The organism is Microbacterium aureliae, assembly GCF_054780155.1.
The window spans coordinates 55,043-170,385 of sequence record NZ_BAAGWW010000002.1 but is presented as its reverse complement, the minus strand read 5'-3'; the positions used below and the strand labels follow the sequence as shown (position 1 = coordinate 170,385).

Annotated in this window: 99 protein-coding genes, 3 tRNA genes and 1 pseudogene (2 of these 103 running past the window's edge); 68 read left to right on the top strand and 35 right to left on the bottom strand. The window is 71.4% G+C overall.

The window, feature by feature from the left end; translation table 11 throughout:
• Together ACYVF4_RS06765 and ACYVF4_RS06760 are read right to left on the bottom strand one after the other, a co-directional pair.
• A protein-coding gene (locus tag ACYVF4_RS06765) for a PadR family transcriptional regulator (RefSeq protein WP_460721056.1) crosses the window boundary here: on the bottom strand, nucleotides 1-47 show its 5' end (the start). 565 nt of this gene lie to the left of the window's left edge; 47 of the gene's 612 nt are visible here — the first part of the coding sequence; it begins with the start codon at nucleotides 45-47; its stop codon lies off the left edge, out of view.
• Nucleotides 47-871, bottom strand: coding sequence for a DUF4097 family beta strand repeat-containing protein (locus ACYVF4_RS06760; RefSeq protein ID WP_460721054.1), 825 nt, complete (start codon nucleotides 869-871; stop codon nucleotides 47-49). The genes ACYVF4_RS06765 and ACYVF4_RS06760 overlap by 1 nt, the downstream gene beginning before the upstream one ends.
• 172 nt (nucleotides 872-1,043) lie before the next feature.
• Here ACYVF4_RS06760 and ACYVF4_RS06755 point away from each other — a divergent pair, with 172 nt between their 5' ends.
• Nucleotides 1,044-1,817 carry a MerR family transcriptional regulator gene (locus ACYVF4_RS06755; RefSeq protein WP_460721052.1) on the top strand — a complete coding sequence of 258 codons (774 nt, stop codon included), beginning with the start codon at nucleotides 1,044-1,046 and terminating at the stop codon, nucleotides 1,815-1,817.
• A 61-nt stretch (nucleotides 1,818-1,878) separates the two neighbouring features.
• Here the strand turns inward: ACYVF4_RS06755 and ACYVF4_RS06750 are convergent, their stop codons facing one another.
• Nucleotides 1,879-3,132: an ROK family protein gene (locus ACYVF4_RS06750; protein WP_460721050.1), complete on the bottom strand. Its 1,254-nt coding sequence runs from the start codon at nucleotides 3,130-3,132 to the stop codon at nucleotides 1,879-1,881.
• Between the two features lie 120 nt (nucleotides 3,133-3,252).
• Here ACYVF4_RS06750 and ACYVF4_RS06745 point away from each other — a divergent pair, with 120 nt between their 5' ends.
• The 4 genes from ACYVF4_RS06745 (at nucleotide 3,253) to ACYVF4_RS06730 (ending at nucleotide 8,150) form a co-directional block, all read left to right on the top strand.
• A complete protein-coding gene (locus ACYVF4_RS06745) occupies nucleotides 3,253-4,569 on the top strand; it encodes an ABC transporter substrate-binding protein (RefSeq protein ID WP_460721048.1) in 1,317 nt (438 codons plus the stop codon).
• A complete protein-coding gene (locus ACYVF4_RS06740) occupies nucleotides 4,566-5,477 on the top strand; it encodes a carbohydrate ABC transporter permease (RefSeq protein WP_460721046.1) in 912 nt (303 codons plus the stop codon). Before ACYVF4_RS06745 ends, ACYVF4_RS06740 begins: the two co-directional genes overlap by 4 nt.
• Nucleotides 5,477-6,388: a carbohydrate ABC transporter permease gene (locus ACYVF4_RS06735; RefSeq protein ID WP_460721044.1), complete on the top strand. Its 912-nt coding sequence runs from the start codon at nucleotides 5,477-5,479 to the stop codon at nucleotides 6,386-6,388. The genes ACYVF4_RS06740 and ACYVF4_RS06735 overlap by 1 nt, the downstream gene beginning before the upstream one ends.
• A 118-nt stretch (nucleotides 6,389-6,506) precedes the next feature.
• On the top strand, nucleotides 6,507-8,150 hold the full coding sequence (locus ACYVF4_RS06730) for a glycoside hydrolase family 13 protein (RefSeq protein ID WP_460723068.1): 1,644 nt from the start codon (nucleotides 6,507-6,509) through the stop codon (nucleotides 8,148-8,150).
• A 76-nt stretch (nucleotides 8,151-8,226) separates the two neighbouring features.
• Here the strand turns inward: ACYVF4_RS06730 and ACYVF4_RS06725 are convergent, their stop codons facing one another.
• Complete coding sequence (locus ACYVF4_RS06725) at nucleotides 8,227-8,391, bottom strand: hypothetical protein (RefSeq protein ID WP_251455363.1); 165 nt, start codon at nucleotides 8,389-8,391, stop codon at nucleotides 8,227-8,229.
• A gap of 215 nt (nucleotides 8,392-8,606) precedes the next feature.
• On the opposite strand from ACYVF4_RS06725, the gene ACYVF4_RS06720 reads away from it, so the two are divergent.
• From ACYVF4_RS06720 to ACYVF4_RS06690, 7 genes are all read left to right on the top strand, one after another.
• Complete coding sequence (locus ACYVF4_RS06720; protein ID WP_460721042.1) at nucleotides 8,607-9,494, top strand: SDR family oxidoreductase; 888 nt, start codon at nucleotides 8,607-8,609, stop codon at nucleotides 9,492-9,494.
• 34 nt (nucleotides 9,495-9,528) lie between these two features.
• Entirely contained in the window at nucleotides 9,529-9,798 is a 270-nt protein-coding gene (locus ACYVF4_RS06715) for a DUF7218 family protein (protein ID WP_460721040.1), read from the top strand.
• 22 nt (nucleotides 9,799-9,820) lie between these two features.
• The gene (locus tag ACYVF4_RS06710) at nucleotides 9,821-10,789 is read left to right on the top strand and encodes a DNA topoisomerase IB (RefSeq protein WP_460721038.1); all 969 of its coding nucleotides are present in this window, start codon (nucleotides 9,821-9,823) and stop codon (nucleotides 10,787-10,789) included.
• Between the two features lie 22 nt (nucleotides 10,790-10,811).
• Entirely contained in the window at nucleotides 10,812-11,225 is a 414-nt protein-coding gene (locus ACYVF4_RS06705; RefSeq protein WP_460721036.1) for a fluoride efflux transporter FluC, read from the top strand.
• Entirely contained in the window at nucleotides 11,222-11,608 is a 387-nt protein-coding gene (locus ACYVF4_RS06700) for a fluoride efflux transporter FluC (protein ID WP_460721035.1), read from the top strand. The genes ACYVF4_RS06705 and ACYVF4_RS06700 overlap by 4 nt, the downstream gene beginning before the upstream one ends.
• 68 nt (nucleotides 11,609-11,676) lie before the next feature.
• Entirely contained in the window at nucleotides 11,677-15,288 is a 3,612-nt protein-coding gene (locus ACYVF4_RS06695) for an efflux RND transporter permease subunit (RefSeq protein ID WP_460721033.1), read from the top strand.
• 1,144 nt (nucleotides 15,289-16,432) lie between these two features.
• Nucleotides 16,433-18,148 carry a DEAD/DEAH box helicase gene (locus ACYVF4_RS06690; protein ID WP_460721031.1) on the top strand — a complete coding sequence of 572 codons (1,716 nt, stop codon included), beginning with the start codon at nucleotides 16,433-16,435 and terminating at the stop codon, nucleotides 18,146-18,148.
• Here the strand turns inward: ACYVF4_RS06690 and ACYVF4_RS06685 are convergent.
• The 5 genes from ACYVF4_RS06685 to ACYVF4_RS06665 form a co-directional block, all read right to left on the bottom strand.
• Complete coding sequence (locus tag ACYVF4_RS06685) at nucleotides 18,145-18,600, bottom strand: hypothetical protein (RefSeq protein WP_460721029.1); 456 nt, start codon at nucleotides 18,598-18,600, stop codon at nucleotides 18,145-18,147. The genes ACYVF4_RS06690 and ACYVF4_RS06685 overlap by 4 nt on opposite strands.
• Nucleotides 18,561-18,839: a hypothetical protein gene (locus tag ACYVF4_RS06680; protein ID WP_460721027.1), complete on the bottom strand. Its 279-nt coding sequence runs from the start codon at nucleotides 18,837-18,839 to the stop codon at nucleotides 18,561-18,563. Before ACYVF4_RS06680 ends, ACYVF4_RS06685 begins: the two co-directional genes overlap by 40 nt.
• A gap of 242 nt (nucleotides 18,840-19,081) precedes the next feature.
• Entirely contained in the window at nucleotides 19,082-19,309 is a 228-nt protein-coding gene (locus ACYVF4_RS06675; RefSeq protein ID WP_460721025.1) for a hypothetical protein, read from the bottom strand.
• 78 nt (nucleotides 19,310-19,387) lie between these two features.
• Complete coding sequence (locus ACYVF4_RS06670; RefSeq protein ID WP_460721023.1) at nucleotides 19,388-20,158, bottom strand: hypothetical protein; 771 nt, start codon at nucleotides 20,156-20,158, stop codon at nucleotides 19,388-19,390.
• Nucleotides 20,159-20,173: 15 nt separating this feature from the next.
• Nucleotides 20,174-22,264 carry an intein-containing Rv2578c family radical SAM protein gene (locus ACYVF4_RS06665; RefSeq protein WP_460721021.1) on the bottom strand — a complete coding sequence of 697 codons (2,091 nt, stop codon included), beginning with the start codon at nucleotides 22,262-22,264 and terminating at the stop codon, nucleotides 20,174-20,176.
• Nucleotides 22,265-22,434: 170 nt separating this feature from the next.
• On the opposite strand from ACYVF4_RS06665, the gene ACYVF4_RS06660 reads away from it, so the two are divergent.
• Nucleotides 22,435-23,598 (top strand): acyl-CoA dehydrogenase family protein, encoded by a 1,164-nt coding sequence (locus tag ACYVF4_RS06660; RefSeq protein WP_460721019.1) that lies wholly within the window; start codon nucleotides 22,435-22,437, stop codon nucleotides 23,596-23,598.
• 1 nt (nucleotide 23,599) lies between these two features.
• Here the strand turns inward: ACYVF4_RS06660 and ACYVF4_RS06655 are convergent, their stop codons facing one another.
• From ACYVF4_RS06655 to ACYVF4_RS06645, 3 genes are read right to left on the bottom strand one after another with little or no spacing between them, the layout of a single operon-like run.
• Nucleotides 23,600-24,433 (bottom strand): energy-coupling factor transporter transmembrane component T family protein, encoded by an 834-nt coding sequence (locus ACYVF4_RS06655; RefSeq protein ID WP_460721017.1) that lies wholly within the window; start codon nucleotides 24,431-24,433, stop codon nucleotides 23,600-23,602.
• A complete protein-coding gene (locus ACYVF4_RS06650; protein WP_460721015.1) occupies nucleotides 24,430-26,148 on the bottom strand; it encodes an ABC transporter ATP-binding protein in 1,719 nt (572 codons plus the stop codon). Before ACYVF4_RS06650 ends, ACYVF4_RS06655 begins: the two co-directional genes overlap by 4 nt.
• 20 nt (nucleotides 26,149-26,168) lie before the next feature.
• Nucleotides 26,169-26,699 (bottom strand): ECF transporter S component, encoded by a 531-nt coding sequence (locus ACYVF4_RS06645; RefSeq protein ID WP_460721014.1) that lies wholly within the window; start codon nucleotides 26,697-26,699, stop codon nucleotides 26,169-26,171.
• Nucleotides 26,700-26,815: 116 nt separating this feature from the next.
• On the opposite strand from ACYVF4_RS06645, the pseudogene ACYVF4_RS06640 reads away from it, so the two are divergent.
• Together ACYVF4_RS06640 and ACYVF4_RS06635 are read left to right on the top strand one after the other, a co-directional pair.
• Nucleotides 26,816-27,238, top strand: a pseudogene (locus ACYVF4_RS06640) (S8 family serine peptidase); the annotation flags it as partial.
• A gap of 63 nt (nucleotides 27,239-27,301) precedes the next feature.
• A complete protein-coding gene (locus tag ACYVF4_RS06635; RefSeq protein ID WP_460723066.1) occupies nucleotides 27,302-29,890 on the top strand; it encodes a S8 family serine peptidase in 2,589 nt (862 codons plus the stop codon).
• A gap of 188 nt (nucleotides 29,891-30,078) precedes the next feature.
• Here ACYVF4_RS06635 and ACYVF4_RS06630 read toward each other — a convergent pair whose 3' ends face one another.
• Both ACYVF4_RS06630 and ACYVF4_RS06625 read right to left on the bottom strand, forming a co-directional pair.
• Nucleotides 30,079-31,062, bottom strand: coding sequence for a pirin family protein (locus ACYVF4_RS06630; protein WP_460721012.1), 984 nt, complete (start codon nucleotides 31,060-31,062; stop codon nucleotides 30,079-30,081).
• Nucleotides 31,059-31,379 (bottom strand): GNAT family N-acetyltransferase, encoded by a 321-nt coding sequence (locus ACYVF4_RS06625; protein ID WP_460721010.1) that lies wholly within the window; start codon nucleotides 31,377-31,379, stop codon nucleotides 31,059-31,061. The genes ACYVF4_RS06630 and ACYVF4_RS06625 overlap by 4 nt, the downstream gene beginning before the upstream one ends.
• Before the next feature lie 150 nt (nucleotides 31,380-31,529).
• Here ACYVF4_RS06625 and ACYVF4_RS06620 point away from each other — a divergent pair, with 150 nt between their 5' ends.
• The 9 genes from ACYVF4_RS06620 (at nucleotide 31,530) to recQ (ending at nucleotide 43,786) form a co-directional block, all read left to right on the top strand.
• Nucleotides 31,530-32,378 (top strand): SGNH/GDSL hydrolase family protein, encoded by an 849-nt coding sequence (locus ACYVF4_RS06620; protein WP_460721008.1) that lies wholly within the window; start codon nucleotides 31,530-31,532, stop codon nucleotides 32,376-32,378.
• A 20-nt stretch (nucleotides 32,379-32,398) separates the two neighbouring features.
• On the top strand, nucleotides 32,399-34,912 hold the full coding sequence (locus ACYVF4_RS06615; RefSeq protein ID WP_460721006.1) for a DEAD/DEAH box helicase: 2,514 nt from the start codon (nucleotides 32,399-32,401) through the stop codon (nucleotides 34,910-34,912).
• A 155-nt stretch (nucleotides 34,913-35,067) separates the two neighbouring features.
• Nucleotides 35,068-37,359: a carbon starvation CstA family protein gene (locus tag ACYVF4_RS06610; RefSeq protein ID WP_460721004.1), complete on the top strand. Its 2,292-nt coding sequence runs from the start codon at nucleotides 35,068-35,070 to the stop codon at nucleotides 37,357-37,359.
• 16 nt (nucleotides 37,360-37,375) lie between these two features.
• Complete coding sequence (locus tag ACYVF4_RS06605; RefSeq protein ID WP_460721002.1) at nucleotides 37,376-37,609, top strand: YbdD/YjiX family protein; 234 nt, start codon at nucleotides 37,376-37,378, stop codon at nucleotides 37,607-37,609.
• Nucleotides 37,610-37,672: 63 nt separating this feature from the next.
• Nucleotides 37,673-38,902: a histidine kinase gene (locus ACYVF4_RS06600; RefSeq protein ID WP_460721000.1), complete on the top strand. Its 1,230-nt coding sequence runs from the start codon at nucleotides 37,673-37,675 to the stop codon at nucleotides 38,900-38,902.
• A gap of 8 nt (nucleotides 38,903-38,910) precedes the next feature.
• Nucleotides 38,911-39,657 (top strand): LytR/AlgR family response regulator transcription factor, encoded by a 747-nt coding sequence (locus tag ACYVF4_RS06595; RefSeq protein WP_460723064.1) that lies wholly within the window; start codon nucleotides 38,911-38,913, stop codon nucleotides 39,655-39,657.
• Nucleotides 39,654-40,037, top strand: coding sequence for a heavy metal transporter (locus ACYVF4_RS06590; RefSeq protein WP_460720998.1), 384 nt, complete (start codon nucleotides 39,654-39,656; stop codon nucleotides 40,035-40,037). The genes ACYVF4_RS06595 and ACYVF4_RS06590 overlap by 4 nt, the downstream gene beginning before the upstream one ends.
• Nucleotides 40,034-41,515 (top strand): sodium/solute symporter, encoded by a 1,482-nt coding sequence (locus ACYVF4_RS06585; protein ID WP_460720996.1) that lies wholly within the window; start codon nucleotides 40,034-40,036, stop codon nucleotides 41,513-41,515. The genes ACYVF4_RS06590 and ACYVF4_RS06585 overlap by 4 nt, the downstream gene beginning before the upstream one ends.
• 285 nt (nucleotides 41,516-41,800) lie before the next feature.
• Nucleotides 41,801-43,786 carry a DNA helicase RecQ gene (gene recQ, locus ACYVF4_RS06580; protein ID WP_460720994.1) on the top strand — a complete coding sequence of 662 codons (1,986 nt, stop codon included), beginning with the start codon at nucleotides 41,801-41,803 and terminating at the stop codon, nucleotides 43,784-43,786.
• 13 nt (nucleotides 43,787-43,799) lie between these two features.
• On the opposite strand, the gene ACYVF4_RS06575 is transcribed toward recQ, so the two are convergent.
• Nucleotides 43,800-44,612: a glycoside hydrolase family 16 protein gene (locus ACYVF4_RS06575; protein WP_460720992.1), complete on the bottom strand. Its 813-nt coding sequence runs from the start codon at nucleotides 44,610-44,612 to the stop codon at nucleotides 43,800-43,802.
• 176 nt (nucleotides 44,613-44,788) lie between these two features.
• Between ACYVF4_RS06575 and ACYVF4_RS06570 the strand changes: the two genes are divergently transcribed.
• The 17 genes from ACYVF4_RS06570 (at nucleotide 44,789) to ACYVF4_RS06490 (ending at nucleotide 69,495) form a co-directional block, all read left to right on the top strand.
• Nucleotides 44,789-46,894 (top strand): acyl-CoA dehydrogenase family protein, encoded by a 2,106-nt coding sequence (locus ACYVF4_RS06570; protein ID WP_460720990.1) that lies wholly within the window; start codon nucleotides 44,789-44,791, stop codon nucleotides 46,892-46,894.
• Between the two features lie 200 nt (nucleotides 46,895-47,094).
• Complete coding sequence (locus tag ACYVF4_RS06565; RefSeq protein ID WP_460720988.1) at nucleotides 47,095-47,742, top strand: TetR/AcrR family transcriptional regulator; 648 nt, start codon at nucleotides 47,095-47,097, stop codon at nucleotides 47,740-47,742.
• A 31-nt stretch (nucleotides 47,743-47,773) separates the two neighbouring features.
• Complete coding sequence (locus ACYVF4_RS06560; protein WP_460720986.1) at nucleotides 47,774-48,358, top strand: DNA-3-methyladenine glycosylase I; 585 nt, start codon at nucleotides 47,774-47,776, stop codon at nucleotides 48,356-48,358.
• Nucleotides 48,359-48,459: 101 nt separating this feature from the next.
• Nucleotides 48,460-48,765 (top strand): hypothetical protein, encoded by a 306-nt coding sequence (locus ACYVF4_RS06555; protein WP_460720984.1) that lies wholly within the window; start codon nucleotides 48,460-48,462, stop codon nucleotides 48,763-48,765.
• Nucleotides 48,762-50,381, top strand: a complete 1,620-nt coding sequence (locus ACYVF4_RS06550) for a hypothetical protein (protein ID WP_460720982.1) — start codon at nucleotides 48,762-48,764, stop codon at nucleotides 50,379-50,381. The genes ACYVF4_RS06555 and ACYVF4_RS06550 overlap by 4 nt, the downstream gene beginning before the upstream one ends.
• A 5-nt stretch (nucleotides 50,382-50,386) precedes the next feature.
• Nucleotides 50,387-50,851 (top strand): hypothetical protein, encoded by a 465-nt coding sequence (locus ACYVF4_RS06545; RefSeq protein ID WP_460723062.1) that lies wholly within the window; start codon nucleotides 50,387-50,389, stop codon nucleotides 50,849-50,851.
• Complete coding sequence (locus tag ACYVF4_RS06540; RefSeq protein ID WP_460720980.1) at nucleotides 50,848-51,471, top strand: hypothetical protein; 624 nt, start codon at nucleotides 50,848-50,850, stop codon at nucleotides 51,469-51,471. The genes ACYVF4_RS06545 and ACYVF4_RS06540 overlap by 4 nt, the downstream gene beginning before the upstream one ends.
• Before the next feature lie 28 nt (nucleotides 51,472-51,499).
• Nucleotides 51,500-53,857, top strand: coding sequence for an ATP-binding cassette domain-containing protein (locus ACYVF4_RS06535; RefSeq protein ID WP_460720978.1), 2,358 nt, complete (start codon nucleotides 51,500-51,502; stop codon nucleotides 53,855-53,857).
• 143 nt (nucleotides 53,858-54,000) lie between these two features.
• Entirely contained in the window at nucleotides 54,001-60,054 is a 6,054-nt protein-coding gene (locus ACYVF4_RS06530) for an Ig-like domain-containing protein (protein ID WP_460720976.1), read from the top strand.
• Nucleotides 60,055-60,088: 34 nt separating this feature from the next.
• Nucleotides 60,089-61,060: an AAA family ATPase gene (locus tag ACYVF4_RS06525; RefSeq protein WP_460720974.1), complete on the top strand. Its 972-nt coding sequence runs from the start codon at nucleotides 60,089-60,091 to the stop codon at nucleotides 61,058-61,060.
• Nucleotides 61,060-62,319, top strand: a complete 1,260-nt coding sequence (locus ACYVF4_RS06520; RefSeq protein ID WP_460720972.1) for a DUF58 domain-containing protein — start codon at nucleotides 61,060-61,062, stop codon at nucleotides 62,317-62,319. Before ACYVF4_RS06525 ends, ACYVF4_RS06520 begins: the two co-directional genes overlap by 1 nt.
• Nucleotides 62,316-64,613: a transglutaminase-like domain-containing protein gene (locus ACYVF4_RS06515; RefSeq protein WP_460720970.1), complete on the top strand. Its 2,298-nt coding sequence runs from the start codon at nucleotides 62,316-62,318 to the stop codon at nucleotides 64,611-64,613. Before ACYVF4_RS06520 ends, ACYVF4_RS06515 begins: the two co-directional genes overlap by 4 nt.
• Nucleotides 64,610-64,984: an FHA domain-containing protein gene (locus ACYVF4_RS06510; protein WP_460720968.1), complete on the top strand. Its 375-nt coding sequence runs from the start codon at nucleotides 64,610-64,612 to the stop codon at nucleotides 64,982-64,984. The genes ACYVF4_RS06515 and ACYVF4_RS06510 overlap by 4 nt, the downstream gene beginning before the upstream one ends.
• Nucleotides 64,975-65,835, top strand: coding sequence for a PP2C family protein-serine/threonine phosphatase (locus tag ACYVF4_RS06505; protein ID WP_460720966.1), 861 nt, complete (start codon nucleotides 64,975-64,977; stop codon nucleotides 65,833-65,835). The genes ACYVF4_RS06510 and ACYVF4_RS06505 overlap by 10 nt, the downstream gene beginning before the upstream one ends.
• The gene (locus ACYVF4_RS06500) at nucleotides 65,835-67,100 is read left to right on the top strand and encodes an FHA domain-containing protein (RefSeq protein ID WP_460720964.1); all 1,266 of its coding nucleotides are present in this window, start codon (nucleotides 65,835-65,837) and stop codon (nucleotides 67,098-67,100) included. The genes ACYVF4_RS06505 and ACYVF4_RS06500 overlap by 1 nt, the downstream gene beginning before the upstream one ends.
• Nucleotides 67,097-68,773 (top strand): serine/threonine-protein kinase, encoded by a 1,677-nt coding sequence (locus ACYVF4_RS06495; protein WP_460720962.1) that lies wholly within the window; start codon nucleotides 67,097-67,099, stop codon nucleotides 68,771-68,773. The genes ACYVF4_RS06500 and ACYVF4_RS06495 overlap by 4 nt, the downstream gene beginning before the upstream one ends.
• Nucleotides 68,770-69,495, top strand: a complete 726-nt coding sequence (locus ACYVF4_RS06490; RefSeq protein WP_460720960.1) for an FHA domain-containing protein — start codon at nucleotides 68,770-68,772, stop codon at nucleotides 69,493-69,495. The genes ACYVF4_RS06495 and ACYVF4_RS06490 overlap by 4 nt, the downstream gene beginning before the upstream one ends.
• A 17-nt stretch (nucleotides 69,496-69,512) precedes the next feature.
• Here ACYVF4_RS06490 and ACYVF4_RS06485 read toward each other — a convergent pair whose 3' ends face one another.
• Together ACYVF4_RS06485 and ACYVF4_RS06480 are read right to left on the bottom strand one after the other, a co-directional pair.
• Complete coding sequence (locus tag ACYVF4_RS06485) at nucleotides 69,513-70,037, bottom strand: recombinase family protein (RefSeq protein WP_460720958.1); 525 nt, start codon at nucleotides 70,035-70,037, stop codon at nucleotides 69,513-69,515.
• Between the two features lie 61 nt (nucleotides 70,038-70,098).
• Entirely contained in the window at nucleotides 70,099-71,106 is a 1,008-nt protein-coding gene (locus ACYVF4_RS06480) for a malate dehydrogenase (protein WP_460720956.1), read from the bottom strand.
• 66 nt (nucleotides 71,107-71,172) lie between these two features.
• On the opposite strand from ACYVF4_RS06480, the gene ypfJ reads away from it, so the two are divergent.
• Complete coding sequence (gene ypfJ / locus ACYVF4_RS06475; protein WP_460720954.1) at nucleotides 71,173-72,042, top strand: KPN_02809 family neutral zinc metallopeptidase; 870 nt, start codon at nucleotides 71,173-71,175, stop codon at nucleotides 72,040-72,042.
• A gap of 201 nt (nucleotides 72,043-72,243) precedes the next feature.
• On the top strand, nucleotides 72,244-73,725 hold the full coding sequence (locus tag ACYVF4_RS06470) for a DEAD/DEAH box helicase (protein WP_460720953.1): 1,482 nt from the start codon (nucleotides 72,244-72,246) through the stop codon (nucleotides 73,723-73,725).
• Here the strand turns inward: ACYVF4_RS06470 and ACYVF4_RS06465 are convergent.
• The 6 genes from ACYVF4_RS06465 to ACYVF4_RS06440 all read right to left on the bottom strand — a co-directional run bounded on the left by ACYVF4_RS06465 (nucleotide 73,722) and on the right by ACYVF4_RS06440 (nucleotide 79,679).
• Nucleotides 73,722-74,969, bottom strand: a complete 1,248-nt coding sequence (locus ACYVF4_RS06465) for a kynureninase (RefSeq protein ID WP_460720951.1) — start codon at nucleotides 74,967-74,969, stop codon at nucleotides 73,722-73,724. The two genes, ACYVF4_RS06470 and ACYVF4_RS06465, sit on opposite strands and share 4 nt — an antisense overlap.
• A complete protein-coding gene (locus ACYVF4_RS06460) occupies nucleotides 74,959-75,951 on the bottom strand; it encodes a hypothetical protein (RefSeq protein ID WP_460720949.1) in 993 nt (330 codons plus the stop codon). The genes ACYVF4_RS06465 and ACYVF4_RS06460 overlap by 11 nt, the downstream gene beginning before the upstream one ends.
• Nucleotides 75,948-76,808, bottom strand: coding sequence for a tryptophan 2,3-dioxygenase (gene kynA / locus ACYVF4_RS06455; protein ID WP_460720947.1), 861 nt, complete (start codon nucleotides 76,806-76,808; stop codon nucleotides 75,948-75,950). The genes ACYVF4_RS06460 and kynA overlap by 4 nt, the downstream gene beginning before the upstream one ends.
• 29 nt (nucleotides 76,809-76,837) lie before the next feature.
• Nucleotides 76,838-78,283 carry a hypothetical protein gene (locus ACYVF4_RS06450; RefSeq protein WP_460720945.1) on the bottom strand — a complete coding sequence of 482 codons (1,446 nt, stop codon included), beginning with the start codon at nucleotides 78,281-78,283 and terminating at the stop codon, nucleotides 76,838-76,840.
• Nucleotides 78,284-78,386: 103 nt separating this feature from the next.
• Complete coding sequence (locus ACYVF4_RS06445) at nucleotides 78,387-78,650, bottom strand: glutaredoxin family protein (protein WP_460720943.1); 264 nt, start codon at nucleotides 78,648-78,650, stop codon at nucleotides 78,387-78,389.
• A gap of 54 nt (nucleotides 78,651-78,704) precedes the next feature.
• A complete protein-coding gene (locus ACYVF4_RS06440; protein WP_460720941.1) occupies nucleotides 78,705-79,679 on the bottom strand; it encodes a hypothetical protein in 975 nt (324 codons plus the stop codon).
• 90 nt (nucleotides 79,680-79,769) lie between these two features.
• Between ACYVF4_RS06440 and ACYVF4_RS06435 the strand changes: the two genes are divergently transcribed.
• The gene (locus ACYVF4_RS06435) at nucleotides 79,770-80,927 is read left to right on the top strand and encodes a glycosyltransferase (protein WP_460720940.1); all 1,158 of its coding nucleotides are present in this window, start codon (nucleotides 79,770-79,772) and stop codon (nucleotides 80,925-80,927) included.
• A 35-nt stretch (nucleotides 80,928-80,962) separates the two neighbouring features.
• Nucleotides 80,963-81,475 carry a glycine cleavage system transcriptional repressor gene (locus ACYVF4_RS06430; RefSeq protein ID WP_460720938.1) on the top strand — a complete coding sequence of 171 codons (513 nt, stop codon included), beginning with the start codon at nucleotides 80,963-80,965 and terminating at the stop codon, nucleotides 81,473-81,475.
• Between the two features lie 139 nt (nucleotides 81,476-81,614).
• Here ACYVF4_RS06430 and pgi read toward each other — a convergent pair whose 3' ends face one another.
• The 5 genes from pgi to ACYVF4_RS06405 form a co-directional block, all read right to left on the bottom strand.
• Nucleotides 81,615-83,294, bottom strand: a complete 1,680-nt coding sequence (gene pgi / locus ACYVF4_RS06425; protein ID WP_460720936.1) for a glucose-6-phosphate isomerase — start codon at nucleotides 83,292-83,294, stop codon at nucleotides 81,615-81,617.
• Nucleotides 83,291-83,884, bottom strand: coding sequence for a 2'-5' RNA ligase family protein (locus ACYVF4_RS06420; protein WP_460720934.1), 594 nt, complete (start codon nucleotides 83,882-83,884; stop codon nucleotides 83,291-83,293). The genes pgi and ACYVF4_RS06420 overlap by 4 nt, the downstream gene beginning before the upstream one ends.
• Before the next feature lie 163 nt (nucleotides 83,885-84,047).
• Nucleotides 84,048-84,120 (bottom strand) — tRNA-Phe (locus ACYVF4_RS06415).
• Between the two features lie 65 nt (nucleotides 84,121-84,185).
• A tRNA-Asp gene (locus ACYVF4_RS06410) sits at nucleotides 84,186-84,259 on the bottom strand.
• Nucleotides 84,260-84,288: 29 nt separating this feature from the next.
• A tRNA-Glu gene (locus tag ACYVF4_RS06405) sits at nucleotides 84,289-84,361 on the bottom strand.
• Between the two features lie 220 nt (nucleotides 84,362-84,581).
• Here ACYVF4_RS06405 and ACYVF4_RS06400 point away from each other — a divergent pair.
• Complete coding sequence (locus tag ACYVF4_RS06400; RefSeq protein ID WP_460720932.1) at nucleotides 84,582-86,006, top strand: peptidoglycan DD-metalloendopeptidase family protein; 1,425 nt, start codon at nucleotides 84,582-84,584, stop codon at nucleotides 86,004-86,006.
• On the opposite strand, the gene ACYVF4_RS06395 is transcribed toward ACYVF4_RS06400, so the two are convergent.
• Nucleotides 86,003-87,349, bottom strand: coding sequence for a DUF2254 domain-containing protein (locus ACYVF4_RS06395; protein ID WP_460720931.1), 1,347 nt, complete (start codon nucleotides 87,347-87,349; stop codon nucleotides 86,003-86,005). The genes ACYVF4_RS06400 and ACYVF4_RS06395 overlap by 4 nt on opposite strands.
• 26 nt (nucleotides 87,350-87,375) lie before the next feature.
• Nucleotides 87,376-87,909, bottom strand: coding sequence for an inorganic diphosphatase (ppa, locus tag ACYVF4_RS06390; protein ID WP_460720930.1), 534 nt, complete (start codon nucleotides 87,907-87,909; stop codon nucleotides 87,376-87,378).
• Nucleotides 87,910-88,750: 841 nt separating this feature from the next.
• Here ppa and tilS point away from each other — a divergent pair.
• The 12 genes from tilS to lysS all read left to right on the top strand — a co-directional run bounded on the left by tilS (nucleotide 88,751) and on the right by lysS (nucleotide 99,763).
• Nucleotides 88,751-89,857, top strand: coding sequence for a tRNA lysidine(34) synthetase TilS (tilS, locus tag ACYVF4_RS06385; RefSeq protein ID WP_460720929.1), 1,107 nt, complete (start codon nucleotides 88,751-88,753; stop codon nucleotides 89,855-89,857).
• Nucleotides 89,858-89,867: 10 nt separating this feature from the next.
• Nucleotides 89,868-90,419 carry a hypoxanthine phosphoribosyltransferase gene (gene hpt / locus ACYVF4_RS06380; RefSeq protein WP_460720928.1) on the top strand — a complete coding sequence of 184 codons (552 nt, stop codon included), beginning with the start codon at nucleotides 89,868-89,870 and terminating at the stop codon, nucleotides 90,417-90,419.
• 105 nt (nucleotides 90,420-90,524) lie between these two features.
• On the top strand, nucleotides 90,525-92,537 hold the full coding sequence (gene ftsH, locus ACYVF4_RS06375) for an ATP-dependent zinc metalloprotease FtsH (protein WP_460720927.1): 2,013 nt from the start codon (nucleotides 90,525-90,527) through the stop codon (nucleotides 92,535-92,537).
• A gap of 9 nt (nucleotides 92,538-92,546) precedes the next feature.
• Nucleotides 92,547-93,137 carry a GTP cyclohydrolase I gene (gene folE / locus ACYVF4_RS06370; RefSeq protein WP_460720926.1) on the top strand — a complete coding sequence of 197 codons (591 nt, stop codon included), beginning with the start codon at nucleotides 92,547-92,549 and terminating at the stop codon, nucleotides 93,135-93,137.
• Nucleotides 93,134-93,967, top strand: coding sequence for a dihydropteroate synthase (gene folP / locus ACYVF4_RS06365; protein ID WP_460720925.1), 834 nt, complete (start codon nucleotides 93,134-93,136; stop codon nucleotides 93,965-93,967). Before folE ends, folP begins: the two co-directional genes overlap by 4 nt.
• A complete protein-coding gene (folB, locus tag ACYVF4_RS06360) occupies nucleotides 93,943-94,308 on the top strand; it encodes a dihydroneopterin aldolase (RefSeq protein WP_460720924.1) in 366 nt (121 codons plus the stop codon). Before folP ends, folB begins: the two co-directional genes overlap by 25 nt.
• Entirely contained in the window at nucleotides 94,305-94,838 is a 534-nt protein-coding gene (folK, locus tag ACYVF4_RS06355; protein WP_460720923.1) for a 2-amino-4-hydroxy-6-hydroxymethyldihydropteridine diphosphokinase, read from the top strand. The genes folB and folK overlap by 4 nt, the downstream gene beginning before the upstream one ends.
• Nucleotides 94,835-95,329, top strand: a complete 495-nt coding sequence (locus tag ACYVF4_RS06350; protein WP_460720922.1) for a DUF3180 family protein — start codon at nucleotides 94,835-94,837, stop codon at nucleotides 95,327-95,329. Before folK ends, ACYVF4_RS06350 begins: the two co-directional genes overlap by 4 nt.
• A complete protein-coding gene (locus ACYVF4_RS06345) occupies nucleotides 95,274-95,870 on the top strand; it encodes a PH domain-containing protein (protein ID WP_460720920.1) in 597 nt (198 codons plus the stop codon). The genes ACYVF4_RS06350 and ACYVF4_RS06345 overlap by 56 nt, the downstream gene beginning before the upstream one ends.
• Nucleotides 95,867-97,477, top strand: coding sequence for a PH domain-containing protein (locus tag ACYVF4_RS06340; RefSeq protein ID WP_460720918.1), 1,611 nt, complete (start codon nucleotides 95,867-95,869; stop codon nucleotides 97,475-97,477). The genes ACYVF4_RS06345 and ACYVF4_RS06340 overlap by 4 nt, the downstream gene beginning before the upstream one ends.
• Nucleotides 97,474-98,178, top strand: a complete 705-nt coding sequence (locus ACYVF4_RS06335) for a DUF2520 domain-containing protein (protein ID WP_460720916.1) — start codon at nucleotides 97,474-97,476, stop codon at nucleotides 98,176-98,178. The genes ACYVF4_RS06340 and ACYVF4_RS06335 overlap by 4 nt, the downstream gene beginning before the upstream one ends.
• 64 nt (nucleotides 98,179-98,242) lie before the next feature.
• Nucleotides 98,243-99,763, top strand: a complete 1,521-nt coding sequence (gene lysS / locus ACYVF4_RS06330; RefSeq protein WP_460720914.1) for a lysine--tRNA ligase — start codon at nucleotides 98,243-98,245, stop codon at nucleotides 99,761-99,763.
• Here the strand turns inward: lysS and ACYVF4_RS06325 are convergent.
• Entirely contained in the window at nucleotides 99,756-100,928 is a 1,173-nt protein-coding gene (locus tag ACYVF4_RS06325) for a DUF4192 family protein (RefSeq protein WP_460720912.1), read from the bottom strand. The two genes, lysS and ACYVF4_RS06325, sit on opposite strands and share 8 nt — an antisense overlap.
• 156 nt (nucleotides 100,929-101,084) lie before the next feature.
• Between ACYVF4_RS06325 and ACYVF4_RS06320 the strand changes: the two genes are divergently transcribed.
• Genes ACYVF4_RS06320 through ACYVF4_RS06285 form a run of 8 tightly spaced genes read left to right on the top strand, consistent with a single transcriptional unit; the run spans nucleotide 101,085 to nucleotide 109,209 of the window.
• Nucleotides 101,085-101,300, top strand: a complete 216-nt coding sequence (locus ACYVF4_RS06320; RefSeq protein ID WP_460720910.1) for a hypothetical protein — start codon at nucleotides 101,085-101,087, stop codon at nucleotides 101,298-101,300.
• A 58-nt stretch (nucleotides 101,301-101,358) separates the two neighbouring features.
• The gene (gene cls, locus ACYVF4_RS06315; RefSeq protein ID WP_460723060.1) at nucleotides 101,359-102,813 is read left to right on the top strand and encodes a cardiolipin synthase; all 1,455 of its coding nucleotides are present in this window, start codon (nucleotides 101,359-101,361) and stop codon (nucleotides 102,811-102,813) included.
• Nucleotides 102,814-102,816: 3 nt separating this feature from the next.
• Entirely contained in the window at nucleotides 102,817-103,677 is an 861-nt protein-coding gene (locus ACYVF4_RS06310; protein WP_460720908.1) for a nucleotidyltransferase family protein, read from the top strand.
• Nucleotides 103,678-103,706: 29 nt separating this feature from the next.
• Nucleotides 103,707-103,964, top strand: coding sequence for a PqqD family protein (locus tag ACYVF4_RS06305; protein ID WP_460720907.1), 258 nt, complete (start codon nucleotides 103,707-103,709; stop codon nucleotides 103,962-103,964).
• Between the two features lie 43 nt (nucleotides 103,965-104,007).
• Nucleotides 104,008-105,387, top strand: coding sequence for an O-antigen ligase family protein (locus ACYVF4_RS06300; RefSeq protein WP_460720905.1), 1,380 nt, complete (start codon nucleotides 104,008-104,010; stop codon nucleotides 105,385-105,387).
• A gap of 54 nt (nucleotides 105,388-105,441) precedes the next feature.
• A complete protein-coding gene (locus ACYVF4_RS06295) occupies nucleotides 105,442-107,028 on the top strand; it encodes a tyrosine-protein kinase domain-containing protein (protein WP_460720903.1) in 1,587 nt (528 codons plus the stop codon).
• A 10-nt stretch (nucleotides 107,029-107,038) separates the two neighbouring features.
• Entirely contained in the window at nucleotides 107,039-108,133 is a 1,095-nt protein-coding gene (locus ACYVF4_RS06290; protein ID WP_460720901.1) for a glycosyltransferase WbsX family protein, read from the top strand.
• Entirely contained in the window at nucleotides 108,130-109,209 is a 1,080-nt protein-coding gene (locus ACYVF4_RS06285) for a glycosyltransferase family 4 protein (RefSeq protein ID WP_460720899.1), read from the top strand. The genes ACYVF4_RS06290 and ACYVF4_RS06285 overlap by 4 nt, the downstream gene beginning before the upstream one ends.
• Here ACYVF4_RS06285 and ACYVF4_RS06280 read toward each other — a convergent pair.
• Nucleotides 109,130-110,113: a hypothetical protein gene (locus ACYVF4_RS06280; protein ID WP_460720897.1), complete on the bottom strand. Its 984-nt coding sequence runs from the start codon at nucleotides 110,111-110,113 to the stop codon at nucleotides 109,130-109,132. The two genes, ACYVF4_RS06285 and ACYVF4_RS06280, sit on opposite strands and share 80 nt — an antisense overlap.
• A gap of 52 nt (nucleotides 110,114-110,165) precedes the next feature.
• Here ACYVF4_RS06280 and ACYVF4_RS06275 point away from each other — a divergent pair, with 52 nt between their 5' ends.
• A complete protein-coding gene (locus ACYVF4_RS06275) occupies nucleotides 110,166-111,131 on the top strand; it encodes a glycosyltransferase family 2 protein (RefSeq protein WP_460720895.1) in 966 nt (321 codons plus the stop codon).
• Nucleotides 111,132-111,159: 28 nt separating this feature from the next.
• Here ACYVF4_RS06275 and ACYVF4_RS06270 read toward each other — a convergent pair whose 3' ends face one another.
• Nucleotides 111,160-112,947 carry an ABC transporter ATP-binding protein gene (locus ACYVF4_RS06270; protein WP_460720893.1) on the bottom strand — a complete coding sequence of 596 codons (1,788 nt, stop codon included), beginning with the start codon at nucleotides 112,945-112,947 and terminating at the stop codon, nucleotides 111,160-111,162.
• Nucleotides 112,948-113,162: 215 nt separating this feature from the next.
• Here ACYVF4_RS06270 and ACYVF4_RS06265 point away from each other — a divergent pair, with 215 nt between their 5' ends.
• Nucleotides 113,163-113,825 (top strand): hypothetical protein, encoded by a 663-nt coding sequence (locus ACYVF4_RS06265; RefSeq protein ID WP_460720891.1) that lies wholly within the window; start codon nucleotides 113,163-113,165, stop codon nucleotides 113,823-113,825.
• 34 nt (nucleotides 113,826-113,859) lie between these two features.
• On the opposite strand, the gene ACYVF4_RS06260 is transcribed toward ACYVF4_RS06265, so the two are convergent.
• Together ACYVF4_RS06260 and ACYVF4_RS06255 are read right to left on the bottom strand one after the other, a co-directional pair.
• Nucleotides 113,860-114,978 carry a glycosyltransferase gene (locus ACYVF4_RS06260; RefSeq protein ID WP_460720889.1) on the bottom strand — a complete coding sequence of 373 codons (1,119 nt, stop codon included), beginning with the start codon at nucleotides 114,976-114,978 and terminating at the stop codon, nucleotides 113,860-113,862.
• Nucleotides 114,975-115,343 carry the 3' portion of a glycosyltransferase family 4 protein gene (locus ACYVF4_RS06255; RefSeq protein WP_460720887.1) on the bottom strand. Its footprint extends 1,905 nt past the window's final position, so the window shows 369 of its 2,274 coding nt (coding positions 1,906-2,274); its start codon lies off the right edge, out of view; the stop codon is at nucleotides 114,975-114,977. The genes ACYVF4_RS06260 and ACYVF4_RS06255 overlap by 4 nt, the downstream gene beginning before the upstream one ends.

The following is a 115,343-nucleotide window of genomic DNA, read 5'->3' as shown; positions in this document are numbered from 1 at the left end:
AGCAGGTACAGGCGCAGGTCGCCGTGTGAGAAGACGGGGGGAGTCATCAGGACACCCCGCCCTCGGCGCTGCGCCGCAGCACGGTCACGTCGCCGGACACCGAGTGCAGGCGCACGTCGGCGAAGGTGCCGCTGAGCTCACCGACCGAGCCGGTCCAGCTGGTCGGGCCCGAGCCCGACCTCACCACGCCGTCGATCTGGACCCGGCCGCTCACCGACCGCGTCACGTAGTTGGCGGCGAGGCCCTCGTCGAGCCTGACTGTCGTGGCGCCGCTGACGGTGTTCACGCCGACGGACTCGATCGGACCGGTGGAGTCGACCATCACCGATCCCGACACGGTGTCGACCGTCGCCTTGCGCAGTCGACCGGTGGCCGCGACGTCGCCCGACACGCTGTTCGCGCTCAGGCCGCCGTTCTGCTCGCGCACCTGCACGTCGCCCGACACCGCGTTGGCCACGAGGTCGCCGACGAGCCCGTCGACGATGATGTCGCCGGACACGGTGTTCACGCGGGCGTCGGTGCGCAGGCCCGAGACCAGCGCGCTCGCCGAGACGACGCCGAGATTCAGCGCGACCTCGCGGGGGACAGCGACGCTGATCTCGGCCTTGGGGCCGCCCGAGCCGAAGTTGCGGAACACCTCGAGGAAGTTGTCCCAGCGCAGCTGCGGGTGATCGATCTCGACCACGTCGCCGGACACCTCTATCCGCAGATCCTTCGTGGTCACGCCGTGGACCTCGATGCGGGCGCCCGGTTCGTCGTGGGCCACGACGTCGATCTGGCCGCCGACGAGCCCGACCTTGAGCTTGCGGACGGCTTCCAGGTCGATCACGCGGGTCTCACCCGGGTGGATGATCCATTTCTCGAGGGTCATTGCGTCTCCTGACGTCGAAGATGGGAATCGCGATATATCGTGACTGCGGCAGGGTAACACGATATATCGCGATTCACCAGGGTCCTACCGCCATTCCCTTGACCTTGACGTCGCGTCAACCTCTACCGTGAGAGCACCGCGTGACGCGGCATCCGATCGGAGAGGAACGCGCGTGGACTGGTCCATTCAGCAGGTCGCCCGGCTCGCCGGCACCACGAGCCGGACGCTGCGTCACTACGACGACATCGGACTGCTGCCACCCTCCCGTGTGGGACATCAGGGCTACCGGTACTACGACCGCGCCGCGCTGGTCCGCCTGCAGCGGATCCTGCTCCTTCGCGAGCTCGGTCTCGGGCTGCCGCAGATCGCCGGTGTGCTCGATCGTGAAAGCGATGAGCCGCGGGCGCTCGAGACGCACCTGTCGTGGCTGCGCGAGGAGCGGACCCGCCTGGAGCGGCAGATCAGCGCCGTCGAGGAGACCCTCGCGGCGCTTCGGAGAGGAGAGGAACCCATGCCCGAGACCATGTTCGACGGCTTCGACCACACGGCGTACAAGGAGGAGGTGGAGCAGCGCTGGGGCGAAGCCGCATACGCCGCCGGTGACCGCTGGTGGCGCGGGATGAGGGAGGACGAGCGCCGGGCGTGGAAGCAGCGTTCGGCAGATCTCGGTGCCGCCTGGATCGAGCTGGCCGAGCGCGGTGTCGACCCCGCCGGCGAAGCCGCGCTGGCCGTCGCGGCGCGGCACGTCGACTGGCTGCGCTCGATCCCCGGGACTCCGGCTGCCTCGGGCGATGCCGCCGCGCTCGCGGCCTACGTCCGCGGGTTGGCCGAGATGTACGTCGCCGATCCCCGGTTCGCCGTCCACTACGCCACGCGTGCCGGCGGTACGCGGGGGGCGGAGTTCGTGCGCGACGCGCTCACGGCCTACGCCGACACGCACCTCTAGCGTTCCGCAGCGCGACGTCGCAGACGGATGCCGTGACGAAGGCGCCGGCCCGCGGCATCCGTCATGCCGTCGTGGCTACGGGATCCTCTGCCGGTATCGCGCGTGACCCCGCCCAGCGAGGGCCGAGGTCGAGCACGCCCGTTCGCGCGGCTTCCAGCGCGGCGGAGACCGCACCGATGCAGACGACGTCGACACCGAGCGTCGAGGAGACGAGTTCGGGGGCGGGCAGGTCGAGCTCGCGCGGCAGCGATGCTCGCGCGGCACGGACGATGTCGGCGGCATCCTCCGACGTCATCCCCGACAGCACGACGCGGCGGGGATCGAAGAGGCTGCCGAACACGCCTGTGATGATGCCGAGCGCTCGTCCCGCCCGCGCGACCAAGAGGTGTGCGCGCGGGTCGCCTCGGCGGGCGTCGGCGAGCACGGCTCGGCCCTCGGACGCGCTCGTCGACGGTGAGGTCGCGTCACCGAGCGAAGCCTCGCCCCCGGGCACGGATTCCGCGCGCACCCACTGCCCGATGCGCACGAGGAGGCCGCCGGCGTCGTCGACGCCGCTGACGTGATCGAAGGCGACCATCTCGGCCACGCCCCCGTGCGCGCCGCGCAGCAGGTTTCCGTCGACCACGGCTCCCGCACCCAGGAACTCGCCGCTGAGGATCGTGACGTAATCGCTCACGCCCGCAGCCGCACCGACGGAGCCCTCGGCCACCGCGGCGAGCGACGCGTCGTTCGACACGCGGACGAGGGGAACCCACGCCCCGAAGAGCTCGGCGAGGTCGGGGTTCATACGCCGCCAGAAACCGTTGCGGTGGGGCGGTGAGGCGCCCGTCGCATCCACCGGCGCGGGCACGCCCGCACACAGTGCCAGGACGTCCGCCCGCGGGCGTCCCGCCGCGCGAAGGGCATCGTCGACCGCCGACGTGGCCGCCGCCCTCCGCTCCTCGGGCGAGTCGTGATCGAGATCGGTGACGGCGTGCTCGATGGCCAGCATCCGTCCGCGCAGATCGGCGACAGCCGTCGTGATATGGTCCGGCCCGACATCGGTGCCGACCACGACGGCCGCGTCGGCGCGAAGCTCGAAGCGGCGTGCCGGCCGCCCCTTCTGGTAGTCGCCGACGGCTCGGGCATTGGGCAGCTCGGTGAGCAGGCCCGTCCTGACGAGCTCTTCGACGACGTCGATCGTCGTCGAGCGCGTGAGGCCCACTGCCGACATCGCGTCGCTCGCGGTGAAGACACCCGCATCCCACGCGTACGTGAGCACGCCCTGAAGGCTCGCGCGCCGCACGGCAGCCGCCGGTGAGATCGGGATCGTCACGGGTATTGACCTTTCACTCGTCACCATGGATTATGGACCACATCAACTTGATTCGGGCAGTAAATCTACTCAACGAACCAAAGGCTCGTCGTCGTCGACGGCCCTGGAGAGGACAGCAACGTGGCTGATGAATTCCGACGGAGGAGAGGACGGGTCTCGAGCGCCCTGGCCCTCGGCGTGCTCGGGACTCTGGTCGGCACCCTGCTCGCGGGGTGCTCCGCGGATGGACGAGAGACGATCCGCTTCACGTTCAGCAAGCGTGAGGCGCTCGAGTTCATGAACGAACTCGTCGCAGACTACAACGCGTCCCAGGACGCCGTCCGTGTCGAGATGGACACGTCCGGAGTGGACGTCGTGTCGGCGAGCTTCGTGCGGGGCAACCCGCCCGACATCATGCTCGCCAACTACAACTTCGAGGTGGCCAGGTTCGTGCAGCGGTGCGCGCTGAGCGACCTCTCGGGCACGGCGGCCGCTGCCACCGTCCGCGAGGACCTGCAGCCACTGATGGACCAGTACGGCAGCTGCGAGGGGCGCACCAGCGCCCTCCCGTACTCGGTCATGGCGGCATCCGTCATCTACAACAAGCAGATCTTCGAAGAGAACGACCTCGCCGTCCCCCAGACCTGGAGCGAGCTGCTCGAGGTCTGCGACGCGCTGCAGGCCGCGGGGATCTCGCCCTTCTACGCCACCTTCAAGGACGACTGGACGGTCGGACAGGGGTGGTACGACTACTCGGTCGGCGGATCGCTCGACGTCCTGGAGTTCTTCGATCAGATGAACGCCGCAGGCACCGCTGTCGGTCCGGACTCGGCCGTATCCTTCGAGAAGGACTTCGCCGAACCGGTCGACAAGATGACCCAGCTCGCCGCGGAATACGTCAACGACGACGCGCCGAGTCGCGGATACGGCGACGGCAACCTCGCCTTCGGCAACGGCGAGGCGGCGATGTACCTGCAGGGGCCGTGGGCGTTCGGCGAGATCGCCAAGACCGCGCCGGATCTCGAGCTGGGGACCTTCCCGCTCCCGCTCACCGATGACCCCGAGGACCTGAAGGTCCGCGTGAACATGGACCTGGCGGCGATGATCCCGGACGGATCGCGGCACAAGGAGGCCGCTCGGGACTTCCTCGAGTACCTCTACCTGCCCGAGAACATCGAGGCCTACAACGAGGCCCAGCTCGGCTTCGCCCCCACCACCGATGCGCCCGCCCCGGACGACCCCCGCATCGAGGGGATGATCGAGTACTACCAGGACGGTCGCATCTACCAGGGCCCGTCCGTGCTCGTGCCGCGGACGATGCCGATCCACAACTACGCGCAGGCGATGGTGCTCGGGTCCGACCCGTCCCGCGTGCTGCGCACCATGGACGCGGACTGGGCGCGCATCGCCTTCCGCGCGCCGATCGTCGCGAGCCAGACAGAGGAGTCCACGCAATGAGCGCGACCACCACCATCGTCACCTCGGGCAACAGCAGGGCGCGGCGCAGCACGCGACGCGTCGAGCCGATCTACTACCTCTTCCTGCTGCCGAGCCTGGTGCTGTTCACCCTGGCCATCACGGTTCCGGGCGTGATCGGGATCTTCTTCAGCTTCACCGACTCCATCGGGATCGGGGAGTGGAGCTTCAACGGGCTCACGAACTACATTGCGCTGTTCAGCGACCCGGCCATCCTGCAGAGCTACCTCTTCACGTTCGGGTTCGCGGTGGCCACCGTCATCGTCGTCAACGTGCTGGCCTTCCTCCTCGCAGTCGGGCTGACCGCACGCATTCGCTTCAAGACCGGGCTGCGGGCGATCTTCGTGATCCCCATGGTGATCTCGGGCATCATCATCGCCTACGTCTTCAACTTCCTGTTCTCCAACTCCGTGCCCACGGCGGCGGGGGCGCTCGGCATTCCCTTCCTGCAGACGAGCCTCCTGGCCAATCCCGATCTCGCGTGGATCGCGATCGTGATCGTCACGGCCTGGCAGGCCATCCCCGGGACGCTGCTGATCTACATCGCGGGCCTGCTCTCGATCCCCGGCGACGTCTACGAAGCGGCGGACCTGGACGGCGCATCGAAGTCCCAGCAACTGCTTCGCATCACCCTGCCGCTGGTCGCGGGGTACGTCGTCATCAACGTCATCCTCGGGTTCAAGGGCTTCCTGAACGCCTACGACATCATCGTCGGTCTCACCAACGGCGGACCCGGCACCGCGACGCGCAGCATCGCGATGACGATCATCGCCGGCTTCAACGGCGGCGACTACGCCTACCAGATGGCCAACGCCACCATCTTCTTCATCGTGGCCGTGCTCATCTCGGTCCTGCAGCTCTCGCTCACGCGCGGAAGGAACCAGTTCTGATGACCACCACCCAGCCGGCCCTCGCCTTCGAGCAGGCCGATGTCTCCGTCGGTCTGCAGAAGACGCGACCCGCCCCGCGCACCAAGCTTACGGAGCGGGTGAACTGGTCGACGACGATCATCCTGATGCTGTGCGCCGTCACGGTGCTTCTCCCGCTGTACGTCACGCTCTCGATGGCGTTCAAGACGACGGGGCAGGCGGTCGACGGCAACGCCTTCTCGCTGCCGGCGCCGTTCAGCATCGACGGGTTCGTCCAGGCCTGGACGCTCACGAAGTTCCCGGTCGGTGCCGCGATCTCGCTGTTCGTGACCGCCGGCACCGTGATCGCCACGATCGTGCTGGCAGCGTTCGCGTCCTACGCGATCGTGCGCAACTGGGACCGCCGCCTGTTCCGGTACTCGTTCTTCTACCTGCTCGCGGCGATGTTCATCCCGTTCCCGGTCGTCGCGCTGCCGCAGATCCAGCTCACCGGACGCGTGGGGCTGGACAACCCGCTCGGCGTCGTGATCCTGGCGACGATGTTCCAGCTGAGCTTCAGCGTCCTGCTGTTCACCGCGTTCCTGCGCTCGATCCCGCTCGAACTCGAAGAGAGCGCGCGCATCGACGGGGCCTCGACGTGGCAGACGTTCTGGCGCATCATCTTCCCGCTGCTCGCGCCGATGAGCGCCACGGTCGGCATCTTCGCGTTCCTCTACGCCTGGAACGACTTCATGATGCCGTCGCTCATCATCTCGGACCCGGCACTGCAGACTCTCCCGGTGCGGCAGAACCTGTTCCAGTCGCAGTTCAGCAACAACTACAACGTGGCCTTCGCCTCGTATCTCATGGCCATGGCCCCCGCGATCATCGTCTACCTCTTCACCCAGCGATGGGTCATGGAGGGCGTGACGCAGGGCGCCGTCAAGGGCTGACCGGCCCCGCCTACCCGAACCCCACCTCGGAATCCACCACACCCGAATCGAACCGAAAGGACACCCCCACGTGACCACCGTCACCGGATCCCACCCCGTCCGCCACGACTCCGACGAGATGCTGCCCCCGTGGTGGCGGCAGGCGGCGGTCTACCAGATCTACCCGCGCAGCTTCGCCGACGGCGACGGCGACGGCATCGGCGATCTGCCCGGCGCCGTCGACCGGGTGCCCTACCTGGCCGAGCTCGGCATCGACGCGGTGTGGCTGAGTCCCTTCTATCCCTCGGAGCTCGCCGACGGCGGCTACGACGTCGCCGACTACCGCGACGTCGACCCGCGACTGGGCACGCTCGAGGACTTCGACCGGCTGGTCGCGGCCCTGCACGAGCGCGGCATCCGCGTGGTGGTCGACATCGTGCCGAACCACACGTCGGACCAGCACGCGTGGTTCCAGGAGGCCCTCGCCGCCGGGCGCGGCTCGGCGGCGCGCGAGCGCTACATCTTCCGCGACGGCACCGGCCCCGACGGCTCCGAGCCGCCGACGGACTGGGAGAGCATCTTCGGCGGGCCGGCGTGGGAGCGCGTGGCGGACGGGCAGTGGTACCTGCACAACTTCGCCGTCGAGCAGCCGGACCTCAACTGGGCCAACCCCGAGGTGCGCGCCGACTTCGTCACGACCCTGCGGTTCTGGTCGGACCGCGGCGTGGACGGCTTCCGCATCGATGTCGCGCACATGCTCACCAAGGACATGACCGAGCCGCTGCTGTCCAAGGCCGAGCTCGAGGCGCTGCCGCGCGACGGCAAGCACCCGATGGTCGACCGCGACGACGTCCACGAGGTGTACGCCGAGTGGCGCCAGGTGTTCGACGAGTACGACCCGCCGCGCACGGCGGTGGCCGAGGCGTGGGTCGACCGCGCGCGGGTTCCGCTGTACGCCAGCGCCGACAGCCTCGGCCAGGCGTTCAACTTCGACCTGCTGCAGGCCGACTTCGACGCCCGCCAGTTCCACACGATCGTCGACGACAACCTCGCTTTGGCTGCGACGTCGGGGTCGTCGACGACGTGGGTGCTGTCCAACCACGACGTCGTGCGTCACGCCACTCGGTACGGCCTGCCCGACGCGGAGCGGGATGCCGACGGCCACCCGACCCTCAAGCACGGCAACGAGTGGCTGCTCTCGGGCGGTGCGGAGCCGGTGCTCGACCGCGAGCGCGGGCTCCGCCGGGCCAGGGCCGCAGCGCTGTTCCTGCTGGGCCTGCCGGGTTCGGCCTACCTCTACCAGGGCGAGGAGCTCGGTCTTCACGAGGTCGCCGAGATCCCGGACGGCGCGCGTCAGGACCCGACGTTCTTCCGCAGCCCCGGCGAGGACATCGGGCGTGACGGATGCCGGGTGCCGCTGCCGTGGACGGCTTCGGGCTCGTCGTTCGGCTTCGGCGCCGACGGCGCGCACCTGCCGCAGCCGGCGTGGTTCGGCGACAGCGCGGTCGACGTGCAGGACGGCGACCCGTCCTCGACGCTGTCGATGTATCGCCGCGCCCTCGAGCTGCGCCACCGGCTGCAGACCGAGGAGCGCCTGGAGTGGATCGAGACCGGAGACCCGCACGTGCTGCGATTCCGCCGGCCGAACGGGTGGGAGATCGTGACGAACTTCGGCGCCGAGCCGTACGCGCTGGACCGCCCCGGTGACGTCGTCCTGTCGAGCGGACCCGGCGTCGGCGATGTGCTGCCGGGCGAGACGTCGGTGTGGCTGTCCCGCGACTGACGGCGCGAAAAGGCGGATGCCGCGATCCCCGTGGGGGTCGCGGCATCCGTCGTCGTGGGACCGATGCGGCGGGTCGTCAGGGGCGTCGGCCGCCGCTGATGACCCGGAACAGGAGCACGATCAGGGCGATGACTCCGACGATCAGGGCGACCCACAGCAGCCAGCTGAGGGCTTCGCCGAGTCCGCCGACGATCGCCAGGATGATCGCGACGACGATGATGATGATGAGGGCGAGGTTCATGCGAGTGTCTCCTTCGCTAGCCGGGCTCGTGGGTCTACGAATCCGGATGCCTCGTGGGCATGACACCACGCTGGCACCGCCTGGACGCGCGCCGTAGGGGGTTGACGAGCGCCGATTCACGATGCTATCCAGCGTTTTCCCAGGTGGCGTAGTCGCCCCGCCGGGGGGTGTCAACCCCCGCATCCAGGCGCGGGCCGCCGTCATAGCCTGCGGAGATGACCCAGCCCACGATCACGGACCCCACACGCAAGCACCCGTCCGACGGCTTCCCCGCGCAGGAGCAGGAGCAGCCGGGCCTCACCGATCAGACGCGACCAACGCCGGATCACGGTGAGCGCACCTATCAGGGCTCGCTGCGGCTCAGCGGTCGTCGTGCGCTGATCACGGGTGGGGACTCCGGCATCGGCCGGGCGGTGGCGATCGCCTTCGCCCGCGAGGGGGCGGACGTGGCGATCTCGCACCTGCCCGAGGAGCAGGACGATGCCGACGACACCCTGCGGTGGGTCACCGAGGCGGGTGTGAAGGGACTCGACCTGCCGGGCGACGTGCGCGACGAGCAGTACTGCGCCGACATCGTCGAGCGGACGGTGACAGAGTTCGGCGGGCTGGACGTGCTCGTCCTCAACGCCGCGTATCAGAAGGACCGGGACGGGGTCGAGACGCTCGTCACCGAGGAGTTCGACCGCGTGTTCCGCACCAATCTGTATGCGCCGATCTTCACGGCCCGCGCGGCCGTGCCCCACTTGTCGCCCGGGGCGTCGATCATCGTGACCACGTCGATCCAGGCGTTCGACCCGTCGCCCGGTCTGCTCGACTATGCCATGACCAAGGCCGCGCAGGTCGCGTTCGTCAAGGCGCTCGCCCAGGACCTGGGGCCGCGCGGCATCCGGGTCAACGGCGTCGCCCCGGGACCCATCTGGACACCGCTCATCCCCGCGACAGGGTGGGATGCCGACAAGCTGGCGTCGTTCGGACAGGACACCCCGCTCGGGCGCGCAGGTCAGCCGGCGGAGCTCGCCGGGGCCTACGTCTATCTCGCGGCCGAGAGCGGCTCCTATACCTCCGGCGCGATCCTGCCGGTCACCGGCGGACGCGGACTGTGACGCCCGCGAGGGCCTGGAAGAGAGGCGGTGCGCCATGCCCCGAGGACGCGGTGGATCGAGCCTGAAGGATCCCGAGCTGTACGAGGAGCTCCGCAAGGACGGAGCATCGAAAGAGAAGGCGGCGCGCATCTCGAACGCCGCGGCCGCCCAGGGGCGCAGCGCGGTGGGGCGCCGCGGGGGCGAGGCCGAGAACTACGAGGACCGCACCGTTGCGGAGCTGCGTGAGCGCGCGAAGGAGCTCGGGATCTCGGGCTACTCCGGCAAGCGCAAATCCGAGCTGATCGATATGCTCCGTAACCGGTGATCCGGGACTGGGGGAGGGGCGCATGCCCAGACTGAAACGCGTGCGCCCGGGGGTGGATGCCGGGTTCCGGCGTGTCCGAGCCGGGAGCGGCTTCCGCTACCTCGACGCCCGCGGGAAGCCGATCGCCGAGCGCCACGTCGAGCGCATCCGCGCGCTCGTGCTGCCCCCGGCATGGGAGGACGTCTGGATCTGCGCGGACGCCGACGGCCACATCCAGGCGGTGGGCACCGATGAGGCCGGGCGGCGCCAGTACCGGTATCACGACGCCTGGAGCGAGGGCCGCGACCGCGGCAAGTACGCCCGTGCCCTGTCGCTGGCCGAAGCCCTGCCCCGTGCCCGCGCGCGCGTGACCACGTCGCTGCGGCGCGGCGACCTCGACCGCGAGCGCGTCCTGGCGGTCGCCTTCCGGCTGCTCGATCAGGCCGCGCCGCGCATCGGATCCGAGCGCTACTTCGCCGCGCACGGCAGCCGCGGCCTGACGACCCTGCAGCGCCGCGACGCCTCGATCGAGGCGTCCACCGTCACCCTCTCGTTCCCGGGCAAGAGCGGCAAGCGCCAGCTGCTCTCGGTCGACGACGGCGAGCTCGCCGTCGTCGTCGAGCTGCTCGCGGCCGGCCGCCCGCGCTCGCCGCTGCTGGCCTGGCAGCGCGGTCGGCGCCGCGTGCCGCTCGCGCCCGCCGACGTCAACGCCTACGTCCGCTCGCTCACCGGCGGCGCCTTCACCGCGAAGGACTTCCGCACCCTGCGCGGCACGATCCTCGCCGCCGAGGCGCTGGCGCGGATCGGCACCGTCGACACGAAGTCCGACCTCAAGCGCGCCGAGGCCCTGGCCGTCCGCGCGACCGCCGAGGCGCTCGGCAACACTCCCGCGGTCGCCCGCGGCTCGTACATCGATCCTCGGGTCTTCGCCCGCTACCGCGACGGCCACCTGCTCGACCTGTCGATCTCGCCGGAGTCCGCCATCCGCGCGCTCCTGCGCCGGGGGCGCTGACCGCGCGGCGTACGGTAGGCCTATGCCGCAGCCCGTCGACCCGCGTACCCTCGCGCTGGTCGTCGCCGGCGGCGCGGCAGGAGTCGCCGCCCGTGCCGTGCTGCTCGCGCCGGTCACCGACGCGCACGCCGTGCCGTGGGCGACGCTCGGTGTCAACGTGGCGGGATCCCTGCTGCTCGGCGTCGTCGTCGGCTGGCTCGCCGACCGGCATCCCCGGCTTCGCGCGCTGCTGGGCACCGGCATGCTCGGCGGATTCACCACCTACAGCGCGTTCGCGGTCGAGACCGTCCTGTGGCTGCGGGAGCCGTGGCTGGCCGCGGCCCTGGTGGCGGCATCCGTGCTGGCAGGCGTGACCGCCGCCGCGGCGGGCCTGTGGATCGGCCGTCGCCTCGCCGACGTCCCCGGAGAGGTCGAGCCCCTCGAGGACGCCGCATGACGCCGGGACTGCTCGTCCTCATCGCCGTCGCCGGCGGGGCGGGGGCGGGGCTGCGCTACGTGGTGGACCGCCTCGCCGCACGGCCGGGCGGGGACTTCCCCCGCGGCATCCTGATCGTGAACATCAGCGGCTCGCTCGCCCTCGGCCTGCTCGCCGGCCTGGGCACCGGGGTCCTGCCGCCTGACCTGTCCGCCGTCCTCGGGGCGGGACTCCTCGGGGGCTACACCACCTTCAGCACCCTGGCGGTCGACACCGTGCTGCTCGCGCAGCGGCATCGGCGACGGGATGCCGTGCGGAACCTCGTCGCCACGCTCGCGCTCGCCGCGCTCGCGGCCGGCGTGGGCCTCGCTCTCGGGCGGCTGCTGGCCGGCGCCGCGGTCTGACCCGCGTGGAATACTGAATCCCGATACATCTTCGTATCCGAAATCGCCCTCCCCCTTCGAAGGCACCAGTGTCGAAACTCGCCGTCCTCAGCCTGAAGAACCGGGCCCTCATCGCGCTCATCACGATCGTCGCCGCGATCTTCGGCGGGCTGGCGCTGAACGGGCTCAAGCAGGAGCTCATCCCCTCGATCGAGTTCCCCCAGCTCATCGTCGTCTCGAGCTACCCGGGCGCCTCGCCCGAGGTGGTCAACAACGACGTCTCGACGCCGATCGAGGCGGCGATCCAGGCGGTTCCGGGGCTCGAGGGGACGACGGCCACCAGTACGACGAACGCGTCGGTCATCCAGGCGTCGTTCACCTACGGCACCGACCTCGCCACCGCTGAGCAGAAGATCACCCAGGCGATCAACCGCATCTCGGATCAGCTCCCCGACAGCGTCGACCCGAATGTGATCTCGGCGAGCATCGACGACTTCCCGGTGATCCAGCTCGCGGTCACCGGGTACGAGGACGCCGAGACGGTGCAGGCCCGCCTCGACTCGACCGTCGTTCCTGGCCTCGAGGACGTCGACGGCGTCAACGCCGCCGAGATCGTCGGCGGCGTCGGCCAGCGCATCACGATCACCCCCGACGACGACGCGCTCGCCGACGCCGGCTACACCCGGCAGGACATCCGCGACACCCTCGACGAGAACGGCGTGCTGTTCCCCGGTGGCGAGATCACCGAGGACGATCAGACCCTCACGGTGCAGACCGGCGCGAAGGTCACCTCGGTCGACGAGGTCGGCGCCCTGCCGCTGGTCCCCTCGGACGCGGAGCAGTTCGCCGCCGGCGCGACCGTCCTCTCGGACGTCGCGGCCGTGGAGCAGCAGCCCGATCCGACGACGACGATCTCGCGCGTGAACGGCGAACCCGCCCTCACCATCGCGGTCACCAAGCTCCCCGCCGCCAACACCGTCGACGTCTCGCACGGCGTGCGCGACGCGCTGCCCGACCTCGAGGACGCCCTCGACGGCGCGACCTTCACCGCCGTCTTCGACCAGGCCCCGTACATCGAGAAGTCCATCGAGACGCTCGCCGTCGAGGGCATGCTGGGCCTGGTCTTCGCGGTGCTCGTGATCCTGGTGTTCCTGCTGTCCGTGCGCTCCACCCTCGTCACGGCGATCTCGATCCCCACGAGCGTGCTCATCACCTTCATCGGCATCCAGGCCTTCGGGTACTCGCTGAACATCCTGACCCTCGGGGCGCTGACGATCTCGATCGGTCGCGTCGTGGACGACTCGATCGTCGTCATCGAGAACATCAAGCGCCACTACGTCCAGGGCGCCGACAAGCTGCGGGCGATCACCCACGCCGTCCGCGAGGTCGCCACGGCCATCACGTCGTCGACGATCACGACGGTCGCCGTGTTCCTTCCCATCGCGTTCGTCGGCGACATCACCGGCGAGCTGTTCCGCCCGTTCGCCCTGACGGTGACGATCGCGATGTCGGCGTCGCTGCTGGTGGCCCTCACGATCGTCCCGGTGCTGGCGTACTGGTTCCTGCGCCCGGGCAAGCCGGTCCGCGATGCGCAGGGCGAGCCGGTCGACCCCGAGTCCCCGGCCGCCCCTCCCTCGCGGCTGCAGCGCGGCTATCTGCCGATCCTGCGCTGGACGCTGCGTCACTCGTGGGTCACGCTGCTGCTGGCCGTCCTGGTGCTGGGCGGCACCGCGGCGGCGGCGCCGTTCATGAAGACCAACTTCCTGGGCGACTCGGGCCAGAACACCTTCACGATGACGCAGGAGATCGGCGCGGCTCCGAGCCTCGAGGCCGAGAGCGTCGCCGCGGAGCAGGTCGAGGAGGTCCTCCTCGGACTCGACGGGATCGACACCGTCCAGGTCTCGATCGGCTCCAGCGGCTCCGCGCTGCGGGACGCCTTCGCCGGCGGCAGTTCGGGCATCACCTACTCCATCACCACCGACGACGGCGTGGACCAGGTCGCCCTGCGCGAGCATGTTCAGGATGCCGTGGCCGACCTCGAGGGCGCGGGCGATTTCGTCGTCTCGGCGGCGGGCGGCGGGTTCGGCTCCGGCGACATCGAGGTGGACGTCACCGCTCCCGATTCCGCCACGCTGCGCGACGCGGCCGACACCGTCGTCGGCGTCCTCGCGGATGCCGAGGGCGTCGGCCAGGTCACCAGCAACCTGGCCGCCTCGCTGCCGTACATCGCCGTCGAGGTGGACCGGGAGCGCGCCGCGGAGCTCGGCCTGTCCGAGGTGGCGGTCGGCGGTCTGGTGTCGGCGGCGATGCGGCCGCAGCAGATCGGGACCGTCGAGATCGACGACACCGCCCTGACCGTCTATCTCGCGGCGGACGCCGCTCCGGGCTCGCTCGCGGATCTGCGCGACCTGAGCATCCCGACGGCCACCGGTCCGGTGCCGCTCGAGGACGTCGCGGCGGTGGAAGAGAGCGAGGGCCCGGTCTCGATCACGACCCAGCGCGGCCAGCGCACCGCCACCGTCACGGTCACCCCGTCGACCGACGACCTCAGCGCCGCCAGCGCCTCGGTCGCCCGGGCGCTGCAGGACGTCGAGCTCCCGGCATCCGCCGATGCCGAGCTCGGGGGAGTGGTGTCCCAGCAGCAGGATGCCTTCTCGCAGCTGGGCCTGGCACTGCTGGCCGCGATCCTCATCGTCTACGTCGTGATGGTCGCGACCTTCAAGTCGCTCCGCCAGCCACTGCTGCTGCTCATCTCGGTGCCGTTCGCGGCGACCGGCGCGATCCTGCTGCAGATCATCACCGGCGTGCCGCTCGGGGTGGCGTCGCTGATCGGCGTGCTCATGCTGATCGGCATCGTCGTGACGAACGCCATCGTGCTCGTCGACCTCGTGAACCAGTACCGCGAGAAGGGACTGTCGGCGCACGAGGCGACCCTCGCCGGCGGTGCGCGGCGACTGCGCCCCATCCTCATGACCGCGCTGGCCACCATCTTCGCCCTCACCCCGATGGCGCTGGGCATCACCGGCAGCGGCGGGTTCATCTCGCAGCCCCTCGCGATCGTCGTGATCGGCGGACTGGTCTCGTCGACGGTGCTCACCCTGCTGGTGCTGCCCACGCTGTACAACCTCGTCGAAGGCGCCGCCGAACGTCGCGGTGCGCGGCGCGCCGGGATCGCGGAGGAACGCCGTCCGGAACCCGAGCCCGCCGCGGCGCCGGTCGTCGAGACGCGCCGCGAGCGCCGCCTGCGCGAAGCCGCGGCCGCCGCCGCAGCGCAGGGGACGGTCCCGGAGTCCGAGCCTGCCCCTAGGGTGGGGGAAGACGGTGGGCAGGAGTTCCCGATGATCGAAGAAGAACCAGACGTGGAAGTTCCCTCGACCACGCCCGCGCCGCCGTCAGCGGCAGAGGCGGCTCACCCCGAGGATCTGCCCGACGAGGTCGGCCGTGTCGTCGCGGAGCCCATCGAAGGACCCGTCATCGAAGAGGCACCCGATGTCGAGGTTCCCGGCTCCGCCCCGGCGCCGGATGCCGTCCGAAGCGGCGGGGATGTCGAGGGAGCGCGCGAGAACGGTGACACGCACGCGGACGACTCGCCGGGCGAGCCGACCGCGGATGCGGAGCCCGCGGCGGACGAGTCCGAGGCGGCTGAGTCCGGGGCGGCTGGGTCGCACGAGGCCGAGGCGGAGCAGCAGTCCGACCGCTGATCCCCGCCGTCCGGCGGCGCGGGGCCGTGTGCCGCGCGACACCGAGGACGTCGTCGGTGCCGTCGGTGCGCTCCGTGCGCACGCCGGCCGCCGCCGCGGCCTTCGCGCTGAGCCGAAGGGCCTTGTTGAACGCCGTCACCCAGCACGCCACCGTGCCGAAGGCGATCGCCTCGTAGCAGGCGAGGTTGATGACGCCCGTGACGAGAGCGGCCATGCCGGTGGCCAGAAGCACCACACTGGTCGTCGTCAGCAGGCGGAAGCGGCCGGACATGCCGCGCAACCCGGATGCCGAGGCGACGAGGGCGAGGAAGGACAGCGCCAGGCCCGTGGCCGCGAGGTCGTGCATCACGGCGTCCACCGGGATCGGCACCAGACCCACCACGATCATGTGGGCGCCCGCCGAGGCGAGTGACCACCGGATGCCGCGGGAGGTGCGCCGCCCGATCGATGACGGCAGGTCGGCGGCCAGCAGCATCCCGTAGCAGGCGAGCAGGAAGCCCGCCAGCATCACGGTCGCGTTGAACGTGCGCGCCGAGAAATCCGAGAAGGTGCCGAGCTGCGAGAAGTGCAGCTGCCACCACAGGGGGTCGGACGTCGTGCTGACCGAGAGGAGCACGCCGACGGCGAGCACCGACATCGCCACTTCGAACGAGCGGTGCGACAGCGGCCGGTCACTCCAGCGGGCTGCGGGCGCGGACTGCCGCGCGGGCGCCGGGACGGCCGTCATCGCCGCCGGTGCCGCACCGGGTGCCGTCCTCAGAGTCGTCGAAGTCATCCTGCCCACCGTGGGGGCCTGACCTCACCCGCTCCGGGCTCGGCACAAGCCGTCGCCGAAGCGGGTGGCGCCGCTGGCCCGCTATTCCCCCTAGCATGACGGCACTCGCTTTTGACGAATGCTATCGTCGTCCGCCCCAGGTCTGCGTCTGTAGTCTCTCAGCAAACCGCCGGTACAATGCAATGTCGGCTCAGGACATCGCGCGTCGTCTGGTATGCGCGGTTGTGAATCTGTGAGTCCCGGGGCCGATGGTGGGGGCGAATCCGCCCCGACGACCATCACCGTGAACGGCCTCGGATCCGCTTCGCCCGCACTCGTGAGGGCCGCGTGCGCCCGGCGCTGTTCTCGTGCGAGAGAGCAGAGAGATTCATGAGCCCCAAGAACAAGAAGCCCGCCGGCGGCCGCGCCGCGAAGAACTTCGAGCCCCGCTACGGCGCGAAGACGTCGTTCCAGGACCGCAAGCGCCGTCCCGGCGAATCCTCGTCGGGCAAGCCGGGCAGCCGGAGCGCTGGTCACCGCGGTCACCGCCCCGAGGCCGCGGAATCTGCACAGCCGAAGCGCCGGTGGACCGCCCAGGAGCGCGCCGGGCGCGACGAGGCCCGCGGCATCCGCACCCACGCGCGCGACGGTGCTGCGCGCCGTCCGTCCGAGAACCGTCCCCGTCGCTCGTTCGATGACCGTCCTCGTCGGGAGGACGCGCCCCGTCGTTCCTTCGATGACCGTCCTCGTCGTTCGTTCGATGACCGCCCTCGTCGGTCGTTCGATGACCGCCCCCGTCGTTCCTTCGATGACCGTCCCCGTCGCGACGAGCGGGCTCCGGTCCGCGAGGGCGCCCACGAGGATCGTGTCGACGTCGTCCACGAGCGTCTGCAGGCGCAGGCGGTGCAGGCGCAGGACGTCGCGACCTCGTTCGGCGAACTCGGGCTCGGTCAGAACATCGTTCGCGTCCTCGCCGAACTCGGCGCCACGGCGCCGTTTCCGATCCAGGCCGCGACCGTCGGTCCGATCCTCCATGGCAAGGACGTCCTGGCCCGCGGTCGCACGGGCTCGGGCAAGACCATCGCGTTCGGCGCCCCGCTGGTCGAGGCGATCCTGCGGTCGCAGGCGGGGACGCGCCGAGCGTTCGGCCGCTCGCCTCGCGCACTCATCCTCGCTCCGACCCGCGAGCTCGCGCTCCAGATCGACCGCACGATCCAGCCGATCGCGCGCAGCGTCGGCCTCTTCACCACGCAGGTCTACGGCGGCGTTCCCCAGGGCCGCCAGGTCGGCGCGCTGAAGAAGGGCGTCGACATCGTCATCGGCACCCCCGGGCGCATCGAGGACCTCGCCGAACAGGGCAAGCTCGACCTGTCCGAGATCAGTGTCGCCGTCCTCGACGAGGCCGACCACATGTGCGAGCTCGGCTTCCTCGAGCCGGTGCAGCGCATCCTGCGGCTGACCGCGCCGGGCAGCCAGAAGCTGCTGTTCTCGGCGACGCTGGACCGCGAGGTGGCAGCGCTCGTCGACGAGTTCCTCGTGGACCCCGAGGTCTACGAGGTCGCCGGCGAGGACCAGCAGACGGGCACGATCGAGCACCGCGTGCTCGTCCTCGACCACCGCGACAAGGCCGAGATCCTGCGCTCCCTGGTGGACCGCGAGGGCAAGACGCTGGTGTTCTCGCGTACGCGCGCCTTCGCCGAGATGCTCGCCGAGCAGTTCGACGATGCCGGCATCCGGGCCCTCGCTCTGCACGGCGACCTGAACCAGGCCAAGCGGACCCGCAATCTCGAGAAGCTCACCTCGGGACGCGTCAACGTGCTCGTCGCGACGGACGTCGCCGCGCGCGGCATCCACGTGGACGACATCGATCTGGTGATCCAGGCGGACGCGCCCGACGAGTACAAGACGTACCTGCACCGCTCGGGGCGCACCGGTCGTGCCGGTCGTGCCGGCACCGTCGTGACCCTGATCACGCGTCAGCGTCGCCGCCGGATGAGCGAGCTGCTGGAGCGTGCCGAGATCGACGCGCCCTTCGACGAGGTTCGTCCCGGCGACGACCTGCTCGAAGAGCTCAGCGGCCGGCAGATCGACCCGACGATCGGCTAACCCGCCGGAGCCGGCGTCGGCTCGATCGCATACACCTGCACGGCGCCGCCGTCGAGAACGAACTGCAGCGCGGTGCCGTCTCTGAAGCGCGTGCGCAACGGCTCCGGCGAGTCCCCGCCCACCAGCACAACCGTGGTGGCGGGAAACTCGCCGACGCTGCACATCATCGTCGGATACAGCGGCGCGCCGCCCACCAGGTACAGGCACATCGCGTCGCTGCCGGGGCCTCGGATGCCGCGCTGCATCGACACGACCGTCATCCCCTCGAAGGTCTCGAACACCGCCGCGTCGCCCACGTCGGCGCCCCTGAACTGCGCCGGCCATTCCGCATCCGGGACTGCGGCGAGGGTCGCCACCCGCGGCGGGCCGTCATCCGTCAGCGAGAGCGTCGCCGCCGAGGCGACGACCGCGGTCAGCACGACGGCGGCGGCCACCAGCAGAGCGACACGCACGCGGGTGCGCCGGGGGCGGGCGGCGGATGCCGGTTCGACCGGCTCGGGGATGGGCGACGGGGGCGGGCCTGTTCGGGCGGGGGTGCGAGCTCGCGTTCGGTCTCGGCGAGGGGCGCGCGGGTGCGGGCTTCGAGTTCGGCGAGGCGCCGCAACGCGTCCGGATCCGACGAGATGTCGGCGCCGGGACCGTACGCGCGCGCCCGCAGCGCGCGAAGCTCGTCGGAAGCGTCCTCGCCCACGTTCACATCGTGACACCGCCGCCCCCGCCGCGGAAGGCGCGCGGTGCGAGGACCCGGTGGTCGGCGCGCTTCGTCTCGCTTCGCTCGCTCAGCGTCCGGAACCCCGCGCTCGCTGAGCGAGGAGCGCAGCGACGAGACGAAGCGCGGGTGGTGCGGGGCGCTTCGTCTCGCTTCGCTCGCTCAGCGTCCGGAACCCCGCGGTCGCTGAGCGAGGAGCGCAGCGACGAGACGAAGCGCCGCGTTCAGCGACCGCCGCGCACCAGCCGCTCCAGCTCGTGCGCGGCGCGTGCCGCGCCCCCGGCGCGCCGCAGGTCGTCGCGAACGACGACCGCGGCATCCCTCACCGATTCGTCGTCCCGGACGCGCCGGTAGGCGTCCTTCACGGCGCGCGCCGCCGGCCGTCCCGTGCGCAGGCGTCCGCACAGGACCCGGTCGCTGAGCGAGGAGCGCAGCGACGAGACGAAGCGCACGGTGGTGCGGCGTGGGAGGACCCGGTCGCTGAGCGAGGAGCGAAGCGACGAGACGAAGCGCGGGCGGTGCGCGTCGACTCAGGGAGTGTCGGAGAGGACGCGCACGCGGTCCCCTTCGAGGATGAACTGCAGCGAGACGCCGAGCTCGAACCGGTCACGCAGTTCCCGCGGCGAGGAGGTGGTGACCGTCAGGGCGCCGGTGGCGGGGAACGAGCCGGCCGCGCAGCCGCCCGTCGAGATGCTGCCCCTCGCGGGGTTCGAATCCACAACGTAAAGGCACATCGCTTCCGCCGCGCCGGGGCTCCACCCGGGCATCGCGACGACCATCAGCCCGGCGAGATCCTCGAACACGGCGGCGCCGTTGGCCTTGGTGCCGAAGATGTTCGTGGGCCACTCCGCATCCTCCGCCTCCTGGAGCACGGCGACTTCGCGGTGGCCGTCCGAGGTGAGCGCCAGTGTCACCGCCGACGCGACGAGCCCGGCGAAGACCAGCGAGACCACCCACAGCAGGGCGAGGCGGCGCGGTGTGAGGAGGCGGTACCACCGCCGGCGCGGGGTGGCGATGACGGGACCGGCGGGGTCGACGTCGACGTCGTCGGGCGCGAGGTCGGGAGCGGCATCCGCGAGCGACGTGGTGCCGTCGTCCGCGGCGCTCTCGACACGGGCAGGCGGGGGAGTCGCGGGAGTCGGCGCAGCCGCGGGCGCAGGCGCATCGAGGGCGGCGCGACGCGCCTCATCCTCGAGTTCGCGAAGTCGCTCCAGCGCGTCGGCGTCGTCGAGGATGTCGGCATCCGGACCATACGCGCGGGCGCGAAGCATCCGCAGCTCATCGACCGCGCCGTCACCCACGGGTTCATCCTGTCATCAGAACAGCGCGTTCACCGTCTGCCGCCCGAGCGTTGTCGTCACGACCGGCCCGGGCGTCGCGGCGCGTGCCGGACCGCGGACGGGTTCGTCCTCTTCCCGGCCATCGAGCCGGTGGACGCGCAGCAGCGGCCGTACCCGTTTGGCGAGCCACGACCGATAGCCCTTCGGGGCGGTCGCCGCAGCTCCCGGATACAGTCCCCGGTACGCCGACACCAGGTCCGGGCGGTGCTGCTCGAGCCACGTGAAGAACCACTGCTTCGCGCCGGGGCGAAGATGCAGCGCGCCGTAGATCACGCGCACCGCACCGGCATCCCTGATGCTCGAGAGGGCGTGATCGAGGGCGGCGATCGAGTCGGTCAGGTGGGGCAAGACGGGCATCAGGAACACCGTCACCCGGAAGCCGGCCTCGGTCGCCGCGCGCACCGTCTCGAGGCGCGCGGCGGCGGACGGCGTTCCGGGCTCGACGAGCCTCTGCAGCTCGTCGTCGAAGACGGCGATCGACATCGCCAGCGACAGGGGTACGGATGCCGACGCCTCGCGCAGCAGGGGAAGATCCCGCCGCAGCAGCGTTCCCTTGGTGAGCACCGAGAAGGGCGTGCCGGACTCGGTGAGCGCGCCGATGATCCCCGGCATCAGCCGGTAGCGGCCTTCGGCTCGCTGATAGGGGTCGGTGTTTGTGCCGAGGGCGACCGACTCCCGCTGCCAGCTGCCGCGCGCGAGCTCCTTGCGCAGCACGTCCTCGACGTTGATCTTCACGATGACCTGGGTGTCGAAGTCCCGCCCGGCGTCGAGTTCGAGGTACTCGTGCGTGCCCCGAGCGAAGCAGTTGTGGCTGATGACGCCGTTCGCGATGAAGTCACCCGTGCCCGTCGTGATGTCGACCATCTCGATCTCGTACCCGAGGTCCTCGACGCTGGTCACGCCGAGATCACCGTAGGTCTTCACGGCTGCGCCGGCGAGCTCGAGCTTCCGCGTGATCGCGGGTTCGATGAGACGGAACAGACGCTGGCGTGCTCCGAGCCCACCGGTGACGCGAATGCTCACCACCCCGTTCGGACTCGCGGGTTCGCGCACGTGTCCGACATCGAATCGCGACAGTCCTTCTTGGATGTGATCGAGGAGGTCAGCGTCCTTGTTCGATATCCGGAGGATGCCGCGAGAGTGCGATCCCTCTGCGTCGAAGATCCCCGACAGGAACCCTGCGAACCATTGGTCCGAGGGATTCTCCGGACTCGCGATCAGCTCCTCGATGCGGGCGACGTCGGCGTGCCGTGCTGTCTGGATGGCGGTCATCGCGCGGCGGGTCGCCATGGCGGTCATGAAGGACCGGACCTGGGTGGCCACTCCTTCGTCCCGGAGGAGGACGCGCGTGCGTTCGAGCGCCTCGACGTCTGCCAGCGCCAGCCGGAATCGGTGGATGCTTCGAACGCGGTCGGCGTCGACGTAGGTGCGGTGGAAGATCATCCCGTCGCCGCGGATCATGCCGGCCAGATACCCGCGGCGGAAGTCCACGCCGGTTGCGTCGACCGACTTCGCCGGTCCGCCCATGCCGAACCCCTGAAGTCGGTTGTTCGTCGTCAGATAGGGTCGCTGCTCCCGGCCCTGCATGGCCCCGGTCACGTGCTTCCATCCGCGTTCGGTGAGGAACCGATGGTCGCCACTGGCCACGATTTCGGTTCCGTCCGCGAGCGTCACACGGTATGCGCGCTTGCGCGTCGTCCAGCGCGCTCGGACCTGGGTCCTCACATATCGGCGGTAGGCGCCTCGGAGGTCCGTGCCGATGATCTCGTCGCCGACCGCGAGCTCGCCGATCGGCCGGGATCGACCGTCCGCCAGGAGCACGAGCGTCTCGGGTGCCAGGCAGTAGCTGCAGGCATGAGTGCATCCTCGATACGGATTGATCGTCCAGTTGAACGGCATCGCCGACGAGGACGGCACGTGATTCAGTGCGGACTTGCACAGCACCTCGTGGAACGTCACGTCGGCGAACTCGGGGGTCGTCACCGACCGCACCAGTGAGTTGAGGCTCTCGAGGCCGGGCAGGGCCGCGGCATCCGCCTGACCCAGCTGCTGTCCCCGCCACCGCATGCCGATCAGTCGAACATAAGCACGAACATCTGTCAAGGAGTAGCGCGCACACCTTCGCACGAGACCCCCTCCCTTCCCCGTCGCCGAGCGGAGGGTCGTTGGTCCTGCACCGACATCGTGGAACTGCGTACCATGGTCAGTGACATCTGATGCCACAACGGAGGGGCGCCATGGAACGCGACATCTACGACGAGGACCACGAGGCGTTCCGGGACGTCGTCCGGGAATTCTGCAAGCGCTACGTCACGAACGCCAAGCGAGAGCAGTGGGATGCCGACGGCGAGATCGACCGCGCGACCATGCGGGCAGCCGGTGATGCGGGCATCATCGGGCTCTCGGTCCCCGAGGAGTTCGGCGGCGCCGGCATGCTGCAGGACTACCGGTTCCGCACCGTGGTGATGGAAGAGGTCATCGCCGCCGGCGCCGGATCCCTGGCCGGGGCATTCGGCATCCAGGACGACCTCGCCATCCCCTACCTCGTCCACATGGGCACCCAGGAGCAGAAGCAGAAGTGGCTGCCGGGCATGGCCACCGGCGAGATCCTCGGCGCCCTGGCGATGACCGAGCCTGGCGCGGGCAGCGACCTGCGGGGCATCAAGACGACGGCCAAGAAGGTCGACGGCGGCTACCTCGTCAACGGCGCGAAGACGTTCATCTCGTCGGGCAAGACCGCCGACGTGGTCGTCACCTTCGTCAAGACGGGCGAGGGCACGCGTCCCGACGCCTTCAGCCTGCTGCTGATCGAGAGCGGCTCCGAGGGGTTCGACCACGGCAAGAAGCTGCACAAGATGGGCTTCCAGGGGCACGACACCGCCGAGCTGTCGTTCAGCGACGTGTTCGTCCCCGAAGAGAACCTCATCAGCGGCCGAGAGGGCATGGGCTTCGTGCAGCTCATGATGAACCTGCCCCTCGAGCGCCTGTCGATCGGCGTCGCCGGGGCGGCCGCCGCGCAGGCGGCGCTGGACTGGACCCTCGTCTACACGAAGGACCGCGAGGCGTTCGGCGAGCGCATCATCGACTTCCAGAACAGCCGCTTCAAGCTCGCCGACGTCGCGGTGACCGTCGACGCGCTGTGGGCGTACCTCGACCGCGCGCTGCTGGCCTACAAGGACGGCAAGCTCACGGCCGAAGAGGCCGCGAAGGTGAAGTTCTGGGCGACCGAGCGCGAGTGGGAGGTGCTCGACACCTGCGTGCAGCTCTTCGGCGGCTACGGCTACATCACCGAGTACCCGATCGCACGGGCGTTCCTCGACGCCCGCGTCCACCGCATCTACGGCGGCACGAACGAGATCATGCGCGAGATCGTCGGGCGGCAGCTGGCCGGCAAGAAGTAGCTCACACCGCGAACACCCAGAAGAGGGCGACGGATGCCGCGACGAAGGTCGCGGTGAACACCGTGTCGCGGGTCCGCCACGGGACCACGTGGCGCTCGGTCCGGTCGGGGTAGGCGCCGAACGCGCGCGCGTCCATCGCGAGGGCGACCCGCTCGGCGTGGCGGATGGCGCCCGCCAGCAGCGGGACGGCGTACCCCGACCACCGGGCGACGGCGGCGAAGGGGCCCCGCCCGCGGCGCGCGCCCCGCACCCGGTGGGCGTGGCGGATCACCTCGAGCTCGTGCCCGAACCGCGGCACGAAGCGGAAAGCCGCCAGTGCGGTGTATCCGATGCGGTACGGCACCCGCAGCTGCTGGACGCCCGCCCGCACGAGGTCGGGTCCGGTCGTCGACAGGCCCACGATCAGGGCGAGCGCGATGATCGCGGCGATGCGGAGCCCCGTGGCGAACCCGACCTCGAGGGCGCCTGCGTACAGCACCCAGGATCCGATGCGCCAGAGCTCCGCCGTATGGTCGACCGCCCCGGCATCCACCCACAGCGAGAACCCGACGCCGACCGCGGCGACCGTCAGCGGGATGCCGGCGAGCAGCACCGCGACGAGTCTCGGCGTGAAGCTGACGCCGACGAGCAGCAGCGCCGCGGCCAGTCCCAGGAAGGCCGCCGGTGTCGCGAGATCCCGCGTGACGGCCACGAGCGTCATGGCGGGGACCGGCGCGAGCAGCTTGGCCAGCGGATTCAGGCCGTAGAGGAAGCGCAGGGGCGAGGCGGCCACCCGCTCGGCGTACGGGTCCACGCGCGCGCGGGCGGCCTGAGTCGACAGCACCGGCCCGGTCATGCGCCCCCTCCGGCGACGGGCAGGTCGGTCAGTCGCACCGCGTCGGCGATCACGGGGTGGGCGGTGACTCCGCGCAGCGCCCGCCGGAGCGGCGGCGGCCGGAGCCCCGCGCGGTCGAGCAGCGCGTCGTCCGCGAGCACCTCACGCACCCCGCCGTCGCCGTCGATCCGACCGTCGGTCAGCACGATCACGCGGTCGGCATGATCGGCGACGAGCTGCATGTCGTGGGTGACGAGGACGATCGTCGTCCCCGAGTCGTTCAGCTCATGAAGCAGCGCCAGCAGCTCCTCGGCCCGCTCGCGATCCTGGCCGAAGGTCGGTTCGTCCAGCAGCAGGATCTCGGCCCCGGTGACGAGCGCCGTCGCGACCGACAGGCGCCGCTTCTGCCCGCCCGAGAGGGTGAACGGATGCCGGTGTGCGGCCCCGTCGAGCCCGAACCGCTCGAGCAGCTCGGTCGTGCGTCGCCGCACCTGCGCGTCGGGTACGTGGCGCAGGCGCAGCCCGTGGGCGAGCTCGTCGAAGACCGTGTGGGCGATGAACTGGTGCTCCGGGTTCTGGAAGACGAAGCCGACGGTGTCGGCGAGGGCGCGCTCCGGCAGGCGCGAGACGTCCCGCCCCGCGATCCGCACGCTGCCGCGCGGCGGGCGGCGGACCCCGCCGACGGCCTGCAGCAGCGTCGTCTTGCCCGCGCCGTTGGCCCCCACCACCGCCGCGATCTCGCCGCGGGTGACCGTGAAGCCGACGTCGTCGAGCACGTTCCGCCCGCCGCGGCGGACGGTGAGCCCCGCCACGTCGATGAGCCGCTCGCCCGGCACCCGGGGCGTCGGCGGATGCGGGCGGACGAGGCCCGCGGGGGGCGGCTCGTCCTGCAGCGCCGCGCGGAGCTCGTCGCCGCGCAGCGGCAGGGGGTCGAGGCGGAAGCCGGCGCGTCGCAGCCGCAGCGCGGCGAGCGTCGTCACCGGCAGCCACACGCCGAGCTCGAGCAGGCGCTCGGCCTCGCCGCGAACGATCTCGTCGACGGTCCCGTCGAGCACCGCGGCGCCGGTGGCGTCGAGCACGACGACCCGGTCGACGAGCTCGACCGCCTCGTCGAGATCGTGTTCGACCAGCAGGATGCCGCGATCCCCGGCTGCCACGACGGCCCGCAGCGCGCGGTAGACGTCCTCGACGCCGCGGGGGTCGAGGTTCGCGGTGGGCTCATCCAGCACCAGCAGCGGCGATCCCATCGCAAGGGCGCACGCGATCGCGAGCCGCTGGCGGCCGCCGCCGGACAGCCGGTCGGGGTTCTCGCGCCGCCGCGACCACAGGCCCACCTCGGTCAGCGCCGCCTCGGCGCGCCCGAGCACCTCGGCCACCGGCATCCGCAGATTCTCGGGGCCGAAGGCCACCTCGTCGAGCAGGGTGCCGGTCACCAGCTGCGCGTCGGGATCCTGGAAGACCATGCCGACGCGGGTGCTGAGCTCGGCGACCGTCGCCGTCGCGGCGTCCGCGCCGCCGACGGTGAGGGTCCCTGCGACGTCCGCAAGGACCGACCGGGGGATCAGGCCGTTCGTCGCGAGCGTGAAGGTCGACTTGCCCGAGCCGCTCGGCCCGAGAAGCAGCACCACCTCGCCGGGAGCCACCGACAGCGACACCGCACGGGGCGAGGCGGCGGGGGCGCCGTCGTGCGTGATCGACACGTCGCGCGCGACGAGCAGCGCGGGATCATCGGTCACGGTACCCCACGCTACGGGGGTCAGCGGCGACGGCGGGGGACCCCCGCCCGCCGCAGCGCCGCGCCGACGCCCAGACCGACGGCCGTCCACAGGACCGGGCCGGCGAGGAACAGCGCCACGTAGACCACCTGCCCCCACACGGCGAACTTGCCGACGTCCGCGGCGATCCAGATCGCCACGGCGATGACGACGCCGACGATCACCGCCGAGACGAAGAAACGCCACGGCTCCCACCGGCGATACCGGACGAGCGCCGCGACCCCCTCCTGCAGCGCCCCGATGAGGAGTGCGGTACCGACGTACCGGCCGATCCAGAGGGGGACGACCGCGCTCGCGACGAGCGCGGCGACGAGGTGGGTGATGAGCGCGACCCATGGCGTGCGGAGCAGTTCCTGCGCGATGACACCGGGCATGACATGGATGCCGAGGACCAGCCCGTAGACGACCGGGACGGTGGCCGACACGGGCAGGCTGATCGCGCCGGCGGCCGCCTGCAGAATCCCCGTCGCAACCCCGATCGCCGCGCAGGTGAGCAGAATGCTCGTGCTCAATCGCGATGCGTGCGCCACACGCCCAATGCTAGCGAGTGCTCTCATGCGATTCTCACAAATCGTCGGTTCACTGAACGGAACCTGTGAGTTACGTTTGCATTCGTTGCGCGCCGACGATGTCGCGCAATATCTCTCTGAACACCACCCTTGGGGGGCCACAAATGGGTCGATCCTCCGTGAGGGCAGCTGCGGTCGTCACACTCGCCGCACTGTTCACCGGAACAGCCACTGCAAGCTTCGGCGCCACTGCGGAGGAGGTGAACAGACCCATTCCGATCGACGCGCCCGACGGGCGATACATCGTTCTGCTGAAGGACGCGCCACTGGCGACCTACGAGGGCGGGATGCCGGGCATCGCACCGACGAAACCGGCGGAGGGCACGCAGTTGGACGCCGCCGCGCCCAACTCACAGAAGTACATCGCGCATCTCAAGAAAGAGCAGCGCAAAGTGGCAGAGAGCGTCGGCGTCGACGCGGCTGCCGGCTACCAGGTCACGCTGAATGGCTTCACCGCTGATCTGACCGGTGAGCAGGCGGCAGCCCTTCGCGGAAACAAGGACGTCCTCGGCGTCTGGGCAGACGAAGTCCGTCATCCTCACGCAGTGCCGTCCACGGAGTTCCTCGGACTGGGCGCGGGGGATAAGGGCAAGGGCGGCGTCTGGCAGACCGTCGGCGGTGTCCAGGGTGCCGGCAAGGGCGTCGTCGTCGGCGTCGTCGACACGGGCATCGCTGCCGACAACCCTTCGTTCGCAGGCGAGCCGCTGAAGTCCCAGAAGAAGCTGCGTGACCTCAACGCAAAGGCAACCGAGCCGTACCTGCTCGGCAACGAAGTCATCATGCACAAGGCCGACGGCAACCTCTTCCGCTCCGAGCGCGTGACGGGTGAAGGCTGGAGCGAGGACGACTACTCGACGAAGCTCATCGGTGCACACTATTTCTCCGAGGGAGCGAAGGCGGCCGGTTTCGACTTCGGCGCCGACTACCTCTCGCCGCTCGACGGCGACGGTCACGGATCGCACACCGCGGGTACGGCCGCGGGCAACTTCGGTGTCCAGGCTAACGTGGAGGGCATCGACTTCGGCATGATCTCCGGCGTCGCACCGGCCGCGAAGGTCGCGTCGTACAAGGCCTGCTGGGTCGGCCCGAACGTCTTGAGCTCGGCGGATGACATCTGCGCGCTCAGCGACCTGTTGGGGGCGATCGACCAGGCTGTCGAGGACGGCGTCGACGTCATCAACTACTCCATCGGCGGCGGCGCTGCCACCACGGTCCTCGGTCCCGACGACATCTCGTTCTTCAACGCCGCTGCGGCCGGCGTCTTCGTTTCAACGAGCGCGGGCAACTCCGGACCGGGCGCTTCGACGGCCGACCACGCCTCGCCGTGGTACATGACGGTCGCCGCCTCGACGATCCCCACCTACGAGGGAACCGTCGAGCTGCCCAACGGCTTCCAGGCCGCGGGAGCGTCGGTGTCGGTGCCGTTCGGCGAGTCGATCACCGATGACGTGGTGTACGCGGGTGACGTCGCGCTGGCCGGCGCCGATCAGACCGAGGCCGAGATGTGCTTCCTAGGCACGCTCGACGCGGAGAAGGTCGACGGCAAGATCGTCGTTTGCGATCGCGGCGTGATCGCGCGTGTCGAGAAGTCGCAGGAGGTCGCTGAAAAGGGTGGCGTGGGCATGATCCTCGTGAACGTCGACCCGGGCTCGCTCGACAACGACTTCCATTCGGTTCCCACCGTGCACATCGCACACACCTACCGTGCGGAGCTGCTGGAGTACGTCCGGAACACCGAGGGTGCCACGGCCACTCTGGTCGGCGAGAACACCACCGGCATCGAGACCCCGACCCCGCAGGTGGCGGGCTTCTCGAGCCGCGGCCCGATGCTCGCCGACGGCAGCGACGTCATCAAGCCCGATGTCACCGCGCCGGGTGTGGCGATCCTCGCCGCCGAGCACAACGCGCCCGGAACGGCGTCGACCTTCGGCTTCAAGTCGGGCACGTCGATGTCCTCCCCGCACGTGGCGGGCCTGGGTGCGCTGTACCTCGGTGAGAAGCCGAAGGCCACTCCCTCCGAGGTGAAGTCGGCACTCATGACGACCGCGTACAACTCGGTCAACGCCGACGGCTCGGACAACACTGATCCGTTCGCGCAGGGCGCCGGTCACGTCGACCCGACGAAGTACTTCGACCCGGGTCTGCTCTACCTCAACGGCCCGCGGGACTGGGCATCGTACCTGCAGGGCCTGGGTCTGTACGACTTCGGCCTCCCGGCGACGATCGACGCAAGCGACCTCAACCTCGCCTCCATGGGGGTCGGCGCGCTCTCGGGCCCGCAGACGATCACGCGCTCGGTCACGTCGACGCAGAAGGGCACCTTCACCGCCACGGTGGACCTGCCCGGAGTCGACGCGACGGTGGAGCCCAGCACGCTGAGCTTCGGCAAGGCGGGCGAGACCAAGTCGTTCACGGTCACCTTCTCCAAGGGTGACGCCGACGTCGAGAAGTGGGCGACGGGGTTCCTCACCTGGACCTCGGGCGCGACCGAGGTGCGCTCACCGATCGCGATCTTCCCGGTCACGGCCGACGCCCCCGCGTCGGTCTCGGGCAGCGGTGCGGACGGCTCGGTCGACATCGAGATCACGCCGGGGCTCACCGGCGAGATGCCGCTGAACCTCGCGGGCCTGGCCGGCAAGGACCTGCTGGTCGAGGGCGACGAGACCACCGGCGCTGGCGAGGACGGCTACAGCTATTACGTCGTCGACGTCGAGGAGGGCGCCGAGCTCGCGCAGTTCGCGATCGACTCGTCGGACGACACCGGGTCCGACATGGATCTGTTCGTCTACCGCGTAGTCGGCCCTGAGGACTGGCGGTACTACGAGACGTGGTCGTCGGCGTCCGGCTCAGCCGACGAGTCGGTGACGCTCACCGCGCCGACGGCGGGCACCTACCTGGTCGAGGCGCACGTGTACTCGTACAGCGCGCCGTTCACGTGGGACCTCACCTCGGCGGTCGTGACCCCGGGCGGTCTCGGCGACCTGACGGCCACGCCCAACCCGCTGCCGGTCGAGGAGGGCGTTCGCAACTCGTTCGAGCTGTCGTGGTCGGGCCTGGAGTCCGGCGACTACCTGGGCGTCGTCCGCTACGGCGACTCGCAGGTGCGCACCGTGGTCTCGGTCGACGTGCCGTAGGCGCCACAACGCGACGGGGGCGTCCGGGCTTCGGCCCGGGCGCCCCTTCCGTTCGCCCCCGGCGGTGATCCTCCGCTCACCGTCGGGCAGCGGAGGCAATGTCGGGCACGGGAGGGCCGAATTCCGGCATCCGGCACTGCTTTCGGCGACATCCCCTCCCGTCGCCGTCGGCGAGGGGAGGACCCGCGTCAGAGGCGGCGGCGCCGGCGGGTCAGCCGCACGTTCGGCAGCGGCGGGGCGGGGATGCGCTCGTCGCCGTGGTCGACGACTCGCCCGAAGCGATCGGATGCCGCCTCCCACGCCTCGCGCGCCGCGACGATCTCGTCGTGGCTGCGGGCGACGAAGTTCCACCACATGACGATCTCGTCCTCGAAGGGCTCGCCGCCGAGCAGGAACAGCGTGGCACCGGCATCCGAGGCGATCACGATCTCGTCTCTGCGGATGCCGAGGTAGAGCAGGTGCTTGACATCGAGCGGCTCCTCGGTCCCACCGTCGACGAGCCGCGCGTCGCCTTCGATGGGCAGCAGCGCGTGCTCCCATTCCGGGCGCAGCGGCAGCCGCACGCGCGAGCCCGGAGCCAGGTGAAGCTCGGCGCCCACGATGGGGGTGTGCATGGTGGCCGGCGACGACGTGCCGGCGAGCTCGCCGACGACGACCGTTGCCCGGCCGTCGTCGCCGGCATCGGCGGTCAAGGCGATGACCGGCAGGTCCTCGTGCCGCTCGAAGTCGGCGGCGCCGTGACGGCGACCCTCGGGCAGGGCGACCCACAGCTGCAGCGCGTCGAGCGCCGCGGCCTCTTCGCCCACCGAGTACTCGGAGTGGGCGATGCCCTCGCCGCTGGTCATGATGTTCAGCGCACCGCGGCGCACGAGCACGTCGCTGCCGATCGAGTCGCGGTGGCGCACCTCGCCGGCGAAGGGCCATGTGACCGTCTGCAGCCCGATATGCGGATGCGGCTCCACGCGCATCTTCGTCACCTGGGGGCCGAAGCGGTCGAGGAAGCACCAGGCGCCGACGAGGGGCAGGTCGCGCTGCGGCAGGGCGCGGCGCACCGACATCGCACGGACGCCGCCGAGCGGCACCTCGCGCGCCTCGAGCTGCACGGCGCGCGGCCCATCGCAGTCCGAGGCGGACTCGGCGGCGACGGCGTCGTCGGTGTCGAGCCTGGTCATTCGGGGTGCGGTTCGCCGGGCCAGTCGACGCTCAGACCGTCGACGGGGTTCTCGCGCAGGTACTTCGACACGAACGGGCAGTGCGGCACGATCGTGTCGCCCCGCCGTGCGGAGTCGGCCATCGCCTCGGCGACGAGGATGGTCGCGAGCCCGCGTCCCTTGAAGGCAGGATCCACCTCGGTGTGGGGGAAGAGCACGCGCCCGCGCGAGTCCGTCCGGAACGTGGTGAATCCGGCGAGCACGTCGTCGACGTGGATCTCGTAGCGGTGCTGCGCCTCGTCGCGCGAGACGGTCGTGGTGGCGTCGGTGTGTGTCATCGGCATCCCTTCGTCGTCGAGTTCAACGTACGGAAGCCCCGGGCATTCCGCCACCGCGCCCGCCCCCTCTGGTGCGGCCCTCGCGGCGGGTCTACCCTCAGCACCAGACCGCGGCTGTGGGGGCCGCGCGCGGTGGTTCAAGGGAGAATCATGAAGCGACGCTTTGTCACGCTCGCCACGGCCGCGGCCCTGGCACTGGCCGCTGTTCTCGCGGGCGCCCCGGCGGCGAACGCCAATGGGGTCACCGGTGCGCCGTATGTCGCGCTGGGGGACTCCGAGGCCGCCGGCACCGGCAACCAGCCCTACCTTGACCTGCAGTGCCTGCGGTCGGCGAAGGCGTATCCCGAGCTCGTCGGCTCGTGGCTCGGCGTGCCCGCGGCCTCGAGCGCGTGCTCCGGCGCGTCGACGACGGCTGTGCTCGGGCAGCTGGGCGACCTCGGACCGGCGACCCAGCTCGTCACGCTCACCGCCGGCATCAACAACGCGGACTGGCAGAGCGTGCTGGTCGCGTGCAGCAGCCTGGGCACGCAGGATGCCTGCACCGCCGCGTACGCCGGCGCCAGCGCGGCCCTGTCCAGCCTGCCGAACGACCTCGGCACGCTGCTGCTGGCCGTGCGGACAGCGGCGCCGAACGCCTACATCGTGGTGACCGGCTACCCCGAGCTCTTCGGCGACTTCACGGGCACGTGCACCGTCGGGGCCTTCAAGGGCAAGCGGGCAACGGTGACGGCGCAGCAGGCGGCGCTCGCGAACGGCGGCATCGCGCAGGTCAACGGCGCGATCGCGCAGGTGGTCACGCAGGCGAACTTCTTCGGCGACACCGGCATCGTCTACGCCGACGTCGCCACGGCGTTCGACGGCCACGGCCTGTGCGACTCCGGCACCCGGTGGATCAGCGGCCTGGTGAACGGGGACGTCATGTTCGCGCGCAGCTTCCACCCGAACGCCGCCGGCCAGCAGGCCTACGCGGCGGCCGTCGCGGCGGTGATCCCCCGGTAGATCGATGACAGAGTGGGGGGATGCCCTCGCCGCTGCTCTCCCACATCCCGCGCGGGGCGGACGCCGACGCCGCCTACCTCGGGTTCGTGGACTGGGCGGCTGAACAGGGCCTCACCCTCTACCCGGCGCAGGACGAGGCGATCATCGAGATCGTCTCGGGCGCGAACGTGATCCTCTCGACGCCGACGGGCACGGGCAAGTCGCTCGTGGCCGTCGCCGCGCACGCGGCGAGCCTCGCCCGTGGCGGCCGCACGTACTACACCGCGCCCATCAAGGCGCTGGTGAGCGAGAAGTTCTTCGCGCTCGCCGACATCTTCGGGCCCGAGAACGTGGGGATGGTGACGGGGGATTCGTCGGTGAACCCCGAGGCGCCGATCATCTGCTGCACGGCCGAGATCCTCGCCAACCTCGCGCTGCGGCACGGCGCGGACGCCGATGTCGACCAGGTCGTCATGGACGAGTTCCACTACTACGGCGACAGCGACCGGGGGTGGGCGTGGCAGGTGCCGCTGCTGCTGCTGCCGCGGGCGCAGTTCATCCTGATGTCGGCGACCCTCGGCGACGTCACCGCGATCGCCGACGACCTGTCGCGCCGCACGGGCCGGGCCACGGCGCGCATCACGGGGGTGGAGCGTCCCGTTCCGCTGCACTTCTCGTACGCCCGCACCCCCGTGCACGAGACGGTCGCCGAACTCCTCGACACGCGCCAGGCGCCGGTCTATGTCGTGCACTTCTCGCAGGCCGCGGCGATGGAGCGCGCGCAGGCGCTCTCCAGCATCCGGATCGTCTCTCGCGAGCAGCGCGACCAGATCGCCGAGGCGATCGGCGGCTTCCGCTTCACCACGGCGTTCGGCCGGACGCTGTCGCGATACGTCCGCGCCGGGATCGGCGTGCACCACGCCGGCATGCTGCCCCGCTACCGCCGCCTCGTCGAGACCCTCGCCCAGCGGGGCCTGCTCCGCGTCATCTGCGGCACCGACACCCTCGGCGTCGGCATCAACGTCCCCATCCGCACCGTGCTCATCACGGCGCTGTCGAAGTACGACGGACAGCGGATGCGACAGCTCAGCGCCCGCGAGTTCCACCAGATCGCCGGGCGCGCCGGCCGCGCCGGCTACGACACCGCCGGAACGGTCGTCGTGATGGCCCCCGACCACGAGATCGAGAACGCCGCCGCGATCGCCAAGGCCGGCGACGACCCGAAGAAGCTCAAGAAGGTCGTCCGCAAGAAGGCGCCGCAGGGGTTCGTGAACTGGAGCGAGTCGAGCTTCGAGCGCCTCGTCGCCGCCGAGCCCGAGCCCCTGGTCCCGCAGCTGCAGCTCACGGCGGCGATGCTCATCAACGTCATCGGACGCGGCGGCGACGTCGTCGCCAACGTCCGGTCGCTCGTGTTCGACAACCACGAGCCGCGCGCCCGCCGGTACGAGCTCGCCCGCCGCGCCATCGCGATCTACCGCACGCTCGTCACGGCGGGTGTCGTCACGAGCGGGGATGCCGGCATCCGCCTGACGGTGGATCTGCAGCCGAATTTCGCCCTCAACCAGCCGCTGTCGCCGTTCGCGCTCGCCGCCATCGAGCTGCTTTCGCCCGACGACACCCCCGACGCCCCGCAGGTCGCGACGGGCCACTACGCCCTCGATGTCGTGAGCGTCATCGAGGCCACGCTCGACGACCCCCGGCCCGTCCTCTCGCAGCAGCAGTTCCTCGCGCGCGGCGAGGCCGTCGCGGCGATGAAGCGCGAGGGCATCGAGTACGACGAGCGCATGGCGCTGCTCGAGGACGTCACCTACCCCAAACCCCTCGCAGAGCTGCTGGCGCAGTCGTTCGAGGTATTCGCCTCGAGCCAGCCGTGGGTGCGCGACTTCGAACTGTCGCCGAAGTCGGTGGTGCGGGACATGTTCGAGCGGGCGCTGTCGTTCGCCGAGCTGATCTCGTTCTACCAGCTCGCCCGCAGCGAGGGCCTGGTGCTGCGGTACCTCAGCGACGCGTACCGCGCGATCCGGCAGACCGTCCCCGCCGAGGCGCAGACCGACGACCTCGTCGACGTGATCGAGTGGCTCGGCGAGCTCGTGCGGCAGGTGGACTCCAGCCTCGTCGACGAGTGGGCGTCGCTGGTGAACCCCGCGGCCGACCCCGAGGCGCCGGTCGTGCCCCCGGCGCCGCCGTCGGTGCTCACCAACCGGCGCGCCTTCGTCGTGCTGGTGCGCAACGAGCTCTTCCGCCGGGTCCAGCTGGCCGCGCTGCAGCGCGACGAGGACCTCGTCGCCCTCGATCCCGACGTCGACTGGCCGGCCGCGCTGGACGCCTACTTCGAGGACCACGACGAGATCCTCACTGGCGGGCCCGCCCGCTCGCCGCGCCTGGTCGAGATCGACGAGACGGATGCCGCGGCGACGGGTCTCTGGCGCGTCGAGCAGATCATCGACGACCCCGCGGGCGACCACGACTGGCGCATCCGCGGCGAGGTCGACCTCGCGGCATCCGAAGAGAACGGCGCCGCGGTCGTCCGCGTCACCGAGGTGATCCGGCTGTAGACGCGCACCGCTCGTCGCACGTGCGGGCCGCCGTTCGCCGCAGGGTCGGCGCCGCTCGTCGCATCGCCGCGCCGGAGCGCGCGCGGCCGCCGGGGCGCAGGGCCCGCGGTTCCTAGCCTGGCAGCACGCAAAGTCGCGTCCACCGAGGAGTTCCGATGACTGCAGCCCCCCGCGGCTCCGAGCGAGCCGTATCCGAGCGAGAGCCCGATCTCGCCCCCGACCCCACGCTTCCGCCGGTCGCCCTGACCGCCGAGCAGCAGCGCCGTGAGTCGCGCTGGACGATCCCCAAGATCGCGCTGTGGGTGGCCATCGCGCTGCTCGGCGGGCTGGGCTGGACGATGCTCGCCATCGTCCGCGGCGAGACCGTCAACGCCATCTGGTTCGTCTTCGCCGCCGTGTGCACGTACCTGATCGGCTACCGGTTCTACTCGAAGGTCATCGAGCGCTACATCACGCGCCCGGACGACCGCCGGGCGACCCCCGCCGAGGTCAAGCAGGACGGCAAGGACTACGTCCCCACCGACCGTCGCGTGCTGTACGGGCACCACTTCGCCGCGATCGCCGGCGCCGGCCCGCTCGTCGGACCCGTGCTGGCCGCGCAGATGGGCTACCTCCCCGGTACCATCTGGATCATCGTCGGCGTCATCCTCGCCGGCGCCGTGCAGGACTACCTGGTGCTGTTCTTCTCGATGCGCCGCGGCGGACGCACGATCGGCCAGATGGCCCGCGCCGAGCTCGGCAAGATCGGCGGCACCGCCGCGATCATCGCCTCGCTGCTGATCATGCTGATCATCGTCGCGATCCTCGCGCTCGTCGTCGTCAACGCACTCGGCGAGAGCCCGTGGGGCGTCTTCAGCGTCTCGATGACGATCCCGATCGCGCTGTTCATGGGCGTGTACCTGCGCTATCTGCGCCCCGGCAAGGTCACCGAGATCTCGCTCATCGGCTTCGTTCTGCTGCTGGCGGCGATCGTCGCCGGCGGCTGGGTGGCCGGCACCCCGTGGGGCGCCGAGATCTTCAGCCTCGACCGCACCACCATCGCGTGGGGGATCATCGTCTACGGCTTCATCGCCGCCGTGCTGCCGGTGTGGCTGCTGCTGGCCCCGCGCGACTACCTGTCGACCTTCATGAAGATCGGCGTCATCGTCATGCTCGCCGGCGCCATCGTGCTGGTGCGCCCCGAGATCACCGTCCCGGCCTTCAGTGAGTTCGCCGGCGGCGAGCTCGGCCCGGTGTTCTCGGGTCCGATCTTCCCGTTCCTGTTCGTGACGATCGCGTGCGGCGCCCTGTCCGGCTTCCACGCCCTCATCGCCTCGGGCACCACGCCCAAGCTGGTCGAGAAGGAGCGGCAGACCCGCTTCATCGGCTACGGCGGCATGATCATGGAGTCCTTCGTCGCCATCATGGCGCTCGTGGCCGCCGTCTCGATCGACCGCGGGATCTACTTCGCGATGAACTCTTCCGCGGCCGCCACGCTCGGAACCGTCGAGGGCGCCGTCGCCTTCGTCAACGGGCTGGGCCTGGCGGGGGTGGCGCTGACCCCCGAGATGCTCACGTCGGCGGCCGCCGCCGTCGGCGAGGAGTCGATCGTCTCGCGCACCGGCGGCGCGCCGACCCTGGCGCTGGGCCTGGCGAACATCATGCAGCAGGCCCTCGGCGGCCCGGCGATGATGGCCTTCTGGTACCACTTCGCGATCATGTTCGAGGCACTGTTCATCCTGACGGCGGTGGATGCCGGCACGCGCGTCGCTCGCTTCATGCTGCAGGACTCGATCGGCGCGTTCGCCCCGAAGTTCCGCGACATGTCGTGGCGACCCGGGGTGTGGATCTGCACGGCGATCATGGTGGCCGGCTGGGGCGCGATCCTCATCCTCGGCGTCACCGACCCGCTCGGGGGCATCAACACATTCTTCCCCCTGTTCGGCATCGCCAACCAGCTGCTGGCCGCGATCGCGCTCGCCGTGGTGCTCGCCATCGTCGCCAAGCGCGGACGCAGCTACTTCCGCTGGCTGTGGATCATCGCGCTGCCGCTGGCCTTCGCGGCCGTGGTCACGATCACCGCGTCGATGTACAAGATCTTCTCGCCGGTGCCCCAGGTGGGCTACTGGGCCAACCACTTCGCCTTCCGGGGTGCGCTGGCAGAGGGGCTCGAGTCGTTCGGCACGGCGACGTCGGTGCAGGCGATGCAGGCGGTCGTGCGCAACACGGCCGTGCAGGGGACCCTGTCGATCGTGTTCGTCACCCTGGCGATCATCGTGATCGCCGCCGCCGTGGTCTCGACCATCCGCTCCGTCCGCGCCGGAGGCGGCGAGAACCTCGAGGACACCCCGGTGGCCTCCCGCCGGTTCGCCCCGGCCGGGTTCCTCGCCACTCCCGCCGAGCGCGAGCTCGAGAAGCAGTGGGCAGAGGTCCCGGCGGCCTCGCAGCCTGCTCGTTCGGGCCACTGAGAGCGAGGACACCGAGATGACCGGCACGGATGCCGCCTTCCGTTCGCCCGCGCGGGCCTGGGCCCTGCTGCGGCGGGCGGCCGGCGGCATCCGCTGGTACATCACCACGCTGATGGGCGACCGGGCCTACGAGGTCTACGTCGCCCATCAGCGGGCCCATCACCCCGGTGGGCCCGTGATGTCCGAGCGCGCGTTCTGGCGCGACCGGATGGACGCCCAGGACCGCAATCCCGGCGCCCGCTGCTGCTGAGGACCCCGAGCGCGCGACGTAGCATTCATGCATGGCGAAGGCGCGCACCGTGGCAGGTGAGGGATGACCGACGCCGTCGTCCTCGCCGCGACCATCGGGGTGGTCGCCGGCGTCCTGCTCACCGCGGCCCTGCTGTTCGCCCGTCGCCTCGGCCGCGGCTCGCGCGAGCTCGGTAGCGACGCCGAACGGGCGACGTACCGCGCGCTGCATCACGCGAGCCTCGCCGCCGGTCACCTGCGCGGCGGCCTCGGGGCGCCCGAGGTGACCCGCGCCGCCAAGCACCTGCGGGCGCTGCTGGGCAGCACCGCCGTCGCCCTGGTCCGCGTGAACGTGCCGGGCGAGGTGGAGTTCGTCGCCGCGGACGGCCACGTCGACCAGCTGGACGACGCCGCCCGGCAGATCGCCGAGCGCGTGCGCGAGACGGGTCGCCGGCAGGTGTTCCCGCGGCGGCCCGGCGCCGCCGACGCGATCGAGGCCGTCGGTGCGCCCATCGTCGCCGACGGCGAGGTGGTCGGGGTGATCGTCGCGTTCTCGTCGCCGGTGCGCGCGCCGCTGGTCCGCGCCGCCGGCGAGGTCGCCGACTGGTGCGCCGCGCAGCTCGAGCTCGGACAGCTCGACGCCTCGCGCACCGCCCTCGCCGAAGCGGAGCTGCGGTCGCTGCGCGCTCAGATCAGCCCGCACTTCATCTACAACGCGCTGACGGCGATCGCCTCGTTCATCCACACCGACCCGCCCCGCGCGCGCGAGCTGGTCATCGACTTCGCGGACTTCACGCGCTACTCCTTCCGTCGCCGCGGAGAGTTCACCACCCTCGCCGAGGAGCTGCGCAGCATCCACTCCTATCTCGAGCTCGAGCGCGCGCGCTTCGGTGAACGGCTGTCGGTGACCCTGCGCATCGCGCCCGAGACGCTGTCGACGGTGATCCCCTTCCTCTCGGTGCAGCCGCTCGTCGAGAACGCCGTGCGTCACGGGCTCGAGCCCGGCGAAGGCGGCGGGGCGATCACGATCTCGTCGCTCGACACCGGCACGCACACCGAGATCACCGTCGAGGACGACGGCGTCGGGATGGATCCCGCACAGCTGCGCCGCCTGCTGACGCGCGCCGACGACGGCGCCCATGTGGGGCTGCGCAACGTCGACACGCGGGTCCGGCAGCTGTACGGCGACGAGGTGGGCCTGGTCATCGAGACGAACAGCGGTGCGGGAACCCTCGTGCGGATGCGGGTGCCGAAGTCCCAGCCGCTGCACGACCCCGGGGACCGCGTCTCGTCCGACGCCGGGGCGGCGCCGTGACCGGCGCCGTGATCGACGTCCTGATCGCCGACGACGAGCGCCCGGCGTTGGACGAGCTCGAGCACCTGCTGCGCACCGACGCGCGGGTGGGCGAGATCCTGCGGGCGTCCTCGGGAGCCGAAGCGCTGCGGCTGCTGTCGGAGCGCGCGGTGGACGCCGCCTTCCTCGACATCCACATGCCCGGGCTCACGGGCCTCGACCTGGCGCGCGCGCTCGGCCGGTTCGCCCACGCCCCCGCCATCGTCTTCGTCACCGCCGACGACGCGCGCGCGGTCGAGGCCTTCGACGTGGCGGCGGTGGACTATCTGCTCAAGCCCGTGCGGCTGGAACGGCTGCACCGGGCACTGGACCGTGTCACGGCGGCGGCCACGGCATCCGACCCCGCGCGGGAAGGACCCCGCGAGACCGCGACCGATGATGAGACCGTGGCCGTCACCGTGGGGTCGACGATCCGGCTGATCCGCCGCGCAGATGTGCGGTGGGTCCGCGCCGAGGGGGACTACTGCCGCCTGCACACCGCGGACACCTCGCACCTCGTCCGCATCCCCATCTCGGATCTGGAGCAGCGGTGGGCGGATGCCGGGTTCGTCCGCGTGCACCGCTCGCACCTGGTCCGCGCGTCGGCGGTGACCGAGCTGCGGCTGGCGGGGCCGGATCCGCGCGTGATCCTGGGCGACGTCGAGGTCGCCGTCAGCAGGCGGCTCGTCGCCGCCGTCCGCCAGGCGCTGCTGCACGTGCCGCGGAGCAGCGCGTGAGCGACGACGTCGAGCCGGTCCGCCGGGCGCGCGAGCGCGTCGTGATCGTGCGCGCACCGCGGACCCCCTCGCCGGCGCGCACGGGCCTCGCCGGCAGTCCTGCCCAAGAGGCGGATGCCGTGTACGCGCGCGGCCTGATGCGCACCCAGCTGCGGCTTGCGCTCGCCCACGTCATCGCCTTCGTCGTCGTGGCGGGCACCCTCGCGGTCGCCCTGGCGATCGTGCCCGAACTGGACCGGGTGCTCGTGGCGGGCGTGCCGCTGTCGTGGCTGCTGCACGCGTACGGCTTCTACCCGATCGTGGCGGTGTTCGCAGCGACCTACGTGCGCGCGGCCGCGCGCAACGAGCAGCGCTACCGGGCCCTGCGGGAGCGCGAGTGAACCCCGTCCTCGACCTCACGGCGGTCGCCCTCGTCGTGCTCGCGACCGTTCTCGTCGGCGCCTACGGGCTGCGGATCTCGCGAACGACGAGCGACTTCTTCGTGGCGTCGCGCACCGTCCGGCCGGTGTGGAACGCCTCGGCGATCAGCGGCGAGTACCTGTCGGCCGGCACGTTCCTGGGGCTCGCCGGTCTCGTGCTGCTCGGCGGCTCCGAGGCGTACTGGTTCCCGATCGGGTACGCCGCCGGCTACCTGCTGGTGCTGCTGTTCGTGGCGGCGCCCCTGCGGCGAAGCGGCGCCTATACGATCCCCGACTTCGTGCACGCGCGCTTCGACTCGCGCATGGCGCGCCGCGTCACGAGCGCCCTCGTGCTCGTGATCGGCTGGCTCTACATCGTGCCGCAGCTGCACGGAGCCGGGCTCGCCCTGGGGGTCGTCGCGGGCCTGCCGCCGTGGGTGGGGGCGGTGGCGGTCGCCGTGCTCGTCGCCGGGGCGGTGGCCGCGGGCGGCATGCGCGCCATCACCTACGTCCAGGCGTTCCAGTACTGGCTGAAGCTCTTCGCCCTGCTCGTGCCGGTGGTCTTCTTCGTCATCGTGCTCAGCGGCGGCTCACGCGAGCTCGACCCGGCGCAGATCTTCCCGCCCGCCGCCGGCCCCGGCGGCTTCGACGCGTACGCGACGACATCCCTGCTGCTCGCGCTCCTCCTCGGGACAATGGGGCTGCCGCACGTCCTCGTGCGCTTCTACACCAGCCCGAGCGGTGTCTCGGCGCGGGCGACCACGCTCATCGTGATCGTCATGGTCAGCGTCTTCTACGCAGTGTCGGGGACGATGGGCCTGATCGCCCGCATCGTCGCCCCGGACCTCGCGCGCCCCGGGGTCGCCGACACGGTCGTGTTCCACCTTCCCGCGCGCATCGTGCCGGGGCTCGTGGGCGAACTCCTCACGGCGCTCATCGTCGCCGGGGCGTTCGCCGCCTTCCTCGCCACCTCGTCGGGCCTCGTGGTGTCCCTCGCCGGCGTCATCAGCCAGGACGTCTTCGGCGGGACGGTGCGCTCGTTCCGCCTCTCGGCCGTGCTCTGCGCCGCGGTGCCGTTGGGCGTGGCGCTGGTCACCGTCCCCGAGGGGCTGGTCGCCAGCGTCGGACTCGTGTTCGTCTTCGCCGCCTCCAGCCTCTCGCCCGTCCTGCTGCTGGGCGTGTGGTGGCGGCGCATGACCGCCCGCGGGGCGGTGGCCGGCATGGCGGTGGGGGCGACGACGTGCGCCGCGGCGCTGCTGACGCGGACCGCGCTGCCCGCGGCATCCGTCGATTCACCCGTGCTGCAGGTCATCGCCGCCCTCACCGCGCAGCCGGCCGCCTGGACCATCCCGCTCGCGACGGCCGTGGTCGTGGGGGTCTCGCTCGCCGACCGCGACGGGGTCCCCGCCCGCGTCGACCGCTACCTCGCGCGGCTGCACGTCCCCGAGCGCGCGCGCTGAGGCTCGCGGCTCTGCCCTGGTACCGCCTCTCCTCCCGTCGCCGACCCTCGCCACGTGCGGCGCCCCTCACGGCGCCTTCCTCCCGTCGCCGACGGCGGGGGGAGGAGATGTCGCCGAAAACAGGACGGTTCCGCGGGATCGGGTCCTCCCGTGCCCGACATCCCCTCCGCTCCCCGTCGGCGGGCGGAGGAAACCCCGCGAGCGCGGGCGGGCACGGGCGAGCACCGGATGCCGGCTGTGCACGGACCCCGGGCGGTGTCGGCCGCGCGGGCTACCCTGGGACCGATGAGCACGTCGCCCGCAGACCCGTACGCCGACCTCGCGTGGGCCGTGGACGACGCGCCCCCGCCGGACCCGTATGACGAGGGCTGGGCGCCTCCCGAGGACGGCTGGGTGCCGCCGTCGGATCCCGGGATCGCCGTGCCGACGGCATCCGCCCTGCCCGCCCGGCGCGACCTCGTCGGCGCCGACCCGCGGGCCGTGCTGCACGAGGTGTACGGCTACGACGCCTTCCGCGGCGACCAGGCCGACGTCGTCGCGCACGTCGCGGCAGGCGGCGACGCGGTCGTGCTCATGCCCACGGGCGGCGGCAAGAGCGTCTGCTACCAGGTGCCCGCGCTCGTGCGCGAGGGCACGGGGCTCGTCGTAAGCCCGCTGATCGCCCTCATGCACGACCAGGTCGACGCACTCGTGGCCAACGGCGTGCGGGCGGCGTACCTGAACTCCACGCAGAGCCCCGCCGAGCGGCAGGCGGTCGAGCGCGCCTTCGTCGACGGCGAGCTGGACCTGCTGTACGTCGCGCCCGAGCGCCTCAACACCGAGTCCGCCATGCGGCTCCTCTCGCGCGGGCGCCTGAGCGTGATCGCGATCGACGAGGCCCACTGCGTGTCGCAGTGGGGCCACGACTTCCGCCCCGACTACCTGGGTCTCGGCGACCTCGCCGAGCGGTTCCCCGGCGTCCCGCGCGTCGCGCTGACGGCGACGGCGACGCCCGCCACGCACCGCGAGATCACCGAGCGGCTGCGGCTGCCCGAGGCGCGGCACTTCGTCGCGAGCTTCGACCGGCCCAACATCCAGTACCGCATCGAGGCGAAGGTCGACCCGCGCCGGCAGCTGACGGCGTTCATCCGGGCGCAGCCGGCGGGTTCCGCGGGCATCGTGTACGCGCTCAGCCGCAAGTCGGTCGAGCAGACCGCCGAGCACCTGCGCGGCCAGGGCATCGACGCGCTGCCGTACCACGCGGGCCTGGACTCCTCGGTGCGGGCGGCGAACCAGTCACGCTTCCTGCGTGAGGACGGCGTCGTCATGGTCGCCACGATCGCGTTCGGCATGGGGATCGACAAGCCCGACGTGCGGTTCGTCGCGCACATCGACCTGCCGAAGTCGGTCGAGGGCTACTACCAAGAGACCGGCCGCGCCGGCCGCGACGGCGACCCCGCGGTGGCCTGGATGGCCTACGGCCTGGGCGACGTCGTGCAGCAGCGGCGCATGATCGACCAGTCTCCCGGCGACCGCACCTACAAGGTGCGCCTCGGCCAGCATCTGGACGCGATGCTGGCGTTGTGCGAGACGGTCGGATGCCGGCGGCAGAACCTGCTGGGCTACTTCGGCGAGCCCGCGCAGCCGTGCGGCAACTGCGACACCTGCCTCGAAGCGCCCGAGACGTGGGACGGACTCGTCGCCGCCCAGAAGCTGCTGTCCACCATCGTCCGGCTGCAGCGTGAGCGGAACCAGTCATTCGGCGCCGGCCACCTGATCGACATCCTGCGCGGCGCCTCCACCGACCGCATCCGCCAGCAGGGTCACGACACGCTCGCGACCTACGGGCTCGGGGCCGACCTGAGCGATCAGGACTGGCGGAGCGTCGTGCGGCAGCTGCTGGCCCGCGGCATCCTCGTGGCCCGCGGCGAGTACGGGACGCTGGGACTCGGGGAGCCCGCCGGGGGCGTGCTGCGCGGCGAGACCGCCGTGCCGCTGCGTCGCGACGCGCTCGGCCGCACGGGCGGTGCCCCGCGGGTGCGCCGGGTCGCGGCATCCGATTCGCTGGCCGAAGGGGACCGCGGACTGTTCGAGGCGCTGCGGGAGTGGCGCGCGGGCGTGGCTCGCGAGCTCGGGGTGCCCGCCTACATCGTGTTCGGCGATGCGACCCTGCGGGCCCTGGCCGAGCACCGCCCGGCCAGCCTCGCCGACCTCGACGGCATCACCGGCATCGGCGCCAAGAAGCGCGAGGCGTACGGTGAGGCCGTGCTCGAGGTCGTCGCCTCGGCCTGACCGGTCGCCCGCGTCACCCCGTCGACGGCGGAAAGGACCGCACGCGCTCCACGCGCAGCACGTGCGGCAGTGCCGCCCGGTCGCGCTCGCCGTCCGCACGCGGGAACTCGTACACGTCGAGCATCAGCTGCACGGGGTAGTCGATGCGCTGCGCCACGGTCTTCACCCGGCGGCCGTCGATGAAGAAGTCGATGCGGTCCGGGGTCCACGCCACGGCGTAGTCGTGCATGCGGGTGAGGTCGCCCTCGACCCGCACCTTCTCGAAGTCCTCGGTGAGCCGGGGATCGTTCTGCGGCTTCACACCGACGCCCACCCAGCCGCCCGTGTCGTCGAGGTCGGCGCCGAAGATCTCGGCGATGCAGATCTCGCCGCAGTCCTCGGGCCGGTCCTCGTAGCCGATCGGCCAGCACGCCACCATGACATCCGGATGCCGGATGGCGGCCATCCGGACTTCGATCACGCCGTGGTGCACGAGCCACAGGCGCGCCGGCGGCTGCTCCTCGCAGACGACGAGGCTCTCGCGGAACCGGTGCTGGCCCACCGTCGAGCCCACCGGACCCGAGTGCTGCCCCGTCTGCAGGTGCGACACGCGCAGGTCGCCGTCGAGGTCGGGAGCCCACGGCCGCGTCGCGGCGTCGATCCGCAGCTCGAGGCCCGCCGGGCCGACGCGCCACGTCGCCGCCGAGGCCTCGCGGGACGACCAGTGGGGTGTGTAGAAAGGCCACCAGCGGGACCGGTCGAGCGTGGCGCCGTCGAACCGCTCGTCGACGTCCGGGCGGCGGCCGACGAGGTCGAGGTCGGGTCCTTCGTGCGCGCGTTCCGGCATCCCGCCATCGTGCACCGGGCCACCGACATCCCGGCCCTGTGGACAGGACACAACGACCCGGGCGACGAGGGCCGCGACGGATTGTGGACATTCTCCACACGGTTTGGAGCAGTGTTGTGGGAGTCCTACCGTCTAAGGGATTTCTCCCACGTTCATCGTCGAGAGGTGAGGCCCCCATGACCGACGCCGCCGTCCGTTCCCGCAAGCCGTCCCTGAGCCGCCGCACGCCCGCCGGCGGCGCTCCGACCGCCCCGCACACCGCCGACGAGGCCGCCGAGGCCCGCATCGACGTGGCCGGGGTCACCGACCTGCTGCTCGGCACGTGGGCCGAGACCCGCCGCGAGGCGCGCGAGATGATCAAGGACCCCGCGTTCTGGCGCGTCGAGGGGATGCCGATGCCCGAGCACCGCGAGCGCGTGCTCACCCAGCTGCACCTGCTGGTCGAGAACGGCGCAGCGGGCCGGGCGTTCCCCGCGCAGTACGGCGGGCTGGACGACAACGGCGCGAACCTCGCCGGCTTCCAGGAGCTCGTGCTGGCCGACCCCAGCCTGCAGATCAAGTCCGGCGTGCAGTGGGGGCTGTTCGGCTCCGCGATCTACCAGCTCGGCACCAAGGAGCACCACGACCGCTGGCTCCCCTCGGTGATGAACATGGAGCTGCCGGGCGCATTCGCGATGACCGAGACCGGCCACGGATCCGACGTCGCCGCCATCGGCACCACCGCGACCTACGACCCCGAGACCGAGGAGTTCGTCCTGCACACCCCGTTCCGCGGGGCGTGGAAGGACTACCTCGGCAACGCCGCGCTGCACGGCAAGGCCGCGACGGTCTTCGCCCAGCTCATCACCGGCGGCGTGAACTACGGCGTGCACTGCTTCTTCGTGCCGCTGCGCGACGACGACGGTGCATTCCTCCCCGGCATCGGCGGTGAGGACGACGGCCCCAAGGGCGGGCTCAACGGCATCGACAACGGCCGCCTGCACTTCGACCACGTGCGCGTGCCGCGCAAGAACCTGCTCAACCGCTACGGCGACGTCGCCGCCGACGGCACGTACTCCAGCGACATCGCCAGCCCCGGCCGCCGGTTCTTCACGATGCTCGGCGCCCTCGTGCAGGGGCGCGTCTCTCTCGACGGCGCGGCCACCACGGGGACCGCGCTCGCGCTCCACATCGCCCTCACGTACGCCAACCAGCGCCGCCAGTTCGACTCCGGCGCGGGGTCGGAAGAGGTCGTGCTGCTGGACTACGGCAAGCACCAGCGCCGCCTGCTGCCGCTGCTGGCCCAGAACTACGCGCAGTTCTTCTCGCACGACGAGCTGCTGCGCAAATTCGACGGCGTCTTCTCGGGGCGCACCGACACCCCCGACGAGCGCGAGGACCTCGAGACCCTCGCCGCCGCGCTCAAGCCGCTGTCGACGTGGAACGCCCTGGCCACCATCCAGGAGTGCCGCGAGGCGTCGGGCGGGCAGGGCTTCCTGGCCGAGAACCGCATGGTCGGCCTGCACCAGGACCTCGACGTCTACGCCACGTTCGAGGGCGACAACAACGTGCTGCTGCAGCTGGTCGGCAAGCGACTGCTCTCGGACTACGCGACCCAGTTCAAGGGGGCGGATGCCGCGAAGCTGGCCCGCTATGCCGTCGAGCACACCGCGGGCAAGGTCTTCCACGGCGCGGGACTGCGTCAGCTCGGGCAGTCCGTGGCCGACTTCGGCTCCACCGCCCGCTCGGTGGAGCTGGGGCTGCGCGCGGAGCACCAGCACGAGCTGCTCGCCGGCCGGGTCGAGCAGATGGTCGCCGACGTGGCCGCAGCGCTCCGCCCGGCATCCCGGCTCGATCCCGCCGAGGCGGCCGCGCTGTTCAACAGCCACCAGGTCGAGCTCATCGAGGCGGCGCGCGCCCACGGCGAGCTGCTGCAGTGGGAGGCGTTCTCGGACGGCGTCACGGCGATCCAGGACGACGGCACCCGTCAGGTGCTGACGTGGCTGCGCGACCTGTTCGGGCTGCACCTGATCGAGAAGCACCTGGCGTGGTACCTCATCAACGGGCGGCTGTCGGCGCAGCGCGCCGCGTCGGTCGGCCGCTACATCGACCGGCTGTGCGCCCGGCTGCGCCCGCACGCCCAGGACCTCGTGGACGCCTACGGCTTCGCACCCGAGCACGTGCGCGCCCCGATCGCCTCGGGCGCCGAGCATGCGCGTCAGCAGGAGGCCCGCGACTACTACGCGCGTCTCGCCGAGAGCGGCCAGGCACCCACCCCCGAGAAGGCTCTGAAGAAGAAGTGATATCCATTCCTAAGTGGGGAGTTGTGTCCGCTTAGGATGTGGGCTACTTTTTCCGCGGGGGAACCGACGCGGAGCCCGACCATTCGAGAGAAGCAGTCTTGGTGGGGGGCCGTATCCCGACGTGTGGGGCGTCGCCGGTACTGGGGACTTTGCCGGAACGGAACAAGGGCTCCGCGTCGACACCTCCTAAGCTCATGATGATGACGGATCAGGAACGCACGCGCCCGGAGCGCGTCGAGGTCCAGCGCAGCCGCGACCTCATCCTCGCCGCGCTCGAGCAGCACTTCGCCCATCACGACGACATGCCCACGATGGCGCAGCTGGCTCGCTCCGCCGGTGTCAGCAGCGCGGCGCTGTACCGCCGCTTCACCTCGGTCGCCGACGCCATCGACACGCTCTACGACGACCACCTCGACGCGCAGCAGCTCGTGATCGACGACATGCGGGCAGCGGCCACGGGGTGGGACGGCGTCGTGGCGCTGGTGACCGGCATCGGCCGGCTCGCCGTGGCCCGGCCGGCGATCCTGCGCGTCATGCGCCGCAAGCTGGAGCTCGACCCCGCCATCCAGCACGGCGAGAAGTGGGACGCGTCAGTCCGCGACGTCGTCCAGCGCGCGAAGGACGAAGGTGCGCTCCGCGACGACGTCGACGCCAACGACGTCTCCATCGCCGCGTGGAGTCTCGGCGAATTCGGCATCCTGCCCGAGGTCGCCCGCGCCCGCGTCGTCGCACGGCAGCTCGGCATCGTGCTGGACGGCCTGCGCGCCCGCGGCGGGCCCACCCCGCTGCCGGGCTCGGCGATGGACGCGGGCGAGATCCACCGGGCGCTGCGCGCCGGCCCCGCCTGAGCGTGTCCGCGCCGGACGACATACTGTTCGGATGGCGGATGTCGAGGTGGGCGAGGACGGGCTCGGCCGGTGCGGCTGGGTCGGCGACGGCCGGCATCCCGCCGCCGCCGAGTACCGCCGCTATCACGACGAGGAATGGGGGCGGCCGCTCCGCGGCGACCGGGCCCTGTTCGAGAAGCTGAGCCTCGAGGGGTTCCAGGCGGGGCTGTCGTGGATCACGATCCTGGTCAAGCGCCCGCGCTTCCGCGAGGTCTTCGCCGGCTTCGATCCGGGCGTGGTCGCCGAGTTCGACGACGACGACGTCGAGCGCCTGATGACGGATGCCGGCATCATCCGCAACCGCGCGAAGATCCTCGCCACGATCTCCAACGCCCGCCTGGCGCGGTCGATGGCACCCGGGGAGCTCGAGGGCCTGCTGTGGTCGTTCGCGCCGGCGCCGCGCCGCCGCCCGGTCACTCTCGCCCAGATTCCGGCGACGACGCCGGAGTCCGACGCCCTCAGCCGCGCGCTGCGCGCCCGCGGCTTCCGCTTCGTGGGCTCGACCACCATGTACGCGCTGATGCAGTCGTCGGGGATGGTCGACGATCACGTCGAGGGCTGCTGGCGCGCGGTCTGACCCGGGGTCCGCGGCGCATGGGCCATTGTCCCCATCGCCCGTCACCGGTCGGCGCACGTAGGCTCGCCGTGCACCCGGCACCGGGGCAGGAGGGAGCGGACGTGACCGACATCGATCTCGACCTCAGCGCCCTGCGGGCGGCGAAGGTGCGGGTGGCGCACGCGCTCGCGACGTTCGGACGCGCGGACCGCGTCGGCGACGACCTCGCCGACCTGACCGGCGACCCGCGGCTCGGCCGACGCGTGCGCGACTTCGCCGGCAACTGGGACCACAACCGCGGCAAGCTCGAGCAGCAGCTCACGGCCGTCCGCGACTGGCTCGCGGCGATCGACGAGACCCTCACCGACCTCGACCGCACGGTGGGCGACGCGCTGGACGCCTCCGCCCCCGGTTCGGGCACGCCATGACGACGGGGCTCGCCCTCGAGTTCGAGGACGTCTTCGCCGGGCGGCCCGAGGCGCTCGAGCCGCGCGCCCGCGCACTGGCGGCCGCCGCCGACGCCATCACGCGCGCCGCCGACGCCCTGCGCGACCTCGTCGACGACCAGCGAAGCCGAGCCACCGACGAACTCGCCGGCTCGGCGGCGGACGCGGCATCCGCGCTGCGCCGCGCGCACGGCCGGTACGCCGGCACCGCCTCGGCGCTGACGACCTTCGCCGTGGAGCTGGCCCCCATCCAGCAGCAGGCGCGCACCGCGGTCGACGACGCCGAGTACCACCAGGCCCGCGAGCTGCGGCTGCGGGACGAGGCCGACGACCTGCACATCGCCATCGTCCGCGCCGAAGCCGACGGCTCGCCGACGGACGCGCTCTACACCGAGCTGTCGGCGGCGACCGGGGCCGCCGGGTTCTCGGCCGGCCAGGTCGCCGAGGCCCGCCGTCTGCTGAGCGAGGCCCGCCGCGACATCCACGACGCCGCGGAGCGGGCGATCGACGCCATCGAGACCGCGATCGAGGACGGCGCCGACTCGTGGCGCGACGACTGGGACCAGTTCTGGGACGGCGTCGGCGACGTGCTGTCGGCCGTCGGGGAGTGGGCGTCCAAGGTGCTCGCGACCGTCGTCGACGCGCTGAAAGAGGTGCTCAGCGCGCTGGTGTCGGCGCTCGTGGTCGTGCTGATGGTGATCGCCGCCGCCCTGCTGATCGGCGTCGCCTTCCTGCTCCTGGGCCCGATCGGGATGCTGGTGCTCGGCGCCCTCCTCGCATCGGCGATTCTCGCCCTCGCGATCGCCGAAGTGCTGCGTGACCCGCGCCGGGTCGCCGAGCGGAACGAGACCACGGCGCCGACCGGGGACGCCGACGAGGACCGGCGCAGCGATGCGCGCGAGGCGCGCGACTACCGCGACCTCATGGCCCAGCTAGCTCTGCAGGACGCCGCCGGCGGCGAGGACGCCACCGAGATCCGGGTCGTCGCGGTCCGCAACGCCGCCGGCGAGATCGTCTCGTGGCGCGTCCAGCTGCCGAGCACGCAGAACTGGAGCCTGACGAACACCGGCGGGGCGCTCAACGACGCGCGCACCGACGCGATGCTCTCGCTCTTCCCCGGCGTCCCGACGCAGTACGAAGAGGCGGTGTGGGACGCGATGACACGCGCCGGCGTCTTCGAGAGCGAGGCTCCGATCATGTTCACCGGCTGGTCGCTGGGCGGCATGATGGCGGGCGAGCTCGCGACGAACCCGCGCGTCGAGGGGCGCGTCCAGTCGGTGTTCACCGCGGGCTCCGCGATCGACAAGCACTACAGCGACATGCCCGACGGCGTCCGCGTCACCCAGATCAACAACGGCCTCGATCCCGTCCACACCCTCGAGTTCCTCGGGCTGGACCCGCTCGACGCCGTCCGCGTCGACGACGACTGGCAGACCCACCGGCCGCTGACGTGGCCCGTCCACGACGCCGGAATGTATGGTGCAGAGGCCGAACGGCACCTGCCCGAGCCGCGGCGTGGCGATGAGATCTTCTTCGCCGAGGCGGGCGGTGCCGGCTGGGAGGACGTCTACGTGGCCGACTACACGCGAGGATCGTGACGAACATGAAGCGGATGCCGATGCACGGAGCCCTCGCGGCGCTGCTGACCGCGGGAGCCCTGGCACTGGCCGGCTGCGCGGCCGATCCGGACGTCTCGGCGCTCGAGTCCGGGCTCGAGCGCGCCGACGGCGTCAACGGCGCCATGGTCTACACCACACACTCCGGCGCGCCCTGGAACACGCAGGTGCAGGTGCTGCTCTTCGTCGACGACCCCTCGGACGACGGGATCGCCGGTGCCGTGCGGGGCGCCGCGCCGATCCTCGCCGAGGACCCGGTCGCGTCCCGTCACGAGGTGACGATCCGCCTCATCGACGGCGACCGCGACGACTACGCCGACCGGTTCGCCGCGGCGGCCGACGAGATCACCGTGCTGCCCGAGGTGTTCGAGGCGCTGGGCGTCCCCGACACCGGCCCCTACTCGATCACCCTGCAGCCGGCGGAGCTGCGCCGGGTCGCCGGCCGGGCATGACCGCCCCGGCCGCGCCGCGCCTGACGTTCCAGCTGCCGGGCAGCTGGCTCGCACTGGATCCGCGCGACGAGGCCGAGGCGGCGCGCGCCGTCCACGCGACGGCGGCCGAGATCGTCGGCCCCGCCGACGACGCGGCCCCCGCGCGCCGCAGGATCCGCGCGGAGCTGTCGACCGCGGTCGAGAAAGCACGGGATGCCGGTGCCCACGGCTTCTTCCTGTGCCGCGAGATCGTTCCCGGGCTCGCCACCCCGATCTCGCTCACGGTGCATGCCCCGCAGGGCATGCGACTGAGCCCCGCCGTCGGAACGGACCCGGACGCGGTCCTCGAGGCCCTGCGACGCAGTCTGGCGGAGCTCGGCTATCCGGGCGTCGGGAGCGCGCAGCGGGTCGCGGGGCCCCGGGCGCGTGCGCTGCGGATTGATGTCGTGCACGACGAGATCGTCGCCGAGGACGGCACCACCGCCGCGGCGGCGCGGCTGGAGGCGCAGTACTGGTACGCCGTGCCGGGCTCCAAGCACGTGGTGCTCGCGCTGTTCACCACCCCGCTCGGCGAGCTCCGCGAGGCCATGCTCCACCTCTTCGACCGCATCGCCCTCGCGGCCGAGTTCGCGCCGCACTAGCCTGGCGGTCGGCGTCAAGGAGGAACCCATGGCCGCGGCATCCGCCCCGCACATCGCCGATTCGCACGCGGTCATCCGCGTCATCGGCGCGCGCGAGAACAACCTGCAGAACATCGACGTCGAGATCCCCAAGCGGCGCCTGACGGTGTTCACCGGTGTCAGCGGCTCGGGCAAGTCCTCGCTCGTGTTCGGCACGATCGCCACCGAGTCGCAGCGGCTCATCAACGAGACGTACCCGACGTTCGTGCAGCAGTTCATGGCGCAGCTGAGCCGCCCCGAGGTCGACGCGCTCGAGAACGTCAGCCCGGCGATCATCGTCGACCAGGAGCGCATGAGCGCCAACGCACGTTCGACCGTCGGGACGGCGACGGATGCCCATGCGATGCTGCGGATCCTCTTCAGCCGCCTGGGTCAGCCCCACGTGGGCTCGCCGCAGGCGTTTTCGTTCAACATCCCCTCGGCCAAGGGCGGCGGCGCGATCACGATCGAGCGCGGCGCGGGAGCCCCCAAGCGCGAGCGCCGCACGTTCGAGATCACCGGCGGCATGTGCCCGCACTGCGAGGGGCTGGGCGAGGTCAGCGACGTCGACCTGCACGAGCTCGTCGACCACGACAAGAGCCTCGCCGAGGGGGCCATCACGATCCCCGGCTACACCCCCGACGGCTGGATGGTGAAGATCTTCACCGAGTCCGGCTTCGTCGATCCCCACAAGCCGGTGCGCGAATTCACCGAGCAGGAGCGGCAGGACTTCTTCTTCAAGGAGCCGGTGAAGGTCAAGGTGACCGGCATCAACATGACCTACGAGGGTCTGGTGCCGAAGATCACGAAGTCGATGCTGCAGAAGGACCGCGACAGCCTGCAGCCGCACATCCGCGCGTTCGTCGACCGGGCGGTGCGTTTCACCGCGTGCCCGGAATGCGACGGTACGCGGCTGAACGCCGGCGCGCGGTCGTCGAAGATCCGCGGCGTGAGCATCGCCGATGCCGCCGCGATGCAGATCACCGATCTCGCCGAGTGGCTCGCCACGATCGACGACCCCGAGGTCGCGCCGCTCATGGCGGGGCTCCGCCAGACGATCGGCTCGTTCCTGGACATCGGGCTCGGCTACCTCTCGCTCGACCGCGCCTCGGGCACCCTCTCGGGCGGCGAGGCGCAGCGCACCAAGATGATCCGGCACGTGGGCTCGGCCCTCACCGACGTCACCTACGTCTTCGACGAGCCCACGGCAGGCCTGCATCCGCATGACGTTCAGCGCATGATCGCGCTGCTGGGGCGCCTGCGGGACAAGGGCAACACGGTGCTGGTCGTCGAGCACAAGCCCGAGGTGATCGAGATCGCCGACCACATCGTCGACCTCGGCCCGGGGGCCGGCCGACACGGCGGGCGCGTGCAGTACACCGGCGACCTGGCGGGGCTCCGGGCCTCGGACACCGCGACCGGGCGCCACTTCGACCACCGCGCCCGGCTGAAGGAAGTCACTCGCGCCCCGGCCGGGGCGATCGAGATCCGCGGGGCGCGCCAGCACAACCTCGCCGGCGTCGACGTCGACGTGCCGCTGGGGATCCTCACCGTCGTGACCGGCGTCGCCGGTTCGGGCAAGTCCTCGCTCATCCACGGCAACGTGCCGCGTCACGAGGGCGTCGTCGTCGTCGACCAGTCGCCCATCAAGGGATCGCGCCGCAGCAGCCCCGCCACCTACACCGGTCTGCTCGATGTCATCCGCACCGCCTTCGCCAAGGCCAACGGCGTCAAGCCCGCCCTCTTCAGCGCGAACTCCGAGGGCGCGTGCCCCGCGTGCAAGGGACTGGGCGTGATCATCACGAGCCTCGGGTACACGCAGAGCGTCGAGACGCTCTGCGAGACATGCGAGGGGAGCGGCTTCAGCGACGCCGTGCTCGAGTACACCCTCGACGGGCGCACCATCGCCGAGGTGCTGGCGATGTCGGCCGCCGAGGCCGCCGAGATGTTCACCAAGGGCCCGGCGGCGGTCACCCTCGCCCGGCTCATCGACGTGGGCCTCGGGTACCTGACGCTCGGCCAGGCCCTCAACACGCTGTCCGGCGGCGAGCGACAGCGACTGAAGCTGGCGATCTCGATGGCCACCAAGGGGGCCGTGTACGTCCTCGACGAGCCCACCACGGGACTCCACCTCGCCGACGTCGACAACCTGCTGGCGCTGCTGGACCGCCTGGTGGATGCCGGCAACAGCGTCATCGTCATCGAGCACCATCAGGCCGTCATGGCGCACGCCGACTGGATCATCGATCTGGGTCCCGGCGCGGGCCACGACGGCGGGCGTGTGGTCTTCGAGGGGACCCCCGCAGACCTGGTCGCGCGGGCCGAGACGCTTACCGCCCGGCACCTGCGGGAGTACGTGCGGGCGTAGTGCGGGCGGCCGGTGGGTGATTATCCCCATCGGCCGAAGCCGGTATACCGGGTTAGGCTGAAGCGTCCACCCGTCCGCCGCAGGCGCCCGCATCCGGGACCCGACGCCACGCACGAATCGACCTCGGGGGAGGCCGAGCCCACATGAGAGCCTTCGCGTGGCTTCGCGCGCGTCCGCGTGCGATCGCGTCCGGCGCAGCCCTGACGGCGTCGGCGGTCGCGATCACGACCATGGCCTTCCTGCACGAGGGCTTCCCCACCACCGAGGTCGATCTGCACGACGGCGGGGTGTGGGTGACCAAACAGTCGAGCCTGCTGGTGGGGCACTTCAACCACCCCTCGCGGGTCCTGGACGGCGGCCTGCGCACCGCGTCCGAGGAGTACGACATCCTGCAGTCGGGCGACGAGATCGTCGTCGTCGACTCCTCCGCCTCGTCGGTTACGTCGATCGACCCCGCCATGGTCGCCATGACCGACTCCGCCGACATCCCGGGCGGCGCCGCCGTCGCCCTGGGCGGGACCACCGTGGCGATCCTCGACCCCGAGAGCGGCGCGCTGTGGGCGCTGCCGGCGGACGCGATCGCCTCGTTCGACATCGAGAGCACCGAGCCGCTGGACACGCTCGGGTCCCGCGCCGCGCTCGCCGTCGGCACCGACGGCACGGTGTACGCCGCCTCGCCCGAGCAGCGGGAGCTCGTCACGGTCGCCATGGGGCCCGACGGCTCGCCCGCGGAACCGACCCGCACCGGGCTCGGCGAGGTGGCCGAGGACGCCGACCTCGAAGTGACGGCGGTCGGGGCGACCGCGGTCGTGCTGGATCGCACGGCGGGTGTGCTCATGACGAGCGCCGGGCTCCGCTCCGACATCGCCGATGCCGCGGACGCGCGGCTGCAGCAGCCGTCGGACGCCGCCGACGCCGTGGCGCTCTCGACGACCGACACGCTGGTACGCGTGCCGCTGGACGGCGCGGAGCACATCGCGGTCGCCGCGGACGAGGGCAGCCCCGCAGAGCCCGTCTTCCTCGACGGCTGCACCTATGCGGTGTGGTCGGGGTCGGCATCCTTCCGCAGGGACTGCGTCGGCGACGCCGACGACCTCGCGACCACGGTCGAAGGCGTCGACGAGGCCGCGGAGCTGGTCTTCCGCGTGAACCGCGACGTCATCGTGCTCAACGACATCCGCGGCGGATCGGCGTGGATGGCGGCTGAGGACCTGCAGCAGGTCGACAACTGGGAGGACATCACCCCGCCCGAGGGCGAGGCCGAAGAGAACGACGAAGAGACCACCGACGAGACGGTCGAGACGACGCTGCCCGAGCGCACCGACCAGAACACCGCACCCGAGGCCGTCGACGACGACTTCGGAGTGCGGCCCGGACGCACCACCGTCCTGCCGGTGCTCGACAACGACACCGACGCCGACGGCGACATCCTGACCGTGACCCTGCCGGACGGCGGGCCGTCGCTCGGCGAGGTGCAGTCCATCAACAACGGCGCGGGGCTGCAGATCGCGGTGCCGGACGGCGCGAGCGGCTCGGCGCGCTTCACCTACCGGATCGACGACGGGCGCGGCGGCACGGACACCGCGACGGTGAACCTGTCGGTGCGCGGCGACACCGTCAACGGCGCGCCGACCCAGAAGCGCACGACGACCCTGCAGGTCGAGGCCGGCGGTGTCATCACGCACAACGTGCTGCCGGACTGGATCGACCCCGACGGCGACGACGTGTTCCTGAGCGGCGTCGAGCCGGAGCCCGGCGACGAGGTCGACTTCACCCCCGACGGCCGCATCACCTACCGCTCCATCAACGGCGTCCAGGGCCGCAAGGACATCACCATCACGGTGTCGGACACGCAGAAGAGCACCGCCGGCACCCTGCGGCTGGATGTCCGTCCGGTCGGCTCGACGTCGCCGGTGACCAACGCCGACCACGTCGTCACCCGCGCCGGCGAGCCGGTGACGGTGAGCCCGCTCGTGAACGACCTGAGCACGGGGCGCGAACCGCTGCGGCTCACGCGCGTCGACGAGACCCCGGGCGCGGCCGTCGTGCCGGATTTCTCGGACTCGACCTTCACGTTCACCTCGAACGCGGTCGGGACCTATTACGTGCAGTACCTCGCGTCGGCGGGTGCGAAGAACGCGCTCGGAGTGGTGCGCGTGGACGTGCTCGAAGACGTCGACGAGGATGCCGATCCGATCGCGGTGCGCGACGTGGCGCTGCTTCCGAGCGGCGGCGAGACCCTCGTCAACGTCCTGGCCAACGACATCGACCCCGCCGGCGGGATCCTGGTGATCCAGTCGGTGTCGGTCGAGTCCGACAGCGGTGTGTCGGTGTCGGTCCTCGGCCACGAGACGCTGCGCCTGAGCGACCAGGGTGCGCTGTCGGACCAGGTGACGGTGACGTACACGGTCTCAAACGGCACCCGCAGCGCGCAGGGCGAGGTCGTGGTCATCCCCGTGCCCGGGCCCGAGAAGCTGCGCCCGCCCGTGGCCGAGGACGACAGCGTCGTGGTGCGCGCCGGCGACGTCGTGACGATCCCCGTCCTCGAGAACGACTATCACCCGAACGGCGACACCCTTCGCGTGGCCCCCGACCTCGTCGAGCCGCTGCCGGCTGCCCGCGCGGGCGAGATCTTCGTCTCGCAGGACACCGTGCGCTTCAAGGCCGGGCCCGAGCCGGGCACCGTCTACGCCACCTACGAGGTGGTGGACTCTACCGGTCAGAAGGATGCCGGCTACCTCACGATCCAGGTGCTGCCTGTCGACGAAGAGACCAACCAGGCGCCGCGCCCGCGCGACATCACCGCGCGGGTGCTCGCCGGCTCGCAGGTGCGCATCCCCGTCCCCCTCGACGGGATCGACGGCGACGGCGACTCGGTCGACCTGGTGGGCATCGCCTCGGCGCCCGAGAAGGGCCGGGTCGTCGAGACCGGTGTGACATACCTCGAGTACGAAGCGGATGCCGAGGCGTCGGGGACCGACACCTTCAGCTACCGCGTGCGCGACCGCCTGGGCGCCGAGACCACCGCCACGGTCCGCGTCGGCATCGCGCCGCCCGAGACGCGCAACCAGGCCCCCTACGCCGTGAAGGACGCCGTGGTGATGAGACCCGGCCGGTCGGTGGCCGTGCCCGTCCTCGCCAACGACTCCGACCCCGAGGGTGACGCCATCGGCCTCGTCTCGGGAGGGCTCATCGTGGCAGACGTCCCCGGCCTCGAGGCCGAGGTGCTCGGCGACCGCGTCATCGTCACGTCCCCCGCCGAGGAACTGGAGACGTCCGTTCAGTACACGATCCGCGACGCGCGGGGCGCCGAGGCCATCGCGGTCATCCAGGTCACCGTCGACGAGGACGTGCCGCTGCTGCGCCCCATCGCGCGCGACGATCGCGTCCTCCCCGCCGACGTCACCGGACCCACCGTCGACCTCGAGGTGCTCGCCAACGACGAGGATCCCGACGGGACGGTCGCCGCGCTGACCGTGGCGGCCGACGATCCTGTCGCCGAGGTCCGCCCCGACGGAACGGTGCGCCTGACCCTCGACGACGAGGAGCACCTGGTCACCTACACGATCACCGACGAGGACGGGCAGACGGCATCCGCGTTCATCCGGGTCCCCTCGCTCGAGGACCTGCCGCCGACCCTCATCACCACCACCGGCATCGAGGTCGACAGCGGCGAGACCGTCGAGCTGCCGCTGTCCGAGCACGTCCGCGCCGCGGGGGACCGCGACGTCGTGATCACCGAGGCGGCGAAGGTCAGCGCGGTGCACTCGGACGGCGGCCAGCTGGTGAAGGACCAGCGCACGCTCGTCTACACCTCGGCGGAGGGATATCACGGTCAGGACGCCATCACCTTCGAAGTGACCGACGGCACAGGCCCCGACGACCCCGAGGGTCGCAAGGCCACGCTGACGCTGCCGGTGACGGTGCGGCCGCCGGCCAACCAGCAGCCGAGCTTCATCGACGGCGAGATGAGCGTCGCCCCCGGTGAGGAGCCCACCGGCCTCGACCTGCGGTCCCTCACCGACGACCCCGACGAGGGCGACCTCGACGGGATGACCTACACCGTCGTCAGCGGGGTGCCGGCCGGCCTGTCGGCCACGATGGACGGCCAGACCCTGCGCGTCGGGGCGGCCACGGACACCGCGAAGGGGACGCAGGCCTCGCTCACGCTGCGCATCTCGGACGGCGAGACCGATCCGATCGAGGGCACGGTCGTGGTGACGGTGACCTCGTCCACCCGGCCGCTGGCCACCGCGAACGACGACATCGTCGCCCGCGCCGATCAGGGCGAGACGATCGAGGTCGCCGTCCTCGGCAACGACGTCAACCCCTTCCCCGAGACGCCGCTCGAGGTCGTCTCGGCGGTGACCCAGACCGGTGACGGCCGCGCCGAGGTGCGGGGCGATCGCGTCGCGGTGACCCCCGCGGCGACCTTCGTCGGAACGATGGTCGTGCGCTACCGCATCCAGGACGCCACGCAGGACGCCGATCGCGAGGCCGAGGGCCTCATCACCCTCACCGTCCAGGGCCGCCCCGACGCCCCCGGCATCCCCACCGTCTCGAGCGTGCAGGATCGCACGGTCGTGCTGTCATGGACGCCGCCGAGCGACAACGGCTCGCCCATCACCGGCTACACCGTCAGCTCGACGCGGGGCGACTACACCCGGTCGTGCGCCTCGACGACGTGCACCCTGACGGGCCTCACCAACAACGTCGAGTACAACTTCACCGTCGTCGCGACCAACGCCGTCGGCGAGTCCGACGCGTCGCCGCCGTCCGAGACCGCCCGCCCGGACGCGCGCCCCGACACTCCTCAGCCGCCGACCCTCACCTTCGGCGACCGCAGCCTGAACGTCGCGTGGCAGACCCCGAGCACCCCCGGGTCGCCGGTCGAGAGCTTCACCCTCGAGATCTCGCCCGCGCCGCCGTCCGGCGTCACCCAGAAGACCAACGTCACCGGCAACTCGCTGGTGTGGGAGGGCCTCGAGAACGGGGCGTCGTACCAGGTGCGCGTGCGCGCCCACAACCGGGCGCCGGAACCGTCGAGCTGGAGCGGATGGTCGGCCAGCGAGGTGCCCGCCCGGGCCCCTGAGCCGGTCGCCGCGCCGTCCACCCAGCGCCTCGAGCCGGTGGGCAACCAGGCGCAGATGCAGGTGTCCTGGTCGCCGCCGCCGAACAACGGCGCCGCGATCTCGGGGTATCAGCTCGACGTCATGCGCGGCGGTGCCGTCGTCCGGACGATCGACACCACCGCGACGAGCCAGGCAGTCGTGATCGAGACCTCCACCAGCGACTACACCTTCCGGGTGCGCGCCTCGAACAAGGCGGGCTGGGGCGAGTACGGCCCGGCCTCGGCGCCCCGGCGGGCCTTCGTCGCCCCCGACGCCCCGACGAACGTCTCGGCCACGCCCGGCGACCGCCGGCTGGCCGTATCGTTCACCGAGCCCAACGGCAACGGCGCCACGCAGTCCGAGCTCCGCTACGAGTATTCGCTCAACGGCGGCGGCTGGCAGGCGCTTCCCGGCGACCGCGTCATCACCGGGCTCAACAACGGCACGAGCTACCAGGTCCGCATCCGCGCATACACCGCGATGGACGGCGTCCGCTACAACGGCGAGCCGTCGGCCCCGTCCGCGGCGCAGACGCCGTACGGCCCGGTGGGCACCCCGAGCGCGGACGCCAGCCGCAGCGGCCGCGACATCACCTTCTCGTGGGGTGCTCCCGCGCCCAACGGCCGGCCCATCCAGCAGGTGCAGATCCGCATCGACGGCGGCGGCTGGCAGAATGTGGCGAACAACGGCTCCCGGACGAACACCTACGCCTACAGCACGACGCACCGCATCGACGTGCGCGCCTACGACACCGAGGGACAGGTGAGCCCCATCGCCTCGGCGCAGGCCACCACGGTCGACGCCCCGCAGCCGGTGGCGCGGGCCGGCAAGGGCTCGCGGACCAACAGCGCCACCTGCACGTCGACCCAGTGCGCGTACGTCACCCTCACCACCCAGGACTTTCCCGCGGGCAGCTACTACCTGACCTGCAACGCCACAGGACCGTACGGCGGCGAGTTCGGCGGGAAGACCTACAATGTGCCCCGCAACGGCACGATCCAGCTCGGCTGCTACTTCGGCGACGCCGGCGAGCAGGTGTGGGTGAACATCCGCGGCTGGGGCGATTCGCAACGCGTGACATGGTGACCGCCGCCGGACGAGAACGAGAGAGATCACTGACATGACGATGACGCCGGAACAGGCCGCCTGGTTCGAGTCCACCTTCACCCGCCTGGTCGACAACGTCGACCACGCCCTCATGGGCAAGCGCGAGGTGGTGGGCCTGGTGCTGTCGGCGATGCTCGCCGAGGGCCACGTGCTGCTCGAGGACGCCCCCGGCACCGGCAAGACGAGCCTCGCCAAGGCCCTCGCCGCCACGGTGCAGGGCACGAGCGCGCGGATCCAGTTCACGCCGGACCTGCTGCCGTCGGACGTCACCGGCGTGACGATCTACGACCAGGCCCAGCACCGCTTCGAGTTCCACAAGGGGCCCGTCTTCGCCTCGATCGTGCTGGCCGACGAGATCAACCGCGCGTCGCCCAAGACCCAGTCGGCCCTGCTCGAGGTCATGGAGGAGTCCCGGGTCACCGTCGACGGGACCACCCACGAGGTCGGCCGTCCGTTCCTGGTCGTCGCCACGCAGAACCCCATCGAGCAGGCCGGGACGTACAAGCTGCCCGAGGCCCAGCTCGACCGGTTCCTGGTGAAGACGTCGATCGGCTACCCGGAGCTCGACGTCGCCGAGCGCATCCTCGCCGGCTCCGCCGACCGCAACCCCTCGGCCCACCTGCCGGCCATCATCACCACCGGTGCCGTCGCCGACATGGCCGACCTCGCCGCCACCGTCCACGTCGAGGGTGCGGTCCTGCGCTACGCCGCGGAGCTCGCCCACGCCACCCGCGAGGACGCCGCCACCCGGCTGGGGGTGTCGGTGCGCGGCTCGATCGCCATGATCCGCATCGCCAAGGTCCGCGCCGCCGCGAGCGGACGCCACTACGTCACCCCCGACGACATCAAGGCGCTGGTCGGCCCCGTGTGGACCCACCGCCTGGTCATGGACCCCGAGGCGGAGTTCTCGGGCACGACGGCCGAGACCGTCATCGCGCGGGTCGTGGAGTCCGTCGCCGCCCCGCAGGCGAGGTCCGCCGCCTGATGACCGCTGCGACGCTCGAGACTCCCGCTGCGCCCGCGCAGCGGCCGGCGCGATGGACGGATGCCGCGGCCCGCACGGCCGCGACCGCCCTGGTCCACGCGCGCCGGGTCCTCGGCGTCCTCCGGCCCGCCGCGTGGGTCCTCCTGGGTGCCGCCGTCGTCCTGTGGACGGCCGGTCAGGCCCTCGGGTGGTGGGAGCTCACCGTCGCCGCGCTCGTCCTCGCGATCACGCTCGCGCTGTGCGCGCTGTTCCTGGTCGGGCGCTCCGCGTACGACGTCTCGCTCGACCTCGGCCGCACGCGCGTCGTCGTCGGCGAGCGGGCCGTCGGGACCCTGACCCTGTCCAACACCGGTTCGCGGGCGATCCTGCCCTCGCGCGTCGTGCTGCCGGTCGGCTCGGGCCGCGGCGAGTTCGCCGTCGGCCGCCTCGCCGCGGGCTCATCGATCGACGAGCTCTTCGCCATCCCGACCACCCGCCGCACCGTCCTGTCGGTGGGCCCGGTGAGCGTCGTCCGCGGCGACCCCCTGGGGCTGTTCGAGCGCGTGCACAACCGCGACGAGCCCGTCGACCTGTTCGTCCACCCGCGGACGGTGGGATTCGAGGGACAGTCGCTCGGCTTCTTCCGGGACCTCGAGGGCCTCGCCGCCCGCGACCTGTCGCCCGACGACGTGTCCTTCCACGCGCTGCGGGAGTACCAGCCCGGCGACGACCTGCGTCACGTGCACTGGAAGTCCACGGCGCGCACCGGGGCGGTCATGGTCCGGCAGTACGAAGAGACCCGGCGCTCGCACTTCGTGCTCGCCCTCTCGTGCAACCCCGCCGAATACGCCGGCGACGACGAGTTCGAGCTGGCGATCTCGGCCGCGGGTTCGCTCGGCCTGCGCGCGGTCCGCGATTCCCGCCGGGTCGACCTGCAGGTGCAGGGGCGGTCGGTCGGCGCCGAGACCGGCAAGAAGCTCCTGGACTCCCTGTCGGCGCTCGTCCCCACGAAGCCCCGCGCAGGCGGCATCCGTGAACTCGCCGTCACCGTCGCCGCCTCGCTGCCGGCGGCGAGCGTGGTGGTGCTGCTCACCGGCTCGCGGGCGGATGCCGCCACCCTGCGCGCCGCGTGCGCTCGGCTGCCGTACGGCACGCGCGTGCTGGCGCTGGTCGCCGACGTCGGTGCGGCGCCCGCGCTCCGCCGCATCGCCGAGGCGGACGTCGTGACGGTGGGCTCGCTCGAGGAGCTGCCGGCGGCGCTGCGGCGGGTGCTCGCATGACGCCGATCCTCACCCGCCGCACCGGCGTGGACCTCACCGCTGCGGCGCTGCTGCTGCTCGTCCCCATCGCCGGATTCTGGCCGACCTACGCCGGCCCGGGCTACCTGCCCGCCGCGCTCGGCGCACTCGTCCTCGGGCTCGCGCTGGCCGTCGTGGGCACGTGGCGGCGCCTGGGCGTCCTCGCCCTGGCCGGCGTCACGGTGCTGGCGTACTTCGTGTTCGGCGGCGCGCTCGCGCTGCCGCACACGACGATCCTCGGGTTCATCCCGACCCTGGACACGTGGGCGCAGCTCGCCCTCGGCGTGGTCACGTCGTGGAAGCAGCTGCTGACGACGGTCGCCCCGGTGCCGGCGGGTGAGGGGTTCCTGCTCGTGCCGTTCCTGCTGACCCTCGTGGCGGCCGTGGTGACTGGCTCCCTCGCGTTGCGCGCGCGGCAGGCGGCGTGGGCGCTCCTGCCGGCCGCCGCCTTTCTCGTGCTCCAGATCGCGCTGGGGACGACCCAGCCCGCCGTGCCCGTCGTCGAGGGCGTGGTGTTCGCCGTCGTCGCGACGGGGTGGCTCGCCGTCCGGCAGTCGTGGACCCCCGCGCAAGCGGCGATCCCCCTGGGCGAGGACGGTCAGACGGGAAGCCGGGGGTCCGGCCGGCGCCTGGCCGCCGGCGCCGCCGTCGTCGCGGTGGCCGTGACGCTCGGAATCCTGAGCAGCGGCCTGGCCGCCCCGGCCGCGCCCCGCTACGTGCTGCGCGACGTCGTCATCCCGCCCTTCGACATCCGCGAGTACGCCAGCCCCCTGCAGTCCTTCCGCGCTCTCGTCCGCGACGACGCCGACACGACCCTGTTCACCGTCTCGGGCATGCCAAAGGACGCCCGGGTGCGGCTGGCCGCGATGGACGCCTACTCGGGGACGGTCTACAACGTCTCGGATGAGGGCGCCGGGTCCTCGAGCGCCTTCGTCCCGGTCCGCGCCGACATGTCGCCCGGCGCGACGGGGGAGCCCACGCGCGTGCGCGTCGAGATCGGCTCCTACGACGGGGTGTGGATGCCGGCGGTCGGCGCCGTCGAGACGGTGACCTTCGCAGGGGCACGGGCGGACGACCTGCGGCGGGCCGCCCACTACAACCCGGCGACGCAGACCGGCGTCGTCACCGCCGGTCTCACCGACGGGGACGTCTACGACCTCGACGTCGTCGTTCCCCGGCATCCGAGCGACGACGCCCTCGCCGGCGTCGCGTTCGCGCCGGTGAAGCTGCCCGCCCAGCAGGCGGTGCCGCAGGAGTTCGCCGAGCTCGCCTCGGACGCCACGGCCGAGGCCGAGACGCCGATCGAGCGCGTCCGCGCGCTGCAGGCGCTGCTGCGCGACGGCGGGTTCTTCAGCCACGGCCTCGAGGGCGAGCCCCTGTCGCGGGCCGGGCACACCGCCGAGCGCATCTCGACCCTGCTCGGGTCCGAGCAGATGGTCGGCGACGACGAGCAGTACGCGGTCGCCATGGCCCTGCTGGCCCGCGAGATCGGGATCCCCGCCCGCGTGGTCATGGGGTTCCACCCCGACGACGACGCGCCCGCGGCCGGATCGTTCACCGCCACCGGCGACACCCTGCACGCGTGGGTCGAGGTGGCGTTCGAGGGCGTCGGCTGGCTGCCGTTCGACCCCACCCCGCCCGAGGATCAGGTGCCCAGCGACCAGACGACCAAACCGCGGGCCGACCCCAAGCCGCAGGTGCTGCAGCCGCCGCCCCCGCAGCAGGCTCCCGTCGACATGCCACCGACGATCCCCGACGAGCGCGAGGCCGAAGAGGAGGACGACTCCGGCCTCGGCACGCTGCTGACGGTGCTGGGAGTGATCGGGATCAGCCTGCTGGTTCTGGCCGTCCTGGCCTCGCCGTTCGTCGCGATCGGCGCCGTCAAGGCCGCGCGCCGACGCCGCCGCCGCGAGGCCGAGCGCGCCGCCGACCGCATCAGCGGCGGGTGGGACGAACTCGTGGACCGGGCCGTCGACTACGGCACGCCCGTGCGTGCGGGGGCGACCCGCATCGAGGACGCGGCCGTCGTGGGGACGGCGTTCGACGAGCCCGCGGTGGCCACGCTCGCCCATCGCGCGGACGCCGAGGTGTGGGGTCCGGCCGAGCCGAGCCCCGACGACATCGAGGAGTTCTGGCGGCAGGTCGACGCGCTCGTCGGAACCATGGGCGCCCGGTCGTCGCTGTGGCGCCGCCTGCGGGCCCGGCTCAGCCTGCGCTCGCTGCTGGCGGGCACGCGCTTCGCGAGGCCCCCGCGCCGGCGAGGAGGGACGGCATGACGACGACGCTGGACGTGACGGTCTCGCACACCGGTCTGCTGACGTCGCTGGAATGGGACGACGGGACGAGCACCGCGGTGTACCGCTTGACGATCTTCGGCCGCAATCCCGACCCCGAGCCCGGCGCCACCGCTGTGGCGCTGCGCGATGAGACGCTGACCCTGTCCAAGACGCACTTCGAGATCGGCGCCGACGACACCGGAGCGTGGATCCGCGACCGCGAATCCCGCAACGGCACCGTGGTGGTGCGCAACGGCCGTCGCCGCGCTCTCGCCCCGGGGGTGCGCGCGACCCTGCGTGCCGGGGATCGGCTCGAGTTCGGCGACCGCAGCGCCACCGTGGCCTGGACGCGAGGTGCCGCGTGCAGGTGACCGGCGGCGCGGGCGCCCCGATCGCCGTCCGGGTGGGCGCGGCCACCGACACCGGCCTCCGCCGCCGCGTGAACGAGGACTCGTTCCTCGCCCAGGCGCCGCTGTTCCTCGTCGCCGACGGCATGGGCGGGCATCTGGCGGGCGAGGTCGCCAGCGCCGCCGTCATCGCCGCGTTCGCCGGCCTCGCCGGGCGGCCGAGCCTCAGCGTCCACGAGATGCGCGCCGCCTTCGACGACGCGCGGCGCCGCGTGGCGGGACTGCCCCCGGGTGCCGGCGCGGGCGCCGGCACGACCCTGACCGGCGTCGCCGTCGCCGACGTCGACGGCGAGGGCTACTGGCTCGCGGTCAACCTCGGCGACTCCCGCACCTACCGACTGGGCTCCGCCGGATTCGAGCAGATCAGCGTCGATCACTCCGTCGTGCAGGAGCTGATCGACAGCGGCGAACTGGACGCGGCGGACGCGGCGAAGGACTCCCGCCGGCACGTGATCACGCGCGCGATCGGCGCCGGCAGTGCCTCGAGCCCCGACTACTGGCTGCTGCCCGCCGAAGCGGGCGACCGGCTGCTCATCTGCTCGGACGGCCTGACCGCCGAGCTCGACGATGCCCGCATCCTGCAGATCCTGCGCGAGGAGGCGGACCCGCAGGCCGCCGCCCTGCGACTGGTGGACGATGCGCTGGCCGCCGGAGGACGCGACAACATCACCACCCTGGTCGTGGACGCGCTCTCGGTCGCGGGGCGGGGTGGGACGCGCGCCCCCGACCTCGACGACACCGCCCCCGGCTTCGCCGCGGCAGAGGACGTCGAGGGCGATACACTGCCGCGAGTCATGTCCGGAGGGGGGAACTGATGGCGGTGCTCTACGCGCCCGGAAGCCTGGCGGTGGCCGTCACCGGCCACGGGATCGCCGTCCTCGGCGACGGAGTGGATGCCGGCGCCGCCGCGGAGGTGTGGCGCGCCGTCGCCGACGGACGCGGCCTCGGGGGCGTGCTGGACGCCCTCACCCGCGCGTTCGGCGGATCGCTCGACGCCCTGCCGCCCTTCGCCCTCGCCGTGGACGAAGGCGCCGCCACGCGCGTCGTCGTGCGCGGGCCGATCACCATGTCGGTCGAGAGCGCGGGCGGCACCCACGAGCTGTCGGGCGCCGGCGTCACGACCTGGAACGAGCGCGCGATCGCGGGGGTCCGTAGCCTGGCGATCGGCCAGGCGGATGCCGTGCCCACCCTGCCCGTGGCCGACGGGGTCGTCCTCGCCGCCGCCGTCCGCTGGACGCCCGGCACGCCCGCCGCGCACCCCGCGCCCCCTGTCGCCGCGCCGGAACCGGCCCCCGCGCCGCCCATCCAGCCGGAGCCGGAGCCCGAGCTCGAGCCGGTACCGGAGCCGGCGCCCGAGCCCGAGTTCGAGCCGGTACCGGAGCCCGAGCCCGAGCCGGCACCCGCGCCCACCGTCCCTCCCACGATGCCGCCGCCGGCCATGCTCATCGACTCCGCGGCGGTGAAGTCGATGGCCGACACGCTGCTGCCCGAGGACTCCACGTCCGCCGTGCCCACGGCATCCGACCACGGCGACACGGTGATCGGGGTGCGGGCGACCGCGCGCGCCGAGCAGGCGTCCGCGGACGCGGCGGGCGAGACCGTCGTGCGCGACGACCTCGCTCCCGCCCACGGCGATCACGACGGCGCCACGATCTCGGTCGCCGAGGCGCGGCGCCTGCGCGAGGCGGGCATTCCCGGCGACTCCGAGCCCGTTCCGCTCGCCCCGCCCCGTCCGCCCGCGCCGGGGCGCCTGCGGCTGTCGACCGGGCAGGTGCTGCGGATGGACCGCACCGTCGTGGTCGGGCGCCGCCCGCGGGCCACCCGCGTGTCGGGGACCGACCTGCCCCACCTCGTCGCGGTCGACAGCCCGCAGCAGGACGTCTCGCGCAGCCATCTCGAGCTCCGCGTCGAGGGCGACAGCATCGTGGCCACCGACCTGCGCACGACCAACGGCACGACGCTGCGCCGGCCGGGCGCCGACCCCGTCCAGCTGCACCCGGGCGAGGCGACGGTCGTCGTCCCCGGCGACGTGCTCGATCTCGGCGACGGGATCACCGTCGCCGTCGAGGATCCGGCATGAGTCCGCAGCGCACGCCAATGCGTCCGCCCGACCTTCCCGGCTTCACCTATATCGACGTCCTCGGGTCCGGCGGGTTCGCCGACGTCTACCTGTACGAGCAGGCGCTGCCCAAGCGACGCGTCGCGGTGAAGGTGCTCCTGACCGAGCGCATGTCGTCGGGCTCGGTGGCGGAGTTCACCGCCGAGGCCAATGTCATGGCGATGCTCTCGACGCACCCCGCGATCGTGACCATCTACCAGGCGGGGGTCGCCGAGGACGGCCGGCCGTACCTCGTCATGGAGTACTGCCCGAAGCCGAACCTGCAGGCCCGGTACCGCAGGGAGCCCTTCTCGGTGCCGGAGTCCCTGCGCGTCGGCGTGCAGGTCGCGGCGGCGGTCGAGACCGCCCATCGCGCCGGCGTGCTTCATCGCGACATCAAGCCGGCGAACATCCTCGTCACCGAGTACAACCGTCCCGCGCTCACCGACTTCGGCATCGCCTCGACCTCTACCGCGGCCGCCGACTCGCAGGGCCTGTCGATCCCCTGGTCGCCGCCGGAGTCCTTCGCCGACGCGCCGCGCTCCGATCGGCGCTCGGACGTCTGGGCGCTGGGCGCCACCGTGTACTCGCTGCTGGCGGGGCGATCGCCGTTCGAGACGCCGGGGGAGCGCAACACCGCGGCCGAGCTCATCGACCGCATCGAACGCGCGCCGCTGCCCGCACTCGGGCGCGCCGACGTCCCCGTCTCGCTGCAGCGCGTGCTCGAGCGGGCGATGGCCAAGTCCGCCGCCGACCGGTACGACACCGCGATCGCCTTCGCGCGGGCCCTGCAGAAGGTGCAGATCGAGCTCGCGCACTCGGTCACGGCCATCGACATCCTCGACGACGGGATGCCGGAGGACGAGGTCGACGACGAGGACGACGGCCTCACGCGCGTCCGCGGCATCGTCAGCATCGACCCCGAGACCGCGCCCGCCGCCGGTCCCACCCGGCCCTCCTTCGTCCCGCCCTCCGCCGGTCGCGCCGCCGGCCCTGCGTCGGCATCCGCCGCGGCGGCCGGCTCCGCCGCGGTGGACGCCACGGTGGTCCGCGCCGACGGCACCGTCCCGCGGGTATCGCCCGGCCCGGGCGCCTTCGCCCCCCACGACGACGACGCCGAGCAGACGATGCTGCGGCCCCCGGCATCCGTCGCCCCCGTCGCTGCCCCGGCGCCGAGCGACCCCGTCCCTCCCGCCTCGGCCGACCTGCCACCCGGCGAGGCGGAGCGCCCGCGCGCCCGTCGCGTGCCGGCCTGGGTCTGGGTGTCGGCCGCCGCGGCCGCCGTGCTGCTCGCGGTCGTCGTGGGGGTGTCGCTGCCCGGCATCCTGTCGCCGCAGACGGACGGGGCGACCCCCGCCCCCACGTCGGCCGCGCCGCAGGATCCGGTGGTGCTCTCGGTGCCCGCCCCCGAGGACCTCACCGGCGTCGCCGCCGGCGGCGACGTCACCTTCACGTGGGCGAACCCCGCGCCGCAGGACGGCGACCGCTACCTGTGGGGGATCGTGACGCGCGCCGACGAGGACCCCGACCTGCGCCCGGTGGCCGAGACCACCGTCACCGTCCCCGCGGACCCGTCGGGCACGACGTGCATCGAGGTGCGCACCGTCCGCGACGGCGGGCAGGCGTCCGATCCGGTCCGGGGGTGCACGCCATGACCGCAGAAGCCGCTCCCGCCCTGGCGGTGGAGTTCGCCGGCGAGACGTTCACCGTCGACCCCGACCAGGTCTTCACGGTCGGCCGCGACGGCGACCTCGCCATCGACGACAACCTGTTCCTGCACCGCCACTTCCTCACCATCGAGCACGTCGGCGGGCTGTGGCTGCTGTCGAACGTGGGGTCGCGCCTGTCGGCGACGGTCACCGATTCGGGCAGCCGCGTGCAGGCCTGGCTCGCCCCGGGTGCGCGGCTGCCGCTGGTCTTCGCCTCGACGTCGGTGATCTTCAGCGCGGGGCCGACGACCTACGAGCTCACGATCCACTCCACCGCCCCGGCCTTCCGCGAGACGTCCCTGCTGGATGCCGGCGGCGACGGCACGAGCACGATCGGCGAGGTGCCGCTCACACCGAGTCAGCGGCTCATGATCCTCGCGCTCGCCGAGCCCGTCCTGCGCCGCGAGGGGACGGGGATGAGCGAGCTGCCCACGTCGGCGCAGGCCGCCGACCGCCTCGGCTGGACGCTGACGCGCTTCAACCGCAAGCTCGACAACGTGTGCGACAAGCTCGACCGGATCGGCGTGCCCGGCCTCCGCGGCGGTGTCGGCTCGTACGCGACCAACCGGCGCGTCCGCCTCGTCGAGCACGCGATCGCCGCCCGGCTGGTCACGCGCGAGCACCTGCCGATGCTCGACGCCCCCGCCGCGACGGCCGACGAGGCCTGAGCGACCCGCGCGGACGCCTAGCGTCCGGGGTCGGCCAGGTGACGGCTGCCGTGACTGAGCACCTTCACCACCACGCCGCGACGGTGCAGCTCGGCGACCGTGCGGGTCTCCTCTTCGATGTCCCGCCCGAGGGCGTGGACATTGGCGACCACGAGCACGTCGCCGCGGGTGAGGGTGCCGAACAGCCGCACCAGCCGCTCCTCCCACGACTCCAGAGTCTCGGGCGCCGGATGCCGGAAGCCCTCGATCGGCACGCCGAAGCGAGTCAGCGCGTCGCGCTGGGCGACCACCGAGGGCATGTCGTCGCGCGAGACCACGAGTCCCACCAGCCGCGACCCCGAGGGGCGGGCGCGCCACCAGTGGCGGTCCTGCTGCAGCTCGGTGAAGCAGCGCGGGCACTCCGCCGCGGGGTGCGGCAGGTGCAGCGGCGCGGTGTCCAGGCCCGGAGCGGCGGCGTGGGTGTGCGAGGCCGCGGCATCCGGGAGCGGGGCGGACGCGGGCAGGCCGGTTCCGGCATCCGTCGTCTTGATCGTCTCGGTCATGCCCGCCCCTTCGCTCGTCCCATTCTCACCCACGAAGGCGCGCGGGCGTGACGCGAGCGGGTCAGAGGATGCCGAGGGCCCGGACCGCGTCCCGCTCGGCGACGAGTTCGGCCACCGAGGCGTCGATCCGCACGCGGGCGCGGTCGTCGACGTGCAGGCCCTCCACCACGCGGTAGCCCGAGCCGTCCGAGGTGACGGGAAAGGAGCACACCAGGCCTTCGGGCACGCCGTACTCGCCGTGCGAGACGATCGCGGCGGACGTGCGGCGCTCCCCGGTCCCCAGGATGTCGTCGCGCACGTGGTCCAGCACCGCGTTCGCGGCCGAGGCGACCGAGGACGACCCCCGCACATCGATGATCTCGGCGCCACGACGGGCGACGCGTGGCACGAAGACCTCGTCGAGCCAGCGCAGCGCCGGTTCGCTGCCGCCGAGTCGTTCGGCGAGCGCCCGCACCACCGGCATCCCGTCGACCGTCGCGTGCGAGACGTCGGGGAACTGCGTGGCCGAGTGGTTGCCCCAGATGATCACGCCCTCGATGCTGTCCGGCGGGGCGTCCAGCATCGCGGCCAGCTGGCCGACTGCGCGGTTGTGGTCCAGTCGCGTGAGCGCCGTGAAGCGGTCGGCGGGGATGCCGCGGGCCGAGGCCGCGGCGATGAGCGCGTTGGTGTTGGCGGGGTTGCCCACGGCGACCACCCGCACGTCGTCGGCGGCGTTCTCGGCGATCGCCGCGCCCTGGGGGCCGAAGATGCCGGCGTTGGCCGCGAGCAGGTCGCCGCGCTCCATGCCGGGACCGCGCGGCCGCGCACCGACGAGCAGGGCGATGTCGCATCCGTCGAAGGCGCGCGCGGCGTCGTCGGTGACCTCGACGTCGGCCAGCAGTGAGAACGCGCAGTCCTGCAGCTCGAGGGCGGCGCCCTCGGCCGCACGAAGCCCCGCGGGGATCTCGAGCAGCCTCAGCGAGACGCGGCGGCCCGGCAGCAGATCGCCGGCGGCGATGCGAAAGAGCAGCGCGTAGCCGATCTGACCGCCGGCGCCGGTGAGGGTCACGGTGACGGGTGCCTCGTTCATGGGCCGAGCCTATGCCCGCGTGTCAAGCACCCGCGTGAAATCAGGCGCGGGAGTACGGTGACGCTCATGACGTTCAACGACAACGCCAACGTCTCGGGCACCCGCGCCCGCCGGCGCGGCCGCGGCGCGGCGATCGCCGGGGGCGGCGTGGGCATCGGAGCCATCGCCGTCCTGCTCATCAGCCTATTCACCGGCACAGATCTGACGGGCCTGCTGGGTGGCATGGGCGGGGGCGGGGCGCCGGCGCCCGAGAGCACCATCCAGGGGTGCGAGACGGGAGCCGACGCGAACGCCAACGACGACTGCCGCCTGGCGGCCGGGTCGCTCGCGCTCGACCAGTTCTGGGGCGAGACCGTCGAGGGATACCGCGAGCCGGGATTCATCATCGTGGACGGCCAGACGTCGACGCAGTGCGGCACGGCGTCCAACGCGACCGGGCCCTTCTACTGCCCGCCGGAGCAGACGGTCTACATCGACCCGACCTTCTTCAGCCTGCTGCGGGAGCGCTTCGACGCCAGCGGCGGCGAGCTCGCTCAGCTGTACGTGCTCGCCCACGAGTGGGGTCACCACATCCAGTACATCACCGGCGTCATGGACGAGCACCCCAACAACGGCACCGGTCCCGACAGCAACGGCGTGCGCATCGAGCTGCAGGCCGACTGCTTCGCCGGCGCCTGGGTGGGGCAGATGACCGAGCAGGAGGACGCCAGCGGAACGCCATTCCTCAAGGCGCCCACCCGACAGCAGATCTCGGATGCCCTCAATGCCGCCGAGACCGTCGGGGACGACCACATCCAGGAGCAGTCCGGCGGTCAGGTGAACCCCGAATCGTGGACGCACGGCTCGAGCGAGCAGCGTCAGCGTTGGTTCGAGACGGGCTACGAGGGCGGCGTCTCGACGTGCGACACGTTCTCGGTGGCCGGCGACAGCCTGTGAGACCTCCCGGCGGGACGCCGGGACCGCGCTGGTACAGTGGGGAGATCTTGCAGCGCATCATCGCGCTTCTTGCGTCGTAGAACGCTTCCCTCGCCGCGGTCCCCGGGACCATGCCGGCTGACATCTTTCGTACGGCGACCCGCGGACGAGATCCGACGCGGCACCGACCAGGGCAGCATCCTGCCCGGAGAACACCCACGCATGACTGACATCACCTTCGGCGCGCTCGGCGTGCCCCCGCACATCGCCGACGCGCTGGCCGCGGACGGCAAGACCTCTCCCTTCCCCATCCAGGTGGACACCCTTCCCGACACCCTCGCCGGCCGCGACGTGCTCGGCCGGGGCAAGACGGGGTCGGGCAAGACCCTGGCCTTCGCGATTCCGCTCGCGGCCCGCATCGAGCGCTCCGACCGCCGCCGCCGCGCCGCGCGCGGTCTCGTGCTCTCGCCGACGCGCGAGCTGGCGACCCAGATCAACGCCACCCTCGAGCCGCTGGCCCGCGCGGCGGGGCTGACGACCACCGTGATCTTCGGCGGTGTGAGCCAGCAGCGGCAGGTGCAGGCGCTCAACGACGGCGTCGACATCATCGTGGCGTGCCCCGGCCGCCTCGAGGACCTGATGAAGCAGGGCTTCGTCAAGCTCGATCAGATCCAGACGACCGTCATCGACGAGGCCGACCACATGGCCGACCTCGGCTTCCTCCCCGGCGTCACCCGCATCCTCTCGGCGACCCCGGCCGGCGGCCAGCGCCTGCTCTTCAGCGCGACGCTGGACAACGGCGTCGACAAGCTGGTCCGCCGCTTCCTCGTCAACGAGGTGCTGCACTCGGTCGACGAGGCCACCTCACCTGTCGCGGCGATGACGCACCACGTGTTCGAGGTCGCCGACCCCGACGCCAAGAAGGACGTCGTGCAGACGCTCGCCTCGGGCACCGGGCGCCGCATCCTGTTCCTGCGCACCAAGCACCAGGCCAAGAAGCTCGCCCAGCAGCTGACCGCCCGCGGCATCCCGTCGGTGGACCTGCACGGCAACCTCTCGCAGAACGCCCGCGACCGAAACCTCGCGGCGTTCTCGTCCGGCGAGGCCAAGGTCCTCGTCGCGACGGACGTCGCCGCGCGCGGCGTCCACGTCGACGACGTCGAGCTGGTCGTGCACGTCGACCCGCCGATGGAGCACAAGGCGTACCTGCACCGCTCGGGCCGCACTGCGCGCGCCGGCGCGGAAGGCTCCGTCGTGACCCTCGTCCTGCCCGAGCAGCGCCGCGACGTGCAGCAGCTGCTCCGCAAGGCCGCCATCACCGCCAAGCCGGTCCCCGTCGATGCCGCGTCGGCTCCCGTCGCCGACCTGGTCGGCGAGGTCGCCGCGTACGTCGCGCCCGCGCCAAAGGTCGCGCCCGTCGCGACCGGCACGAGCCAGGGCGCGAACGCCCAGCGCAAGCGCTCTGCCCGTGCCGAGCGCGAGTCCGGCCGCGGCCGCAGCAACACCCCCCAGCGCGGCGGCGAGAACTCCCAGCGCGGCGGCGAGCAGCCGGCTCGCACCCACGGCGCTGCCGGCGGCCAGGGCGGCCAGCGCCGCCGGGGCGGACAGGGCGGCCAGGGTGGTCAGGGACGCGGCGGCGCTCCGAAGCTCATGGTCGGCTCGGTCGTCCGCGCCAACGGCGGCAACCGCCGCGGCGGCCGCTAAGCGCCGGCCTCGGCGTCCAGCGCAGCCGCGACCGCACGGAGCCCGGCGAGCGTCTCGGCGAACGAGGTCGACAGCGGCGACAGCCCGAGCCGCAGGCCGCCGGGATCGCGGTAGTCGGGGATGACGTCGGCGGCCCACAGCCGCGCGGTCACCTCGCGCATCGCCCGGTGCGACAAGGTGATGTGACCGCCGCGCTCGCGCGGGTCGCGGGGCGACGCGAGCGCCACATCGTGGCCGGAGAGCAGGTGCTCGCCGGCCTCGATGGCGAACTCGGTGAGCGCGACCGACTTCTCGCGGATGGCCCCGATGCCCGCGCGGGCGATCATGTCGAGGGTGTCCTGCATCGCCAGCATCCCGACGATGGGCGGCGTCCCCGACAGGAACCGCCGCATGCCGTCGGCCGGGGTGTAGTGCGGCCCCATCGCGAAGACGTCCGCCGCTCCCATCCACCCCTGGATCGGCTGGGCGAGGCGCGACTGATGCCGGGCCGCGACGTACGCGAACGCGGGCGACCCCGGCCCGCCGTTGAGGTACTTGTACGTGCAGCCGACGGCGAGGTCCACGCCCCATTCGTCCAGCTCGGTGGGCACCGACCCCGCGCTGTGGCACAGGTCCCACAGGGCGAGCGCGCCGGCGTCCCGGCAGATCCGCGTCAGTCGTGCGGCGTCCGCCAGGTGCCCCGAGCGATAGGCGACGTGGCTGAGCAGCACGACGGCCGTGGCCGGGCCCACCGCGGCGGCCAGCTGATCGGCGGTGACGCCCGCTGCGCGGTCGACCTCGATCCAGCGCACGCGCGCACCCCGCTCGGCGGCGATCCCGTCGACCAGGTACCGGTCGGTGGGGAAGTTGTCGGTGTCGATGACGATCTCGATGCGCGCGGGATCCGCGGATCGCTGCGCGTCCACGGCGGCACGCAGCAGCTTGTAGAGCAGGACGGTCGTGGAGTCCCCGATCACGGTCTGCCCGGGAGCCGCCCCGATCGCCACGCGGCCGATCTCATCGCCGATGTCGAAGGGCAGCTGCATCCACGATTCGTCCCAGCCCCGGATGAGCCGGCCGCCCCACTCCGTCTCGACGAAGCGGTGCAGGCGCTCCAGGGTCGCCCGCGGCGGGCGCCCGAGCGAGTTGCCGTCGAAGTAGACGAGCGAGGTCTCGGCGCCGACGAACTCGTCGCGATAGGCCGCCAGCGGGTCGGCGGCGTCGAGGGCGCGCGCCCGCTCGTCCCAGTCCTGCTCAGCGGGCATCGTGGTGCTCCTCGCGCGGGCGGTCCTGCGGGTGCTCGTCGTGGACGAGCTCCTCGACGGGGACGACGGTCGCCCCGGCCAGCCATGCGGGCACGTCGTCGAGCGTGACGGGCGGGGCGCCCGGGACGAACGTGGCGACGCCGTGCACGTCGAGCGCCGCGAGCCAGGGCTGCGTCAGCGACGCGACGAGGTCGGCGCCGCGCACGCCGGCGGCATCCAGCGCCGCCAGCTCGGCGGCATCCACCCCGGCCGGGCGATCGCCGTTGCCCAGATCCGTGCCGTAGAGCACGCGGCCGCCCGCGCGGGCGAAGGTCGCGAGATTGATGGCGGCGCGCTCGCGGTCCACGCCGTCGTGGACGGCCAGTGTCGAGATCCAGCGCTGCCCCGAGGCCACGGCGCGGGCGATGTCGGCGCCGTGCAGCCACTCGCCGAACGGGGCGTGCGCCAGCGCGTCGACTCCGGCATCCAGGGCCAGCCGCGTCATCCCCTCGCCCTCGACGTGGGCGACGACGGGCAGTCCGCGCGCCCGCGCGGCGGCCACGACGGCGTCGAGGGTGTCCCGGCCGAAGGCGTCGGGAGGACCGGCGTGCAGGACGACCTTGATGACGGATGCCGCACAGCCGGCCTGCTCGTCGACCGCGGTCGCGGCACCGCCGGCGACGCCGGGGTGCGAGGACGGCGAGCTCACCTCGCGGACGATCGCGGCGGGCGCCCACTCCCGGCCGGCCGGGTAGCCGCCGGGCGAGGTCAGGAAGGCGCCGGCGTGCGCGGTGTGCGGCATGCCGCCGCGGGGGCGGCGCGCGAGCGCGGCGGGGTCGCCGCCGAGGTCGAGCACCGCGGCCACCCCGTTCGCGGCCAGCGCGTGCTCGTCGATGAGGTGCAGGTGCACGTGGTGGTCGACGAACGGCGGCAGCGACACCCCGTGCTGGCCGGTCAGAGCGCGCCGGGCGTGCCGCGCGCCGGGTCCGAGCAGGTCGATCATCGTCCGATCTCCGTCCTCACCGCGTACAGCTCCGGGAAGAAGGTCAGCTCGAGCGCTCGCCGCAGGAACGGTGCGCCGCTCGAGCCGCCCGTGCCGGGCTTGCCCCCGATGATCCGCTCCACCGTCTTGAGGTGGCGGAACCGCCACAGCTGGAAGTTGTCCTCGAGGTCCACCAGCTCTTCGCACGTCTCGTACGCCGCCCAGTGCTCACCGGGATCGGCGTAGATCGCCGCGAAGACCGGGACGAGCGCCGGCTCGAGCGTCCACGCCTTCGTGACGTCCCGTTCGAGGACGGATGCCGGCACGTCGTAGCCGGCGCGCGCCAGCAGGCGCAGGAACTCGTCGTACAGACTGGGCGCCTCGAGGGCGTCGCGCAGGAGGGCCTGGGCGTCGGCATCCGCGTCGAACACGCGCAGCATGCCCGCGTTCTTGTTGCCGAGGCGGAACTCCACCGCGCGGTACTGCGCGGACTGGAAGCCGCTGGAATTGCCCAGGACCCCGCGGAACTGCGCGTACTCCGCCGGGGTCAGCGTCGCCAGCACCGACCACTGCTCGGTGAGGGTCTTCTGGATGTGCTTGACGCGCGCGATGCACTTCAGCGCCGGGGCCAGCTGGTCAGCCCGCAGCAGATCCGCGGCGGCGGTGAGCTCGTGCAGCACCAGCTTCAGCCACAGCTCCGTGGTCTGGTGCTGGATGATGAACAGCAGCTCGTCGTGGTGCTCCGGCTCGCTGAGCGGACGCTGCGCGGACAGCAGGGTCGGCAGGTCCAGGTAGCCGCCGTAGCTCAGACGATCGCGGAAGTCGGTGACGACCGACCCCTCGATCCGTCGCGTGTTGCCCTCGACGCCCTCGTCCACCCCCCGAGCCTAGCCACTCGGGTGCGGCTCTACAGGGTGCCCAGTGTCGCGATGCGTCGGACCATCTCGAGGGAGACGTCCAGCAAACCGGCGAGGATGCATACCGTCCACACGATCTCGAGCACCAACCGCGAGCGCGGACTCCGACGCTGAGCATCTTCCACGGCCACGCGCAGGCCGACGACCATGAGTGCCCAGGCGGCCATGTGGAATCTCGTGCGCACACCGCGCAGCCCGAGGACGATCCAGTGCGCCCATGCCGGGATCATGGCCAGTGCGAATCGTCGGAGCACCTCGCCTTTGCGCCACACGGCGTAGACGATGCCGGGGATGAGCAGGAGCAGGACGGGGCCGAGCCGCCCGCCCCATGGTTCGGCCGAGCCGACGACGCTGCCGACGAAGGGAAGCAGCGGAGCCAGCGCCTGCTGGAGGCCGGAGGGCAGACGTGAGAGGGCATCAGCGCTCGGCTCGCCCCGTATCAAGGTGTCGGGGATATCGCCGGTGATCAGCAGGCACCGGACCAGCCAGAAGCTCACCGCCAACAGGCAGGGAACGGCAAGCGCGAGCCAGCCGAGGAGCACGGTCCGAAGTCGTGGCGGAGGCTGAACCGTGCGACGGTCCAGCAGGTAGCGGGTGAGGATCATGACTCCGATGAGGCCCGCCCCGGCGATCCCGGTGAGCTTGATCGAGACGGCGACGGCGGCGAGCGCGCCGGCGATCCACGCGGCGCGCGGACGACCCGGGGACGCGAGGACGACAGCGGCGCCGGTGATCGTCATCGTCGCGACGGGGACGTCGTTGTAGGCGACGTAGGAGGAGTCCCACACCACCGGCATCGCGAGAGCGGCTGCCGCGGTGACGCCGATGCCTCGGACGCCGAGGCTCGAGGCTGCGCCCGCGACCGCGAATCCGAGCGCGAGGAAGGCGAGGTAGTGCAGGAGGTGCGCGGCGAGGTAGGACTCGTGGGTGGCCGCCGCGGTGTAGGCGACTTCCATGAAGGCGTAACCGTCGGCATGACGGAAGGGGCTGTCGTTCCACCCGCCCGCCTCTGCCCACGCGAGCGGCGCCGGCCAGTGGTATTCGAGCTCGTCCGTGCGGAATGGGGCGACTGCCGTGGCCACGAGGCCGAGGGCGACCGCTGCCGACGTCGCGCCGAGCGCGATCGGATGCCGGCGGATGTGCCGCCACGTCCCGCGCAGCCCGTCCGCGATCAGGTGGACATGTCCTCGCGCCCCCAGCGAGAAGAGGGCGACGCCGATGCCCGCCAACCCGAACGGGAGCCAGGGCCCGAGCAGCCAGAGATGGCCGACGACGAGAGTGACCGAGCCGACGAAGACGAGCCCCCACGTCGGAATGAGGGCGATCCGCGTGGCCAGCGGCAGGGTGAGCCGCCGTGATGTCCACGCGGACAGCGCCGATCCCGCTCCGACCACGGCGATCGCGAGCAGGAGCGCGGTGCCGACCTGCGCGATCACACGTGCGGTCGCCGTGTGGCCCGACCGTACGTCGAACCTGCGGAACCCCCCGGTTTCATGGGGTCAGCATAGCGACGCGGTCAGCGGCCGCAAGGGGCGGGATTCAGATGAGCGAGAGCTCGGTCAGCTTCTGGTGCACGTCGGCGTTGGACGGCTCGACGTGGTGGGTCGAGTCCGGGTACACAACGACCGGGATGTTGGTGCGCCCCGAGATGTCGCGCGCCACGTCGGCGGCCTCGGGCTCGGCGACGAGGTCGATGTACGTGTACTCGACACCCAGCTCGTCGAGCTGCCGCTTGGTGCGGACGCAGTCGCGGCACCAGTCGGCGCCGAACATCGTGATCGTGGAGGACGCGTCGGAAGTCATTCCTCCATTCTCGGACATGTTTCCTGGGTGGGCGCCGGGCGTCCGCCGCGCAGTTCAGTCAGGGGTCCGGTTCCACAGCGTCACTCCACCGGACACGCCGGCTGCCTTGAACACGCTCGTGAACCATGCTTCTTCCGGCAGGCGGTCGAGCGGGAGCCGTGCGACAAGCCCGCGCGCGAAGGGGAGGACGGCAAGGATGATCAGGGCGGTGAGGACGGCTGCCCAGACGGTCCACGGGAGAAGGCGGTCGAGCCACGGAACGGTCGCGAACAGTGACAGGGCGTTCACCCGCTCATCGAGGGACACTCCGTTGGAAGGGCGACGCAGCTGCGTGAGCACGGTCTGGTGCCACATCAGCTCGGGAGCGCGCACGAAGAAGGGGATGGCGAGCCCGCCCGCCACGCCCCCTGCCGCCGCAGCGAACCGCCACAGGCCCGCAGCCCCGAACCGTGCGCCCACGACCGTGGCGACCACCGCACAGTCCAAGATCGCCCAATACTTCACGGTGAGCGCCAGGCCCAGCGCGGCGCCGGCGACCCACACCAGCCCGAGCGAGCGGCGAGCGATGCACCAGAGCGCGGTCAGCAGCAGCAGGCTCAGCACGGGTTCGAGCAGGAACACGCCCTCGGTGGTCACCGCGGCCGGCCACAACGCATAGAGCAACGCGCCCACGACCGCGGCGGTCGCACCGAAGCGGCGCAGGAGCAGCCCGATGAGGGCGGTGTTGGCCGCGCCCGTGAGGATCGCCACGACGCGGGCGGCGGCGAAAGCGCTCGGCTCGCCGACGACGGGCCCCAGCGCCGCCGTGGGCAGGACCCACAGGAATGATCCCGGAGGGTGAAGGTACACGAAGTCGACGTAGGGCAGCCGGCCGGCGAGCACCGAAAGCGCGGCCGAGAACATCACTCCGTCGTCGTATTCCCGCCTGGCCGACAAGTCGCTGGGATCGAGGTACGGCATGAAGCGGAGAGCGAATGCCAGCATGACGACCAGCGCGAGCAGCACGGCGAGTCTGCGCTGTCGGATCACGTCCGCCCTTCCGCCCGGTGGTGGTCAGCCTAGGGAGGTGGCGGCGGTGAGCGCATCCCTCAGCCGGCGACACGTGCGACGATGGTCGCGGTGCAGCTCTCGATCATCGTCCCGACCTACAACGAGGCTCCGAACGTGGCGGAGCTCGTCCGCCGCGTGGGTGAGACCGTCGCGGCGATCGACGGCGGCCTGGATGCCGAGATCCTGTTCGTCGACGACAGCACCGACGCGACCCCCGACGTGGTGCGCGCGGTCGCCGCAGGGGCCCCGCTGCCGGTGCGCCTGCTCCACCGCGAGCAGCCGTCCGGCGGTCTCGGAGGAGCGGTGCTCGACGGTTTCGCCGCGGCGGCAGCGGACCTGTGCGTGGTCATCGACGGTGATCTGCAGCATCCGCCCGAGACCATCGCCGTGCTCTGGGAGCGCTACGCGCGCGGGGACGCCGACGTCGTGATCGCCTCGCGCTACGCCGGCGGAGGCACGTCCGGCGGGCTCGCCGATCGCACCCGCGTGTGGGTGTCGAAGGCGTCCACGGCGATCACGCGCGCGATGTTCCCGGTCCGGCTGAAGGACGTCTCGGATCCGATGACGGGGTTCTTCCTCATCGACCGGCGGGACGTCGACCAGGCCTCGCTGCAGCCCCGCGGCTTCAAGATCCTGCTCGAGATCCTCGCGCGGCGCACCATGCGCATCGCCGAGGTGCCCTTCGACTTCGCCGACCGGCACGCCGGCGACTCGAAGGCGTCGTTCCGGCAGGGGCTGCACTTCATCGCGCAGCTGGCCGCGCTGCGCTTCGGCAAGATGTCGCTGTTCGCCGTCATCGGCGCGCTGGGCGCCGTCGCGAACCTGACGATCGTGTGGGCGCTGACGCAGTTCGGCGTCGACTACATCGTCGCTGCCGTCATCGGCGCCGAGGCGACCATCATCGGCAACTTCCTGCTGATGGAGCGCTTCGTGTTCCACGACATGCGGGAGCTCGCATCGGCCGGCTGGGTCCGCTTCGCGAAGTCCTTCTCGTTCAACAACGCCGAGGCGCTCGTGCGCATCCCGGTGATGGCGTTCATGGTCGAGACCTGGCACCTGTCGGCGGTGCTCGCCACCGCCATCACGCTCGTGGTCGCCTTCGTCGTGCGCTTCGTGTTCCACTCCCTCGTCGTCTACGCCCCGCGCAAGCCCGGCGTCGAGCCGAGCGCCACACGCCGCTTCGTCGACGAGCTCGACCGCCAGGCGACGGCGCCCGGAGAGCTCTAGCCCCGCGCGGAGCGCCCGGCCGCTACGCTGGCCGCGTGACCACCCTCGTCCTCACCGTCGTCGGCGACGACCGCTCCGGCCTCGTGGCCGCGGTCGCCGACATCGTCGACGCCCACGGCGGCAACTGGGAGAACAGCCGCCTCGCCGAGCTCGCCGGCGCCTTCGCCGGCGTCATCGAGGTCTCGGTCCCCGCCGAGCGCGCGGACGACCTGCGCGCCGCGCTGACCGGACTCGACGGACTGCTCACCGTCGCCGTCCACACCGGTGCGGGCGAGACGGATGCCGCGTCCGGCCGCCACCTCACACTCCAGGTCCTCGGCAACGACCGGCCCGGCATCGTGCGCGACATCAGCGCCGTGCTGCGCGCACACGACCTGAGCATCGAGCGGATGACCACCGAGACCCGCGACGCGGCGATGTACGGCGGACGCCTCTTCGAGGCGACCGTCGTGGCCCGGATCCCGGCATCCGGTGAACTGGCCACCGTGACCGCGGAACTCGAGCGCCTCGCGACCGAGATCCAGGTCGACGTCACGCTCGCCGACTGAGGCTGCGCGCGGGTCGTTCCTCCCTCGGCCGTCGTCGAGCGGAGGAAATGTCGGGCTGCGGCGGACGGATTCCAGGCTTTCCGGTCCTCCCCTCCCCGACATCCCCTCCCTTGCCCGTCGGCGAAGGGAGGGCCGGGGGTCAGCGGCGGTGCGCGGTGTAGTACGCGAGCAGCGCGCGGGTCGACGGGTCCTGTGCCGCGAGGGCGTCGTCGTCGCCCTCGAGCGCCGGCGCGATCTGCAGCGCGAGCTGCTTGCCGAGCTCCACGCCCCACTGGTCGAAGGAGTTGATCCCCCAGATGACCCCCTGCGTGAAAGTGATGTGCTCGTACAGGGCGACCAGCTGGCCGAGCACCGCCGGCGTCAGCGCGGGGGCGAAGATCGAGGTCGTCGGACGGTTGCCCGCGAAGGTGCGTGCGGCCACGAGCGGCCCCGTCGTCCCCTCGGCCTCGACCTCGTCGGCGGTCTTGCCGAACGCGAGCGCCTTGGTCTGGGCGAGGAAGTTCGCCAGGAACAGCCCGTGCACATCACGGCCGTCGTCGGCCAGCGGGTAGGCGGGGTTGACGAAGGCGATGAAGTCGGCGGGGATGAGGCGCGTGCCCTGGTGGATCAGCTGGTAGAACGCGTGCTGGCCGTTCGTGCCCGGCTCGCCCCAGAAGACCTCGCCGGTGTCGGTCGTGACGGGGGTGCCGTCCCAGCGCACCGACTTGCCGTTGGATTCCATCGTGAGCTGCTGCAGGTAGGCGGCGAACCGGTGCAGCTGCTGCGCGTAGGGGAGGACCGCGTGCGACTGCGAGCCGAGGAAGTTGACGTACCAGACGTTCAGCAGGCCCATGAGGACGGGCACGTTCTGCTCGAGCGGCTGTGTGCGCACGTGCTCGTCGACGGCGTGAAATCCGGCGAGGAGCTCGGCGAAGACGTCCGGCCCGAGGGTGATGGCCAGCGACGTGCCGATCGCGGAGTCCACGGAGTACCGGCCGCCCACCCAGTCCCAGAATCCGAACGCGTTCTGGGGGTCGATGCCGAAGGCGGCCACCTTGTCCAGCGCGGTCGAGACGGCGATGAAGTGGTGGGCCACGGCATCCGTCCGCGCCTCGTCGGCGTCGGCGAGCGAGCCCGTCTCGGCGAGCTTCGCCCACAGCCAGTCGCGCGCGAGGCGGGCGTTGGTCAGGGTCTCGAGCGTCGTGAAGGTCTTCGACGCGACGATGAACAGCGTGGTCTCGGGGTCGAGGTCGGCGGTCTTCTGCGCCAGGTCGGTCGGGTCGATGTTCGACACGAAGCGGGCCTCGATGCCGGCATCCGCGTAGGGCTTCAGCGCCTCGTAGACCATGACCGGTCCGAGGTCCGAGCCCCCGATGCCGATGTTGACGACGTGGGTGACCCGCTTGCCGGTGACGCCGCGCCACTGTCCGGAGCGCACCCGCTCGGCGAACGCCGCGATGCGATCCAGCACCTCGTGGACGTCGTCGTCGATCTGCTGACCGTCCACGACGAGCGCGGGGGTCGCGCCCTTCGGGCGCCGCAGCGCCGTGTGCAGGACCGCGCGGTCTTCGGTGGTGTTGATGTGCTCGCCGGCGAGCATCGCGGCATAGCGCTCTGCGACGCCGGTCTGCTCGGCGAGGCGGACGAGCGAAGACAGGATGCCGTCGGTGACGAGGTTCTTGGACAGGTCGACGTGCAGGTCGGCCAGGGTGAACGTGAGTCGCGCGACACGGTCGGGGTCGTCGGCGAACCACCCGCGCAGATCGGGGGTGAAGGCGTCCCGGCGGGCGGTGAGCTCGGCCCAGGCGGCGGTTGCGGTGGCATCGATCGAAGCAGTCACGCGCCTAACCTACCCACCTCGCGCCGCGCCCGCCCGGGCGGTGTCACACGACTTAACGCGTCGCCGGGTTCCGGCGGCTCGCCCACCAGGTGGGTGACCGCGCGGATCCGGGCATCCCACCTGCGCAGCGCCACGGCGGTACCGGGGATCGCCTCGCCGACGCCGGTGAGCGCTGCGGCGAGGTCGGTCAGACGCAGCCGGCGGGCGAGCGTGACATGCGGCGTCCACTCGCCGGGGCGGGTGTGCGGCGCATCGTCGCCGGGACCGATCAGGTCGTGCACCGCGGCGTGCAGGGCGAGCAGCTCTGCGGTCGGCAGGACCGACCGTGCGAGCACCCTGCGGTCGCCGGTGCCGAACAGCAGCGGCGCGCCGAGGGTCACCGCTGTCGGCAGGAAGTCAGCCAGCGCCGACGGATCGACCTCGGGCATCTCCGGCCGCACGGCGAGCGTGACATGGGGCCGGTTGCTCGGCGAGGTGTGCGCCGCCATGCTCGACAGTCCGGATGCCGCCAGCGCAGCCCACTCGTCACGGACCGCCGCCTCGGTGACGGGGTCGAACGTGAGCTCGAGGCTGACGATCGGGTGTGGCATGGGTCCAGCATCCCGCGTGGGTGAGGTGGTGGGCGCGGCGCCGTTGGGGCTTGGGACGTTTCGTCTCGCTTCGCTCGCTCAACGGCCGGGGGCGGCGGGGGCGGCGGGGGCGGGGCCGGGCATGAAGAAACCCCCGTGCGTAGAAGCCACACGAGGGTTCCAGTGGCTCCGACGGGCGTCGATCCCGTGACCTCACGATTTTCAGTCGTGCGCTCTACCAACTGAGCTACAGAGCCGCACGGCATCCGAGAATGCCGTGTCCTAAACGAAAAGCCCTCCGAGAAGGGCTTGTCGCTCGGAGCGACCCTGACGGGACTTGAACCCGCGACCTCCGCCGTGACAGGGCGGCACGCTAACCAACTGCGCTACAGGGCCATGCTTATTCAATTTGTATCCGGCAAGAGTGACCCCAACGGGATTCGAACCCGTGCTACCGCCGTGAAAGGGCGGCGTCCTAGGCCGCTAAACGATGGGGCCGAGATGAACCCGGTGGGCTCTCGCTTGCCGACGCTCAAGCATACGAGATCCTCGTCGGATTCGCCAATCGACGGCGGGTGCCTCTGGTGGCGGGCCGAATTCGGGGGTAACGTGCCCCACGTGTGCAGGCCACTGGGGGGCCCGCGCACGCGCGCCGAGGGTTGCGGATGTGACTCATGTTGCTAGTGTGAAACCCACTGTCGCGCGAGGGGAGGGTGATGTGAGCGTCGACCACGCGCCCGAGCGAGCGCAGGAGGACTGCGACTGCGCGCCCGAGGCGCCCGCGCCGATCCGCTCCCGCCTGCTTCTGCCCGCGATGTCCCGTCGCAGCGCCCTCGGTCTCGGCGTCCTCGGGGCGGCCGTCGTCGGCGGACTGGCCACGCCGCTGCTGCCGGCGTTCGCCGCGGATTACCCGTCGTGGGACGACGTCAAGCGCGCGAAGGCGAACGAGTCGGCGAAGTCCGGCCAGATCGCCGAGATCCAGAACCTGATCCAGTCGCTGAAAGCCGATGTCGCCGCCAAGCAGGCCGCGGCCGAGAAGGCGGCCGACGAGTTCTACGTCGCCCAGCAAGAGTTCTTCGACGCGTCCTACCGCGCCGACCAGCTGCAGAGCCAGGCCGACGACCAGGCCGCCGCAGCCATCGACGCGGCGAACAAGGCGGGTCGCGTCGCCGCGCAGCTGTATCGCAACGGCGGAGACGACACGTCGCTGGAGCTGTTCTTCGCCGGGTCGGCGGCGTCGGCCGATGACCTGCTGGCCAGGCTCGGCACGATGGACCGGCTGATCTCGCGCAACAACGACATCTACGCCCAGGCGGTCACGGCGCGCGACGCCGCCCAGAGCCTGAGCGATCAGGCCGTGGTGGCCCGCGACGAGCGCGACCGGCTGCAGAAGATCGCCGAAGACAAGATGGTCGCTGCTCAGCGCGCTGCCGAAGAAGCGCAGGCGGCCCTGGATCGGCAGACCCAGTACCTGGGCACGCTCGAAGCCCAGCTCGCGGCACTGCAGGACACGACACGCAAGACGATCGCCGACTACCAGGAGGGTGTCCGCGTCCGCGAGGAAGCAGCCCGTCGTGCTCGCGAGGAGGCGGCTCGCCGCGCTCGCGAAGAAGCCGAGCGTCTGGCGCGGATCGCACGCGAGCAGGCTGCCGCCGCAGCAGCGGCCGGTAGCGGCGGTGGGGGCGGGGGCAGCGGCGCCTCGGGCGGCGGCGGTTCCGTGGTCGGATCGGGCTGGGCGCGCCCGTCGTCGGGCTGGTTCTCGTCGGGTTACGGCCCGCGTTCCGGTCAGTGCACCGACAGTTACTGCTCCAGCACATGGCACCTGGGTGTCGACCTCGCCGCGGGCTGCGGTGCGGGCATCTACGCCGCTCATGCAGGCACCGTGGTCTACGCCGGCTACAACGGCGGCTACGGCAACTACATCAAGATCGACCACGGCAACGGCCTCGCCACCGGCTACGGGCACATCCGCGACGGCGGGATCTTCGTGGGGTGGGGTCAGCGGGTCGGAGCCGGCCAGCTCATCGCGAGCGAGGGCCGCACCGGCAACTCCTTCGGGTGCCACCTGCACTTCGAGGTCTACGTGAACGGCTACCCGACGAACCCGTCGCCGTTCATGAGCGCCCGCGGGGTGCGGCTCTAGGCGGTGGCGCGCGCGATCCGCGCGCGTATGTCCGCCGCGCGCGCGGCGAACACCGCACGTTCGTGGTCGTCGTAGTCGGCTTGCTCGATCGTGCGTTCGATCCGATCCAGCTGTGCCGCGAGAATCGCTGCGTCGGGCGCGTGCCGGATGCGGAAGCCGACGTCGTCGATGACGTCTACGAGGCGGCGCATGACGTCCGGGTCGTCTCGGCCGTAGCGACGCACCTGCTGGAGGCCCACTTCGACCAGCGCAGCGAAGTCGTCGGCAGCCGGCAGCAGGCGAACGATGCCGCGGTCATCGGCGTAGGCCGCGGGCGGGCGGTCCTGCGCGGCGAGATCGCCCAGCAGCGAGGCGATGTGTCCGAGCGCGTGGACCGCTGTCGTCGGGTCATTCACGCCGGGTGAGAGCGCTTTTGCGGCCACGTCCGCGAGTTGGCGCAGGCCGAAGCCGACATCCTGGTTCGCCGTCCGCTCGTAGCCGGCGGAGAAGGCCGCGATCACCCGTTCGTCGATTCTGCGTGTCGCGTCGGGGACGTCGTCACCCGCCGCAGAGGCCCACCACCATTCGACGAGCGGAGTGCCTTCGATGACGGCGCTGCCGATCGTCCGCAGTTCTCGCACGACGACGTCGTGTTCAGAGGCCACCCGGACGAGCGCCTCTCGGTCGACTCCGATGATGAACCCGGATGCCGGTGCGGGGACGCGTCGCGCATCGTACGCCGCGGTCGATATCGCCGCATCGGACGCCACGGGCGTGCCCGGCTGGGCCGCCGCCATCCGGGCGATGGTTCGCGATGCTTCGCGGTGCACGTCGCGCATCATCGTCTCGACGCGGAGCTCGCGGGCGAGATGCGCAAGGAAGAAAGTGAGCAGGACGACGCTCGCGAGGGCGAGCAGCGTCGCGACGGTGACGGCCAGTCGAGGCACGAATTCGTCGGCATCGCCCGTGGCATCCTCGACGGTGCGGAGCACGGTCAGCGAATAGGCGAAGGTTCCGAGGAACAGGCCCAGGGTCGCGTGGACCATGGGGTCCGACGAGAACATCCGCAGCAGGCGAGGTGATGCCTGACTGCTGGCGAGTTGCAGCGCCACGACGGTGAGCGAGAACGTCAGCGACGCCGCGGTGATGAGCGATCCGGCTACGGCCGAGAGGACTGCTCGCGCGGCATCCACCCCACCCGAGAAGATGAAGCCCGCGACAATCACGGGCAGGTCGTCGTCGATCTTTCGATCCACGATAGGGAGGACCACGCCCAGGGCGACCGCGAGGACGACGGCGGCCAGCGGCACGGGCCACAGGCGCGAGGCGATCGCCTCGCGCGCGGCGGTCAGCCGCCGTCTCACCCCGCGCCGCCGGTCATGGCGGCAGGCTACAGGGTGTTGGGCGCTTCGCCCTCACCCTGGGTGCGGGTCTCGCCCTCGTGCTGCTCGAAGCGCTCGAAGGCCTCGCTCACCAGGCGCTCGGCCTCGGCGGCGTTCGCCCACTCGTCGACCTTGACCCACTTGCCGGGCTCGAGGTCCTTGTAGTGCTCGAAGAAGTGGTTGATCTCGTCCTTGGTGTAGTCCGAGAGGTCCGCGACGTCCTGGATGTGGGCCCAGCGCGGGTCCTTCGCCAGCACTGCGACCACCTTGTCGTCGCCGCCGGCCTCGTCCGTCATCTTCAGCACGCCGACGGGGCGGACCTTCGCGAGGATGCCGGGGGCGAGGTCGTGGTCGAGCAGCACGAGCACGTCGAGCGGGTCGCCGTCCTCGCCGAGGGTGTTCTCGAAGAAGCCGTAGTTGCTGGGGTAGCCCATCGGCGTGTAAAGGATCCGGTCGAGGAACACCCGGCCGGTGCCGTGGTCGACCTCGTACTTGATGCGGCTGCCGCGGGGGATCTCGATGACGGCGTCGTACGCGCCCATGCTGGTGCTCCTTCTCAAGACGGTGGGATGCCGCGACAAGACTACCGGCGCCGCTGTCGCGTCACCGCCCTCGGGAATCCGCAGACATTCTCTCGATTCGCCGATGAACTTCACGCTCACATCCGGCATCGCCCGTCCCCCACACTGTCCCTCGATGCTGGACTGACGCCGTTCGCGGTTTCCGGGGCGGGTGGCGACGGATGCCGTCAACTTCGCCCCGCCGGCTGCCGCGGGGTGGGGTGGGGGTTGACGCGGTTTGCGGTTTCCCGGGCGGGTGGCGACAGATGCCGTCAACTTCGCCCCGCCGGCTGCCGCGGGGTGGGGTGGGGGTTGACGCGGTTTGCGGTTTCCCGGGCGGGTGGCGACAGATGCCGTCAACTTCGCCCCGCCGGCTGCCGCGGCGTGGGGTGAGGGTTGACGCCGTTCGCGGTTTCCGGGGCGGGTGGCGACGGATGCCGTCAACCGGCCCCGTCCGCTGTCCGCTGCGCGGGGTTGGGGTGACGCCGGAGTTGGCGCTGTTTGCGGTTTCCCGGGCGGGTGACGACGGCTGGGGTCATCTCGGCACGCCCGCCGCCCGCTACGCGGGGTGGGGGGGTTGACGCCGTTCGCGGTTTCCGGGGCGGGTGGCGACGGATGGGGTCAACTCCGCCCTCCGCCTGCCGCCCGCCCGCTGCTCGCAGTCCGCCGCCCGCCCGCCGCCTGCGGCCCGCCGCCCGCCGCCAACCGCCCTCACCACGTCGCTGTGTGAGCGTGAAGTTCAATGGCGATCTGGCAAACGTTGGAAATCCAGTGACATGAAGGCCCGGCGTCGTCACTCCCGCGAGCGACTAGCGTCGCGGGTATGGAAGATAGCGCGCAGGTGGACCCGGCGGGTGTGCGTCGCCCCGGCCTTCCCCCCGCCGTCGCCGAGGTGCGGCGCGCGGTGCGCGCTGCACTCGACGATCTCGAGCCCGGCGGTGCGGTCGTCGTCGCGCTCTCGGGTGGGGCCGACTCCCTGGCGCTGGCCGCCGCCGTCGCCTTCGAGGCGCCGAAGCGCGGGCTCCGCGCTCTCAGCGTCATCATCGACCACCAACTCCAACCCGATTCGCACGCCGCCGCTGACAACGCGGCCGCGCAGTCGCGCGCTCTGGGTGTGGCAGCACGGGTCGTCCACGTCGACGTGGGAGCCGGCGATGGGCCCGAGGCGGCCGCCCGCGACGCCCGGTACCGCGCGCTCCGAGATGCCGCGATCGGCCACGCCACTGCCCGCGCCGGCGACGCGGCACACGCCACCGCCCGCACCAGCGATGCGACCCACGCCGCCACCGCCCGTCCCCACACCGCCGCGATCCTCACCGGCCACACCCTCGACGACCAGGCCGAGACCGTCCTGCTGGGCCTCGCCCGCGGATCCGGCGGGACGAGCCTGCAGGGCATGGCCGCCCGCTCCGATCTCGACGGCATCCCCCTTCTGCGCCCGCTGCTCGGCGTGCGCCGCGAGACGACGCGCGCGGCGTGCGCCGCGCAGGGCCTCGTCCCGTGGGACGACCCGCACAACGACGACCCGCGTTTCGCCCGCGTGCGCGTGCGCCGCACGGTGCTGCCGACCCTCGAGCGGGAACTCGGCCCCGGCGTCGCCGAGGCGCTGGCGCGCACCGCCGCCCAGCTGCGCGAGGACGCCGAAGCGTTCGACGAGATGATCGACGAGACGATCGAGGACATCGTCGAACACGCCGAGGCCGGCATCTCGGTGTCGGTGGCGGCGCTCGCCGCCAACCCGGCTGCGCTGCGGAACCGCATCATCCGGCACGTCGTCGCCAGCGAATTCCACCAGTCGCTCACCCGCGTGCAGACCCTCGAGGTCGCCCGCCTCGTCACCGACTGGACCGGCCAGGGTCCCCTCGACCTGCCCGGATGCATCGCCCGCCGCCACGGCGGACGCATCGAGTTCACGTCGGCCGGCTCTTAGACTCGAAGCCATGCGCGCGTCCGACATCGCAGCCGACCTGAACGACGTCCTGGTGACCGAGGAGCAGATCCTCGCCAAGCTGGACGAGATCGCCGCCCGCGTCGCGGCCGACTACGAGGGCAAGGACCTGCTCCTCGTGGGAGTGCTGAAGGGCGCCGTCATGGTGATGGCCGACTTCGCACGGGCGCTGCCGGTGCTCGCACCCATGGACTGGATGGCGGTGTCGTCCTACGGCGCCGGCACCAAGTCCAGCGGTGTCGTGCAGATCCGCAAGGACCTCGACACCGACCTCACCGGCAAGCACGTGCTCATCGTCGAGGACATCATCGACTCCGGCCTGACCCTCAGCTGGCTGCTGGACAACTTCACGTCGCGGGGCGCGGCATCCATCGAGGTCTTCGCGCTGCTGCGCAAGCCCGAAGCGGCCAAGGTCCACGTCGACTGCAAGTACGTCGGCTTCGACATTCCCACCGAGTTCGTCGTCGGCTACGGGCTCGACTACGACGAGCGCTACCGCAACCTCCGCGACATCGCCGTCCTCGCTCCCCACGTCTACTCGTGAGCGGATGCCGGCGGTGTACGCCGTCGGCGAATGCACAGATCACCCCTAGGTTGCCCGCGATACCCTGAAGTCCACTGACGAAAGGGATCGGGCCGCGCCCGCATCATGGACTTCAAGAAGATCACCCGCAATCCGCTCCTCTATGTGCTGCTGATCGCGGTCTTCCTCATCGTCGGATTCACGCTCATCTCGAGCCTGAACGGCGCCAAGCAGATCTCCACCCAGCAGGGCCTCGAACTGCTCGAGAACGGCGCCGTCACCGAGGTCCTCACCACCGACGGCGACCAGCGCGTGGACATGACCCTCGCCGAGCCCTTCGAAGGCTCCACCGAGGTGCAGTTCTACTACGTCACCGCGCGCGCCGACGAGGTCGTCGAGGCGATCAACGCAGCCGAGCCCGAGGACGGCTTCAACGACGCCGTCCCGCGTGCGACCTGGTTCGACGGCTTCCTCTCGCTCATGCTGCCGATCCTGCTGCTGGGCCTGCTGTTCTGGTTCCTGCTGTCCAACGTCCAGGGCGGCGGCTCCAAGGTCATGCAGTTCGGCAAGTCCCGCGCCAAGCTCGTCACCAAGGAGATGCCGCAGGTCACTTTCCAGGACGTCGCCGGCTCCGACGAGGCCATCGAGGAGCTCGAAGAGATCAAGGACTTCCTGAAGGACCCGTCGAAGTTCCAGGCGGTCGGCGCGCGCATCCCCAAGGGCGTGCTGCTGTACGGCCCTCCCGGAACCGGCAAGACCCTGCTCGCCCGCGCCGTCGCCGGCGAGGCCGGCGTGCCGTTCTACTCGATCTCGGGCTCCGACTTCGTCGAGATGTTCGTCGGCGTGGGCGCCAGCCGCGTGCGCGACCTGTTCAACCAGGCGAAGGAGAGCGCCCCGGCGATCATCTTCATCGACGAGATCGACGCCGTCGGCCGCCACCGCGGCGCCGGCATGGGCGGCGGCCACGACGAGCGCGAGCAGACCCTCAACCAGATGCTCGTCGAGATGGACGGCTTCGACCCCAAGGCGAACGTCATCGTCATCGCCGCGACGAACCGCCCCGACATCCTCGACCCGGCGCTGTTGCGGCCCGGCCGCTTCGACCGCCAGATCGGCGTCGACGCCCCCGACCTCAAGGGCCGCCAGAAGATCCTCGAGGTCCACGGCCGCGGCAAGCCGCTCGCGGATGGCGTCGACCTCGAGGTCGTCGCCCGGAAGACCCCCGGCTTCACCGGTGCCGACCTCGCCAACGTTCTCAACGAGGCGGCCCTGCTGACCGCGCGCTCCAACGCGCAGCTGATCGACAACCGCGCCCTCGACGAGGCCATCGACCGCGTCCTCGCCGGCCCGCAGCGGCGCACCCGCGTGATGAAGGACAAGGAGAAGCTCATCACCGCCTATCACGAGGGCGGCCACGCCCTGGCGGCGGCGGCGATGAACCACACCGACCCCGTCACGAAGGTCACGATCCTGCCGCGCGGCAAGGCCCTCGGCTACACGATGGTGCTGCCGCTGGATGACAAGTACTCCGTCACCCGCAACGAGCTGCAGGACCAGCTGACTTACGCGATGGGCGGCCGCGTCGCCGAAGAGATCGTCTTCCACGACCCGACCACCGGCGCCAGCAACGACATCGAGAAGGCGACGAACATCGCCCGCAAGATGGTCACCGAATACGGCATGACCACCGATGTCGGCCCGGTCAAGCTGGGTCAGTCCTCGGGCGAGGTGTTCATGGGCCGCGACATGGGCCACGGCCGCGACTTCTCGGAGCGCGTCGCCGAGCGCGTCGACGTGCAGGTGCGGGGCCTCATCGAGCAGGCGCACGACGAGGCGTACCAGGTGCTCAACGACAACCGCGACGTGCTGGACAAGCTCGCCCTCGCGCTCCTCGAGAAGGAGACGCTGGACCACCTCGAGCTCGCCGAGATCTTCAAGGACGTCAAGAAGCTGCCCCCGCGCCCGCAGTGGCTCTCGAGCGACGGCCGCCCGGTCTCGGCCCTGCCGCCGGTCGCCGTGCCGCGTCGCGTCGAAGAGGCCGCGGGGGTCGCCGCGACCGCCGCCGCCGACGAGGAGCCCGCCTCGCAGAAGGCCTCGGCGCGCCGCCCGAGCGGTCAGGCGCGACCCGCGACCGCGTAGGCTCGGCCTGTGGCCGTAGATCGTGAGCGCGTCGCCGCGCTGGTGCGCGAGCTGCTCGAGGCGATCGGGGAGGACCCCGACCGCCCGGGGCTGCGCCTGACACCCGAGCGGGTCGCGAACACCTACGCCGAGTTCTTTTCGGGGGTGGGCGAGGATGCCGCCGCCCCGCTCGCCGGCACGATCTCGGTGTCGCGGGGCCCGGCGCCCGAGACCCTGCCCTCCGGCGCGGTGATGCTCCGCGGCATCCGCTTCCGCTCCGTGTGCGAGCACCATCTGCTGCCCTTCCGCGGGGTCGCCCACCTGGCCTACTTCCCCGGTGAGCAGGTGGTCGGGCTCGGAGCCCTGCCCAAGGTGGTGGATGTGCTCGCCTCGCGCCCGCAGGTGCAGGAGCGGCTCGCCGAGCAGATCGCCGACACGATCGCCGGCGCCCTCGACACCCGCGGCGTGCTCGTGGTGCTCGACGCGTCGCACGAGTGCGTGACGATGCGCGGAGACCGCCAGTCCGACTCGTCCACCGTCACGATCGCCGCCCGCGGCGATCTCGCCGACCCGGCCGCGCGGGCCGAGCTGATCGCACTGTTGGGAGCGCCACGATCATGACCCTGGTGATGGGGATCGTCAACGTCACGCCGGACTCGTTCAGCGACGGCGGGCGCTACCTCGACCACGACTCCGCCATCGCCCACGGTCTGCGGCTGTGCCGCGAGGGCGCGCACATCCTCGACGTCGGCGGTGAGTCCACGCGACCCGGCGCCGAGCGGGTCGACCCCGCCGAGGAGCAGGCGCGCGTGCTGCCGGTCATCCGTGGACTCGCCGAGGCCCGCGCCGCGGTCAGCGTCGACACGATGAACGCCTCGACGGCCGTCGCCGCGGTCGAAGCCGGCGCCCGGATCGTCAACGACGTCTCGGGCGGGCTCGCCGATCCCGAGCTGCTCGCCGCGGTCGCCCCCACCGGCGCCGACGTCATCCTCGGGCACTGGCGCGGCCACTCCGCCGACATGTACGCCCCGGCGACGTACCGCGACGTCGTGGGCGAGGTCATCGCCGAGCTCGCCGCCCGCGTGGATGCCGCCGGTGCCGCCGGCATCCCGCCCGCGCGCATCATCATCGATCCGGGCATCGGCTTCGGCAAGCGCGGCGAGCAGAACTGGACCGTGCTGCGCGCGACCGAGCGCATCTCCCTCCTGGGCCCGCGGGTGCTCGTCGGCACGAGCCGCAAGCGGTTCCTCGCCGAGGCCCTCGATCATGACGACCCGGCCGGCGTCGACCAGGACCGCCGCGACGTCGCGACCGCGGTGACGAGCGTGCTCGCCGCGCAGGCCGGCGCGTGGGGGCTGCGGGTGCACGACGTCGCCGCGACCCGTGATGCACTGGCCATCCGCCGGGCCTGGGAGGGAGAGAGCCGATGGGCGCCGACCAGATCGCGCTGACGGGTCTGCGCGTCTTCGGCCACCACGGCGTCTTCGATCAAGAGCGGCGCGACGGGCAGGAGTTCGTCGTCGACCTCGTGATCGACCTCGACACCTCCCGCGCGGCCGCAACGGACGACGTCGCCGACACCGTCCACTACGGCGAGCTGGCCGAGAGCGTCGCCGCCCTCGTCGCGGGCGAGCCGGTGAACCTGCTGGAGCGGCTCGCCGCCCGCATCGCCGACGCCGCCCTCCGGCATCCGCTGGCCGAGGCCGTGCGCGTCACGGTGCACAAGCCGCAGGCGCCGATCCCGCTCGCCTTCGACGATGTCGCGGTGACGATCGAGCGGAGCCGCCCGTGAGCCGCCGCCTCGCCCAGGGCGTCGACCGCGACGACCGCGTGCCCGAGGTTCCTGCCACCCGTGCGGTCATCGCCCTGGGCGCGAACCTCGGCGATCGACGCGCGACGATCACGGCCGCGATCGAGGACCTGGCGCGGCTCCCGCTGACGAGCGAGGTCGTCGCTGCCGAGCCGATCGAATCGGTCGCGCTCACACCCGACGGGCCGGATGCCGACGCCCCGGGCTACCTGAACTCGGTGGCGCTGGTTCGCACCCGCCTCGCCCCGACCGTGCTCCTGGGCTACCTGCACGCGATCGAGGCCCGCCACGGGCGCGAGCGCACCACGCGGTGGGGCGACCGGACGCTGGACCTGGACCTCATCGCGTACGGCGACGCGCGCGCCGACGGCCCCGGGCTCGTCCTGCCGCACCCCCGCGCGGCCGAGCGCGACTTCGTCCTCGCGCCGTGGCTCGCCCTCGACCCCGCAGCCGTGCTCCCCGGCGCCGGCCGCGTCGCCGACCTGCTGGCCGGGCTGCGGGGCGCGTCGTGAAGCGGACCGGCGCGGGCGCCCTGCTGGTGGCCGCCCTCATCGGGATCGCGGCCGGGTTCGCCCTCGACCAGGCGCTCACCGCATCCGGACGGGCGACCTTCACGCCCGCGGCGACCCTGCCGATCCTGCTCGTCGCCCTCGGTGCCGCCGTCGTCGCCCTCGCGTATCCCATCCACCGCGCCGCGCGCGGAGACGTCCCCGCGCGCATCGACCCGTTCCGCGCGGTGCGGGTGGCGATGCTCGCCAAGGCCTCCAGCATCGTCGGCGCGGCCGTCGGCGGGCTCGCGCTCGGACTCGCGCTGTTCCTGCTCACCCGGCCTGTGCCGCCCTCGGTAGGCTCGATGGCGGCGATCCTGGTCACCGCCGCGGCCGGCGGCATCCTGGTCGGGGCCGCCCTCGTCGCCGAGCACCTCTGCACGATCCGGAAGGACGACGATGACGAACAGCCCGGACCCGCTCCCGGCGGACTCGCCAGCGACCCCTCCGACTGAGCAGCCGGCCACGGTCCCCGCACACGGCACCTTCACCCGGCTGGTCGAGCCGCGTTCGGCGAACCGCCTGGTGCTCGAGTCCGGCGTGTGGCATCAGATCTCGCGCAAGTACGTCTGGGTCCAGCTCATCTCGATCGGGATGCTGCTCGCCGGGGTCATCGTGGCGCTGCTGGTGATGACCCTCGGGTTCGGCCTGTGGTGGGGGCTCCTCCCCGGCGGGCTGTTCGCCCTCGCGCTCGTGGCGACGCTCGCCGTCACCCCTCGTCAGGCGCGTGCCATCGGGTACCAGCTGCGCGAGGACGACCTCGTCTTCCGTCGCGGCATCCTGTGGCAGCGGATGGTCGCGGTGCCCTACGGGCGCATGCAGCTGGTGGACATCACCCACGGGCCGCTGGACCGCGGATTCGGCATCGCCCAGCTGAAGTTCGTCACGGCGGCCGCCTCGACCGGCGTCGTCATCCCCGGGCTGCCGCAGTCGACCGCCGAGACGCTGCGGGACCATCTGGTCGCCGTCGCCGAAATCCGCCGGACCGGCCTATGACCGACACCTCCTCGCAGCCCGAAGCGCCGGCCCCACCGCCCGAGCTCGTGCGCTCGCCGCTCAGCGACGGCGAGTGGCACCGCATGCATCCGCTCACGCCCCTGCTGCGCGGCGGCCTGGCGCTGCTCGTGGTGGCAGGGCTCGTCGTGGCGAACCTGCGCGACCGGCTCACCGCGATCTTCCTCCCCTCGCTCGTGCCGGATCCGGATTTCACGGACCTCGAGGACTTCGAGAACGGCGGCGACCCGATCGACTTCGTGATCGAGAACGACCTGTATCTCGTGGCGATCCTCGCGGTCCTGGTGGTGCTCGCCGTGCTGGTGGGGCTGTTCCACCTGTCGTGGCGGTTCCACTCCTTCCGCATCACCGGCGACGACGTCGAAGTGCGAAGCGGGGTGCTGTTCCGCACCCAGCGGCGGGCACCGCTCGATCGCGTGCAGGGCGTGAACCTCACGCGGCCGATGATCGCGCGGCTCGTCGGGCTGGCCAAGCTCGAGGTGGTGGGCGCGGGCGCCGACGCGAACGTGAAGCTGGAGTACCTGACGACGGCCAGCGCCGAGGCGATCCGCGCCGACATCCTGCGCCTCGCGTCGGGTCGCCGGCTGGGCGCCGGGCGGGTGGATGCCGGTGGTCCAGCCGGTCTCGAAGCGCGGATCGCGGCGCTGGGCCACACCGTCGGCCGGGGCCTCACCGGTCTGATCGAGGGGGACGAGCCGCCCGTCGCCGTCCCGGAGTCCGTCGTCCGCATCCCCACCGGCAGGCTCATCGCCTCGCGCGTCCTCAGCCCGTCGACGGTGTGGCTGATCGTCGTGGTCGTCGCCGTCGTGGTGGGGATGGCCACCAGCACGCCCCTGTTCCTCTTCGGTCTGGTGCCGGCCGTCATCGGCGCCGCCGCGGTGTGGTTCCGCTCGATCGCGCGCTCGCTGCGCTACTCCATCGCCCCGACCGAGGACGGCGTCCGCATCACCTTCGGCCTGCTGACCACCGTGACCGAGATCGTGCCGCCCGGCCGCATCCACGCGATCGAGGTGTCGCAGTCGATCCTGTGGCGGCCGGCCGGATGGTGGACCGTGCGGATCAACCGGCTGTCGGGCCGCAGCTCGTCCGACGGCTCGGCCGATCAGTTCACCACCGTGCTGCCGGTCGGCACCGTCGCCGACGTCCAGGCGGTCCTCCGCCTCATCCTGCCGCCGCTGTCCGACGAGGAGTGGCCGGTCATCGTCGGAGCCGGGATCACCGGCGGTGCCGGCGACGGACTCTTCGCCACGAGTCCGCGGCGGGCGTGGCCCCTCCGGCCGCTGTCGTGGCGTCGCAACGGCTTCCGTCTGACCGCCGACGCGCTGCTGCTGCGCCGCGGCGCGATCTGGCGGCGCCTGACGATCCTGCCGCTCGCGCGGCTGCAGAGCATCTCGATCCATCAGGGCCCGATCGACCGCGCGCTGGCCGTCGCCTCGCTCCGCGGGAACGTCGTGCCGGGGCCCGTGGGCACCGATCTCGCCGCCGTCGACCGCGATGTCGCGCTGCGGGCCTTCGCCGACATCGCCGCGGGCGCCGTCCGCGCCGCGGGGACCGACCGGACGCACCGGTGGGCGGGAGAGACCTCGTGAAGCGCGACGGCCGCCTGGGCGTGGGGGTGATCGGCGCCGGACGAGTCGGGCCCGTCATCGCCGCCGCGCTCGCCGGCGCCGGTCATGCCCTGGTGGGGGTCACCTCCAGCTCGGACCCCGAGCGCGTCGAGGCCATCCTCCCCGGCGTCCCCGTGCTGGATGCACTCGAGGTCGCCCGGCGGAGCGAACTGGTGATCGTCGCCGTCCCCTCCGACGAGCTCGAGGCGCTCGTCGCCGGGCTCGCCGAGGTCGGCGCCTGGCAGCCCGGCCAGCTCGTGCTGCACACCGATCCCGCCCACGGCACCGGCATCCTCGCCCCCGCCGTCTCACGCGGCGCCATCCCGCTGGCGATCCACCCGGCGATCGCGTTCACCGGCACCTCGATGGACCTGCGGCAGCTGGCGCACGCCTTCGCGGCGGTGACCGCGCCCGGACCGGTGCTGCCGATCGCGCAGGCGCTCGCCGTGGAGCTCGGCTGCGAGCCGGTCGTGGTCGCCGAGGAGGACCGCGCGACGTACGCCGAGGCGATCGCCACGGCGACGGAGTTCTCGCGCTCGATCGTCGGCCAGGCCGCGGGCCTGCTCGACCGCGTGGGGGTGCCGAGCCCCGGCCTCTACCTGTCCGCGCTCGTCCACTCCACGATCGACCACGCGCTCGCCGATGCCGGCCGGGCCGACCCTCCGGCTCCCCTGCCCCGCTGAGAGTGCGGCCAGAGGCGCCTGACGGTGCGCCGGTAGACTTGCCCGGACTTCCCGAGGAGCTTGAATGACCGATTCCGCCGCGCCCGCCGACACCGAACCGACCGAAGAAGAGGTCTTCGAGCAGAAGGCGGTCCGACTGGGCAAGCGCGAGCGCCTGCTGGCCGAGCGGACGGATGCCGCCGGCGGTGCGTACCCGGTCGGCGTCCCCGTGACCGACACCATCCCCGCTCTCCGCGAGCGGTTCGGCGACCTCGAGGCCGGCGCCGAGACCGGCGAGACGGCGGGAGTCGCCGGGCGCGTGGTGTTCAGCCGGAACACCGGCAAGCTCTGCTTCGCGACGCTGCAGGCGGGCGATGGCAGCCGCATCCAGGCGATGGTGTCGCTGGCGGCGGTGGGCGAGGAGTCCCTGCAGGCATGGAAGGAGCTCGTCGACCTGGGCGACCACGTCTTCGTTTCGGGCGAGGTGATCTCCAGCCGCCGCGGCGAGCTGTCGATCATGGTCGCCGAGTGGCGCATCGCGTCCAAGGCGATCCTGCCGCTGCCGAACATGTACGCCGAGCTCAGTGAAGAGAGCCGCGTGCGCAGCCGCTTCCTGGACCTCATCGTGCGCGACCGCGCCCGCGAGACCGTCATCGCCCGCTCGACCGTCAACGCCAGCCTGCGCCGCACGTTCGCCGAGCGCGGCTTCATCGAGGTCGAGACCCCGATGCTGCAGGTGCAGCACGGCGGCGCGTCGGCCCGCCCGTTCGTCACGCGCTCCAACGCCTTCGACGCCGACCTCTACCTGCGCATCGCGCCGGAGCTCTTCCTCAAGCGCGCGGTGGTCGGCGGCATCGACCGGGTCTTCGAGATCAACCGCAACTTCCGCAACGAGGGCGCCGACTCCACGCACAGCCCCGAGTTCGCCATGCTCGAGGCGTACGAGGCGTACAGCGACTATCACGGGATCGCCGACCTCACCCAGCGGCTGATCCAGGATGCCGCGATCGCGGTCGCGGGCTCCACCACGGTGACGTGGGCGGACGGCACCGAGTACGACCTCGGCGGCGAGTGGGACCGGCTGTCGATGTACGACTCCCTGTCGGATGCAGTGGGCCGCCGCATCACGCCCGAGACGCCGTTCGACGAGTTGGTCGCGATCGCGGAGTCCGAGGGTGTCGACCTGCCCCCGCACCCCATCCACGGCAAGCTCGTCGAGGAGCTGTGGGAGCACTTCGTCAAGGCGCACCTGACGCGGCCGACGTTCGTGATGGACTTCCCCCTCGACACCAGCCCGCTGGTGCGCGAGCACCGGTCGATCCCCGGCGTCGTGGAGAAGTGGGACCTGTACGTCCGCGGCTTCGAGCTCGCCACCGGGTACTCCGAGCTCGTGGACCCGGTCATCCAGCGCGAGCGCTTCGTCGAGCAGGCCAAGCTCGCGGCGCGCGGCGACGCCGAGGCCATGCGCATCGACGAGGAGTTCCTGCGCGCGCTAGAGCACGGCATGCCGCCCACCGGCGGCATGGGCATGGGCATCGACCGGCTGCTGATGGCGATCACCGGCCTCGGCATCCGCGAGACCATCCTCTTCCCGCTCGTCAAGTGACCTCGCCGCCGGGGCGGGCGAACGCCCACTCCGGCAGGTGACCGGCGGCGACGAAGGACAGCACGATCTCGGCCAGCCCGTGCTCGGGCTCGATCTCGCACGCGCTCGAGGCGTAGTGGCCGGCATGCGTGGACCGGCCGAGCGCCCAGGACAGCCAGGCGCACGTCGCGAGGATGCCGGGGCGGTGCTCGCGCGGACTCAGCGCCGCCAGCATCCGGGTCAGCGCCAGCGCCTTCTTCAGGCGGCCGACGTCCGGCCGGTCGCCTTCACCCCACATGTGCATGGCCAGGTGGGCGGGGTACTCCTCGCCCTGCTCCCACCGCAGCTGCGCGTCGAGCGCTTCGTCACCCGCGGCGATCCCGCCGCACCAGTCCACGGTGGCGATGTCGCGCAGGGCGGGGCGCGTGAGGCACCAGATCATGGTGGCCGCCTCGTAGGGGGTCAGGTCCTCCGGACTCCACCGCAGCGCACGTTCGAACAGGTCGGGCAGGTCGTCGAGGGTGCACGCTGCCGCCAGCGCGCGCGGGTCGACCCGATCGTCGTCCGCGACCGCGGCATCCGGGCTGGCGGCCGACCCCGCATCGCAGCCCGGCGCGGGTCCGCAGAGCACCGCGACCGCGTGTTCGAGGTCCGTCAGCGCCCGCCCCACCTGCTCGGCCCGTGCCTGGTCCACCGTCGGCAGCTCCACTCCCGCGGACTGGTGGGCGGCGGGTTCGGGCATCCCCTCCAGCAGCGGCGGCGCGCCGTCGGCGACCTCGTCGAGGGGCCTGCGCCGCGCCGCCGGGTCGGGGTCGAGGTACGACCCCCACGCGTCGGGTCCGACGCACAGCGCGTCGACGATCGCGAGCCCGCAGGCGTCGGCGCGGATCCGCAGCGCCTCGACCAGCGACTCGCGAGGGATGCCGTGCCCGTCGAACGCCTCGTCGGTGTACACGACGATGGCCACGCGATCCACGTCCGGCAGCTTGCAGACCATGCCGATGAACGTCGCGGCCAGGCGGTCGACCTCGTCGTCGGCGTGGGGCAGGTCGAAGCGCATGCCGCCGCACGTGCGCTTGCCCTCGAAGGGCACGAGGACGACGCTGCGCGTGACATGACAGCCCAGCAGGCGGGGGACGATGGCCAGGAACTGCGCCGCGTTCGCGGCTTTCACGATGGTGGTCATGGACGAGACTCTGGCGGCTCGCGGGGGCCCGGATCGCCCGATCGGGCGCCTGTGGACGAAGGCGCCCGGATGCCGGTGCTGTGGAGGACAGGTCGCGGCCGCTCGCTGCAGCTGCACGGGCGATCCGACGTCAGCGCTCCGACGTAGGATGGAGCGGTGGACGAGTACTGGGTGGCCGTGGTGTGGACGCTCGCGCCCACGATCGTGGTGAGCGCCCTGTTCTTCTACGTCCTGCGCAGCGTCATCCGCGCCGATCGCAACGAGCGTCGCGAGTACGCGAAGATCGAGGCGCAGGAGCGCGCGAAGCGCGGTCTTCCCCCGGCGCCTGTGATCGCAGCATCCGACAGCACACCCGCCGTCACCGAGAACTGAGCCGGCCGCCCGTTACGCTGGGCTCAACCGGTCGGGGTCGAGGGGAGGCGCCGTGGAGTTGACGCTCACCAGCTGGGCGCTGATCGCGGTCCTGCTCTTCGACGTCGTCGTGCGCGTGACCGCCGTGATCGTCGTCCCGCGCGACCGTCGCCCCACCGCGGCGATGGCGTGGCTGCTGGCGATCTACTTCATCCCGCTCATCGGCGTCTTCCTGTTCCTGCTGATCGGCAACCCGCGCCTTCCCCGCAAGCGCCGCCGCATGCAGCAGCAGATCAACGACTACATCCGCGAGACCAGTCAGGGCCTCGACTTCGGCACCCTGCGTCCCGGTGCGCCCGACTGGTTCCGCTCGCTGGTCACCCTCAACCGCACGCTCGGCGCCATGCCGATCGCCGGCGACAACGGCGCGACGCTCATCCCGGACTACCAGCAGAGCCTCGACGCCATGGCCGACGCCATCCGCGAGGCCGAGCACTACGTCCACGTGGAGTTCTACATCCTGCAGTCGGACGTCTCGACGGACAACTTCTTCCGCGCGATGGAGGAGGCGACCGCGCGGGGTGTCACCGTCCGAGTGCTGCTGGACTATTGGGCGAACCGCGGCAAGCCCTTCTACAAGGCCACGACGCGCCGCCTCGACGCGATGGGCGCCCAGTGGCACCTCATGCTCCCGGTGCAGCCCCTCAAGGGCAAGTACCAGCGCCCGGACCTGCGCAACCACCGCAAGCTCGTGGTGATCGACGGCAAGGTCGCGTTCACCGGATCGCAGAACATCACCGACTCGACGTACAACCTGCGCAAGAACATCCGCCGGGGCCTGCACTGGGTGGACCTCATGGCGCGGGTCGAAGGGCCCGTCGTCGCCTCGATCAACGCCGTCTTCCTGTCGGACTGGTACAGCGAGACCGAAGAGGTGCTCACCGACGAGATCAACCTGTTCGACGTGTCGTCCGGCCCGGGCGACCTGGACTGCCAGATCGTCCCCTCCGGCCCCGGTTTCGAGTTCCAGAACAACCTCAAGCTGTTCGCGGGCCTCATCTACGCCGCCCAGCGCAAGATCATCATGGTCAGCCCGTACTTCGTCCCGGACGAGGCGCTGCTGCTGGCCGTGACGACCGCCTGCCAGCGCGGCATCCATGTCGAGCTCTTCGTGTCGGAAGAGGGCGACCAGGCGATGGTCTACCACGCGCAGCGCAGCTACTACGAGGCGCTGCTGCGCGCCGGCGTGCGGATCTTCATGTACCGCAAGCCCTACATCCTGCATTCGAAGTGCATGACCATCGACGACGAGGTCGCCATCATCGGATCGAGCAACATGGACATGCGCTCGTTCGGTCTGAACCTCGAGATCTCGATGCTCGTGCGCGGCGAGGAGTTCGTCCGGGACGTCCGCGGCGTCGAGGACATGTACCGCGGCCTCTCGCGCGAGCTCACCCTCGAGGAGTGGATGAAGCAGCCGCTGCGTTCCACCGTCCTCGACAACCTCGCCCGCCTCACCTCGGCGCTGCAGTAGGCCATGCCCTTCGCCGAGGTCGACGTCCCGCTGGGCATCCGGCTGCGACTGGCACGCGCGGCGGTACAGACTATCGCCGACCAGGCCCACGCGGACGTCCTGCACATCAAGGGTGACGCCGTCGACAAGAGTCTGCGACCGATACCCTCCAGCGGCTCCGACGTGGACGTCCTCGCGCGTCCCGACCATGTGAGATCCCTTCACTCCGCCCTGCTCGAACACGGCTGGCGCGTCTACACCACGTACGCGGAGGGATCGCCCTTCGAACACGCGCAGACCTACGTGCATGATCTGTGGGGCTATCTCGATCTTCATCGGCACTTCCCGGGGATCGGCCGACCTGCTGCCGACGCCTTCGACCTGCTGTGGGCCCGGCGCGGTTCCATCGATGTCGGCGGCGTCGCATGTCCCGTTCCCAGCGTGAGTGCTCAAGCGGCGATCCTCGTGATGAACGCGGCGCGGAGCACTCCGGCCCGCAGCGAGGACCTGGCTCGACTGTGGACCACGGCCACGTCTGATCGCCGGGCGGATGTCGTTCGCGAGATCGCCGAACTCGGTGCGCACGTCGCCTTCGCCGCGGCGACGGGCCGGCTCGAGGACTACCGGCGCTCTCCCGACTATCGACTGTGGCGAGCCGTGGTGCGCAGGGGCGGACGTCTGGAGGAGTGGTGGGGACGGCTATGGGCCACACCCACGTGGCGGGGGCGCGCGCGTCTGATCCTCCGTGCCCCGCTCGTCAACGTCGCCCACCTCTCACACCGCCTCGGCCGACCTGCTCGACGGGCGGAGGTCATCCGGGAGTTCTTCTTGCGGCCCGCCCGCGGGCTCGGAGAGCTGTGGCGCGCAAGAGGGGGCTCGTCGTGATCGGATGGCGCCCTGCAGACGACGTCGCCGTGGAGGCGCGCACTGACGCGGTGTACGTGGCTCGCCTTCCCGACGGGCCGATCGTCGTCCTCGACGCGGTGGCGGGCATCATCTGGGAGGAGGCCTGCGCATCCGAGGATGCCGTGGGCATCGTCGAGCGGGTGGCGTTGCGCACGCAGTCGCCCCCCGCAGAGATCGCACCGGCGGTCCGGGCATTCCTCGATGAGCTCGTCGATGTGGGGCTGCTCGTCACGCCGCCGTCGCGGCGCATCGACGGCCACGCGTGAGGAAGCGGGTGCCATACTGAACCCACTTCATCGAGGGAAAGTCATGGGACCGACCGACGCACGTGTCGCGGGGCGGCGAGCGCGCCTCGCCGACTGGTGGTCGGGCGTGTGGCGCTGGATCCTGGTCGCGCTCGCCGCCGCGGCGGTGACGTACCTGCTTCTCGATACGAGGAGCGGTGACAACGTCGCAACCGCCGTTGCGCTCGCGGCTCTCGTGGTCGCTGCCGTCGCGACCTATTCGACGCCCATGGCGATGTGCCTGATGGCCATGCCCGCCCTTTTCGTCGTCCAACGCGTGAGCTTCGGCGGCTTGAATCTGTCGATGTCGGACGCCGCTCTGGCGGCGGCGTTCGGCACGGCCCTGCTTCTCGGACATCGGCCGTACAGCGATGCGCTACGGCGGCTGCTGGTGGTGAATCTGATCTACCAGTTCGCCACTCTCTTCACGGTGCTGGTCAACCCCCAGGTCGCGAACACGGTCGAGTGGTTCCACGCATGGATGCTGATCTCAGGCGCCCTCGTCGTCGGCTGGGCGCTCGGACGCGGCGGACACGCTCGCACGGCGCTCGTGCTCATGCTCGCAGCCGCAGCGGTCATCGGGCTCGGCACGGTCGCGAGCGGCATCATCCAGTACGCGTCGGGGGACTTCGGCCCGGTCTACCCCCAGTGGCCCGTCCCCATGCACAAGAACTTCGCGGGCACCGCGCTCGCGCTGGTGGTCATGATCGTCTATGTCAATCCGCCGTGGGCCGACCTTCCGACCCGGTGGGTACGGCTGCTCTTCTGGCTGTTCATCATCGCCATCGTGATGACGCAGGCGCGGCAGGCGATTCTCGGTCTGATCGTCGCCATCCTGATCGTCGTATCGCGGCGAGGTGCGACAGGCCATTCGCGGGCCGCACTGCTGCTCATCGTTCCTGCGGCGTGGGTGGTGGTCAGTCTTGTCGTCGATCAGATCGAATCGCAGAACCAGCACAATTCACTGTTCCAGCGATTGGACTGGTTGCGTGAGGTCTACGCGTACTCGAAGCACGCGCCGGTCTTCGGCCACGGGCTCCGGTTCTGGTATTACGACCGAACCGTGCCGTATCAGCCGCCCCAGGCCGAGCTCGAAGTCGTCGCCAGTTCAGGGCTCGTCGGTCTTGCCGGCTTCGTGGCGATGTGGGTCGGCATCATCGCGATCCTCTGGCGGCTGAACCCCGCGTACGGCACTCTGGCGCTGACGATCACTGTGAGTCGGCTGGTGCAGGGGCAGTTCGATCTGTTCTGGTCTGCCGCCCAGGTGTCGATCCCCTTCGTCGTCGCCGGGATCTGTCTGGGGGTGCTGGCCCGCGACGAGGACGCGAAGGCCCTCGGAGCAGCCGGTGCGGCGAAGCATCCCGGACAGATCTGGTGGCGCCGCGGAGCGCGTGCCATAGCATGAACGCAGAGACGTCGTTCTGCGTGCGCGGGCGGCGTCGGTACTCGGGGGAGGACCATGGGGCTGCGGGACTATTTTCGCGGACTGCGCAGGCACTGGATCGCCATCTTCCTGATGACGATCGTGGGACTCGCCGCCTCCTACGGTTGGGTGCTCCTTCAGACGCCCGTGTACCAGGCTTCGGCGAGCGGTCTGATCCAGACTCGGGAGATCCCGGAAGGTGCGAGCGTGTCGTTCGGAGACAGCCTCGCGCGCTCGAAGGTCGAGACCTATCTCGATATGGCGAGCTGGCAACGGGTTGCGGATGAGGCGGCGTCGATCGTCGGATTGGATCCGTCCGCGGCGGCCTCGCGCATCTCTGTCGCCAACCCCCGCAACACCGCGATCTTGCGGGTGACCGCTGTAGGGGCTTCTCCGCGGGAAGCCGCCGCACTCGCGGAGGCGTGGATCGTCGCTCTCGGCGATGTCGTCGACGAGGTCGAGGGAGGGCCAGGGGGAGAGTCCGAACTCGAGATCCTGGTGGCCTCCGCCGCAGCAGTGCCGACAGCCCCGATCTTCCCGGTTCCGCAGACGGCGCTGATCGTCGGCGCCGTGATGGGCCTGGGATTCGGCATCGCGTTCGCGCTCATCAGGACGGTGTCGGATCGCCGGATCCGCAGCGCGGAGGATGTCGAGTCCCACACCGGTCTGTCGGTCGTCGGCGCGATCCCGGTCGCCGGTGGGTTGAGCGGTGATGAACGACTCTTCCCGACCGGGACGTCCGCCAAATCCGGCGGCTTCGCCGTCGCGGAATCCCTGCGAGCGCTGCGGACGAATCTGCAGTTCATGGATGTCGACAATCCGCCCCGGACGATCGTGGTCACCAGTCCTCTGCCAGGCGACGGCAAGTCCTCCATCGCCTGCAACCTCGCGGTCACCCTGGCGCTGAGCGGTCGTCCGGTCGTGCTCGTCGACGGCGACCTGCGCCGCTCCACGGTTGCCGAGACGATGGGGGTCACGGGTGGCGCGGGCCTCAGCGATGTGCTCGCCGGTCGTGCCGAGCTCACCGACGTGCTGCAGCGGTCCCCTCACGCGCCGAGCCTGTTCGTCCTCGCGGCCGGCAGCAGTCCGCCGAATCCGAGCGAGGTGCTCGGGTCCGCGCGGATGAGGACGCTGCTGACCGACCTCGCTCGCCATGCTGTCGTCATCATCGATGCACCCCCGCTTCTTCCCGTCACAGACGGCGCCGTGCTGACACATCAGGCTGACGGGGCGATCGTCGTCGTGAGCCTCGGGAAGACCACGTACGACCTGCTGGACAAGGCGCTCGACACGCTCCAGAAATCGAGTGGACGGGCGCTGGGGATCGTCATCAACCGCTCCCCCTCCAGGGGAGTCGATGCCGCGTCTTACTCTTACGAGTACCGCCGCGCGTACGCAGTCCCCGACGTGCCGCCGAACGGCCTCGATGCGGACACCCTCGACGACGTCGAGAACGTCGCCGACGAAGAGGTGAAGGAGGACACTGTGAGCACGCGCCCCGCAACCAAGCCGAAGACGCGGCCGAGCACCAGCGCGCTCGACGCGCTGTTCGCGACGGCTGTCGCCGATGATGCGGGCACGGACGTGAACCCGGTGCGTCGTCAGCGCGTTCGTCGCGAGTGAGCGGTCGCGGATGACCGACTCCCTGGCGCCGTCCGCTCGACAGGCGCTCCGCGCCCGTGCGATCGCCTTCTACTTGCCGCAGTTCTTCCCGATTCCCGAGAACGACCTCTGGTGGGGCCCCGGCTTCACCGAGTGGACGAACACCGCCCGCGCCCGCCCGCTCTTTTTCGGCCACCGCCAGCCCACGCTTCCAGCCGACCTGGGCTTCTACGACCTGCGGGTGCCCGAGACGCGTCAAGCACAGAGCGATCTCGCGCAGTCGTACGGCGTCGAGGCGTTCGCGTACTGGCACTACTGGTTCGGTGGCGGTGAACGGATCCTCGAACGCCCCTTCCGTGAGGTGCTCGAGGGCGGCGAACCGGACATCGCCTTCTGTCTCGCCTGGGCGAACCAGACGTGGACCGGCGCGTGGCACGGGGCGCATGACAAGATCCTCAAGCAGCAGCGGTATCTCGGCGCCGACGACGACGCGGCGCACTTCGCCTCCGTGCTGCCGGCATTCCTCGATGACCGCTACCTACGGGTCGACGGGCGTCCGGTGTTCTACGTCTTCCGGCCTGAGGAGCTGCCTGATCCCGCGGCCTTCGTCGATCGGTGGCAGGGACTGGCGCAGGCGGCAGGGCTGCCGGGTCTCTATCTCGTCGCCGAGATGAGCGACCTGCTCGGTCGTGGCGCGCGCTATGTGCGAGGGCAGGCTGATGGCTTCGACGCGAGCGTGTACATGCGCATTCCGGCCGCCGTGAACGGGTGGAGCCGAGCGCGGATGCGGATGCTCCGCAAGATGCTGGGTGGCCCCGAGGTATGGCCGTACTCCGACACGATCCTCGACCAGTCGCCGGACACCGATCATGTGCAGCCCTGCGTGTACCCGAACTGGGACAACACTCCGCGGGCCGGGCGTCGGGGACTCGTCCTCCAGGATGCCGCACCCGAGAAATTCGAGCGCAACGTCAGAGCAGCCGTCGCCCGATTGGCCGACCGAAAGCCCGCCGAGCGTCTGCTCTGGGTGAAATCGTGGAACGAGTGGGCCGAGGGCAATCACCTCGAACCGGACCTGCGCGACGGGCACGGCTGGCTCGAAGCGCTGAAGGCGGGACTCTCATGACGACCGACGGGTCGGACCGTCTGCGCATCGCCATGATCTCGTACTATCTGCCGAGCGAGAGCAAGATCGGTGTGGGCTACCAGGTGCACGCTCTCGCAGACGAACTCGCTCGACGCGGGCACCAAGTCGACGTCTACAGCCCGTGCGCGCCCGTCGAGGGCGCGCACTACCGGACGGTGCATCTGCCCCAGACGGGCGCTTTCCGCACCTTCCGCTTCGCATGGGTGATGCGGCGGCGTGATCTATCGTCCTACGACGTGCTTCACGCCCACGGCGAGGACTACTGGATGTGGCGACGTCGGGTACCGGTCCACATCCGCACCCTGCACGGGTCGTGTTTCGAAGAGGCCAGACACATCCGGGGCTTCAAGGAGCGACTGCGAATGGTGCTCCTCGGCTTCTCCGAGGTCCTCGCGAGCGTCGTCGCCGACCGTGCCGTGCTCATCTCGCCGCAGACCCGGCGGTGGACGCCGTGGGTGACCACCGTCATCCCCAACGGCGTGGACGCGGATCTGTTCAGGCCGGGGATCGCAGACCGGTCGCCGGAGCCGACCATACTGTTCGTCGGGACCTGGCGGGGGCGCAAGCGCGGCGCCGACCTCGCGCGGATCTTCTCCGACGACATCCGACCGGTCGTGCCCGGGGCGACACTGCGCATGGTGACGCAGGATGCGCCCGAGGTCCTTCCGTCGGGCGTGATCGCGCTCGGGCGGTTGAGCGACGAGGCGCTCGCCGCGGAGTACCGGCGCGCCTGGGTCTTCTGCCTTCCGTCTTCCTACGAGGGTTTCGGCGTGCCCTACGCCGAGGCGATGTCGGCGGGCCTGCCGGTCGTGGCCACTCCGAACATCGGTGCGCGTTACGTCACGGACAACGGCCGGTGCGGCATCCTTGCGCCGCTGGACCGGCTGGGCGACCGGCTGATCGAACTTCTTCGGGATGAAGTTCTGCGGGAGCGACTGACGAAGGCCGGGTTGAGTCGTGCGAAGCTGTTCGCGCTCACCCGGATCGCCGATCAGTACGAGGAGCTGTATCGGGCATCACGCGTGCATCCAGCATCGTCAGCAGCCCGTCGCTGACGCCGGGCTCGACTTTTCGGCAGAAGGGTGAACCGGATGCGGTGATCGCGTCGAAGTCCGCTTCGGTGAGCACCTTCGGTCTATCTCGAGCCGATTCCCACCACACTGCGGAAACCGGAGGGAGATCCGCCGCCGGGTGTTGCCAGGACAGGGGGGTGACGAGAGCGGACTCGTCGGGGATGATGCTCCGGCGGTACAGGCGGCGCAACGTCGACCCTGGTGCGTAGTGCACGTCGAGGAGCGCGTCGAGCTCATCGCGTCGGACAGCGAGCCACTGGCTGCCCACGAACACGGGCCCGGGCATGTGAGTCCGACGCAGGCCGTAGTAGACCCCGCGCCCGCGGTGCACCGACCGTGTCGTGAGCAGCGGTTCCATGCGAAGCATGGCCGCGTCTCTCGCTCGACGCCAGGCCTTCGCCAGCGCGGTGTCGAAGGACATGCCCCGACGCGCCGCCGGGGACTGCATCCACACATATCCGTAACGGGTCCAGGTGTCGTCACCCTCCCCGCGCCGTCGACCCCACTTGGGTCGGTAGGACAGGGGGTGAGCGGTGCCCAGCCAACCCGGCGCCTCGACCGCGATCTTCTCCCACTCGGCGAGTTCGCGAGCGGGGTAGTCCTGCCCTGACAGCAGCACGACCAGATCCGGAGACGACCAGCGGCGTGCCTCGGCGAAACCCGCGAGCGTCGCCTCGACCAGTTCCCAACTGCCCCAGTCCGCGGCGAGGCCGTGGCGCAGGATCCGGCAGCGCGGATCGTCGGGCTGGGGGAAGTGCTCACCTCGCTCGTCGTGCACCAGCAGCACGCGGGCGTCGCCTGCCGACGCGAGGATCGTGCGAGTCAGGCGCTCCACCTGCGCCCATCCGCGATGAGTGAGCACGACGTACACCACGCTCGGCTGCATAGCCGCCAGGGTATCGGTCGCCGGTAGGCTGTCGCCGATCGGTCGGGGGAGCATGGACGAACGCGTCGCGCACACGGTATGCATCGTGACGTACGAGCGGAGGGACTTCCTCCGGCGAGTGCTGGAGTCCCTGGATCGCGAGGTGGATCCGGCCACGGAGGTCGTCGTCGTGGACGCGTCGGCCGTCAGCGCTGCCGACGAGGTCGGGAAGATCCGCCCATCGGCCACCTACGTGCACGACACGTCGGTGGCAGGTTGGATGACCCGGGCCCGCAACGTCGCTCTGCGACACGCGCAGGGTGATGTCGTCAGCTTCCTGGACGATGACGTCGTGGTCCGTGCCGGCTGGCAGTGGAGCGTGCTCGACGCGTTCGTCGATCCTGCGGTGGCTGCCGTCGCGGGGCGCACGTGCAACGGCGTCGCCGGCGAAGAGCATTACGCGCTGCCGATCGGCCGACTGCTGGACGACGGCTCACTGACCGAGGGCTTCGCCGCGCTCACGACGGGACCGGTCGAGGTCGATCACGGCATCGGCGCGAACATGTCCTTCCGCGCGACGATCCTGGAGCGGCTGGGCGGGTTTCGTGACGACTACCCGGGCACAGCCATCCGGGAGGACACAGATGTCTATCTGCGGATCCGTGCTCTCGGCGGTCGAGCGGTGTTCGTCCCGTCTGCCGCGGTCGACCACCTGCCGGCGCCGCACGTGAAGGGTGCGCGGTTCGACACCCGGTACAAGCTGTACGCCCGGCGGAACCACATGGTGCTGCTCGCCCGTGACGGTGGTATGCGGTCGCCTCGGCTGCGGCGCTGGGTGGCGAAGCAGCTGCAGGAGACTCTGCGTGTCCCGACGGCGCGCCGAAAGATCGAGCGCGTCGTGGTCACGCTGCTCGGAATCGGTTGGGGTGCGGCGGCGATGCTGCGCCAGGCCAGGTGGCACCCCCTTCCCGTCGAGCGCGACGACGCCGCGGGAAACCGGGTCCGCGCAGCGCTGAGGACTGCGCGCGGGCGCGTCTGACGGGCGCATCACCGTCGGCGCGGTGATCTCACTCGAGCCGGCCGAGCTCCACGAGCCGGGCGAAGTCTGCGTTGGCGGATTTCACCTCGCTGAAAGTTCCGACGCTCTCGACGGTACCCTCGCGCAGGAAGACCAGCGTGTCGGCGCCGCGGACCGTCGAGAGCCGGTGCGCGACGATGACGATGGTCAGGCTGCCCTTCAGGCCGGCGAGCGTCTGGGCGATCTCGTGCTCGGTGACGTTGTCCAGCGCGGACGTCGCTTCATCGAGGACCAGTACGCGCGGTTCACGGTAAAGGGCCCGCGCGAGACCGAGTCGCTGACGCTGGCCCCCCGACAGCCGCGCTCCGCGCTCCCCGATCACGGTATCCAATCCGTCGGGGAGGCCGGCGATCACGTCGTCCAGCTGTGCCATGCCGATCACCCGCCGGATGCGGTCGGCGTCACGGCCGTCGGCTGCCATCCCGAATGCGACGTTCGCGGCGATCGTGTCGTTGAGCAGCACCACGTCCTGCGGCACGACCCCGAGATTGCGGTACCACGAGGCGGGATCGTCGAGGATCGGTCGACCGGCGCACTCGACGGCGCCGGCGGTCGGCTTCAGAAGCCCCAGGAGCAGGTCGAGCAACGTGCTCTTGCCCGCGCCGCTGGAACCGACCAGCGCCGTCGTGGTGTTCTCCCGAATCACGAGCGAGACCCCGGCCACGGCGTCCTGCTCGGTGCCCGGGTATCGATAGCTCACGTCCCGCAGGGCGATGTCGCCGGCGTAGGCGAGGTCACTGCGCGGTCGCTCTTCGTGGATGCCGCCGGCGTCGAGCTCGGCAACGGCGGCATCCAGGATGCCGAGCCCGACACGTCCTGTCCGAATCGTGACGAGGTTCGCGCTGACGCGCGTGAGTGTGGGGAGGGCTCGGACCGACGCTGCGGCGAATACGCCGAGGACGGTGATCGCCTGCTGCGGAGTGCCTGTGGCGAACAGTACCGCCGAGATGAGCGTGATGGCGAGGATGAAGCCGATCTCGAGAACGTAGCGGGGCGATTCGGCGATGATGCTCATCTGCCGGGAGGCGCGCGCGATCCTGAGGCGTGCCGCGCCGAATCCGGCGACGAAGGCGGCTCCGCTCGAGGTCAGGCGCGCCTCGCGGAACCCGTCGAGCGCGGGGATGAGGTACTGCCAGGACTGCAGTCCGGCCTGCGCCATCTCTTCGCCGATGAGGGACTGGCGCCCTCGCAGCAGTCGTTGCACACCGAGGACGAAGAACGCGAACATCGCCACGGTCATCAGGGTGATCAGCGGCGCGGTCACGGCCAGCACGATCACGATCGCGAGGAGCATGAGGAGGTCGGTGCCCAGGCTCACGACACCGAGGAGGACGGAGGCTGCCTGAGTCGTGCTGTCGTTGATGTTCCTGTAGATCTCGCTCATGCTGCGCGCACGATGGTCGGCGTACGGAGCGAGCACGTATCGCCGCATGAGCTCGGTCGAAACCCGAGCCGAGATGCGGGTCGTGCGGCCGAGGAGCCACCAGCGGAAGGCGATGGCTGCGAGGCTCTTGCCGACGAACAGGACCGCGATGATCCCGGCGACGAGGGGGATGAGGGTCGACGGCGCGGAGGTGCCGACGACATCGGCGATCATCCCCGCCGCACCGCCGCCCGTTCCGCTGATCAGCTGGGTGAGAGGCACCATCGCGGCGACGCCGAGCGTGTCCAAAAGGGCCAGAACGATGGAGACGGCAACGGTGGCGGTGATCCATCCGCGAGGGCGCACGCCGGCCATGCGCAGCAGGATCCTCAGCTGTCGCAGAAGGCTCTTCACGTCCTGCGCACCTCGCATGCTGTCCCCCCGGATCGCGCTCGAGGCGCGGAGTCCCCGGCCTCGATTCGAGTCCGTTCACGCTACCCGCTTGCGGTGACGGCCCTGTAGGGTATCATCCTGCATGTTCCCTGATCGCGGGAACTCAGGGCTCGAACTGGGGAACTCGGGCCGACACACCGTCTTTCCCTCTCCACTGACACGGAGGGAACAACATCGTGACCGAACAGAGCAGTTACCCTGATCAGCCCGCGAAGGGGATCAGTCGTCGCACCGTCACCAAGGCCATGGCCTGGTCGGTGCCCGTCGTGGCCGTCGCCACGGCCGTACCCGCGTACGCCGCCTCGGGCGGGGGTCCGTCGGGCGTGTTCATCAGCGCGTGCAAGCAGCCGGGCGCCAGCTGCAAGAAGGACTACGGCTTCGTCAAGGGGTATACGTTCGTGATCTCCATCACGAACAACACACCGCAGGATGTGTACATCTATCCCACCCTGAACGGCACCGTCGACCCGGTGTTCGCATTGGATTCCGAACCGGACAAGAACTTCAACTACAACACCGCGGCGGAGTTCACCGGTGGGGCGATCGGCGCTCCGCTCACTGCGGGCGAGCTGGTGACCGCCAATGGTGGCTCGTTCCAGATCATCATCAATGCGGGCACGAACGGCGACAGCTCCAACATCTCGGCCACCGGTGGTCTGTACATGGGTTGGGGCCACACCGAGGTGCCTGGTGCCGATCCGGACCACGACTACTCGACGCCGCCCCCACTGGCGGCCACGGACCCGGGGTACTTCTTCATCCCGATCTCGTTCGGCTCGACTCCGCCGTGCGGCACCGACTGCGCACCGGGCGGGGATGAGAGCGAGACAGGCGCGTGACGATGTGGTGAGGCCGGCGTGAACAGCGCCGGCCTCACCACATCGGCGAGAGAATGCCGCGCATCTGATCGGCGCGCTCGTCCCAGTCCGCGACATCCCTCGTCGGTCTGCCCTGTGACCGTTTCGTCAGGCCGGCTCGAATCGTACGGACGAAATCCTCCGGGGTCGCAATCCTGACCCTGGGATCCTGCGCATCGCGGAATCCCGCCACGGCGGTGGCGACAACCGGCCTGTCGGCAGCCTGGTATTCATAGAGCTTGATCGGGTCGAGGCTGTCGGTGAAGCCCGTGATCACGTGCGGCACGATCAGCACGTTCGCGTGCTGCAGGTAGGCGGGGACGCTGTTGCGTGGTCGCGGACCCAGCAGCACCGCGCCCGCGGTCGCCAGGGTGGCTCGCGCTCCGGCTGAAAGAGAATCCGGGCCGACGAGCACGACGGTCGCCTCGCCACCAAGCGACCGCGCGATGTCGGACGTCAGCCCGACATCCAGCCGATCTGCATGGAGCGTACCCAGGTACAGCACGACCTTCCCGGCCGGCAGATCGCGCGGACGCTCATGTCGTCGCCGGTAGGCAGCGACGTCCACGGCGTTTTGAACGAGGCGCAACGGCTGGCGTCCGCGGGCGCGGAGCGGGCTCTTACGTCGGAGCAGTTCGGTGGAGCAGGCGACGACCTCGTCCGCCTCTGCCAGCAGCCACTCCTCCTGCTCCCGTATGCGCGCGAGCTCCGCAGCCGGTCGGTCTGCCGACAGCCAGTCGTCGGTCATGTCGTACAGCGTGCGCCAGCCGGTCCGGCGGGCGAGGACGGCTCCCCCAGGATCGTTCACCCACAGCACCGGATCCGTGATGCCCCGCCGGTGCACGGCACGTTCGACCTGGACAGCGAGTCGTTCGTCGGCGTGAACGTCCAGGCGACGGGGGAGCAGCTTCACAGGACGCAGCAGCCTCAGCCTCCCGTCGTGCCCCCCATCGCGGAGTCCGCGCGGAAGTCGAGGGAGCCGACCGGAGCGCAGATCGTGCGTCGGGTCGAGCGGGGGTTCGACGAAGACGACACGCAGTCCGGGATCGGCTTCGAGCAGCCGTGACACCAGGTGCTGGTTGCGTCGCCACACCGAGTCCCAGGCCTCCAGCGACACCACGACGAGGTCTCTCATCGGCCACGCCCCCGTCGGGCGGTGATCGCCGTGCGGTAGGCAGCGCTCGTGCCCTCGACCAGTGCGTCCAGCGAGTAGGCCTCGCGTCGCCGAGCCTGTGCGGCGACGGCGTACCGGGCTCTGCCGGCAGGATCGTGTGCGAGCGCCCGCAGCGCTGCGCCGGCGGAGTCCGGGTCGCCCGGCGCGAAGAGGGCGTGCGGCGAGAGCCCGTCGAGCAATTCGACATGACCGCCGCCGCGAGCGGCGACGACGGGCAACCCTGCCTGCATCGCCTCGAGAACCGTCAAGCCGAGTCCCTCCACCGGGCACGGTGCGAGCAGCATCGAAGACGAGGTCATGAGCTGAGGCACGTCCTCGCGGTAGCC

Bases quoted from the DNA above. Each gene is read 5' to 3' on its own strand.
- ACYVF4_RS06700 (WP_460721035.1), top strand. From the start codon at position 11,222: ATGACGCCGGGACTGCTCGTCCTCATCGCCGTCGCCGGCGGGGCGGGG.
- ACYVF4_RS06560 (WP_460720986.1), top strand. From the start codon at position 47,774: ATGGCGGATGTCGAGGTGGGCGAGGACGGGCTCGGCCGGTGCGGCTGG.
- ACYVF4_RS06535 (WP_460720978.1), top strand. From the start codon at position 51,500: ATGGCCGCGGCATCCGCCCCGCACATCGCCGATTCGCACGCGGTCATC.
- ACYVF4_RS06480 (WP_460720956.1), bottom strand. From the start codon at position 71,106: ATGAACGAGGCACCCGTCACCGTGACCCTCACCGGCGCCGGCGGTCAG.
- lysS (WP_460720914.1), top strand. From the start codon at position 98,243: ATGACCGATTCCGCCGCGCCCGCCGACACCGAACCGACCGAAGAAGAG.
- ACYVF4_RS06310 (WP_460720908.1), top strand. From the start codon at position 102,817: ATGCCCTTCGCCGAGGTCGACGTCCCGCTGGGCATCCGGCTGCGACTG.
- ACYVF4_RS06655 (WP_460721017.1), bottom strand. From the start codon at position 24,433: ATGACCGGGCCGGTGCTGTCGACTCAGGCCGCCCGCGCGCGCGTGGAC.
- ACYVF4_RS06760 (WP_460721054.1), bottom strand. From the start codon at position 871: ATGACCCTCGAGAAATGGATCATCCACCCGGGTGAGACCCGCGTGATC.
- ACYVF4_RS06520 (WP_460720972.1), top strand. From the start codon at position 61,060: ATGACCGCTGCGACGCTCGAGACTCCCGCTGCGCCCGCGCAGCGGCCG.
- ACYVF4_RS06615 (WP_460721006.1), top strand. From the start codon at position 32,399: ATGCCCTCGCCGCTGCTCTCCCACATCCCGCGCGGGGCGGACGCCGAC.
- ACYVF4_RS06340 (WP_460720918.1), top strand. From the start codon at position 95,867: ATGACCGACACCTCCTCGCAGCCCGAAGCGCCGGCCCCACCGCCCGAG.
- ACYVF4_RS06470 (WP_460720953.1), top strand. From the start codon at position 72,244: ATGACTGACATCACCTTCGGCGCGCTCGGCGTGCCCCCGCACATCGCC.
- ACYVF4_RS06290 (WP_460720901.1), top strand. From the start codon at position 107,039: ATGACCGACTCCCTGGCGCCGTCCGCTCGACAGGCGCTCCGCGCCCGT.
- ACYVF4_RS06575 (WP_460720992.1), bottom strand. From the start codon at position 44,612: ATGCCGGAACGCGCGCACGAAGGACCCGACCTCGACCTCGTCGGCCGC.
- ACYVF4_RS06630 (WP_460721012.1), bottom strand. From the start codon at position 31,062: ATGACCAGGCTCGACACCGACGACGCCGTCGCCGCCGAGTCCGCCTCG.
- ACYVF4_RS06510 (WP_460720968.1), top strand. From the start codon at position 64,610: ATGACGACGACGCTGGACGTGACGGTCTCGCACACCGGTCTGCTGACG.
- ACYVF4_RS06525 (WP_460720974.1), top strand. From the start codon at position 60,089: ATGACGATGACGCCGGAACAGGCCGCCTGGTTCGAGTCCACCTTCACC.
- hpt (WP_460720928.1), top strand. From the start codon at position 89,868: ATGCGCGCGTCCGACATCGCAGCCGACCTGAACGACGTCCTGGTGACC.
- ppa (WP_460720930.1), bottom strand. From the start codon at position 87,909: ATGGGCGCGTACGACGCCGTCATCGAGATCCCCCGCGGCAGCCGCATC.
- ACYVF4_RS06345 (WP_460720920.1), top strand. From the start codon at position 95,274: ATGACGAACAGCCCGGACCCGCTCCCGGCGGACTCGCCAGCGACCCCT.
- ACYVF4_RS06710 (WP_460721038.1), top strand. From the start codon at position 9,821: ATGCCCAGACTGAAACGCGTGCGCCCGGGGGTGGATGCCGGGTTCCGG.
- ACYVF4_RS06550 (WP_460720982.1), top strand. From the start codon at position 48,762: ATGACGACGGGGCTCGCCCTCGAGTTCGAGGACGTCTTCGCCGGGCGG.
- ACYVF4_RS06620 (WP_460721008.1), top strand. From the start codon at position 31,530: ATGAAGCGACGCTTTGTCACGCTCGCCACGGCCGCGGCCCTGGCACTG.
- ACYVF4_RS06490 (WP_460720960.1), top strand. From the start codon at position 68,770: ATGACCGCAGAAGCCGCTCCCGCCCTGGCGGTGGAGTTCGCCGGCGAG.
- ACYVF4_RS06715 (WP_460721040.1), top strand. From the start codon at position 9,529: ATGCCCCGAGGACGCGGTGGATCGAGCCTGAAGGATCCCGAGCTGTAC.
- ACYVF4_RS06720 (WP_460721042.1), top strand. From the start codon at position 8,607: ATGACCCAGCCCACGATCACGGACCCCACACGCAAGCACCCGTCCGAC.
- ACYVF4_RS06545 (WP_460723062.1), top strand. From the start codon at position 50,387: ATGAAGCGGATGCCGATGCACGGAGCCCTCGCGGCGCTGCTGACCGCG.
- ACYVF4_RS06460 (WP_460720949.1), bottom strand. From the start codon at position 75,951: ATGATCGACCTGCTCGGACCCGGCGCGCGGCACGCCCGGCGCGCTCTG.
- ACYVF4_RS06275 (WP_460720895.1), top strand. From the start codon at position 110,166: ATGGACGAACGCGTCGCGCACACGGTATGCATCGTGACGTACGAGCGG.
- ftsH (WP_460720927.1), top strand. From the start codon at position 90,525: ATGGACTTCAAGAAGATCACCCGCAATCCGCTCCTCTATGTGCTGCTG.
- ACYVF4_RS06515 (WP_460720970.1), top strand. From the start codon at position 62,316: ATGACGCCGATCCTCACCCGCCGCACCGGCGTGGACCTCACCGCTGCG.
- ACYVF4_RS06705 (WP_460721036.1), top strand. From the start codon at position 10,812: ATGCCGCAGCCCGTCGACCCGCGTACCCTCGCGCTGGTCGTCGCCGGC.
- ACYVF4_RS06500 (WP_460720964.1), top strand. From the start codon at position 65,835: ATGGCGGTGCTCTACGCGCCCGGAAGCCTGGCGGTGGCCGTCACCGGC.
- ACYVF4_RS06495 (WP_460720962.1), top strand. From the start codon at position 67,097: ATGAGTCCGCAGCGCACGCCAATGCGTCCGCCCGACCTTCCCGGCTTC.
- ACYVF4_RS06690 (WP_460721031.1), top strand. From the start codon at position 16,433: ATGAGCCCCAAGAACAAGAAGCCCGCCGGCGGCCGCGCCGCGAAGAAC.
- ACYVF4_RS06300 (WP_460720905.1), top strand. From the start codon at position 104,008: ATGGGACCGACCGACGCACGTGTCGCGGGGCGGCGAGCGCGCCTCGCC.
- ACYVF4_RS06725 (WP_251455363.1), bottom strand. From the start codon at position 8,391: ATGAACCTCGCCCTCATCATCATCATCGTCGTCGCGATCATCCTGGCG.
- ACYVF4_RS06530 (WP_460720976.1), top strand. From the start codon at position 54,001: ATGAGAGCCTTCGCGTGGCTTCGCGCGCGTCCGCGTGCGATCGCGTCC.
- ACYVF4_RS06540 (WP_460720980.1), top strand. From the start codon at position 50,848: ATGACCGCCCCGGCCGCGCCGCGCCTGACGTTCCAGCTGCCGGGCAGC.
- ACYVF4_RS06280 (WP_460720897.1), bottom strand. From the start codon at position 110,113: ATGCAGCCGAGCGTGGTGTACGTCGTGCTCACTCATCGCGGATGGGCG.
- folB (WP_460720924.1), top strand. From the start codon at position 93,943: ATGGGCGCCGACCAGATCGCGCTGACGGGTCTGCGCGTCTTCGGCCAC.
- ACYVF4_RS06625 (WP_460721010.1), bottom strand. From the start codon at position 31,379: ATGACACACACCGACGCCACCACGACCGTCTCGCGCGACGAGGCGCAG.
- ACYVF4_RS06605 (WP_460721002.1), top strand. From the start codon at position 37,376: ATGACCGGCACGGATGCCGCCTTCCGTTCGCCCGCGCGGGCCTGGGCC.
- ACYVF4_RS06600 (WP_460721000.1), top strand. From the start codon at position 37,673: ATGACCGACGCCGTCGTCCTCGCCGCGACCATCGGGGTGGTCGCCGGC.
- ACYVF4_RS06420 (WP_460720934.1), bottom strand. From the start codon at position 83,884: ATGCCACACCCGATCGTCAGCCTCGAGCTCACGTTCGACCCCGTCACC.
- ACYVF4_RS06445 (WP_460720943.1), bottom strand. From the start codon at position 78,650: ATGACTTCCGACGCGTCCTCCACGATCACGATGTTCGGCGCCGACTGG.
- recQ (WP_460720994.1), top strand. From the start codon at position 41,801: ATGAGCACGTCGCCCGCAGACCCGTACGCCGACCTCGCGTGGGCCGTG.
- ACYVF4_RS06565 (WP_460720988.1), top strand. From the start codon at position 47,095: ATGACGGATCAGGAACGCACGCGCCCGGAGCGCGTCGAGGTCCAGCGC.
- ACYVF4_RS06660 (WP_460721019.1), top strand. From the start codon at position 22,435: ATGGAACGCGACATCTACGACGAGGACCACGAGGCGTTCCGGGACGTC.
- ACYVF4_RS06740 (WP_460721046.1), top strand. From the start codon at position 4,566: ATGAGCGCGACCACCACCATCGTCACCTCGGGCAACAGCAGGGCGCGG.
- ACYVF4_RS06610 (WP_460721004.1), top strand. From the start codon at position 35,068: ATGACTGCAGCCCCCCGCGGCTCCGAGCGAGCCGTATCCGAGCGAGAG.
- ACYVF4_RS06570 (WP_460720990.1), top strand. From the start codon at position 44,789: ATGACCGACGCCGCCGTCCGTTCCCGCAAGCCGTCCCTGAGCCGCCGC.
- ypfJ (WP_460720954.1), top strand. From the start codon at position 71,173: ATGACGTTCAACGACAACGCCAACGTCTCGGGCACCCGCGCCCGCCGG.
- ACYVF4_RS06260 (WP_460720889.1), bottom strand. From the start codon at position 114,978: ATGAGAGACCTCGTCGTGGTGTCGCTGGAGGCCTGGGACTCGGTGTGG.
- ACYVF4_RS06485 (WP_460720958.1), bottom strand. From the start codon at position 70,037: ATGACCGAGACGATCAAGACGACGGATGCCGGAACCGGCCTGCCCGCG.
- ACYVF4_RS06665 (WP_460721021.1), bottom strand. From the start codon at position 22,264: ATGCGGTGGCGGGGACAGCAGCTGGGTCAGGCGGATGCCGCGGCCCTG.
- ACYVF4_RS06730 (WP_460723068.1), top strand. From the start codon at position 6,507: ATGCTGCCCCCGTGGTGGCGGCAGGCGGCGGTCTACCAGATCTACCCG.
- folP (WP_460720925.1), top strand. From the start codon at position 93,134: ATGACCCTGGTGATGGGGATCGTCAACGTCACGCCGGACTCGTTCAGC.
- ACYVF4_RS06735 (WP_460721044.1), top strand. From the start codon at position 5,477: ATGACCACCACCCAGCCGGCCCTCGCCTTCGAGCAGGCCGATGTCTCC.
- tilS (WP_460720929.1), top strand. From the start codon at position 88,751: ATGGAAGATAGCGCGCAGGTGGACCCGGCGGGTGTGCGTCGCCCCGGC.
- ACYVF4_RS06465 (WP_460720951.1), bottom strand. From the start codon at position 74,969: ATGCCCGCTGAGCAGGACTGGGACGAGCGGGCGCGCGCCCTCGACGCC.
- ACYVF4_RS06295 (WP_460720903.1), top strand. From the start codon at position 105,442: ATGGGGCTGCGGGACTATTTTCGCGGACTGCGCAGGCACTGGATCGCC.
- ACYVF4_RS06285 (WP_460720899.1), top strand. From the start codon at position 108,130: ATGACGACCGACGGGTCGGACCGTCTGCGCATCGCCATGATCTCGTAC.
- ACYVF4_RS06325 (WP_460720912.1), bottom strand. From the start codon at position 100,928: ATGACCACCATCGTGAAAGCCGCGAACGCGGCGCAGTTCCTGGCCATC.